This is a genomic window from Streptomyces sp. NPDC088387 (assembly GCF_044753385.1).
Taxonomy (GTDB): domain Bacteria; phylum Actinomycetota; class Actinomycetes; order Streptomycetales; family Streptomycetaceae; genus Streptomyces.
On record NZ_JBIVNC010000018.1, the window covers coordinates 1 to 91,492 of the forward strand.

General features: G+C 73.1%; 80 protein-coding genes. 48 read left to right on the plus strand and 32 right to left on the minus strand.

Annotated elements, in window-relative coordinates:
* Window positions 1-422: 422 nt before the first annotated feature.
* From ACIQAC_RS34945 to ACIQAC_RS34965, 5 genes are all read right to left on the minus strand, one after another.
* Window positions 423-848, minus strand: a complete 426-nt coding sequence (locus tag ACIQAC_RS34945; protein WP_402198421.1) for a hypothetical protein — start codon at window positions 846-848, stop codon at window positions 423-425.
* 783 nt (window positions 849-1,631) lie between these two features.
* Window positions 1,632-2,366, minus strand: coding sequence for an NADPH-dependent F420 reductase (locus tag ACIQAC_RS34950; protein WP_402198752.1), 735 nt, complete (start codon window positions 2,364-2,366; stop codon window positions 1,632-1,634).
* Between the two features lie 301 nt (window positions 2,367-2,667).
* Window positions 2,668-2,931 (minus strand): hypothetical protein, encoded by a 264-nt coding sequence (locus ACIQAC_RS34955; protein ID WP_402198423.1) that lies wholly within the window; start codon window positions 2,929-2,931, stop codon window positions 2,668-2,670.
* Between the two features lie 7 nt (window positions 2,932-2,938).
* Entirely contained in the window at window positions 2,939-3,166 is a 228-nt protein-coding gene (locus ACIQAC_RS34960; RefSeq protein WP_402198425.1) for a hypothetical protein, read from the minus strand.
* A gap of 393 nt (window positions 3,167-3,559) precedes the next feature.
* The gene (locus tag ACIQAC_RS34965; RefSeq protein ID WP_402198427.1) at window positions 3,560-4,129 is read right to left on the minus strand and encodes a hypothetical protein; all 570 of its coding nucleotides are present in this window, start codon (window positions 4,127-4,129) and stop codon (window positions 3,560-3,562) included.
* A gap of 246 nt (window positions 4,130-4,375) precedes the next feature.
* Between ACIQAC_RS34965 and ACIQAC_RS34970 the strand changes: the two genes are divergently transcribed.
* Window positions 4,376-4,846, plus strand: coding sequence for a hemerythrin domain-containing protein (locus ACIQAC_RS34970; RefSeq protein WP_402198429.1), 471 nt, complete (start codon window positions 4,376-4,378; stop codon window positions 4,844-4,846).
* 182 nt (window positions 4,847-5,028) lie between these two features.
* Here the strand turns inward: ACIQAC_RS34970 and ACIQAC_RS34975 are convergent, their stop codons facing one another.
* Both ACIQAC_RS34975 and ACIQAC_RS34980 read right to left on the minus strand, forming a co-directional pair.
* The gene (locus tag ACIQAC_RS34975) at window positions 5,029-5,478 is read right to left on the minus strand and encodes a peptidoglycan-binding protein (protein WP_402198431.1); all 450 of its coding nucleotides are present in this window, start codon (window positions 5,476-5,478) and stop codon (window positions 5,029-5,031) included.
* Between the two features lie 166 nt (window positions 5,479-5,644).
* Window positions 5,645-6,061, minus strand: coding sequence for a peptidoglycan-binding protein (locus tag ACIQAC_RS34980; protein WP_402198432.1), 417 nt, complete (start codon window positions 6,059-6,061; stop codon window positions 5,645-5,647).
* 478 nt (window positions 6,062-6,539) lie between these two features.
* On the opposite strand from ACIQAC_RS34980, the gene ACIQAC_RS34985 reads away from it, so the two are divergent.
* The 3 genes from ACIQAC_RS34985 (at window position 6,540) to ACIQAC_RS34995 (ending at window position 8,186) form a co-directional block, all read left to right on the plus strand.
* On the plus strand, window positions 6,540-7,004 hold the full coding sequence (locus ACIQAC_RS34985) for a peptidoglycan-binding protein (protein WP_402198435.1): 465 nt from the start codon (window positions 6,540-6,542) through the stop codon (window positions 7,002-7,004).
* A 311-nt stretch (window positions 7,005-7,315) separates the two neighbouring features.
* Window positions 7,316-7,699: a peptidoglycan-binding protein gene (locus ACIQAC_RS34990; protein ID WP_402198438.1), complete on the plus strand. Its 384-nt coding sequence runs from the start codon at window positions 7,316-7,318 to the stop codon at window positions 7,697-7,699.
* Window positions 7,700-7,802: 103 nt separating this feature from the next.
* Complete coding sequence (locus ACIQAC_RS34995) at window positions 7,803-8,186, plus strand: peptidoglycan-binding protein (RefSeq protein WP_402198440.1); 384 nt, start codon at window positions 7,803-7,805, stop codon at window positions 8,184-8,186.
* 4 nt (window positions 8,187-8,190) lie between these two features.
* Here the strand turns inward: ACIQAC_RS34995 and ACIQAC_RS35000 are convergent, their stop codons facing one another.
* The 3 genes from ACIQAC_RS35000 to ACIQAC_RS35010 all read right to left on the minus strand — a co-directional run bounded on the left by ACIQAC_RS35000 (window position 8,191) and on the right by ACIQAC_RS35010 (window position 11,323).
* A complete protein-coding gene (locus ACIQAC_RS35000) occupies window positions 8,191-9,246 on the minus strand; it encodes an ArsR/SmtB family transcription factor (protein ID WP_402198443.1) in 1,056 nt (351 codons plus the stop codon).
* A gap of 232 nt (window positions 9,247-9,478) precedes the next feature.
* Window positions 9,479-9,817, minus strand: coding sequence for a MerR family transcriptional regulator (locus tag ACIQAC_RS35005; RefSeq protein WP_402198444.1), 339 nt, complete (start codon window positions 9,815-9,817; stop codon window positions 9,479-9,481).
* 732 nt (window positions 9,818-10,549) lie between these two features.
* Entirely contained in the window at window positions 10,550-11,323 is a 774-nt protein-coding gene (locus ACIQAC_RS35010) for an SDR family oxidoreductase (protein ID WP_402198446.1), read from the minus strand.
* A gap of 89 nt (window positions 11,324-11,412) precedes the next feature.
* Between ACIQAC_RS35010 and ACIQAC_RS35015 the strand changes: the two genes are divergently transcribed.
* Window positions 11,413-12,030, plus strand: coding sequence for a TetR/AcrR family transcriptional regulator (locus ACIQAC_RS35015; protein WP_402198449.1), 618 nt, complete (start codon window positions 11,413-11,415; stop codon window positions 12,028-12,030).
* Window positions 12,031-12,179: 149 nt separating this feature from the next.
* Here the strand turns inward: ACIQAC_RS35015 and ACIQAC_RS35020 are convergent, their stop codons facing one another.
* Genes ACIQAC_RS35020 through ACIQAC_RS35030 form a run of 3 tightly spaced genes read right to left on the minus strand, consistent with a single transcriptional unit; the run spans window position 12,180 to window position 14,277 of the window.
* Window positions 12,180-12,569: an ACT domain-containing protein gene (locus tag ACIQAC_RS35020; RefSeq protein WP_402198452.1), complete on the minus strand. Its 390-nt coding sequence runs from the start codon at window positions 12,567-12,569 to the stop codon at window positions 12,180-12,182.
* Window positions 12,566-13,075 carry a GNAT family N-acetyltransferase gene (locus ACIQAC_RS35025; protein WP_402198454.1) on the minus strand — a complete coding sequence of 170 codons (510 nt, stop codon included), beginning with the start codon at window positions 13,073-13,075 and terminating at the stop codon, window positions 12,566-12,568. The genes ACIQAC_RS35020 and ACIQAC_RS35025 overlap by 4 nt, the downstream gene beginning before the upstream one ends.
* Window positions 13,072-14,277, minus strand: a complete 1,206-nt coding sequence (locus ACIQAC_RS35030; RefSeq protein WP_402198457.1) for a glycosyltransferase — start codon at window positions 14,275-14,277, stop codon at window positions 13,072-13,074. The genes ACIQAC_RS35025 and ACIQAC_RS35030 overlap by 4 nt, the downstream gene beginning before the upstream one ends.
* A 405-nt stretch (window positions 14,278-14,682) precedes the next feature.
* On the opposite strand from ACIQAC_RS35030, the gene ACIQAC_RS35035 reads away from it, so the two are divergent.
* The 19 genes from ACIQAC_RS35035 to ACIQAC_RS35125 all read left to right on the plus strand — a co-directional run bounded on the left by ACIQAC_RS35035 (window position 14,683) and on the right by ACIQAC_RS35125 (window position 38,042).
* Window positions 14,683-15,636 (plus strand): glycosyltransferase, encoded by a 954-nt coding sequence (locus ACIQAC_RS35035; protein ID WP_402198459.1) that lies wholly within the window; start codon window positions 14,683-14,685, stop codon window positions 15,634-15,636.
* Entirely contained in the window at window positions 15,633-17,573 is a 1,941-nt protein-coding gene (locus ACIQAC_RS35040) for an ABC transporter ATP-binding protein (protein ID WP_402198462.1), read from the plus strand. Before ACIQAC_RS35035 ends, ACIQAC_RS35040 begins: the two co-directional genes overlap by 4 nt.
* On the plus strand, window positions 17,570-19,369 hold the full coding sequence (locus tag ACIQAC_RS35045; RefSeq protein ID WP_402198463.1) for an ABC transporter ATP-binding protein: 1,800 nt from the start codon (window positions 17,570-17,572) through the stop codon (window positions 19,367-19,369). The genes ACIQAC_RS35040 and ACIQAC_RS35045 overlap by 4 nt, the downstream gene beginning before the upstream one ends.
* Window positions 19,370-19,503: 134 nt before the next feature.
* Window positions 19,504-20,721, plus strand: a complete 1,218-nt coding sequence (locus ACIQAC_RS35050) for an IS701 family transposase (RefSeq protein WP_402198466.1) — start codon at window positions 19,504-19,506, stop codon at window positions 20,719-20,721.
* 313 nt (window positions 20,722-21,034) lie between these two features.
* Window positions 21,035-22,030 carry a diiron oxygenase gene (locus ACIQAC_RS35055; protein ID WP_402198468.1) on the plus strand — a complete coding sequence of 332 codons (996 nt, stop codon included), beginning with the start codon at window positions 21,035-21,037 and terminating at the stop codon, window positions 22,028-22,030.
* Entirely contained in the window at window positions 22,027-22,554 is a 528-nt protein-coding gene (gene dcd / locus ACIQAC_RS35060) for a dCTP deaminase (protein WP_402198470.1), read from the plus strand. The genes ACIQAC_RS35055 and dcd overlap by 4 nt, the downstream gene beginning before the upstream one ends.
* Entirely contained in the window at window positions 22,551-23,075 is a 525-nt protein-coding gene (locus tag ACIQAC_RS35065) for a dCTP deaminase domain-containing protein (protein WP_402198472.1), read from the plus strand. Before dcd ends, ACIQAC_RS35065 begins: the two co-directional genes overlap by 4 nt.
* On the plus strand, window positions 23,072-24,196 hold the full coding sequence (locus ACIQAC_RS35070; protein ID WP_402198474.1) for a glycosyltransferase family 4 protein: 1,125 nt from the start codon (window positions 23,072-23,074) through the stop codon (window positions 24,194-24,196). Before ACIQAC_RS35065 ends, ACIQAC_RS35070 begins: the two co-directional genes overlap by 4 nt.
* On the plus strand, window positions 24,181-26,124 hold the full coding sequence (locus ACIQAC_RS35075) for a glycosyltransferase (RefSeq protein ID WP_402198476.1): 1,944 nt from the start codon (window positions 24,181-24,183) through the stop codon (window positions 26,122-26,124). Before ACIQAC_RS35070 ends, ACIQAC_RS35075 begins: the two co-directional genes overlap by 16 nt.
* Window positions 26,121-27,326 (plus strand): UDP-galactopyranose mutase, encoded by a 1,206-nt coding sequence (gene glf / locus ACIQAC_RS35080; RefSeq protein WP_402198478.1) that lies wholly within the window; start codon window positions 26,121-26,123, stop codon window positions 27,324-27,326. The genes ACIQAC_RS35075 and glf overlap by 4 nt, the downstream gene beginning before the upstream one ends.
* A gap of 20 nt (window positions 27,327-27,346) precedes the next feature.
* On the plus strand, window positions 27,347-27,988 hold the full coding sequence (locus ACIQAC_RS35085) for an HAD family hydrolase (protein WP_402198481.1): 642 nt from the start codon (window positions 27,347-27,349) through the stop codon (window positions 27,986-27,988).
* Window positions 27,985-28,497, plus strand: coding sequence for an HIT family protein (locus tag ACIQAC_RS35090; protein ID WP_402198484.1), 513 nt, complete (start codon window positions 27,985-27,987; stop codon window positions 28,495-28,497). The genes ACIQAC_RS35085 and ACIQAC_RS35090 overlap by 4 nt, the downstream gene beginning before the upstream one ends.
* Window positions 28,494-29,531 (plus strand): HAD family hydrolase, encoded by a 1,038-nt coding sequence (locus ACIQAC_RS35095; RefSeq protein WP_402198486.1) that lies wholly within the window; start codon window positions 28,494-28,496, stop codon window positions 29,529-29,531. The genes ACIQAC_RS35090 and ACIQAC_RS35095 overlap by 4 nt, the downstream gene beginning before the upstream one ends.
* Window positions 29,528-30,970 (plus strand): glycoside hydrolase family 3 N-terminal domain-containing protein, encoded by a 1,443-nt coding sequence (locus tag ACIQAC_RS35100; protein WP_402198488.1) that lies wholly within the window; start codon window positions 29,528-29,530, stop codon window positions 30,968-30,970. Before ACIQAC_RS35095 ends, ACIQAC_RS35100 begins: the two co-directional genes overlap by 4 nt.
* Entirely contained in the window at window positions 30,967-32,109 is a 1,143-nt protein-coding gene (locus ACIQAC_RS35105) for a hypothetical protein (RefSeq protein WP_402198490.1), read from the plus strand. The genes ACIQAC_RS35100 and ACIQAC_RS35105 overlap by 4 nt, the downstream gene beginning before the upstream one ends.
* Before the next feature lie 227 nt (window positions 32,110-32,336).
* Window positions 32,337-32,882, plus strand: a complete 546-nt coding sequence (locus ACIQAC_RS35110; RefSeq protein WP_402198493.1) for an SRPBCC family protein — start codon at window positions 32,337-32,339, stop codon at window positions 32,880-32,882.
* A gap of 86 nt (window positions 32,883-32,968) precedes the next feature.
* Window positions 32,969-34,570, plus strand: a complete 1,602-nt coding sequence (locus ACIQAC_RS35115) for a class I adenylate-forming enzyme family protein (protein WP_402198495.1) — start codon at window positions 32,969-32,971, stop codon at window positions 34,568-34,570.
* A complete protein-coding gene (locus ACIQAC_RS35120) occupies window positions 34,567-36,570 on the plus strand; it encodes an FAD/NAD(P)-binding protein (RefSeq protein WP_402198497.1) in 2,004 nt (667 codons plus the stop codon). Before ACIQAC_RS35115 ends, ACIQAC_RS35120 begins: the two co-directional genes overlap by 4 nt.
* A gap of 71 nt (window positions 36,571-36,641) precedes the next feature.
* Window positions 36,642-38,042 (plus strand): adenylosuccinate lyase family protein, encoded by a 1,401-nt coding sequence (locus ACIQAC_RS35125; protein WP_402198755.1) that lies wholly within the window; start codon window positions 36,642-36,644, stop codon window positions 38,040-38,042.
* Here the strand turns inward: ACIQAC_RS35125 and ACIQAC_RS35130 are convergent.
* The 4 genes from ACIQAC_RS35130 to ACIQAC_RS35145 are packed head-to-tail and all read right to left on the minus strand — an operon-like array spanning window position 38,039 to window position 44,045.
* Window positions 38,039-39,382 (minus strand): MFS transporter, encoded by a 1,344-nt coding sequence (locus tag ACIQAC_RS35130; RefSeq protein ID WP_402198499.1) that lies wholly within the window; start codon window positions 39,380-39,382, stop codon window positions 38,039-38,041. The genes ACIQAC_RS35125 and ACIQAC_RS35130 overlap by 4 nt on opposite strands.
* Window positions 39,379-40,035 (minus strand): hypothetical protein, encoded by a 657-nt coding sequence (locus ACIQAC_RS35135; protein WP_402198501.1) that lies wholly within the window; start codon window positions 40,033-40,035, stop codon window positions 39,379-39,381. Before ACIQAC_RS35135 ends, ACIQAC_RS35130 begins: the two co-directional genes overlap by 4 nt.
* Window positions 40,028-41,191, minus strand: a complete 1,164-nt coding sequence (locus ACIQAC_RS35140; protein ID WP_402198504.1) for a hypothetical protein — start codon at window positions 41,189-41,191, stop codon at window positions 40,028-40,030. Before ACIQAC_RS35140 ends, ACIQAC_RS35135 begins: the two co-directional genes overlap by 8 nt.
* A gap of 55 nt (window positions 41,192-41,246) precedes the next feature.
* Entirely contained in the window at window positions 41,247-44,045 is a 2,799-nt protein-coding gene (locus ACIQAC_RS35145; protein ID WP_402198505.1) for an AAA family ATPase, read from the minus strand.
* A 332-nt stretch (window positions 44,046-44,377) separates the two neighbouring features.
* Between ACIQAC_RS35145 and ACIQAC_RS35150 the strand changes: the two genes are divergently transcribed.
* The gene (locus tag ACIQAC_RS35150) at window positions 44,378-44,965 is read left to right on the plus strand and encodes a TetR family transcriptional regulator (RefSeq protein ID WP_402198507.1); all 588 of its coding nucleotides are present in this window, start codon (window positions 44,378-44,380) and stop codon (window positions 44,963-44,965) included.
* An 802-nt stretch (window positions 44,966-45,767) separates the two neighbouring features.
* Here the strand turns inward: ACIQAC_RS35150 and ACIQAC_RS35155 are convergent.
* On the minus strand, window positions 45,768-46,103 hold the full coding sequence (locus tag ACIQAC_RS35155) for a LysR family transcriptional regulator (RefSeq protein WP_402198509.1): 336 nt from the start codon (window positions 46,101-46,103) through the stop codon (window positions 45,768-45,770).
* A 350-nt stretch (window positions 46,104-46,453) separates the two neighbouring features.
* Between ACIQAC_RS35155 and ACIQAC_RS35160 the strand changes: the two genes are divergently transcribed.
* The 7 genes from ACIQAC_RS35160 (at window position 46,454) to ACIQAC_RS35190 (ending at window position 54,132) form a co-directional block, all read left to right on the plus strand.
* Window positions 46,454-47,068, plus strand: coding sequence for a ScbR family autoregulator-binding transcription factor (locus ACIQAC_RS35160; protein WP_402198511.1), 615 nt, complete (start codon window positions 46,454-46,456; stop codon window positions 47,066-47,068).
* A 168-nt stretch (window positions 47,069-47,236) separates the two neighbouring features.
* A complete protein-coding gene (locus ACIQAC_RS35165) occupies window positions 47,237-48,007 on the plus strand; it encodes an HAD-IA family hydrolase (RefSeq protein WP_402198512.1) in 771 nt (256 codons plus the stop codon).
* Complete coding sequence (locus ACIQAC_RS35170; RefSeq protein WP_402198514.1) at window positions 48,004-49,206, plus strand: hypothetical protein; 1,203 nt, start codon at window positions 48,004-48,006, stop codon at window positions 49,204-49,206. Before ACIQAC_RS35165 ends, ACIQAC_RS35170 begins: the two co-directional genes overlap by 4 nt.
* Before the next feature lie 94 nt (window positions 49,207-49,300).
* Complete coding sequence (locus ACIQAC_RS35175; RefSeq protein ID WP_402198516.1) at window positions 49,301-50,332, plus strand: polysaccharide deacetylase family protein; 1,032 nt, start codon at window positions 49,301-49,303, stop codon at window positions 50,330-50,332.
* Between the two features lie 730 nt (window positions 50,333-51,062).
* Complete coding sequence (locus tag ACIQAC_RS35180) at window positions 51,063-52,181, plus strand: ScbA/BarX family gamma-butyrolactone biosynthesis protein (RefSeq protein WP_402198518.1); 1,119 nt, start codon at window positions 51,063-51,065, stop codon at window positions 52,179-52,181.
* 2 nt (window positions 52,182-52,183) lie between these two features.
* Window positions 52,184-53,356: an acyl-CoA dehydrogenase family protein gene (locus ACIQAC_RS35185; RefSeq protein ID WP_402198519.1), complete on the plus strand. Its 1,173-nt coding sequence runs from the start codon at window positions 52,184-52,186 to the stop codon at window positions 53,354-53,356.
* The gene (locus ACIQAC_RS35190) at window positions 53,353-54,132 is read left to right on the plus strand and encodes an HAD family hydrolase (protein WP_402198522.1); all 780 of its coding nucleotides are present in this window, start codon (window positions 53,353-53,355) and stop codon (window positions 54,130-54,132) included. The genes ACIQAC_RS35185 and ACIQAC_RS35190 overlap by 4 nt, the downstream gene beginning before the upstream one ends.
* Window positions 54,133-54,163: 31 nt before the next feature.
* Here ACIQAC_RS35190 and ACIQAC_RS35195 read toward each other — a convergent pair whose 3' ends face one another.
* The 4 genes from ACIQAC_RS35195 to ACIQAC_RS35210 are packed head-to-tail and all read right to left on the minus strand — an operon-like array spanning window position 54,164 to window position 58,714.
* Window positions 54,164-56,083: an anthranilate synthase family protein gene (locus tag ACIQAC_RS35195; RefSeq protein ID WP_402198524.1), complete on the minus strand. Its 1,920-nt coding sequence runs from the start codon at window positions 56,081-56,083 to the stop codon at window positions 54,164-54,166.
* Window positions 56,080-56,703 (minus strand): isochorismatase family protein, encoded by a 624-nt coding sequence (locus ACIQAC_RS35200; protein WP_402198527.1) that lies wholly within the window; start codon window positions 56,701-56,703, stop codon window positions 56,080-56,082. Before ACIQAC_RS35200 ends, ACIQAC_RS35195 begins: the two co-directional genes overlap by 4 nt.
* A gap of 38 nt (window positions 56,704-56,741) precedes the next feature.
* A complete protein-coding gene (locus ACIQAC_RS35205; RefSeq protein ID WP_402198529.1) occupies window positions 56,742-57,512 on the minus strand; it encodes a 2,3-dihydro-2,3-dihydroxybenzoate dehydrogenase in 771 nt (256 codons plus the stop codon).
* 32 nt (window positions 57,513-57,544) lie between these two features.
* A complete protein-coding gene (locus tag ACIQAC_RS35210; RefSeq protein ID WP_402198531.1) occupies window positions 57,545-58,714 on the minus strand; it encodes a 3-deoxy-7-phosphoheptulonate synthase in 1,170 nt (389 codons plus the stop codon).
* A 587-nt stretch (window positions 58,715-59,301) separates the two neighbouring features.
* Between ACIQAC_RS35210 and ACIQAC_RS35215 the strand changes: the two genes are divergently transcribed.
* Both ACIQAC_RS35215 and ACIQAC_RS35220 read left to right on the plus strand, forming a co-directional pair.
* On the plus strand, window positions 59,302-59,883 hold the full coding sequence (locus ACIQAC_RS35215) for an NADPH-dependent FMN reductase (protein ID WP_402198534.1): 582 nt from the start codon (window positions 59,302-59,304) through the stop codon (window positions 59,881-59,883).
* Between the two features lie 115 nt (window positions 59,884-59,998).
* Entirely contained in the window at window positions 59,999-60,688 is a 690-nt protein-coding gene (locus ACIQAC_RS35220; protein WP_402198537.1) for a TetR/AcrR family transcriptional regulator, read from the plus strand.
* Between the two features lie 64 nt (window positions 60,689-60,752).
* Here the strand turns inward: ACIQAC_RS35220 and pcaB are convergent, their stop codons facing one another.
* Together pcaB and ACIQAC_RS35230 are read right to left on the minus strand one after the other, a co-directional pair.
* A complete protein-coding gene (gene pcaB, locus ACIQAC_RS35225) occupies window positions 60,753-62,165 on the minus strand; it encodes a 3-carboxy-cis,cis-muconate cycloisomerase (protein ID WP_402198539.1) in 1,413 nt (470 codons plus the stop codon).
* Window positions 62,162-64,177, minus strand: a complete 2,016-nt coding sequence (locus tag ACIQAC_RS35230) for an FAD/NAD(P)-binding protein (protein WP_402198541.1) — start codon at window positions 64,175-64,177, stop codon at window positions 62,162-62,164. The genes pcaB and ACIQAC_RS35230 overlap by 4 nt, the downstream gene beginning before the upstream one ends.
* Before the next feature lie 265 nt (window positions 64,178-64,442).
* Between ACIQAC_RS35230 and ACIQAC_RS35235 the strand changes: the two genes are divergently transcribed.
* From ACIQAC_RS35235 to ACIQAC_RS35245, 3 genes are all read left to right on the plus strand, one after another.
* Window positions 64,443-64,757, plus strand: a complete 315-nt coding sequence (locus ACIQAC_RS35235) for a hypothetical protein (protein WP_402198542.1) — start codon at window positions 64,443-64,445, stop codon at window positions 64,755-64,757.
* Window positions 64,758-64,788: 31 nt separating this feature from the next.
* Complete coding sequence (locus tag ACIQAC_RS35240; protein WP_402198544.1) at window positions 64,789-64,959, plus strand: YncE family protein; 171 nt, start codon at window positions 64,789-64,791, stop codon at window positions 64,957-64,959.
* A 169-nt stretch (window positions 64,960-65,128) separates the two neighbouring features.
* On the plus strand, window positions 65,129-66,655 hold the full coding sequence (locus ACIQAC_RS35245; protein ID WP_402198545.1) for a hypothetical protein: 1,527 nt from the start codon (window positions 65,129-65,131) through the stop codon (window positions 66,653-66,655).
* 416 nt (window positions 66,656-67,071) lie between these two features.
* Here ACIQAC_RS35245 and ACIQAC_RS35250 read toward each other — a convergent pair whose 3' ends face one another.
* Window positions 67,072-67,335: a hypothetical protein gene (locus tag ACIQAC_RS35250; protein ID WP_402198547.1), complete on the minus strand. Its 264-nt coding sequence runs from the start codon at window positions 67,333-67,335 to the stop codon at window positions 67,072-67,074.
* 225 nt (window positions 67,336-67,560) lie between these two features.
* Between ACIQAC_RS35250 and ACIQAC_RS35255 the strand changes: the two genes are divergently transcribed.
* Together ACIQAC_RS35255 and ACIQAC_RS35260 are read left to right on the plus strand one after the other, a co-directional pair.
* Window positions 67,561-67,821, plus strand: a complete 261-nt coding sequence (locus ACIQAC_RS35255) for a CopG family transcriptional regulator (RefSeq protein ID WP_402198549.1) — start codon at window positions 67,561-67,563, stop codon at window positions 67,819-67,821.
* Window positions 67,818-68,261 carry a PIN domain-containing protein gene (locus ACIQAC_RS35260; protein WP_402198551.1) on the plus strand — a complete coding sequence of 148 codons (444 nt, stop codon included), beginning with the start codon at window positions 67,818-67,820 and terminating at the stop codon, window positions 68,259-68,261. Before ACIQAC_RS35255 ends, ACIQAC_RS35260 begins: the two co-directional genes overlap by 4 nt.
* 64 nt (window positions 68,262-68,325) lie before the next feature.
* On the opposite strand, the gene ACIQAC_RS35265 is transcribed toward ACIQAC_RS35260, so the two are convergent.
* The 6 genes from ACIQAC_RS35265 to ACIQAC_RS35290 all read right to left on the minus strand — a co-directional run bounded on the left by ACIQAC_RS35265 (window position 68,326) and on the right by ACIQAC_RS35290 (window position 77,932).
* Window positions 68,326-69,570 carry a ketosynthase chain-length factor gene (locus ACIQAC_RS35265; protein WP_402198552.1) on the minus strand — a complete coding sequence of 415 codons (1,245 nt, stop codon included), beginning with the start codon at window positions 69,568-69,570 and terminating at the stop codon, window positions 68,326-68,328.
* Window positions 69,567-70,835 carry a beta-ketoacyl-[acyl-carrier-protein] synthase family protein gene (locus ACIQAC_RS35270; RefSeq protein WP_402198554.1) on the minus strand — a complete coding sequence of 423 codons (1,269 nt, stop codon included), beginning with the start codon at window positions 70,833-70,835 and terminating at the stop codon, window positions 69,567-69,569. Before ACIQAC_RS35270 ends, ACIQAC_RS35265 begins: the two co-directional genes overlap by 4 nt.
* Before the next feature lie 10 nt (window positions 70,836-70,845).
* Entirely contained in the window at window positions 70,846-71,619 is a 774-nt protein-coding gene (locus ACIQAC_RS35275; RefSeq protein WP_402198556.1) for a thioesterase II family protein, read from the minus strand.
* Between the two features lie 88 nt (window positions 71,620-71,707).
* Window positions 71,708-73,234 (minus strand): lyase family protein, encoded by a 1,527-nt coding sequence (locus tag ACIQAC_RS35280; protein WP_402198559.1) that lies wholly within the window; start codon window positions 73,232-73,234, stop codon window positions 71,708-71,710.
* Window positions 73,235-73,626: 392 nt separating this feature from the next.
* Window positions 73,627-75,603 (minus strand): FAD/NAD(P)-binding protein, encoded by a 1,977-nt coding sequence (locus ACIQAC_RS35285; RefSeq protein ID WP_402198561.1) that lies wholly within the window; start codon window positions 75,601-75,603, stop codon window positions 73,627-73,629.
* Window positions 75,604-75,679: 76 nt separating this feature from the next.
* Window positions 75,680-77,932 (minus strand): condensation domain-containing protein, encoded by a 2,253-nt coding sequence (locus tag ACIQAC_RS35290; protein WP_402198564.1) that lies wholly within the window; start codon window positions 77,930-77,932, stop codon window positions 75,680-75,682.
* Window positions 77,933-78,480: 548 nt separating this feature from the next.
* On the opposite strand from ACIQAC_RS35290, the gene ACIQAC_RS35295 reads away from it, so the two are divergent.
* From ACIQAC_RS35295 to ACIQAC_RS35330, 8 genes are all read left to right on the plus strand, one after another.
* On the plus strand, window positions 78,481-79,341 hold the full coding sequence (locus ACIQAC_RS35295) for an alpha/beta fold hydrolase (protein ID WP_402198567.1): 861 nt from the start codon (window positions 78,481-78,483) through the stop codon (window positions 79,339-79,341).
* 76 nt (window positions 79,342-79,417) lie between these two features.
* Entirely contained in the window at window positions 79,418-80,020 is a 603-nt protein-coding gene (gene cysC / locus ACIQAC_RS35300; protein WP_402198568.1) for an adenylyl-sulfate kinase, read from the plus strand.
* Window positions 80,017-81,039, plus strand: a complete 1,023-nt coding sequence (cysD, locus tag ACIQAC_RS35305; RefSeq protein WP_402198570.1) for a sulfate adenylyltransferase subunit CysD — start codon at window positions 80,017-80,019, stop codon at window positions 81,037-81,039. The genes cysC and cysD overlap by 4 nt, the downstream gene beginning before the upstream one ends.
* A gap of 2 nt (window positions 81,040-81,041) precedes the next feature.
* The gene (locus tag ACIQAC_RS35310) at window positions 81,042-82,385 is read left to right on the plus strand and encodes a sulfate adenylyltransferase subunit 1 (protein WP_402198573.1); all 1,344 of its coding nucleotides are present in this window, start codon (window positions 81,042-81,044) and stop codon (window positions 82,383-82,385) included.
* On the plus strand, window positions 82,385-85,135 hold the full coding sequence (locus ACIQAC_RS35315) for an FAD/NAD(P)-binding protein (protein WP_402198575.1): 2,751 nt from the start codon (window positions 82,385-82,387) through the stop codon (window positions 85,133-85,135). The genes ACIQAC_RS35310 and ACIQAC_RS35315 overlap by 1 nt, the downstream gene beginning before the upstream one ends.
* Window positions 85,136-85,178: 43 nt before the next feature.
* Window positions 85,179-85,457 carry a hypothetical protein gene (locus tag ACIQAC_RS35320; protein WP_402198576.1) on the plus strand — a complete coding sequence of 93 codons (279 nt, stop codon included), beginning with the start codon at window positions 85,179-85,181 and terminating at the stop codon, window positions 85,455-85,457.
* A gap of 68 nt (window positions 85,458-85,525) precedes the next feature.
* Entirely contained in the window at window positions 85,526-87,328 is a 1,803-nt protein-coding gene (locus ACIQAC_RS35325; protein WP_402198578.1) for an ABC transporter ATP-binding protein, read from the plus strand.
* Window positions 87,329-87,427: 99 nt separating this feature from the next.
* On the plus strand, window positions 87,428-89,407 hold the full coding sequence (locus ACIQAC_RS35330) for a multicopper oxidase family protein (RefSeq protein WP_402198580.1): 1,980 nt from the start codon (window positions 87,428-87,430) through the stop codon (window positions 89,405-89,407).
* A gap of 105 nt (window positions 89,408-89,512) precedes the next feature.
* On the opposite strand, the gene ACIQAC_RS35335 is transcribed toward ACIQAC_RS35330, so the two are convergent.
* Window positions 89,513-89,776 (minus strand): hypothetical protein, encoded by a 264-nt coding sequence (locus ACIQAC_RS35335; protein WP_402198582.1) that lies wholly within the window; start codon window positions 89,774-89,776, stop codon window positions 89,513-89,515.
* A gap of 245 nt (window positions 89,777-90,021) precedes the next feature.
* Between ACIQAC_RS35335 and ACIQAC_RS35340 the strand changes: the two genes are divergently transcribed.
* Window positions 90,022-91,197, plus strand: a complete 1,176-nt coding sequence (locus ACIQAC_RS35340) for a glycosyltransferase (protein ID WP_402198584.1) — start codon at window positions 90,022-90,024, stop codon at window positions 91,195-91,197.
* Window positions 91,198-91,492: the final 295 nt, after the last annotated feature.

Consider the following 91,492-nt stretch of genomic DNA (forward strand, 5'->3'; position numbering starts at 1 on the left):
CGCGCGGTCTGCTCCGCAGACACGACGCGCCGTCGCTACGCGACGGCAACTCCCTTGCTCCGCAAGGGAGTTGATGGGTCGTCACTCCGTGACGACCAGCCGAATAGCTCCGCTACCCGGCCAAAAATTCGCTCCGCGAATTCCAAAACGCACCAAGAACGGGGATCCCCCTGGGCGAACTGGAGGTGTCCAGTAACGGAATTGACGTTACTTCAACTGCCTTGTATCTCCCCTGATTTCAGTCCGCCATTTCCTATAACTACCCATCTGAATTTTGGAATCGCGCGGCTGCCAGCTCTGTTCGGTGCGGTGGGTTTTTGGCAGATGGTGGAATTCTGGAGTATCCCCCGACATGCAGCCGTGTGTGAGGCTGGTCGGCGCAGGCGTCCGGCCAGCCCTGGTGAACGCGACGAACATGTGGGTCAGTGGCAGATGATCTCACTGTTGGAGTACACGCGGCCGTCGTCGTGCTGTACGAATCCGCTGATTTCGGCGCAGCGTCCCTCCATGCCACCGACGTAGATAGCCCCGGCATACCTGTCGTAAATCCCCACATCCCACCAGGTGGTCTTCCAATCTGTGCGCCGGATAGTGACCCCCATGCCGTGCTCTCCCTCTGCCACGTCGTAGGTCATCGCACAGAGTTGGCTGCTACTGCCGGCAATCCTCCAGACGTCGATGTAGGCATGACCGTCCCCCAGGTGGATGGCGTCGTATCGGCTGCCCTTGCAGTAGGAGAACGGACCCGCGTAGCCGGGGGGCGCATCGTTGGGGTCGGTCGCCGACGCCACACCCGCCCCGCCCGTTACGGTGGTTGCCGCCGCTACGACAACCGCAATCGCGGACATGAACCACGTTCTAGTACCGAATCTGATCATTGTGTCCCCCGGATCGACAGACCTTCAACTTTGCCAGTCTCACCGCACGTTCGTGAAAGCGGTAGGGGGCACAGTGGCCGATGCCCCCATCGATCAGCGCCCAATTTTCGCTGAGACAAAGCTCGACACCCGTGCAGCAGGGCACTCGAATGCAAGCACAAGGACCCGAGTGTCACCAAGGTCATGGCGGCCGACCACACGCACACCGCGCTCGCCCTGTGCACGACGGCCGAGGACGTGATCGGGCTGATGAACGAGCTCGTCCAGAAGGGGCTGTCGATCCCGGACCTGGTGATGAATCCCGTGCCGACGGCGTCTGCGCCCATGGCGGCCACACGCGGAGGTGGTCAGGTGGATCCGAGGCGTCGCCGGTGGGCGCGGAGCGGCTCCGCATCCGAAACCATTGCCGAAGAGGTGCGTGTGACCGACGGTCCGGGTTCCGCAGTCGTCCTGATCACCGGCGTGATGGCGTCGGGCAAGCCGCCGCAGCCTTCCATCGGCCTGAGGCAAGAGGCTGGCGAAGCCTTCCGCCTGGACGCCGTGCGGGGCGTGCTCAGGTGTCTGTTCGCCGCAGAACGGCCCGGGATCGATCACCGCGAGCAGACAGCAAGGACGGCCCCGAGCCTCCTGCCTGGCAGGAGTCAAACGTGGGCTCGTGCCGGGAACGCAAACGAGCCCGGATCGTGGAGATCCGGGCCGGACGGACCGCGCCTGCCTCTTGAGGTCGTCAACCCTGCGACGGTCTCCCGGTCGTCATCCGCGGAAGTCCGCCTTCCGCTCCGGGGATGCCTCGGACAGAGCCTTCGTGACGCCGTCGACGCCGTCGCGCAGTCCGTAGACCGGGGTACCGGGCTGCTGGCGCCAGGAGTCGTCGAGGCCGCCCGCGTCGACGGTGTCGAAGCCGAGCTCGTCGATCAGGGCCCGCACCTTCGCCTTCGCGACCTGATCGTCGCCCGCGACCGGGACCGCCAGCCGGGCGGGGTCACCGGCCGGCAGCGGGCGGTCGAGGATGTCCTGGGCGAAAGTACCGTTGAAGGCCTTGATCACCGGGTGGCCGATCTGGCCCGCGGTCCAGCCGCTCTCGGTCAGGCCTTCATCCTCGATGGCGCCGATGCGGCCGTCACGCTGCGGGTAGTAGTTGCCGGTGTCGATGACGGCGAAGCCGTCGGCCGCCCCTTCCAGCAGCCCGGACGGCAGGCCTGAGACCGCCTTCAGGGGGACGGTGACGACGACGACCTCCGCGCCGCGCGCCGCCTCCTGGGCGGTCACGGGCGTCGCGCCGGTCTCCTCGGCCAGCGCGGTGAGCGTCTGGGGACCGCGGGAGTTGGCGACCGAGACGTCGTGCCCGAGGGCGGTCAGCCGGCGGGTGAGGTTGCCGCCGATGTTGCCCGCACCGATGATGCCGATCTTCATAACAGACCCTTCCTGAATCAATGCACACGCATGTTCCTTGCGGCGCCAACCCCGCGAACTGCCGGGGTATTCCAGGCACTACGCCGATCGGGGCAGCGAGTTGTGCCGCGTGGGACTCGTCGGTCCTTCGCCAACGCAGGCGGCCGACTCACCGGCCCTGGACCCGCCCGCGGCCGCATGCGTTGACGCCGCCGCCGAGGTTGCTGTCGTTGTCCGCGGCAGCGGGGGTGGCACGGGCGAGGACGGCGGCGGCCAGCAGGCCGCCCGGCAGTGACCCGCGCGAAGGGTCGTTCCGGCCCCGTCGGAGAGCATCCGGCGTCCGGTCACCTCGCCTGTCTCTCCGACGACCCGGGAACAGGACCTGTACGTGGGACGGTCACAGGCCGGCGATGTCTCCGGCTCTTTTGGATACGGAGTCGATCGCGTCCGTCACCACGTTGCGCCGTCGGGCGCGTGCGGCCTGGTAGGCCGGTACCAGTCGTGCGGCGGTCTGTACGGCGTGGGCGTCCGGGTCGCCGAAGGCGGTGCGCGGATGTTCTGCGGTCTGCGCGCAGTGTGCCGTTACCTCCTTGACCGCCTGGAGCACGATCGCGCGGTCCACGCCCGGCTGCATGGCCAGCCGCACCTGAAAGCGCGCCATCCACCTTTCACGGTCCTTCTCCTCGGCCGCCCGCGCGCTCCGGTCCTTCTTCGAGCACATAGCGGCGTTGCTCGACCAGCAGCAGCACCTGCACGAGAAGATCCGGTGGTACGAGTCGCAGGTGGTCGGAGATCTGGACGCCGGGGCGGTGTCCGTGGAACCGGCGGCGGCCAAGGGGTCGTAGCTCACCGAGGTTGTGGGCGGGTCTCGGTGCTGTCGCCTCGCTCTCGCGCAACTGTCGACGCGACGGTGAGCAGCGGCCTCGTGCTGTCCCGCAGTACCTCTGCCGGGGTTTCTCATCCCCTTGACCTTTGGCGAGTAATTGCCATGAGGGTCAGCGAGAGGCCGCCCATAGTCGCAAGTATCCCGGCTCCCAGGAGCGCGTAATTATCGCTTCGAGTACCTAGGATGAGACATAACAGGCCGAACGCTGTTCCTATCGCTACGGAAAATGTCAGTTTCTTGGCCGGGCTCATCGAAATGACATGCTCCGTTTGCTTGTCTCCTGCTGACCGAGGAGACCTCAGCCCGCCGCATACAGGACCGCACCCGCAGCCTGACCAGCACACCAGTCGTATCCGTCAAAGCGGAGCAAGCTCATCCGGCGGGACCGAGAAGCCGTCTGTTCTCAGTCCTGTCGTGGGCTCAAGGCGGGGTCCTGCGCCGGGCGGTCGGTCAGCTGACGCTCGACTCGGTGGAAGCGGTCGATGTTGGTTCGGCGCATCCACCACATGCCGCCGACGAAGCCGAGACCGCCGACTGTCCAGGCAATGCCCGCCACGGTGCTGCCGTCCACGAGGAGGACTACGCCCAGCGCGACGAGGATCAACAACAGCGCCGGGAAGGCCAGCATCAGTTTGCTGTGCATCGTCTTCTGGCGGCGGTGCACCAACTGGAGCATGGCCTGCCGCAGCGCCGGGTCATCGGGGATGTCCCCCCGGCGGATCCGCCGCTCCAGGACGGGTACGTCGTCGGTCTCCAGGCCACTCGCGCGCGCGTCACCCCGCTGCCGGCGGCGGATCATCACGGTGAAAACGATCGCGTAGAACCCGGCGCCGGCGACGGCAGCCACCCAGTTGCCGAGATCCTGGAAGAGCAGCCGGACCCCGAGACCGATGGCCAGCGCCATCAAACCGACGACCCACCACTTGTCGACCCACCGTCTCCCCGACTTCAGGTCCGTCTGCCGACCAGCCATCCCGGCCCTCCCACCCCTGCGGAGCACGCCTTCCGCGCCCCAGGACCGCCGGATACCCCCTGTTCAGCAGATGACGCCCAGTCACTTCCTGGCTCCGCGCTGCGGCAGCGACCGGGGCGCCGACATGGTGCCCAACCGGCGCGGTACTGTGGGGCAGCGTCGCGTGCCGGTGGCAGACCGTGTCAGGCATGGAGGCGCCGGATCGAAGGAAGCCGACGATGAATTTGTCGCACCCTTCGTTCTCGCGTGACTGAGCGCGAGACGACCAGGCTCATCGCCTGGAGCCAAGAACTGCGCCGGGTACATGGCCGGCTGCGGGAAGCGTTGTCCGTGACCCGTGCCGCGCTCGCCGACGGTGCTCCGGGTGAGGCGGCCGCCCGTGAACTGCTGCTGTACTGCCATGGCTTCTGTGCGGCTCTCGACAGCCATCATCAGGGTGAGGACCGCACCCTGTTCCCGGCCATCGCAGCCGCGCATCCCGAGCTTCGGCCGGTACTGCGTGCGCTCGAGCAGGATCACTCGATGATCGCCCACCTGCTCGGCGGCCTCCAGGCCGCGGTCGAGCGGGCCGCGCCGCCCGAGGAACTCGACCACCACCTCGAAGGCATCGCCGCGATCATGGAGAACCACTTCCGTTACGAGGAGCGGCAGTTGCTCACCGTGCTCGAGACTCTTGAGCTTGCAGCCGTACCCGGTGAGGTGCTGGGTCCGCTGTGACCCGGGCCGGACAGCGAGTGGTGGTGACCACCGTCTTCAGGGTGATCACTTGCGTGGACAGGTCGCAAGATGCCGAGTGCCCACTTCCGCGCGACGATCGGCGGTGATGCGCCTGCTCACACGGCCGAGCACATGGCATCTCGGCCGGAGCGGACGACGCCCGTGTGAGCAGGACGGCTGGGTCAGCAGTAGCCCTTCGCCGTCTCGGAGAACCGGGCGAACGCGGCCTGGGTCCCCGGCCCGGCGACGCCGTCGATCAGTCCGGTGTAACCCCAGGCGCGCTTGAGAGCACGCTGCAATGCCATCACTGTCTGGGGACCGACGATCCCGTCGATCGCCCCGTTGTAGTCGGAGTAGTCCTGGGCGGCGAGATAGCGTTGCATGGCCTTCCAGCTGTTGGTGCCCAGTGCCCCGTCGATCAAGCCGTTGTATTCCCAGCCATAGGCGAGAAAGCACTGCACGTGCTTGGCCTGGGTGGCGGTCAGGCCAAGGTTGACCACGGCGGTCGCCGCCTGCGGAGCGGCGACGGGGGGTGTCGGGGCCGCGGTTGCGGCACCGGAGACGCTCACGGTGGTCAGGGCAGTAACGGCGATAGCGGTGGCGAGAGCCTTCGTCAGGAAGCTGTGACGCAAGAGAGTTCGTCCTTCCGGGTTGTCGGGTGATTGCGCAGCGGTCGCCGCAGTTCACGGGCCGCAGGGCTGGCGGGCCGATGCGTCAGGCGGTCGCCGACCCGGCGCCGACCACGACCGGCACGTGCCGCTGGGAGCCGAGTGGATCGGCTCCCAGCGGCAGGTGCCATCAGAAGAACATCTGGTAGTAGTAGCTGCCCGCGCGGGCAAAGGCCGCCTGCGTTCCCGCCCCCGCGATGCCGTCGAGCGGTCCGGTGTAGCCCCAGTCCTCCTTCAGCCACCTCTGCAGAGCGACGATGGTCTTCGGGCCCGGAACGCCGTCGAGGGCACCGTCGTAGCCGTGGAACCACTTGAGCATCTGCTGCATGGCCTTCCAGCTGTCGGGGCCGAGAGCCCCGTCATTGACCATGCTGCTGTCGAGGTCGTAGGCCATCAGCATCGCCTGCATGCCCTTGGCCTGGTTGGTGCTCAACCCCAGGTTGACCACGGCGGTGGTCCCGTACGTCCCGGCGCTCGTGGCGCTCGGCCCGGCGGCAAAGCCCGCGCCCGCGCCGGCAAGGCCGACGGCCGTGAGGCCGAGCGCCAAGGACGCTGTGATCAAGGATCTGGTGAATATTCCCGGCCGCACGAAATCTCCCCTTGTCGTGGCGATGGTGATCGCGGTGCACAGCCTTCCCGGCAAGTGGGGGAAGGCCCGTGATGCGAGTGCGTGACGCCCCTTGCTCCGGTCCCGCCCCTGGACCCTAGGGTCATCGTGGCCTTCGGGCTTTGTCCTGCGCGCGCGGAACTGTGTCAGTAGCGCACCACCTCAAGGCGGTACCGCATCGGGCGAGACTCTGGGCCTGTTGCGGCGGCGCCGAGTTGGAGCTGTGCACCACTGACACAGTTCCCTGCACAGGTGACAAAGCTCGAAGGCCACGATGGCCCTAAGGTCCATGGGCGAGGCCAGATAAACCCGTAAGACCTCGCGTGTAAGGGCGCGGAATTTGCCGCTCCTTGAATTTCATTTCCCCTGTCCCGCCCTGCCGGGCGAGGCAGTTGAGAGGAAAATAATGCGACCTGCCTTGACGAGGACATTCGTCAGCGCTGCCACCATCATCGGACTCGCCGCCGGAAGTTTGGCGGGCGCCACCATCAGCTCTGCGGCATCCGAGCCGACCGCCAGGCCTGTGGCGAGCACACAGGACGTTTCCGTTCTCGCGGTGAACAACCTCGGCCAGACCGTCAGCCGGGCGAAGAACTGGCAGTGCTTCCTGACCCAGTCCGGTTACGAACCCTGGGAGCACAACGGGCTGCTGGGCACCGACAGCTGGAAGGCCGCGCAGCGGCTGTTCAACGCGCGTGGCTACAACGGAGGCAGGACCTTGGTCGTCGACGGAATCGTCGGACCCTACACGATCAAGGCATTGCAGCGCTTCTTGAACCATTTTGGCTTCCGCCTTGACGTTGACGGAATCGTCGGACCGAAGACCACGGCTGCCTTCTCGGAATTCAACGACGTCCCAGTTCACGATTCCCGATGTGTGTGAGCCAAGTTGAGCCTGCGGCTGTACCCGGCGAGGTGCTGGGTCCGATATGGCTGCGGGCCGGGCAACGAGACGTGCTCTGCGGCGCGGTTTGCGCCGGCCTGCCGTTGAGTCAGCGGTTGCCGGGGCTTGTTCATTGACTGTCGGGTCAGCTTCCGATTGTGCAGCACAGGAACGTCTATAGCGTTCTGACCTGTGCTTTTAGGTCAGCGTTTAAGGACCTGGCTGGGCGCGTGCCGGTCGGGCCATGCTGTGCGGAAATCCAGGGTGGAGGGGCACACCGCTTCTCCGGAACCCGCTGATGAGGAGAGTCCATGAAGCGCATCCGTACTGCCGCCGTGTCGACCGCCTTAGCCGCGACCGTCATCGCCGGCAGCACCCTACTGGCGGCCGGCCCGGCCTCTGCCGCGCCGACCCGCGACGTGGCCGCCACCGGCGTTGTCGACGCGTCCGCCTGGTACTGCGGCTGGGACAACCGGGTGACGCCGCCCACCATCCGCTTCGGCAGCAGCGGCAACACGGTCCGTGAGGCCCAGTGCCTGCTCATTTCGCTCGGCTACTCCGTCGGTTCGTCCGGGGTCGACGGCCAGTTCGGTGCCAACACCCGCTCCGCCGTCTACGCCCTCCAGGGCGACTACGGGCTCGCGGTCGACGGCATTGTCGGCCCGAACACCTGGAACTGTCTGCGCAACTGCTGATCGCCGCGCGGTGAGCCGCCCCGGGCCTCCGGGGCGGCTTCATCCGTTGTGCACCCACTGAGGAAACCCCACTGAGGAAGACCCGCTGAGGAAGGAAGCGCTCATGTCATCCCTACGCTCGATTGCGGTGGCCGCGGCAGCCGTCGCCCTGACCGCCGCTCTCGGCACGCCGGCCGTCGCCCTGACCGCCGGCCCTCACCGCACCGACGTCGCCGCGCCCGCCGATGTCCAGCCGGCCGCCTGGTTCTGCGGCTACGACAACCGCGTGACACCGCCCACCATCAGCTACCCCAGCACCGGCAACACGGTCAAGGAACTGCAGTGCCTGCTGACCCGGTGCGGCTACTACGCGGGTCCCATCACCGGCATCTTCGACGCGGCGACAGCGGCCGCCCTGCGCCACTTCCAGAACGACCACGGCATCCCCTACGACGGGACCGTCGGCCCCCGGACCTGGAACGCGCTGCGCAACTGCGACGTGGCCTGAGGCGTCAGGGGCCGGCCGCTCTGAGCAGCGCCGAACCCAGCGGGGTCGGGGTGTGCACCACGGTGTTGCCCTGCCGTGTCGAGGTGGTCAGGCCCGCCGCCCGCAACGTCGTGGCGTGCAGGCTCGCCGTGGGCGCGGTGACTCCCGTGCGGCGGGCCAGTTCACCTGTGGTGCAGCTGTTCTTGATGACCGTGAGGCATGCGGCTCTCGTCGGTCCCAGCAGGTTCGCCAGCGCCTGGGCTCCGGGAGCGTGGTCGGGGCCGGTCCACCACTGCGGTCCCCGCTCGACCGGATACAGCAGCACCGGCGGCAGCCCGGGACGGACGACGGTCACGGGCCGGCGCCAGCAGAACGCGGCGGGCGCCAGCACCAGCCCCCGCCCGGACAGCGCGATGTCGCGCTCCGCCGGATGGGCCACCTCAAGCACCGGCGCGTGCCACAGCATTGCCGGCCGCATGGCGGCCAGCAGTCCTTCGCTCCCGTGGCTGAGGACGGTGCGGGCCCTCGCGGCGCGTTCCGCGTCGACAAGTGAGCGCACCCGGGGCCAGAAGGGAGCGATCGCCGCATGGTGGTAGGCGCGAAGTGCCGTGCCGAGCCGCGCCAGTGCTTGCGGCTCGCCCTCGGCCAGCGGCCGCAGCCACGACGGTGCGCCCGGCAGCGCCGACAGTTCCCTGCGCAGCTGGGCGCGCGGGGTGGCGAGCACCGTCTCGATCCCCGCCTCGGTGCCGGCCTCGGTGCCGGCCTCGGTGCCGGCGTCGGTGCCGTGCTCCGTGCGCTGGGGGGTCAGGAAGCCGGGGAGGTCGCCTGCCGGGGGCACCAGGTGGCGCAGCAGTCGTACATGGCGCTGTGGCATGCGGGAGAGCCGGCCGCGGGCCTGTGCCCGCCACGGGTCGAAGACGGCGCCGCCCCGGGTGCCGCGGAGCAGCCTGATGCTCAGCACGGTTTCCCACAGGGGGTCCGGGCTGCTCGCGAACCTGACCTGGAAGAGATCCTCAGTGGTGATGTGCACGCGCAGCATGGCATCCCCCGCACAGCCGTCCCCCGGCTTGCTGCGGCTCACTGTGCACCACTCCCGTCGCGGCCAGGAAGCTCTTTCACGCCACCCCGGCTACCGGCCACGGGAGGGGCGGGGCCGGGTGCCTGTTCCTGAAGCGGGCATGTGCCGCGGCCGATGCGACGGTCGCCGTTGGGGGTCCGCACCACACGAAGTTGCCCGGAACGCCTGCGTTCCGGGCAGCATGCGTGGGCGGCGGCCGTGAAGCTCGCGGGCGAGCCCTCGGGGCACGGCCGTTTCAGGCCGGGGCCGTCGGGTTCGCCGACTGTTCGGCGCGGCGGTACTCGTCGTTGATGCGCTGGGCTTCTTCGAGCTGGTCTTCGAGAACGATGATGCGGCAGGCGGCCTCGATGGGGGTGCCGCGGTCGACGAGTTCCCGCGCGCGGGCGGCGATGCGCAGCTGGTAGCGGGAGTAGCGGCGGTGGCCGCCTTCGGAACGGAGCGGGGTGATGAGGCGGGCTTCGCCGATGGCGCGGAGGAAGCCCTGGGTCGTGCCGAGCAGTTCGGCGGCCCGGCCCATCGTGTAGGCGGGGTAGTCCTCGTCGTCGATACGGCCGAACGAGTCGTCTGCTGTCATCTGCACCTCTCTGTGGAACGCGTCGAGGGGCCTTGGTGCCGTACGGCACCAAGGCCCCGAAGGAACTGCTACACCATCTGCCGGCCGTGGTACTGCGCCGGCGCTCTGTTTCCACAACCCCGACCTGGATGCTGTCGGGGGTGCTGGGATCGCGGTTGCTTGACCGGAGACCACCTCACTATCGATGTCCTGCGGTACCCGGGTTCAAGATGTCTGCCCGGGCGATCCTGATGGCGCGCGGCTCCTCCGTTCTTCCCTCTGGGATCAGCTGCCTACAAGCGGGGTCCTGCGTACTGCTGGGTCCTGCGGACTGCACTTACGGGTACTGCCACCGCGTCAGCCGCGGTCCTTGTTCGCGGCGGCCCCTGATCACTGCGGGCCACCCGGTCCGGTCGTCAGTCCCGTCGCCGTCCTGCAACGCTCTGGCTTCGCGACTCCACCACCGCACCGTCCTGCGCACTGCAACTGCGTGTACTGCCGGCCGGCAGTTCGTCTCTGCCAGGCCTCGTTGATCTCGGCTACGAGAGAAACCATAACCACGCCCCCACCCCAATGTCTACTGCGACAAACACAGATTTCCGCGCGTTCGACGGTGAGACAGTCGGCCTCGAACAGTGACGCTCGAACAGTGACGCTCGAACAGTGGCGCGGGAAGGCGCGAAGCCGTCACGGCCCCGGTCAACGGGCAGGCCCGGCGCGCCTGGCTGTGCTGCTGTCACCCGCATAGACGGCTCACAGTCCGGCGCCTCCCGTCGCGTCGATGACCCGGCCGGTCACCCAGCGCGCGTCGTCGGAGGCGAGGAAGGCCACGATGTCGGCGACATCCTGCGGCTGCCCGATCCGGCCGAGGGCGGCCAGCGATGCCGCGTGTGCCTGGGCCTGCGGATTGCCGCGCAGCCAGGCCGCGTTGAGGTCCGTGTCGATGATCCCGGGGGCCACCGAGTTGGCGGTGATGCCCCGGGGGCCCAGTTCCTTGGCGAGGTTGAGGGTGAAGGTGTCCAGTGCGCCTTTGGTGGCGCCGTAGGCGATGATCTCCGGCATGGCCAGGCGGGCGGCGCCGCTGGAGATGTTGATGATCCGGCCTCCGTCGCGCAGGCGCGGCAGTCCCTGCTGGACGATGAAGAACGGTGCGCGCACGTTCACGGCGAAGACCTCGTCGAAGCCGTCCTCGGTCAGCGAGGCCAGCGCCTCGCCGCTTCCGATGCCGGCGTTGTTGACGATGATGTCGAGTTTCCCGTCGGGCGTGTGGTCCTTGCCCACGGCGTCGAAGGCGGCCCACAGGCGCGCTGCGCCGCCGTGCCCTTCCAGCTGCGCGCGCAGCGCGAAGGCCCGTCCCCCGTTCTTCCGGATGTCTTCGACGGTCTCGCTCGCCGCTCTCTCGTCGCAGGCGTAGGCGACGGCTACGGCGGCGCCGTCGCGTGCGAGCCGTTGTGCGATGGCCCGGCCGATGCCCCGGCCGGCGCCGGTGACCAGGGCGATTTTGCCCTCAAGTGCTGCTGTGGTCATGACTGTTGCCCGCCCCCCATATTTGTTGAGTGATAACTCAAGAATGAACGTAGCACGAGTTCTTGAGCGCACGCTCTAAAATCGGGGGCATGAGTGGATCAGGCGTGAAACGGGGCCGGCCCCCGACGTTCGACCGCGCGACGGCCCTGGCAGCCGCCACCCGGCTGTTCTGGGAGCACGGCTACGAGGCCACCTCCGTCGGCGAGCTGACCCGGGCGATGGGCATCAGACCCGGCAGCCTCTACGCCGCCTTCGGGGACAAGAAGTCCCTGTTCAAAGAGGTGGTCCACACCTACGGACGCTCTCGCGTCGGTGCGTTCGTCGCCGGCGCCCTCACCGAGGAGCCCACGGCCTACGCCGCGTTCGGCCGCATCCTGCGCGAGGCGGCGGCCCTCTACCCCGACCCCTCCCACCCGCCCGGCTGTCTGACCATCAGCGCCGCCACCAACGTCACCGTCCAGGACGCCGAGGTCGCCACCTTCCTGCGCGACCTGCGCAACGCGAACCTGGCCGCCCTGGAAACACGCCTGAGCACCGCGCAGCAGCAGGGAGAACTCCCCGCCGCGGCCAGCCCCCGCGCCCTGGCCGCGTACTTCGCCGCAGTCATCCAGGGCATGTCCCAGCGCGCCCGGGACGGTGCAACGGCCCCCGAACTCACCGAAACCGCGGAACTGGCGCTGGCCGCCTGGCCCCGGGCGCAGGACTGAGCGCCTCGCGGCGGGGTGCGGAAAAGGACCGCGACGGCCAGCAGGGTCACGGCGCGCAGAGGCTCGTTCAGGCCTCCCCGGACCCATTGGTGACCCTCGCTCAAGGCTCCGGCGTTTCCCGGTAGCCGTCCGCCGTCGGGCGGGAGGTCTCAGAGGTCGACGAGGTGGCCCGCGGTGCGCAGCGCGCGTGCGGTGTCGGCGAGGCGGTCCTCGGGGACCAGGATCAGGTCGGCGTCGCGGGTGGAGGCGACGAAGACCGGCACCCCGGCTGCGGCAAGCGGGGTCAGCAAGGAGGCCAGCATGCCGACAACGTCCAGGCCGTGTGCGGTGTCGCCGCTGTAGAGGGCGGCCCAGTACTCGGTGCCGTCGGGGTCCGTGGGGGGCTTTGGCGTGGTGGTCTCGCGGACGACGGTCAGGCCTTCCGGGGCGCGGGTCAGGCAGAGCCAGGGGGTGGACAGGGCGCGGTGTTCGTCGGCGGTGTGCTCGATGACGTAGCGGCCGGGCAGCACACGAAGGTGCTGCGGGGCGGCGGTGGTCATCGGGGGGTGCCCTGCGTGAGGTCGAGGGTGAACGTCACCCGGGCGAGGCCGGGGCCGTCGTAGTGCGGCCTGACGGCTGAGGCCGTGAAGCCGAGCCGGGTGTGGAAGGCCTGCGACGCGGTGTTCTCGGGGCTGGTGACGCAGTGCACGCGGCGGCGCCCGTGCGAGCGGGCGAGCGTGCAGAACGCCCGGTACAGGGCCCGTGCGACACCCTGCCCGTGCAGTGCCGGGTCGACGCCGGCGAAGTGCACGTAGGCGGTCTCCGGGTCGGTCTGCGAGAGGAAACCCACCAGGAACGCGGCGACTTCACCGTCTTCGTGCTCGACCAGGAAGCTGGTGGTGGTGAAGTGCTGGAAGTACAGGCGGGGCAGCAGCAGCGCGCGTTCCCTCGCCCCCGCCTCTGCCTTGAGACCGCCCCACCACGTGTCCAGTACGGCGAGCACACGAAGGTGGTCGTCCTCGCGCAGGTGCCGGGCGCTCAGGCCGGCGGGCAGGTCGTTGATCACCTGTGCAGTGTGTCATCCCGCGTGCGGGGCGCGGCGCACGCGTCCGACCGGCTTCCTCCCACCAGTTGCGCCAGCCGCAGTGCCGCGGTGCGGGCGCCGTCCACCGCCTTGAGGCTGCGTGCGGCCCGGGCGGCCTGGAGGCGGCAGTCGTCGTCCGTCAGCAGCTTCTGGACGGCCGCTCGTATCTCTCCCGGGTCGGCGTCGACCCCCACCGTGATGCCGGCGCCGATCTCGTCGACGAACGCCGCCACGATCGACTGGTCGAGGGCCGCGACGCCCGGCTGGTCCGCGGCCTGGCCCACCAGCAGCAGCAGCGGCGCGCCGTGGCTGAGCGCGCGCATCGCGGTGCCGTGCCCGCCGTGGGTGACCACCGCGGCGGCGCGCCGCATCAGGGCGTCGTGCGAGGCGAAGCGTACGGCGTGCGCGTTGTTGGGGACCCGCAGCAGTGCCGGGTCCACGCCCGAGGTGGTGGTGACCACGTGGACGGGCAGGTCCGCCAGGGCGTCGAGGGTGCGCTGGAGTTTGGCCACCGAGCCCTGGCCCTCCTCGGTGCTGAAGCTGACCACGACCAGTGGTGCCGTGTCGTTTCCGGGCCAGGGAAGGTCGAGGTCCTGTACGCGGCTGTCGTCCTCGAGCACGGGGCCGCCGTGGGTGAGGTGCGGCCACGGGGCGCGCCGCGGCCGGTCGAATTCGGCGAGGGCGTTGGCGTGCAGCACGTCGCGCTCGCCCCAGAGTTCGTCGATGCCGGGCAGCGGCCCGTATCCGGAGCGTTCCCTGACGTCGCTCTGCATCCGCAGCAGGGCGCTCATCCCGTCGTAGGTGCGGTGCAGGAAGCTGTGCAGCATGGTCGCCGTGGGGACGCCGAACCGGGGTGCGACGGCGAGTGCGGCGCTGAAGTGCGCGTCGATGACGACCGCTTCGGGGTGTTCGGCGGCGGCGATCTCGAGGAGTTCCTCGGCGACGACGGGTGAGGTGAGGTAGGACAGGACGGCTCCTCGCGGATGCCAGCGGTAGGCCTCCTGGAGGTCCTGCGCCCGGGTCAGTTCCAGCGCGCGGAACCCGGCCCGGCGCACCCGGTCCAGGAGGGTGGCGCGTCCGGCGAAGACGACCTCGTGTCCGAGCCGGCCGAGCGCTCTGGCAATGCCGATGCTGGGCGGCACGTTTCCGCCGCCGTCGAAACACGCCCACAGGAACTTGCTCATCGTTTCCCTCACGTCGAAGGCGGCCGGTGTGCGGCGCGGGCCTTTCTCCTCGCGCGCCACGGTGGACTGTCCCGGCCGGCACCGGTGCCGCGCGAGCGCCGTGTCGCCACAACTGTCAGGTCAGGTCGCCGGCCGCGGACTTGACGGATCCGGTCCGCCGCGTGCGGCTCACGGTCCGGCCGCGTGCCAGTGTCGGCCGACGGTGGCCCGCCCGCCCCCCTTCGGCCGGGGGGGCGGGCCGCGGTGGGGCGGGGCGCCGCTCGTGCCGACCTGACAGTTCCCCGGCCGGCGGCCTCGTCAACGCGCGCCCGGCCGCGCCACGATCGCTGTGGCCGTACCCGCCCGGCGCGGGATCCGCGGCCGGGCCCCGACCGACCATCCGACGCCCGCCTCGAAGGGACCACCGTGCGCCGCCAACCCAAGTGCACTGTCATCATTCCCACCTACAACCGAGCCCGGCTTCTCGGCTACACGCTCCAGTCACTGGTCCTCCAGGCGCTGCACCCCGACCGGTTCGAGGTGATCGTCGTGGACGACGGGTCCTCGGACGAGACGGCCACCGTCGTCGAGGAGTTCCGTGACGTATTGCAGTTGCAGTACTTCTTCCAGCCCGACGAGGGCTTCCGGGCGGCGACGGCCCGCAACGTGGGCATCCATCACGCCCGCGCCGACGTGTGTGTGTTCGTCGACTCGGGGATGCTGCTGCACGCCGACTTCCTGAACCGGCATCTCGCCCAGCACACCGCCGGCCGGCCCGTCGCCGTGGTCGGCTACAACTACGGGCACCGCCAGGACGCCGCCGAGACGTGGGAGTTGCAGGACGAGCTCGACGTGCGGGATCCGACCGCCACCATCACCCGGCTCGCCCAGCAGCCGCAGTGGCAGGACATCCGTGAGCCGTTCTACGCCAAGTACGGCGACGAGTTCCATCATCTTCCCGCCCCCTGGGTGGTGTTCTGGGCGGGCAACATCTCCGTGCCCACCGAGCAGCTGCATGTGGTCGGCATGTTCGACGAGGGCTTTCGCAGCTGGGGCGGCGAGGACCTGGACCTGGGCTACCGCCTGCACCGCGAGGGTGTGCCCATCGTGCTGAGCCGGCAGGCGACCGCGGTGCATCTGCCGCACGACAAGAGCGGGGACGCCAACGAGCAGTCCGCGGGCGGCAACTACCGGTACATGGCGGCCAAGTACGCCACCCCCATCACCCGGCTGCTGCCGCTGTTCCCGGCCATCAACCCGTTCACCATGAACGACTGGATCACCGATCTGGCACTGCCCTCGTGCGAGGAGTACCTCGGCCGCGACGTCATCTCGGGCATCAAGGCCGCCATCGCGATGACGCAGGGCAGTTCGCGGTGACCCAGCGGATCTCCCTGCTCCGCGACCGGCTCACCGGCCGGCTCACCGACCGGCTGCTGGTACTGCGGCTGCTCCCGCTGGCGGGCCCGTGGGGCGCCGGCGGCCTGGCCCTGCTCCACCTGCTGCTGGGCGTGCTGCCGGTCTCCTTCGTCCTGGCCAACAGCAAGGTGCTGGGCGAGGTGCAGAGCGCGGCGGCGGACGGCAACAGCGGCGCCTGGTCCGGTGTGGCCGCCGCCTTCCTCGTGGCCGGCGCGGTGTTCGTCCTCCAGCAGCTGCTGGCCCCCCTGGCGGTGTGCATCGGCGATCACCTGGCGCGCAGGGTCGACGGCCAGGTCTTCCACGCTCTGATGCTCGCCGCCATGAGCAGCCCGGGTATCGCCCCTCTGGAGGACCAGCGGGTCCTGGGCAGCCTCAAGGTCGCCGCCGGCGAGCTGGAGTCCGGGGTGCAGAGCCCGGGCCAGGCCGCGTCCGGGCTGCTCGCGCTGATCGCCCGCTACACCCAGCTGGCGGGCTATGTGCTGCTGGTGGGCCTGCTCTTCTCCTGGCCCGGCGCGGTCCTGCTGTTCTCCGCCGTGCTGGTCTTCCGCCACGGGCAGAGCGGAGGCATGCGCCGCTACGCGCGCGAGCGCCGCGACCTGGAGGGTGCCGAACGGGAGACGGACTACCTGCGCCGGCTGGCGGTCCAGGACCGGGCGGGCAAGGAGATCCGGGTCTTCGGCCTGGTCGACTGGCTCTCCGCACGGCTGGAGAGAACCACCCGGGCCTTTCTGAGCACCATGTGGGCGGCCCGGCGGCGGGTGTACCTGATGCCCTTCGTCCGCTACACCGCGTACGGGCTGGCCGTGATGGCGGGCGTGCTCGCGCTGCTCGGCGCGCGCGCCGCCGACCAGCTGTCGCTGGCCGCGTTCGCCGTGGTCGTGCAGTGCGCGGTGGCGGCCGTGCGGCTCGGTGAGTACTACCCCGAGTCCGACCTCCAGCTGGCGACCGGGGTGGAGGCCTACCGGGCACTGGGCCGCTTCCGCGCCGACCTGGCGGTGGCCGCGCCCGCCGGCGAAACCCTGCCCGGCCGTGCGCACCGCGGGGCGGTGACCGTCCCCGAACCGCGCGGGACGATCCGCTTCGAGAACGTCACCTTCGCCTACCCCGGCCGGTCCCGGCCGGTCTTCGAGGACCTGGACCTGACCCTCACGATCGGCCGCTCCACCGCTCTGGTGGGGGTCAACGGGGCCGGCAAGACCACCCTCATCAAGCTGCTGACCCGTCTGTACGAGCCGACCCGCGGACGCATCACCCTGGACGGCACGGACATCCGCGCCTTCCCGGTGGACGCCTGGCGCGCCCGGCTGGGGGTCGTCTTCCAGGACTACCTGCGCCACGAGGCCACGGCCCGCGAGAACATCGCCTTCGGCGCCAACGAGCACGCCGGTGACGAGGACGGCATCCGTGCCGCCGTCACCGCCGTGGGCCTGGACACCATGCTGGCCGCTCTGCCCGGCGGCCTGGACACACCACTGGCACGGCACATGAGCGGGGGCACGGATCTCTCGGGCGGCCAGTGGCAGCGCCTCGCGCTGGCCCGGGTGCTGTTCGCGCTGCGGCACGGCGCCCGGGTGCTGGTCCTGGACGAGCCGACCGCGAGCCTGGACGTGCGGGCCGAGGCCGGCTTCTACCAGGAGTTCGCCCGGCTCACCGCGGGCGCGACCAGCCTGCTGATCTCCCACCGGTTCGCCACCGTGCGCCACACCGACCAGATCGTGGTGCTCGAACAGGGCAGGGTCCTCGAACAGGGCAGCCACGAGGTGCTGATGCGGCTCGGCGGCCGCTACGCCGAGTTGTTCACGCTTCAGGCCGAGAGCCTGATGGGCACCGCAGACACGACGGACACCACGGACACCACGGACACGGCGGACACGACCGTCGCGGAGGCAGCGCTATGAAGCAGGTCGTCCATGGTTCGTTGGGCATCCTGGCCGCCGTGTGGCGCATCGACCGGGTCCGCACGGCGGGCGCCCTGCTGCTGATGCTCGGCGGTGCGGGTGCCGCGCCGCTGCTGGCGTGGGCACTGAAGTGGATGACGGACGCCGTCACCGGCAACGACCCGTCGTCGGCCGCCGTGGCCGGCGCCGCCGTCGCCGCGCTCGCGCTCGTCGCCCTCACCTTCTCCCACTTCGCCCACCTCGCCTACTTCGAGCTGGCCGAACTGGCCGAGGTGGAGTTCGACCGCAGACTCGTCGCCCTGTCGAACGGCACCCGCGGCATCGAGCACCACGAGGACTCCGCGCAGGCCGACGTGCTGACGGTGCTCCAGCAGGAGGGCCGGCGCATCCGGGTGGGCGTGGAGTCACTGCTCAACCTTCTCGGTCTGGGCCTCGCGATCGTCCTGACGGCGGTCCTGCTGGCCTCGGTGGATCCGCTGCTGCTGCTGCTCCCCCTGGCCGCGCTGCCTCCGCTGCTGACCGGCCGGCTCGCCGAGGCCACACTGGACCGGGCCCGCACCGACGCCGCCGAGGACCAGCGCCTGGCCCTCAACCTGTTCCGCACCTGCACCTCCGCCACCTCCGGCGGTGAGCTGCGCACCTTCCGCCTGCGCGACACGATGCTGGCCCGCCACCAGCAGCGCTGGGGCTCGGCCAGCCGGATCCTGTGGCGTGCCCAGCTGCGGGGCACCGCGATCCGGGTGGCGGGCCAGCTCGTCTTCGCCTCCTGCTACGTCGGTGCCGTACTCCTGGTCGTACGCCAGGCCGCGCTGGGCCAGCGCGGCGTCAGCGACGTCATCCTGGTGATCGCTCTGGCGGGCCAGGTGAGCGTCCAGGTGAGCAGCGCCGTCGCACTGATGCAGAACCTCCAGCGCATGCTGGCCTCCTACCGCCACATGGACGCGCTCGACCGTGAACTCACCGAGCCGGCCGCCGACGGACCCGAGCCGCCGGCACGTCTGCGGTCCGGGATCACCTTCGAGGAGGTGACCTTCGCGTACCCGCACGGCGAGCAGCCGGTACTGGACCGGGTCGACCTCACCCTGCCGGCCGGCAGCACCGTCGCCGTCGTCGGCGAGAACGGGTCGGGCAAGACCACACTGGTCAAGCTGCTGTGCGGTTTCCACCGGCCCACCGCCGGCCGCATCCTGGTCGACGGGACGGACCTCGCGGCCATCCCGGCCGCACGCTGGCGTGCACGGCTGTCGGCCGCGTTCCAGGACTTCGTACGCTACGAGTTCACCGTCCAGGAGGCCGTCGGTGTCGGTGATCTCGGCCGGATGGCCGACGAGGCGGCCGTGGGCGAGGCCGTGGAACGGGCCGGAGCCGCCTCCGTGGTACGGCAACTGCCCCGCCGTCTGGCCTCGTTCCTCGGCCGGAGCTACACCGACGGCGCCGAACTGTCCGGCGGGCAGTGGCAGCGCCTGGCGCTGGCCCGTGGCCTGCTGCGCGAACAGCCGCTGCTGCTGATCCTGGACGAGCCCGCCTCGGCGCTGGACCCGGAGGCCGAACACGCCCTGTTCGGCCGCCAGCTGGAACAGGCACGCAAGGTGGCCGCGTCCTGCGGCGGCATCACCTTGTTCGTGTCGCACCGGTTCTCCACGGTCCGTTCCGCCGACCTGATCGTCGTCGTCAAGGACGGAGCCGTGCTCGAGACCGGCGGCCATGCCGAACTGGTGCGGGCCGGCGGCCTGTACCAGGAACTCTTCGAAATCCAGTCGCAGGCCTACCGCAAGGTCGAACCGGCCGGGAACTAGGGGTTGCCGAAAGCCAGGAAAGGGGGGTGCAGGGCGATGCGCCGCTCCGGGAGCCGGACCTAGATTCGTCCGATTATGAAGAATCTCCGCTGTTCCTCGATCCCGAGCGAAACCCCTCGAGGGGACGAGCGCTGATGAGTAATCCCGGAATCAATTCTTTCCCGCCCGCACAGGCTCTGGACGGAGTGCGTTTCTCGCGCGGCGCCGGCCCCGCTTTCGAGGAGTTCTGCGACCGCGTCCTGGCGTCGCTGCCGCGCAGCGACCAACGGCGTTACGGACGGCAGTACCTGGGCGGCCTGCTCCAGGTCGAAGGACGCAAGTCCAGCCGCAACCTGTCGACGCTGAACGGCCGCCACCCCGACGAACAGCGGCTGCACCACTTCGTCAACGCCTCCTCGTGGCAGTGGGAACCGGTACGCCGGGCGGCCGCCTCGTATCTGCTCACGGCCGCCCCGCCGGTCGCCTGGGTGATCGGCTCCCTGCACATACGCAAGTACGGGCGCCACGCGGCCGGGGTGGAGCGGCGCTACGTGCCCGGCCTGGGCCAGACCATCAACGCGCAGCTGGCGCTGGGGCTGTGGGCGTCGAGCGTGAACCTCCTGGTCCCCGTCGACTGGACGCTGGTGCTGTCGCGGCACTGGCTGGAGGACCCGGTACGGCGCGCGCGGGTGGCGATCCCGCCGCATCTGACCTGGAGCCCGCTGGTGGACAGCGTGGCGCACAGTGCGCTGCACCCGCTGCAAGCCTGGAACCTGCCCGCGCTGCCCGTCGTGGTGGACGCCCGGGAGCTGGACGTGGAGCTCCTGGCCGGGCACTTCCAACGCGCGGCGTTCCCGGTGCTGATGAGGATCGGCGAGCACCAGCGGCTCACGGTCACCGACCCGGCGCTGCGCGGTGTCTGTCCGCCGAATCTTCCCGTCCACCGGATCCTGCACGTCTTCCGGCACGGCCGGCGTCTCATCGGCTGGCCGCCGGGGGCCCGCCTCGCCGCGCCGCAGACCGGCCTGGAGGCGTCGGTGCGGGTGCGGCTGGGCTCCGGGGCGCCGCAGGGGTCGGCCGACGAGGGGGGCGAGTACCTGCTGGTCGCGGGCGGCAGACGGGGGCACGGGTGGCCGTCCGAACTGTGGCTGACGGATATGACCGCGATGCCGCCGAGCCTGATCCTGCGGATGGGCACGGCACTGCAACGGGTGTCCCAGGAGGCGGCGCTGACCGGCGACTACGTGGGGCTGCGTGACTTCTCCGGGCGTTCCTACGCGGGCTGGCACCGGCACATGACCCTGGTGTCCGCCGCCTTCGCCGCCGCCGCGCTCGGCCGCCCGTACTTCGCCCGCCAGGAACCGGCGGCGTAGGCGCGGGTGGGGGCGAGGGTGGGGGCGCTCCCCCGCGGGCGCCGGGCGCGGGCCGGCTCGGTGAGCGGTGTGCGCCCGCTCTCCCCGAACGGGCGGTCCAGGGGGTCCGCGCACCCCTTTCTGGGGATACGCCGGCCGCATGTCCGGGTCGGCCAATAGGGGTTGATGCCCCCTGACCCCTCACCCATAGTTCAGTCCAGGACGCAGGAAGCAAGGGGCGGAATTCCGGCGTTCTTTCCCTCCTCCGTGAACCCCGCACGCGCAAATTTTCCGGATGCGGAATTGCGCGCGGCCCGCATCCGAAAGAGGACCGATGACTTCGTTGACAGCCCCGGAAATGAACGGCTCTCCCGCCGGACCGGAGGAGTCCTCCATCGGCCCGACGACCCTGCGTCGTCTCGCCGCCGCCTGGCCGCGGCGCGCGACGATACGCACCGACATGGCGACCCTGCACGACCACGAACGCTACGACCCCGCGCTCCTGGACTACCCGCAGCATCTGCTGCCCTTCGCCGAACACCCCGACTTCCTGGCCGCCTCCGAGGACCAGCGCCGGCTGGTGAACACCCTGGGCTGGCTCGCCTACAACGAGCGGGTCATCGCGGCCGAGGAACACGTGGCCAACCCCACCTTCGCGATGCTCGCCCACGGCGACCTGCCCGGCGCCGAGTCCTTCGAGGCGAAGGAGGCCGTGCAGCAGGCCCACATCGACGAGACCTGGCACACGTACATGCACATGCTGGCCGTCCAGCGCACCCGCGAGGCGCGCGACATCCCCGGCGAACCCGCCTACGTACACCCCGTCACCAACCGCACGCTCTACCGGCTGTGCGACGAGAGCGGGGACCGCCAACAGCGCAACCTGCTCTTCCTGCTGTGGACCGCGGTCGGCGAGATCAGTGTGAACGCCTACCTGGACCTGCTGGCCCGGGACCGGACGATCCAGCCGCTGCACGCACACATCAACCACCTGCACGCACGCGACGAGGCCGCACACGGCCCCGTACTCCTGGAGCTGATGAAGGAGATCTTCCCCCGCCTCGACCAAAGCAGCCGCGACTTCGTGATCCGGATGCTGCCCGACGCGATCCTCGCCTTCGGCGCGGAGGACTACGAGTTGTGGCCGCAGGTGCTGCGCGCCTCGGGCATCGGCCGCGTGGACGACATCATCGGGGACACCCGCTCCCTGCCCGGCAGCGAACTGCTCGTCACCGACTTCTCCGGCGTCGCCAGGCTCTGCCGGGAACTCGGCATCGAGGACCGGGTGGAGTTCGACTTCACCACACTCACCGCCGGGCGGCAGGAATGATCCTCACCGGCCCCGAGATCACCGCCGGCGCCGGCGACGGACGCATCGCGATCTCCCCGTTCCGCCCCGAACAGGTCAACCCGAACAGCTACAACGTCACCCTCGGACCGAGCCTGCTGATCTACACCGGCCACGTCATCGACGCACACCGCCCCAACGCGACCCACACGCACCGCATCGAGGAGGACGGCTACGTCCTGCGCCCCGGCGAGCTCTACCTGGGCCACACCGTGGAGAGCGTCGGCTCCGACACCTACGTGCCCCTGCTCTTCGGGCGGTCCTCGGTCGGACGCCTCGGGCTCTTCGTGGAGATCACCGCCCCCATCGGGGACATCGGCTTCCACGGGCAGTGGACCCTCATGCTCTCCGCGGTCCGCCCGCTGCGGGTCTACGCCGGCATGAAGATCGGCCAGGTGATGTTCTTCGCCTCCTCCGGCGACATCACCCTGTACGCGGGCAAGTACCAGCAGGCCGCGGGGCCCCAGGAATCGCGGTACTGGCACGACGTGATGGTCGCCTCGTGATCCTCACCGGGGCCGCCATCAAGCAGGCCGTGCGCAGCAACGACATCGTCATCGAGCCGTTCGACCCGGACCGGGTCTCGCCCAACGCCTACGACTGGCGCCTGGGCGACCAGATCAAGGTCTGCCACGGCACGCTGGACGCGGCCGTCCCCGGCGACTTCGAGGAGTGCACCATCCCCGAAGACGGCCTGGTGCTGCTCCCCGACCGCCTGTACCTGGGCGTGACGTACGAACGCACGAGTTCCGAGCGCTACGCCCAGCTCATCAACGGCGACCACAGCACGGGCAGTCTGGGCATCTGGGTCCACATCTCGGCGCCGCTCGGGCACGTCGGCCACGCGATCCGCTGGACCCTGGAGATCCGGGTGGCCCGTCCGGTGCGGGTCTACCCCCGGATGACCTTCGGCAAGATCGTCTTTCTGACCACACTCGGCGCCCGCACCAGCTACCAGCTGGCGGGCCGCAAGTACCGGGACACGGCCGGGGTCGGGCTGTCCCGGCTGCACGAGGAGCTGCGTTGAGGATCCTGACCGGCATCGACCTGCCCTGGGGCAGCCCCGGCGGCAGCATGGAGCTGCTGCGGGACCTCTACCTGGACCCGGCCGGGCCGCTGTCGGCGGACGTCTTCGCGTTCCCGGGCCGGGACGTCCGCGCGCTCCCCCGCGCGGACGTCCGCGGCGACCACCCGCCCGGCGTGCCGGGCCCGACCGTCCTCACCGTGCCCGGCAAGGAACTGCACGGGCCGCCGTTCTGGGCGTACGTGGACCGGCTGGCCGCCACCCTGCGCGAGCGCTTCGCCCCGGACGCCTACGCGGCCCTGCATCTACAGCATCTGGCGTTCGGCGCCACCCCGGCCCTGATCCGGGCCTTTGCCCGGCTGCCCGCTCTGGCCCTGGTCCACGGCACGGATCTGCTCATCGCCCGCGACCGGGCGACCCAGGCCGAAGTCCTGCGTGAGGCCGTGCGCCACGCCCGCACGGTCGTCGTGCCGACCACGGCGATGGCCGACGTGCTGCGCACGCTGACCCCCGACATGCCGTGCCGGACCGTACATGTCCCCTGGGGCGTTCCCGACGAACTGCTCAAGGCGCCGCTGCCGTCGCGCACCCCCGGGAGCACGGACCGTCTGCGGCTTCTGTACGCCGGGCGGCTGGACCCGCAAAAGGGCCTGGGCCCGCTGCTGAGCGCGCTGGAGCACGTACCCGGTGCGGAGTTGAGTGTGGCGGGTCCGCCGAGCGACCTCGCCGCGCTGGGCCCGGCCCTGTCCGGGCGGCTCACCGCGCTGGGCTGGCTGCCCCGGGCCGAGCTGTGGCGCACGTTCGCCGCACACGACGCGCTGGTCATGCCCTCGACCCGGCTGGAGGCCTTCGGCCTGGTGGCCGTCGAAGCCCAGGCCTGCGGGCTGCCCGTGCTCTACCAGCCGGTGCCCGGCCTCTCCCAGGCGCTGGGCGACTCCGCCCTGCCCGTGGACCTGCACGACGCGAAGGAGCTGGGCGCGGCCCTGGCCGAACTGCGCGCCGACCCCACGATTCTGACGCAGTTGCGTGCCGCGGGACGCCGCAACGCCGCGCGCTATCCGCTGTCGCGCACCGCCCGTCTGCTGCACCAGCTCACCGAGGAGATCGCGTGCGTGGCCCTGTGAACTCCCCCGCCCTGCCCGGCTCCCCGGCGGATCCGGTCCCGCTCACCGTGCAGAGCTGGCCCTTCACCGGGCCCGACGACGGTGTGCCGCAGGATCTGTACGCGGCCGTCCTGACCGGTTCGGTGCGGCGCTCGCGCGGCGCCCTGCACCTGGAGGAGGCCACCCATGTCACCGGGGACACCTACTTCGGGCGTTTCCCGGCCAGTTACTGGCAGCGCTGGACCGACGTCCGCCAGGTGCACGTCCGGCTCGCCGCCGAGGGGGCGGGCCTGGTCCGCCTGCTCGCCGGCGACGTGGACGGCGAGGCCCGGACCGTGGACACGGTCCGGGTGGACGGCACCCAGGACGTGCAGCTCACCGCCGCGCTGGACCGGTTCGTGGACGGCGGGCACCTGTGGCTGGACGCCCGGACCGGGCCGGGCGGGAGGCTGTCGCTGCGCGATGCGCGCTGGGACGCCGCGACGGGCCGCCCGGCCCGGCGCACCACCGCGGTCATCTGCACCACCGACCGCGTCCAGGACTGCCTGCGCACCCTGACGGCCATCGGCGAGGACCCGCGCCCGCGCGCGTTGCTGGCCGGTGTGACGGTGGTCGACCACGGGCACGACCGCGTCGACGCGCACCCCGGCTTCCCCCGGGTGGCGGCCCTCCTCGGCGGCCGGCTGCGCCACCTCGCCCAGCCCAACCTGGGCGGCGCCGGCGGATTCACCCGCGGACTGTACGAGACCCGGCGGGCGGCGGAAGCGGGCGGCGACGTGCTGTTCATGGACGACGACGTGGTCCTCGAACCGGATCTGATCCTGCGGATGGTCCAGTTCACCCGCTGCACCCACGCCCCGCTGATACTCGGCGGACAGATGCTCAACCTGCTGCATCCCAGCCGGCTGCACGCCGGCGCCGAGCACACCGATCTCGACGGGATCCGCCCCGGCGTACCCGCCCCGCACAGCGCGCACGCCCAGGACCTGATCACCCCCGCCCGGGACACCGGGCGCCCCGCCCGCCAGGACCGGCGGGTCGAGGCCGGATACAACGGCTGGTGGGCCTGTCTCGTCCCGGCGGACGTCGTGGACGCCATCGGCTACCCCCTGCCGCTGTTCTTCCAGGGCGACGACGCCGAGTTCAGCTACCGCGCCAAGGGGCACGGCTTCCCCACCGTCACACTGCCGGGCGCCGGACTGTGGCACACGGACTTCCCCTGGAAGGACGACGACGAGATCAACCGGTACTTCATCGTCCGCAACTACACCATCATCTCGGCGCTGCACGGCTCGTTCGACCGCGGGCGGCTGACGCGCGTCCTGGCCACCGAACTCCTCCAGTCGCTCCTCGGCCACCAGTACGGGCGGGCCGCGACCGTCCTCAGGGCCGTCGACGACTTCCTCCGGGGGCCGGCCGTCCTCGACGACGGCGGCGCCTCGACGCTGGTGGCGCTGCGCCGGCTGCGCGCCGCCTTCCCCGAGACCGTCTGCCAGGACTTCACCGCGCTCGCCGCACAGGGCCGGCACGACCTCGCCATCACCGTCGCGGGCCGTCCGCCGCGCTGGTGGCCGGCCGCGGGACTCGTACGGCTCGGCGCGGCACTGCTCGGCCGCCACCGGCACCGGACCGGCAGCGTGCCGCACGACGAGGCGCACTGGTGGCACATCGCACGGTTTCGTACCGCGGCGGTCACCGACGCCTCGCAGCGCGGGGTGCGGCTGCGCTCCTGGGACCGCGGCAAGCTGGCCGGCCTCGCCCGGCGCTCCCTCACCACACTGCTGCGGCTGTGGCTGCGGGGGCCGCGTGTGCGCGCGCAGTTCCGGGCCGCGCTGCCCCGGCTGTCGGCCCGGGAGAACTGGGACCGTATCTACGCGCTCGCGCCGGGCCCGGCAGCGGCGGCGTCCCCCTCGGCCCCGGCCGAGGACCACACACCGGCGCCCGTATGAGCGGCGGCCGCGTCCCGGGCGAGGGAGCCGACCTGGTGGTCGTCGGCTCGGGCCTGTTCGGGCTGACCGTCGCCGAACGCGTCGCGAGCCGGCTCGGCCGCCGCGTCACGGTCCTGGAGCGGCGCGAGCACCTCGGGGGCAACGCGTTCTCGGAGACCGACGGGGCCACCGGCATCGAAGTGCACCGCTACGGCTCGCACCTCTTCCACACCTCCCAGGCCCGCGTGTGGGAGTACGTGCGGCGCTTCGGCGAGTTCACCGACTACCAGCACCAGGTGTGGACCCACCACCAGGGCCGGATCTACCCCATGCCGATCAACCTGGGCACGATCTGCTCCTACTTCGGCCGGCACCTGAGCCCCGCGCAGGCCGCCCGCATGGTGGCCGAACAGGCCGCCGAGGCGACGGATCCCGACCGCAGCCTGGAGGACAGGGCGATCTCCCTGATCGGCCGCCCGCTCTACGAGGCGTTCATCCGGGGCTACACGCTCAAGCAGTGGCAGACCGACCCCCGCCGGCTGCCCGCCGAGATCATCTCCCGGCTGCCCGTGCGTTTCACGTTCAACTCCCGCTACTTCAACGACCGTTACGAGGGGCTCCCCAAGGACGGCTACGCGGCCTGGCTCACCGCCATGGCCGACCACCCGCTGATCGACGTCCGGCTCGGCACCGACTTCTTCGAGGTCCGCGACCACCTCCCGCCGGACGTCCCCCTCGTCTACACCGGGCCGATCGACCGCTACTTCGACTACTCCTGCGGACGGCTCGGATGGCGCACGCTCGACTTCGAACGCGAAGTCGTGCCCGTCGGCGACTTCCAGGGCACCGCCGTCGTCAACTACGCCGACCAGGACGCCCCGTACACGCGGATCCACGAGTTCCGCCACCTCCATCCCGAGCGGCCCTACCCGGCGGACCGCTCCGTGATCCTGCGCGAGTACTCCCGTATGGCGGGCCGGGACGACGAGCCCTACTACCCCGTCGCGACCGGCGAGGACCGCGCGAAGCTCGCGCGCTACCGCGAACTGGCCCGGCGCGAGAAGGACGTGGTCTTCGGCGGCCGGCTGGGCACCTACCAGTACCTCGACATGCATATGGCCATCGCCTCGGCCCTGACGGCCTTCGACAACCGCATCGCCCCGCACCTGCTGCACGGGGCGCCCCTGTCCCGCGACTTCCCCGGCCCGACCGTCCCCGCCTGACGCCACGAGAGAGGCCTGCCATGTACCGAGCCGCGCTGTTCGACCTCGACGGCACGCTCATCGACACCGAGCCACGCAGCCGGGCCGCCTGGTCGCGGCTCCTCGCCCGTCACGGGGTCGGGGCCGGCGGCCCCTCGGTGGACGACTTCGCCGGCCGCCCGCCGCGCGAGGTCCTCCGCGAGCACCTGCACTGTTTCCCCGGGCACGGCGTCGAGGACCTCATCGGCGAGGTGCAGCGTTATGTCGCCGGGCCGGACATGCCCGCCGCACCGCCGGTGCCCGGTGCCCTCGCCTTCGTCCGCCGGCTGAGCAGCGCGGGCGTGCCCGTCGGGGTGGTGACGTCGGCGCCGCGCGAGTACGCCGTCGCCGAGCTGCGCGGGGCCGGCCTGCTCGGCCTCCTCGACACCCTCGTCACCTGCGACGACGTGCGCGCGGGCAAGCCCGACCCGGAGGGGTACCTCACCGGGTGCCGCACGCTGGGCGCCGCACCGCACGAGACGGTGGTCTTCGAGGACGCCCCCGCCGGTGTCACCGCGGCCAAGCGGGCCGGCGCGTACTGCATCGCCCTCACCACGAGCATGAGCGCGCGGTCCCTGGCGCACGCCGACCTCGTCATCGCGGACCTGACCGAGGCGACCTGGCCGCTGGCGGCCGCCGCATGACTGCCGCCGTCCACGACGACTGCCCGTTCTGCCAGATCGCCGCCGGCACCCTGCACGCCGAGGTGCTCCACCGGGACGAGGCGACGATCGCCTTCCTCGACCGCACCGCGGTGATGGAAGGGCACACCCTGGTCGTCCCGCGCGCGCACGCCGCCAACCTGTGGGAGATCGGCGAGGCGGACGCCGCCGCCGTGATGCGCACCGTCCACCGGACGGCGCGCCTCCTGCGGGACGTCCTGGCGCCGGACGGACTGACCCTGTTCCAGGCGAACGAGGAAGCCGGCTGGCAGGACGTCTTCCACCTGCACGTGCACCTGGTGCCCCGCCGTACCGGCGACCCGCTGCGGCGGCCCTGGTCCGCGCGGCCCGCCGACCCGGCCGAACTCGCCCGCACACGGCAGCTGCTGCTGGGCCGCCGCGCGCCGGCGACGGCCGCCCACGGCACCACCGCACCACCCGCCCCCGCCCCCGCCCCCGCCCGGGCAGCCGGGCGCACAGAGTCAGGATGAGGATGGGAACCCTGGAACGTCCCCGGCTCGTCGCCACGGACCTGGACGGAACGATCGTGCGCGAGGACGGCACGATCTCCGCGCGCACCGTCGCCGCCTTCACCCGCGTCGCCGACCGCGGCAGCCGCTTCGTCCTCGTCACCGGGCGGCCGCCGCGGCTGATGGGACCGGTCGCCGACGCCTTCGCGCACCACGGCGTCGCCATCTGCTCCAACGGCGCCCTGATCTACGACCTGCACCGCCGCACGGTCCGCAGCGAACACGCCATCGCGCCCGCGGTGGTGGCCGAGGTCGCGCGCCGGCTGCGCGCCGCGCTGCCCGGGCTGGGTCTCGCCGTGGAACACGCCCACCACCTGGTCGCCGACCCGTCCTACGAACCCGGCGACTGGGACCGCGGCGCGGAGATCGTCCGCGTACCGCCGCAGGAACTGCCGGCGGGCCCCGCGCCCAAGCTGATCGCCCGCCACCCCCTGCTGGGCGCCGACGAACTGCTGGCGAGGGCCGCGCCCCTCGTCGACGACCTCGTCACCGTCTACCACTCCAACGGGGAGCGGCTGATCGAGGCGGTCGCCCCCGGGGTGAGCAAGGCGTCTGCGCTGGAGCGCCTCGCCGCCGAGCTGGGTGTGTCGGCGGCGGACGCCATCGCGTTCGGGGACATGCCCAACGACCTGCCCATGCTGGCGTGGGCGGGCACCTCCTACGCGGTCGCCAACGCCCATCCCCGCGTCCTGGCCCAGGCGGATCACGTCATCGGCAGCAACGAGGAGGACGCGGTGGCCGGTGTCCTGGAGCGGTTGTTCGCCGGCGCTCCCGCCGGTTCTGCCTCCGCCGGAGCCGCTGCTGCTGCTTCCGCTTCCGTTCCGGCGGGGGCGGTTCCCGCCGGTTCCGGTCCCGCCGAAGCCGAAGCCGGAGCCGGAGCCGCTTCCGTTGCCGCTCCCGCTCCCGCTCCCGCTCCCGCAGGGGTCGTTCCCGCCGCACCGCCGCACGCGTCCGCCCGAGCCGACTCCCCCGAAGAAGCGCAGGTGTCCCCATGACCTCCCTCGACGACCTGATCCGTTCCTGCCTGCTCCCGGCCGTCTCCGGCAGCGGACTGACCCCGTGGCTGCGCCGGCAGCTGGAGACCGGCATGCCCGGCGTGCTGGTACTGCCCGGCGCCGTCCCCGCCGGCCGCACCGACGCCGCCGTGCTGGCCGGCACCGTGCACGGCCACGCCGAGGACCTCCTGGTCGCCGTCGACGAAGAGGGCGGGGACGTCACGCTCCTCGACCACGCCGAGGGCAGCGCCTACCCCGGCAGCCTGGCCCTGGGCGTCGCCGACGACCTGGAGCTCACCGCCCGGGTGGCCACCGCCATGGCCGAGGACCTGGCCGCCGCGGGCATCACCTACAACCTGGCCCCGTCCCTGGACGTCAACAGCGACCCGGACAACCCGATCATCGGCGTCCGGTCCTTCGGCAGCGATCCCGCCCTCGTCGCCGCGCACGGCAGCGCCTACATCCGGGCCATGCAGAACGGCGGCATCGCCGTCGCCGCCAAGCACTTCCCCGGCCACGGGGCCACCGTGAGCGACTCGCACCACAGCCTGCCGGTCGTGCCGATCGACGCCGACACCTTCCGCGCCCGCGAACTGGCCCCCTTCGCCGCGGCCGTCGCCGCCGGCGCCAAGAGCCTCATGGCCGGTCACGTCCTCTTCCCGGCCGTCGACCCCGACGCCCCGGCCTCGATGAGCCGCACGATCCTGCACCACCTCCTGCGCACGGAATGGCACTACGACGGTGTCGTCGTCGGCCCGGCGGTGGCCATGGCGTCGGCCCACGGCCCGGACGCCGTGGCGGACGCGGCGGTCCGGTCGCTGCGGGCCGGGGCGGACCTGCTGCTGCTCGGCGGGGCCGACCCGCAGCCCCTGTGCGACATCATCGTCGCGGCGGTCCACGAGGCCGTCCGCGGCGGCGTACTGGACGCCGACGACCTGGCGCGGGCGGCCGGGCGGGTCGCCGCGCTGCGCTCGTGGACCGGCGCCGCCCGCCGCTCCCGCGGCGTCGGCCAGGAAGCCGCGGCCCGCGCCGCCCGGTCCACCGGCGATGTCGTGCTGCCCGGCCCCGCCGTGGTGGTCGAGCTGCGTGAGGACGCACACAGCCAGGTCGGCGGCGCGCACTGGAGCATCGCCGAGCCGCTCGCGGCCCTCGGGCTGACGGCGGCCCGGATCACCGTCGGCCCGTCCGGCGACGGCCCCGAGGAGGTCCTGGCCACCACCGGCTCCACCCCGCTCGTCCTCGCCGTCCGCGACGCCTACCGGCACCCGTGGCAGCGGACCTGGCTGGACCGGGCGCTCGCCCTGCGTCCCGATGCCGTCCTGGTCGCCGTCGGCATGCCCGACGACGCCGCGCTCACCGACACCGCCAGCATCACCACCCACGGCGCGGGCCGGGTCAACACCCGTGCGGCCGCGGACCTGCTGGCCGGCCGCCCGTGAGCGACACCCCCCGGCCCCCGGACCACGAGGTCCGCCTGTCCGTCGTCGTCATGTCCCACCCGCGCCGGCTGGACACCGCGCGCCGTCTCGCCGCACGGCTGGGCCCGTCCACCCGCGTCGTCCTCGACCCCGAGCCGCTGGGACCGCCCAGCGCCCTGCGGACCGCGCTGCTCGCCTGGCGGCAGTGCCCCGACGCAACGACCCATCACGCCGTGCTCCAGGACGACGTCCTGCCCGTCGCCGACGCGCCGCACCGCATGCGGCAGGCCGCCGCCGAGCACCCGGACACGGTGCTCACCTTCTACGCGAACTCCATCAGCTGGAACGGCGCCGCCGCCCGGGCGGCCGTCCTGTCGGGACACACCTGGCTGCCGCCCGTGCGCGGCGAGTACTTCCCGACACTCGCCGTGGTGATGCCCTGCGCCCTCGCGCACGCCTTCGCCGACTACGCCGAACGGCACGAACAGAGCGACGACGACGAGGTGCTCGCCCAGTTCCTCGACAAGACCCGCGCCCCTGCGCTGCTGCGCGGCCCGTCCCTGGTCGAACACCTCGACCTGCCGAGCCTGTCCGGCTACGACGACGATCCGATCGGGCATCCGGACCAGTACCAGAGCGTGCGCCGCTCGGTCTGCTTCCCGCAGCAAAAGTCGCCGCCCCTCTCGCCGGCGCCGCTGAGGGAACTGGCCGCCTGGCCGCACTTCTCGCAGCGCCGCGCACTGCTGCGGCTGCCCTCCCGCCTGGGCCGCGACCGCTGGCAGACCCAGACCCGTACCGCCCAGCTGCGCCTGCTGGGCCTCCGGCCGGACGAGCACCACGCCCTGGCCGAAGCCGCCTACGAAGAGCTGGAGGCCCTCCCCGAACCCGGCCGCACCGCCCGGCGGTTCCTGCGCGAGACGGCCCTCGCGTCGATCGCCCTGGGCGCCGTCGCGTCCCGGGCGGCGCCGGACTCCGCCGGGCCGGTCCGCAACGCGCTCACCGATACCGCGGTCAGCAGCCTGCTCGACGCCGGCTTCGGCAAGAAGGCCGACGTCACCCGCTGGCAGGGCTCGTGGGAGGTCCTGATGGACCTGGCCTGGAAAGGCATCGCGCTGGGCCGCGCACGGGGCATCGAGGCCCCTCCCCGCCCCTGGACCTGACCGGTCGCAGCACCAACACCGGCCTCCCCTGCACGGCTTCGCCGTGCCTCCTCCGGGCATGCCCTGGACCGACCCCCGGGCCGGGGACGTCAACAGCCCCCGGCCCGGGGGCTGTTCGTGTCCGGGAGGGGCGGGTCCCGGGTGCGGGCCGGGGGTGTGAGGGGACTTGACGGATGCGTCAGGCGCGCTCTCGCCGCCGGTGTGCGGCCGGGGCGAGAGTTCCTGACATGACTCAGACGGTGATCAACTCAACGCCCCTGTTCGAACTGCGGGCCTCGATCCGGGTCGCCGCCGATCCGGCGACGGTCTACTCGGTCGTCAGCGACCTTCCCCGCAGCGGCGAGTGGAGCCCCGAGTGCCAGGGCGGCCGGTGGAGCGTCGGCGAGCCCGGCGCGGTGGGCTCCGTGTTCCGCGGCGAGAACCTGCGCGCCGAGTCCGTGGTCGGCTGGGCCCCGCTGGTGCGCGGCACCTGGTACACGGAGGCCAAGGTGGTCCGGGCCGAGCCCGGCGTCACCTTCCGGTGGATGATGCTCACCCACGCCGGCGAGGACCAGCAGAGCGTCTGGGGTTTCGACGTGGAGGCCGACGGCGCGAGCGGCAGTGTGCTCACCCACCACTTCCGCATGGGGAAGGCCACGGCCGGTATCCACAAGATCGTGGAGGACCTCGACGAGCCGGACCGGGTGCGGTTCGTCGACGAGTGGACCAGCAAGCTCGCCGCCGACCTGGACTCCACACTCGGCCGGATCAAGGACGTCGTGGAGAAGCAGTAGCCGCCCGCGGCCGCCGTGCCGGGCGCCCCGGGGCCGCCCCGCCCCGCGCAATTCGACGATCACCTTCGCATCGAAACGGAGCCAGCGTGTTTCTCCAGCGGATAGGCAACAGGGGCATACGCCTCGGGACGCTCTTCGACCGCGCCGCCAGGCGTCACCCCACCAACACCGTCACCCTCGACCACGACCTCGACATCGCGCCCGGGGCCGGCCGCCGGCTCACCCTGGTCCAGCTCGCCGACCTGGTCGACGACTTCGCCTCGCGGCTGTGGGCCGCCGGGGTGCGCCCCAAGGACCACGTCGTCGTGCACAAGAGCGACGGGTTCGACATCTCGCTGCTCGCGGTCGTCGCCGCACGGATCGGCGCCATTCCCGTGCTGCTCTCCCCCAAGCTGGACGGCGCCACCGTCACCGAACTGCTGCGCCGCGTCGGCTCCCCCTACCTCGTCACCGATCAGGCCAAGCTCGACGGCGAACTGCCCCACGAGGTCTTCGCCCTGTCCCGGTCCGTGCTGCTGACCTCCGGCACCCACCCCGAGGCCACCACCCTCGCCTCACTCGCCGGCGCCGAGCGCGTGCCCGCGGTGGCCATGCCCGCCACGCACCCCACGCTGGTCACGCACACCTCGGGCACCACGGGCATCCCCAAGCTCGCCGTGCACACCGGGCGCAGCTTCCAGGCCCGCTACCGGCCGCAGGCGACGGTGATCAAGGCGATCCTCGGCCGCCGCGAACCGGTGGCCATCCATGTGTCGTTCGTGCACTCGCGGATGTTCACGGCGATGCCCATCTCCCTCCTTCAGGGGCACCCCCTGATGATCCTCGGCGACGACGAACCGGAGTCGGTGGCCACGCTCTTCGGCCGCACGCCCCCCGGTTTCATCGAGGCCCACCCCAACACCTTCCTGCGCTGGGAGGTCCTGGCCGACGACCCGCGCCGGCCGCTGGCCGGGGTCAAGTACTTCAGCAGCACCTTCGACGCCATCCACCCGCGCACCGTGCACCGGCTGCTGCGGGCCTCGCACCGCCGCAAGCCGCGCTTCGCCCAGGCCTACGGGCAGAGCGAGGTCGGCCCGATCGCCGGCCGCACCTACGCCCCCAAGGACGGCGCCTCCTTCGACGGCCGCTGCGTGGGCGTCCCCTTCCCCGGCATGACCGGCGTGCGGGTCGTCAGCCGCAACGGCGAACCGGTCACCAAGACCAACCCGGGCTTCATCGAGGTGCGCAGCGACGGACGGATCGTCACCTACCTCGGCGAGCACGCCCGCTGGCAGAAGCAGGTCAACGACGGCTGGTGGCGCATGGGCGATCTCGGCTACCGCACCAGGCGGGGCTGCCTGCACCTCCTGGACCGGGAAGTGGACGAGATCCCGGGGGTGAGCAGCACGCTGGAGATCGAGGACCGGCTGTTCACCCGTCTCCCCGAACTCATCGAAGTGATCATCGTGCACGGCAGGGACGGCCGCCCGCAGCCGGTGATCTCCACCCGGGACGACAAGCCGCTGGACCGGGCCGCCTGGGACGCGGCCGTCGGCGACCTGGTCGAGATGGCGGCGCCCGTCCAGTGGCGCCTGAGCGACCTGCCGCAGACGGCGACCACGAAGATCAAGCGTCTCGAACTCGCCCGTCTCATCGAGTCCGGCGTCACCGGGATCTCCCCCGACACCGGCAAGGACGTCTCCGTATGACCGGCCGGCAGAGCACCCACCGGGCCAGGGAGGTCTGCGTGATCGGGGCCGGGCCGCGCGGACTGTCCGTGATCGAGCGGCTGTGCGCGAACGCCCGCGAGTCCGCGGCCGCCGGACGGCTCGTCATCCACGTGATCGATCCGGCCGCCCCCGGCGCGGGTGCCGTGTGGCGTACCGACCAGTCCCGCCATCTGCTCATGAACACCGTGGCCTCGCAGATCTCCGTGTTCACCGACGAGAGTGTGCGGATCACGGGGCCGATCGAGCGCGGTTGCAGCCTCTACGAGTGGGCTCAGGAGGTGGCGGTGCTCGGCGCCACCGGGACCGGCACGGGCCACGACGAGCAGACGCGTGCGGAGGCGCGTGCGCTCGGGCCCGACAGTTACCCCACCCGGGCGTTCTACGGCGCCTATCTGCGGGACTGCTTCCGGCGGATCGTGGACCGCGCCCCGGAGCACGTCACGGTCCGTGTGCACCGGGCGCGGGCGGTCGCGATGGCCGACACGCACGGCATTCCCGGCGGCCCGCAGGGGGTGCGGCTCGAGGACGGGGTCCGCCTCGACGAACTGGACGCCATCGTGCTGGCGCAGGGGCATGTCGGTGCCAGGCTCACCCCGCGCGAGGCGCGGGCGGCCAGCCTGGCGCGGATCCACCACCTGACCTACCTGCCGCCGGCCAACCCGGCCGACCTCGACCTGAGCACGATCGGGGCCGACGAGAACGTACTGCTGCGCGGGCTGGGCCTGAACTTCTTCGACCACATGACCCTGCTCAGCGCGGGGCGCGGCGGCGTCTACGAGCGGGTGGAGGGCCGGCTGCGCTACCGGCCGTCCGGGCGGGAGCCGCAGCTGTTCGCCTTCTCCCGGCGCGGAGTTCCCTACCACGCGCGCGGCGAGAACGAGAAGGGCGCCGCGGGCCGCTACTTCCCCCGGCTGCTGACGGCCGGTCACATCGCCGAACTGCGCCGGCGCCGGCGCAACGGTGAGGCCATCACCTTCAGCAGTGACCTGTGGCCGCTGATCGCGCGGGAGGTGGAGTCCGTCTACTACGCGACGCTGCTGTCCGCACTCGGCCGGGCGCCGGAGCGGCAACGGTTCACCGACCGCTACCTGGGCCTGCCCGCCGGCCGGGACGCCGGCCCGCTCCTGGACGAGTACGGCATCGACGAGGAGCGGCGCTTCAGCTGGGAGCGGCTGTCGCGGCCGTACGGGGACCGGGAGTTCGCCTCCCGCGAGGAGTTCACCGGGTGGCTGCTCGGGTATCTGGCGGCGGACGTGGCCGAGGCGCGCTGCGGGAACGTCAGCAGCCCGCTCAAGGCGGCCCTCGACGTGCTGCGGGACCTGCGCAACGAGGTGCGGCTCGCCGTCGACCACCAGGGCCTCGACGGGGACTCCTACCGTGACGAGCTGGAGGGCTGGTACACGCCGCTCAACGCGTTCTTGTCGATCGGCCCGCCGGCCTCGCGGATCGAGGAGATGGCGGCGCTGGTCGAGTGCGGTGTGCTGACCGTCCTGGGCCCTCACACGCAGGTGCTCGTCGATCCCGGCGGCAAGTCGTTCGTGGCCGCGTCCAGTGCGGTGCCCGGGCCCGCGGTGCACGCCCAGGTGCTCATCGAGGCGCGGCTTCCCGAGCCGGACATCCGGCGCACCCACGATCCGCTGCTCCAGCACCTGCTGGACACCGAGCAGGCGGCTCCCTATCTGATTCCGAGCCGCAACGGCGGCTGGTACCAGACGGGCGGGCTCGCCGTCACCGAGCGCCCCTACCAGCTCCTGGACGCCCGGGGCCGGGCGCATCCGCGCCGCTTCGCCTACGGCGTGCCCACGGAGTCCGTGCACTGGGTCACGGCCGCCGGGATCCGTCCCGGCGTCGACTCCGTCACGCTCGGGGACTCGGACTCGATCGCGCGCGCCGTGCTGGCGCTGGCGCCCGCCGCCCGGGTTCCCGCCGCGGTGCGGCCGGCGGCGAGCGACACCGAGCTGTCGGGGGTGCCGGTGTGATCGGCGACGTGACCGCGCAGGCGGGTGCGCAGGCGCCGCAGGGGCGTGCCGCCGACAGCGCTGCCGGGCGGCTGGACGATGTCGGGCTGCTCAGTCCCGTACGGGCGGGAACGGCCGTCGAGGAGATGACCGGGGACCGTGCGTGGCTCCAGGCCATGCTGGACGCGGAGTCGGCGCTGGCCCGCGCGCAGGCCCGGCTCGGGACGCTGCCGGCCACGGCGGCGCGGGTCATCACCGAGACGGCCCGGGCGGACCGCCTGGATCTGCGCGCCATCGCCCTGGCCGCGCGGGAGAACGCGAACCCGGTGGTCGCACTGGTGCAGGCGCTCACCCGTGAGGTGCGGGCCGTCGATCCGGCCGCGGCCGAGTACGTGCACCGCGGGTCGACCAGCCAGGACATCTTCGACACCGGTGCCATGCTGATCGCCCGCGCGGCTCTGCTGCGCACGCAGCAGGACCTGCGGCGCTGTCTCGCCGCTCTGGAGCGGCTGGCCCGCGGCCATCGCGACACGGTGACGGCCGGCCGCACCCTGGCCATGCACGCGGTTCCCACGACGTTCGGTCTGAAGGCGGCCGGCTGGCGCCAGTTGGTCGCCCAGGCGGTGGCCCGGGTCGACGCGCTGGCCGGCGGCGGCCTGCCGGTCTCCCTGGGCGGGGCGGCCGGCACCCTGGCCGGCTACCTCCAGTTCGCGGACCTGGACGGCGCCGGCGGCCAGGGCGGCCCGGGCGGCTACGCCGAACGCCTCACCCGGGCCTTCGCCGAGGAGACCGGGCTGAGTCCGGGAGAGCTGCCCTGGCACTCCTTGCGGACACCGCTGGCCGACATCGCCGCGACGACGGCGTTCGTCACGGGGGCGCTCGGCAAGATCGCCGTCGACGTGCTCGGGCTGGCCCGTACGGAGGTCGGTGAGGTCGCCGAGCCGGGCGGCAGCGGCCGCGGCGGCTCGTCGGCGATGCCGCACAAGCGCAACCCGGTCCTGGCGACGATGATCCGCGGCGCCGCGTTGCAGATGCCGTCGCTGGCAGCGGCCTTGCACCTGTGCCTGCTCAGCGAGGACGAGCGGTCGGCCGGTGCCTGGCACGCCGAGTGGCTGCCGCTGCGCGAATGCCTGCGGCTGACCGCGGGCGCCGCGCAGACGGCCGTGGAGCTCCTGGAGGGCCTTCAGGTCCGGCCGCACCGGATGCGCGACAACCTCCACCTGACCGGCGGTCAGGTGGTGTCGGAACGTATCGCGGCGGTGCTGGCCCCGCTGCTGGGGCGGGCGGCGGCCAAGCAGCTCCTGTCCGAGGCCGCGCTGTCCGCCGAGCGCACCGGTTGCCCGCTCGCCGAGGTCCTCGGCCGCCGCCCGGAGGTCGGTGCCGTCCTGACCCGCGAGGCGCTCGCGGACCTGTGCGAGCCCCGCCACTACACCGGCGCCGCGGGCGAGCTGGTCGACCGGGCGCTCGCGGCCGGGCCGCACGGTGCCGGCTAGCCGCCGGGCGCCCGGGCGGGCACCGGCCCGCCCGGACGGCCGCCAATCCCACCGGCCGGCTGCCGCCCGGCCTGCCGTGCGCCGCCGTCGGCAGCGCGCGGCGGGCCGGGGGCGGCCGCTGCCGGTCCGGTCGGCAGCGGTTCGCGCCAGACCTTCACCCTGCCGGCGGCGAGTACCACTCCCGGCAGCAGGAGCAGTCCCGCGACGACCAGCGCGGAGCCCAGGCCCATGAGTTCGGAGAGCCAGCCGATGAACGGCGGGCCGAGCAGCACGCCGAGGTGTCCGAGGGAGGCGACCTGGGCCACGTTGCGGGCGGTTGTCCTGGTGGCGCCGGACGGGTCGGCGCCCAGACGGCCGGCCGCGCTGGAAACCAGCGGGTCGAGAATCGACACGCCGGCGCCCACCACGGCGAAGCCGGCCACGGCGAGCCAGGTCCAGGGAGCCAGTACCGCGACGAGCATGCCGGCGACGGCGAGCCAGGCGAAGCCGCGCAGCAGCAGCGCCTCCCCGTAGCGGCCGGCCAGCCGGTCCCCGACGAGGCGGACGAGGACCAGTGCCGCGCTGAAGCCCACGTAGCCCAGCGACGCGATGCCCGGTGCCGCGTCCCTCTCGCTGTGCAGGAAGACGGCGCCCCAGTCCTGCACGCCGCCCTGCACGACCAGGCAGCACAGGCCCATGGCGCCGAGGACGACCACGTCCCGGCTCCAGCCGCCGCGCCGCCCGCGCCTCTCGTGGCCGGCGCCGGGCCCGGCGCCGGTGCTGTGGGCGGGCGGTTCCGCCAGCAGGTCGCCGGCGGTCGCCGCCGACAGCACCACGCAGACCACCGCGACGACGAGGTACTGGACGCCCACCCCGGCGCCCGCCCACGCGAAGGCCGCGCCGCCGCAGGCACCGGCCAGCGCACCGAGGCTCCATGCCGCGTGGTAGGCGTTCATCCGGGTGCGCCCGGACGAGGCCTCCACCCGGACGCCCTGGGTGTGCATCGCCACGTACAGCAGGGCTCCGATGACGCCGTAGCAGCACAGGGCCACCACCAGGGCGGTGACGCTCTGCGCGTAGCCGATCGCGGCCAGGGAGAGGGCCGTGCCGGGCAGGCACAGGCGCACCACGGTCCGGCTGCCGAGCCGGGCGAGGAGGGGGGTGGAGACCTGCATGAACAGCAGGCCGGCCACCACGGGGGCCGCGAGTACGGTGCCGAGGCCGCCGGTGCTGAGCCCCGCCGACTCCTTGACCGTGGCGATGCGCGAGAGCCAGCTGGCCAGGATGAGGCCGTCCAGGGCGAAGGTGAGGACGGTGGCCCGGTGCGCGGCGGCCACCGGCCCGTTCGCGGGCCGCTTCACAGAGCGACCGCCACGGCGTCGACCAGCACGGAGCGGTACAGGGTGTCCAGTTGCACGGCCAGCGGGCCGTCGATGTGCGGGGTGAGGAACCGGGACTGGGGCACGGTGCGCTGGTGCAGTCCGAGGGCGGCCGGATTGAGCCGGGTCGAGCAGGGCAGCACCATCGGCCGGCGGGGGCCTTCGATGCGCGGGGTGCGCTCGGCCGGGGCGCGCAGGCAGTAGTCGAGTACGGCCTCGCGCCGGTCGGCCTGTGCCAGGACGCTCTCCAGGTCGCCGTCGGTCACGGAGGCGGAGCCGCTGGCGGCGGCCCAGGCCACCGAGCGGGAGACGAACGGCACGGGCAGTCCGTCCTCGTGCAGCAGCACCGCGGGGGCGAGCAGGCTGCGCGGTGTCAGCAGTTCGCAGCCGTGCACGGTGAGGGTCGGCACGCCGAGCAGCGGGCTGGGGCGGCCGGACACGACCATGGCCACGCTCGCGGGTACGGCGCCCGGTGTGCCGCGCATGGTGGCCTCGTCGGCTCCGCAGGTGGGGCACGGCTCGACCGCGACCAGGGTCATCGACTCCGACGGTGCGGACAGCAGGAGGACCGCGGACTCGCGGCGGGCCATCGCGGTGACCGACGCGCGCAGCTTCCGCGACAGGGTCTCAGCCACAGGTCGCCTCCAGGGGCGTGCCGGGCAGGGCGGGTTCGGCGGCCGGTGTGTGCGGGCCGAAGCCGGCGTCGGTGCGGCCGCGGTCGAAGGCGTCCAGGCCCAGTTCCCGCAGCGTCTCGCGGTCCGCCGCGCTCAGGTGGGCCCGGTCCGCGGCGGACAGGCCCGAGGCGATCCAGGAGTCGAGTGCGGCCCGCAGGTGGGGGGCGGGCCGGCCGGTGCCCGGCCGGTGGCGGCGTACGTCGGCGCCCAGGAGGTAGCAGGCGGCCCAGAACTCCAGGGCCAGGTCGGCGCGGGGTTCGCGCCGGCCGGACAGCCGCCAGGTCTCGGCTATCCGCTCGCGGTCGGCGCCGATCAGGGTGCACCAGTCGTGCCAGGGCCAGCCGAAGGGGTGTTCCACCGGCTCGACGGCCAGCGGGCGCACGGGGCGGATCCGGCAGGCCGAGTCGGCCATCTCCACCGCGTAGTCGAGCGGTCCGGGACCTGCGGCGGCGTCGGGGGGGCAGGGGTGCGTCCAGTGGTCGTGCGCGAGTGCGGGGTCGGGGTGGAAGACGACCGCGTGGCGTATGCCGTGGCCGCCGTTGCCCGCGAGGCTGAGGTCTCCGCCGTGGTCGAGGAGGTTGGGCACGGTGGCGACCACGTCCAGGCCGTAGGCCCTGCGGAAGGGGGTGACCATCTCGTCGTCGTCGCGCAAGTGGTCGGGCAGTCCGGCCAGATGGGCGGCGAGGCCGGCCGCCGCCGCCACCGGCAGGGCGAGGCCGAGGGTGGGGGTGTACTCCAGCGTGGAGAGTTCGGCGAAGGGCCGGCCCCATGCGGCGGCCTGCCGCACCCGGTAGGAGTTCTGCGAGCTGTTCCAGTTGACGTAGAGGCTGACGCCCTGGTGGGGGCGGGCGGCGACGGCCCGCCGGAGCAGTTCCGCGAAGCCGGACACCGGGCGTACGTCGTCCTGGATCACGATGTGGTGCGTGGCTCCGGGGGCGATGGCCGCCCAGGCGCGTTTGGCCGTGCGCAGCGGGCTCGGCGGTCCGTCCGGGTCGGGGTCGGTCACCACACGCGGTGCGAGCCCGGCCAGCGCGTCGAGCAGGCGCGGGAGTCGGTCGGCGCGGGAGGGGTGGTGCATGACGACGGTGCTGAGGTGCAGGCCTGAGGATGCGGCCATGGGTCGTGTGCTCCTAACGCCGGGCTGACGGGGTGCGGGATCGACGGGTGGCACGTCACTGGTCACCGGGGGCGACGGGGGCGAGCGGGCGGCGGCCCGCCGGCTCGCCCGCGTCGGTGAGCCGGGCGGCGAGTTCGCCCCGGCCGGAGACCTTGAGCTTGCGGTAGACCCGGGTGAGGTGCTGCTCGACGGTGCTGACCGTGACGAAGAGGCGCTCGGCGATCTCCAGGTTCGTGTCGCCCATGGCCGCCAGTTCCGCGACCCTTCGTTCGGCGCGGCTGAGTGTCCCGGGGACGTCCTGGGGGACGGCCGGTTCCAGGACGTGCCTGAGCCGGTCGAGCAGGGGTGCCGCGTCGCAGGACTCGGCCACGGCCCGGCCCTGGCGGCCCACCGCGTGCGCGCGCCGGGACTCCCCCGTCGCGGCGTACACCTCGGTCAGGTCGGTGAGTGCCTGGGCCAGTTCGTGGTGGTGGTGGTGGCGGCGCAGCACGAAGGCGGACTGGCGCAGCAGTGCCGCGCGGGCCTGCGGCGGCTCGGTGGCGGCCAGCAGCCGCAGGGCGGTGCCGTGGGCGCGGGGGGAGACTTCCAGGCTGAAGCGGGCGAGTTGTTCCTCGACCAGGGCGCGGGCCCGGGTGCGCTCGCCCGCGCCGAGCAGGGCCTCGGCGAGTCCGTTGCGCCAGTCGGCGAGGCCGGGGGCGTCGAGGTTCCAGGACGTCGCCAGGCTCTGCACGGCCTGGTAGTCGGACAGGGCGCGGGCCAGGTCGCCCTGCTCGGCGTGCAGCCGGGCGCGGGCTTGCAGGTAGGTGAGGGAGTAGCGGCTTCCGGCGACCGCGGCGAGCGGTACGTCGAGCAGGGCGAGGGCCTCCTGGCGGCGGCCTCGGGCGGTGAGTGCGAGGATCAGCGCCCCGACCGGCTGCCCCAGCGCGATTCCCCACGACGCGGGGGCGAGGAGTTCCAGCGCGTGGCGCGCGTCGTGGGAGGCGGCGCGCAGGTCGCCCCGGCGGACGGCGATCTCGGCGCGCAGGGCCAGCAGCCGTGCCCTGAGGGCGGGTTCGGCGCCGGGCGGCACACGGTCGAGGAGTCCGTCCACGTGCTGCGCAGCGAGTCCGGTGCCTTCCGTGTACACGAGGGCCAGCAGGGCGGGCTCCGCGGCCTCGAAGGTGTCGCCGGGCGAGAGGGCTCCCTTCGGCGGCAGTCCGGCGAGCAGCCGGGCGGCCTCGGTGGCCGCGTCGACGGCGCAGTTCTGGCGCAGTACGTCGTGCAGGGCGCGTATCGCGTCGATGCGCCGGCCCTGCTGGATGGGGGTGAAGGCGGGTGCGCCCCACCCGTCGGGCGGCACGGCGAAGGTGTCGCGCAGCGCCGGGTAGGTGGTGTGCAGCCAGTGCTGGGTGAACTCCGCCTCCTCGGTGGCCCGGTGGTCGGCGCGCAGGACGGCCGGGTCGGTTCCGGCGAGGAAGACCCGGGCGCGTTCCGGGCGCCCGAGCCAGGCCAGTGTCCGGGCGAGGAGCAGCGCGTCCGAGCCGGCCAGTGCGGGGGCCGAGGAGAGTTCGGTGATGTGCTGGGCCGCAAGGGCGGGGTCGCCGGGCCAGCGCACCCGGATCAGGGCGCAGGTCAGCCGGTCCGTCTCGCCCGGGTCGGTGGCGATGTCCCGGGCGAGGGTGAGCAGTTCGGCCGCCCGCGTCCGCTCGCCGTCCGTGGCGTGGGCGGCGGCGGCGGACTCCAGCAGGGCGGCGGTCCAGGGCGGGCGGGGCGGGCCGGCCGCGGCGATGTGCGCGGCGAGGTCCTTGGCGGACCGTCCCGCGTTCTGCCCGATCCGTACCGCGCGCAGGAAGAGTTCGTTGCGTTCCCGGGGGTCGAGGTCCTCCAGGACGGCGGCGCGGGCCGCCGGGTGTACGAACCGGTCGTGGTGCCACAGTCCGCTGCGGTGCAGCAGTGCCAGGGCGTGCTGTCCCGATCCCGCGGCCAGTCCGGTGAGTTCCTCGACGTGCTGCGGGTCCCCGATGACGGCGAGGCCCTGTGCCGCGCGGCGCAGGGCGGGGCCGCCGCGGTGCAGCAGGGTCCGTGCGGCCCTGCGGTAGGCGATGGCCGGGGCCGGCCAGCCGGCCGCCGGGCCGGGCGTCGCGGTGGCGTCGTGCGCCCTGAGGTCGTCGACGAGTCCGGCCAGCAGCAGCGGGTTCCCGCCGGACGCGGCGAGGAGTTCGTCGACGGCCGGGGCGGGTGCCTCGCGGCCGGTGCCGCGTTCCAGGATGCTGCGTACGGCCGCCCGCCCCAGGGGGTTGAGCCGCAGGTCGTGGGTGTGCAGCTGGCCGAGCAGTCCGGTCCAGAACTCCGCGGCCTCGGTCTCGACGGTGTCGCGCCGGGTCAGGATCATCAGGAGCCGCACGCCCCGTGCCCGCCGTGCCACCTGGAGCAGTACGGCGGCGGAGGTCGCGTCGATGAACTGGGCGTCGTCGACGGCGATCACCAGTGGCTGGCGCCGGGCCGTCTCCAGCAGGAGTTCGGCGGCCTCGCGGCCCAGGCGGTGCGGGTCGTCCCCGTCGGCCGTCGGCGGCCTGCCGAGCGCCTGGGTCAGCTGGTCGCAGACCCTGAGCGCCGCGGGATGCGGGTCGGTGACGGCGCCGGCCGTCAGCACGCCCTGTCTCTCGGCCCGTTCGGTGAAGGAGTCCAGGAGGACCGACTTGCCGAGCCCGGGTGCCGAGGAGACGACGACGACCGAGCCCTCACCGCGGCGGGCCGCGTCCAGTTGGGAGGACAGGGCGTCGAGCAGGGCCAGGCTGCCGGTGCCGGTGCCGCGCCCGGCGGCGCCCGGTGCCGGCGCGACGCCGAGGGGCAGCTTTCGCGTGACCAGTGCCATGCCGTGCCTCCCCGTGGATCAAGCGTTCGGACACCCCCGGCAGCGATGGGGCTACCTCAGAAAATCATTCCTCCGTAAAGGTTTCAAATTTCATCGGAGATTCCGATCGGGTGTGCCTGATCCCGACCAGAGGTGCCGGCGGGGCGGTCGGGGCGTTCGGCCTGCGTGCGGCGGCGGGTCGCGCACCGTCGCACCGCCGTGCGCGACCCGTGCGCGGCAGGCATCAATACCGGCCGTTCCGCGCCGCCTTGCTCAGTCGGCTTGCACTTTCGGCCCCCAAGCAGAAAAGATTCCACCCCAAAGGATTTTTTCTGCGCGTGCAGGAGGGCCAAGTGAAGCAGGACCGGGCGCGTCGCACACATGCTCTCGTTCTCGACGCCGCCGCCATCGAGTTCGCCGCCCATGGCGCCGCCGGATGCTCGCTGGATCGCGTGGCCGCACGGATCGGCCTCACCAAGGGGGCCCTGTACGGCCACTTCGCGTCCAAGGCCGCCCTCAAGGCCGAGCTGCTGTCGCAGTTCGAGTCGGCCTGGCGCGAGCTGCTCGACCGCGCCGACGCCTCCGCCGAGTCCGCGCTCGACGCGATGGACACCCTTCTGACGGGCCTGACCCAGCGGCTGGGGCACGATCCCCGGTTCGGCTGCGGTATGCGGCTGATCACCGACGAGGCCCAGGTCGAAGGGCGGCTCCCCCCGCAGTACCCGGAGTTGCGCAACCTGATCACCCGGCTGGCCGCCCGGGCGCAGCAGCAGGGCGAGCTCGCGCCGGAACCCTCGGCGGAGACGGTCGGCGACTCGATGCTGGCCATCCTGGTGGGGGTGCGCCACACCACCGCGAGCAACCAGCCCGACCAACTGGTCACCAGGGTGGCGAAGCTGCGCGACATCCTGCTCAGCGACCGCTCGGCCGCCCCCGGCTGACAGCACACCCGCCCTCCCCCGCGGGGCGCGCACGGCCGGGGGCCGCCCGGAACTCTCCGGCGGCGACCGGCCGGTCCTCGCCGGCGGGGACCGGCCGGTCGCCGGCCGTGCACACGGGCCCGCACCCGGTGCGCCCCTGCACGCGGCGAGTTGCCCCCGGCGGGCGTCGCGGTGTGCGCGGCGGGCGCGGTCCACGTTGCCGTGCGCGGCGGGGCGCCTGGTCCACGATCCCGCACGCACGGCGGGCTGCCGGCCGACGTTCCGGTGTGCACGGCGAGTTGCCCGGCCGCGTCCCTTGCGCGCTCAGAGCGCTGCCAACGTTCCCGTGCGGCGAGCTACCGGCCGGCGTTCCCGCGCCCACGGCGAATGCCCGGCCGGCGTTCCCGCGTGCGCGGCAAGTGCCCGGCCTGCGTTCCCGTACGCACAGCGACTTTCCCCGGCCGGCGTTCCCTTGCGTGTGCCGGTGGCCGGCCCGCGTTCCCGTGTGCCCGGTGAGGGGTCGGCCGGTATCCGGGGTGTCGGGCCGTCGAAGCCCCTGCTTTCCGCACCCGGTTGGCGCCGCCCGGCGGCGCGGTGGCCGTCCGGGCCGACGGCCGCGGCCGGCCTCGGGCCCGGTCGCCGTGGCGCCGCCGGCCTCGGGTCCAGTCGCCGTGGCGGCGTCGGCCTCGGGCCCGGTCGCCGTGGCGGCGTCGGCCTCGGGTCCAGTCGTCGCGGCGGCGTCGACTTCGGGCACGGTCGCCGTGGCGCCACCAGCCTCGGGCACGGTCGTCGCGGTGTTGTGGTCCGAGGGGTGTCGGGGTGCTCAGACCCTGCGCAACGACCTCAGCTCGGCCTTCTGGTCGTGGCTCTTGGCGCGGCCCGCCCTGCCGCCGCCGCCCTGTAGTTCGCGGATCTCGCGCTGGGCGGTGTCGACGACCGCCAGGATGTCGTCGACGCGGGTCTGCAACAGCAGTCCCGCTTCGGTCAGTTCGACCCGGCAGCGGCCTCGCCGGCGGAAGAGTTCCACGCCCAGCGACCGTTCCAGCTGCTGTATCTGGGCCGTCATCGTGGACTGCGCGCAGTGCAGCTTCGCGGCGGCGCGGGTGAAGCTCAGCTCCGCGGCCACCACACGAAAGGCTTTCAGATGGTGGAACTGCATGGCCGGCCGCCTTCCGTCGTGATCGCGTGGGCCGCCGGAGCAGCACGGGGCGGGAAGGCCGCCGGCCCTTCAGAAGGCCTCGATCGGCGCCGCACGGTCCGGCTCGCCGAGAGCCGGGGTGCGACGGAGCAGGCAGTGGCTCTCGGCTCCCGCACCCGGTGCAGGAAGGGAAGCCGGGCTCGCGGATACCGGCCGTTCGAGATCACGGTTCCCCCAAACCGTCGCCCCCGGAAGGGGGAAATCGGGCTCCGTTCCGCACTGGACGGAGCCGCGCTCACAGGGAGAAAATAAACCTACGCAGAGGTATATTGCAATGGCTCATCGACTCGGACTCCAGGGAGAGCTCGCGCATGGCACCGTCCTCCGGCCGGCCCCTCAAACCACTCAAGCAGGAGCGGGCGCTGCGCACACGCAGCGTGATCCTCGACGCGGCGGCCGAGGTCTTCGCCAAGGAGGGGTTCGCCTCGGTCACGCTCCAGGACGTGGCGGAGCGCGCGGGCCTCACCAAGGGAGCGCTCTACTTCCACTTCTCGAACAAGGAGTCCCTGGCCACCGAGATCGTCAACATCTACCTGGCCCGCTGGCCTCCCCTGATCAAGTCGATAGAGGAGGCGGGCATGTCGCCCCTCGACACGCTGATCGAGATCCTGGACCGGGCGGAGGAGGCCTTCCGCGGCAATGTCATGATCCAGGCCGCGGCCCGGCTACAGATCGAGCGCTCGCTGATCCACGCCGACCTCCCGACGCCCTACACCAGTTGGGTCACCACGCTGTCGGAGGTGACCCAGCGCGCGAAGGACGCCGGCGAGCTCCGCGAGAACGTGGACCCGCAGGCCGCGGCGCGCTTCATCGTCTCCTCCTTCTTCGGCATGCAGCACGTCTCCGACGTACTGACGGGCCGCGCCGACCAGCGGGCACGCTACGAGGAGATGCGCGACCTGCTCCTGGAGGGCATCCGCGCCTGATCTGCGCGGCGCCCGGCCTTCCATCACATTTCCCGATCACACTTGAAAACCTTTCCGAAGGAATGATTCCCTGAAGGGGCAGCCTTCCTCTTCAGCGGCGTCGAGAGGTCCTGGGCCTGCATGTGCCGGCCCGTGTCGGCATCCGCTGACATCCGAAGGGACTTGCTCATGGTCACGTCCGCCTGGTCGGGGAGCGCAGTGCTCTTCGACCTCGACGGGACTCTCATCGAGTCGATGCCCACGATCGAACGGCACACCCGGCTGTGGGCGGCCCGGCACGGCCTGGACCCCGAGCACACGCTGGAGATCTGGCACGGACGCCGGGACAGCGACGTGATCGCCGAGCTGGTCGGTGCCGGACTCGTCGAGGCGGAGCTGGCCTGGATGCGGGACATCTCCTGCCGGGACGTCGCCGGGATCACCGCGCTTCCCGGCGCGGCCGGCCTCCTGGGCCTGCTGCCCCCGCGCTCCTGGGGCATCGTCACCTCCGGCGAGCGCGACGTCGCCCGCGCCAGACTCGCGGCGGCCGGTCTGCCGGTCCCGGACGTCCTGGTGAGCGCGGACGACGTGACGAAGGGCAAACCGGACCCGGAGGGCTATCTGCGCGGGGCGCGGCTGCTCGCGGTGGACCCCGCCGACTGCCTGGTCGTCGAGGACGCCGCCACCGGAATCGACGCCGCGCTGTCGGCCGGCATGTACGCCGTGCTGCTGGCCGGCGAGCCCGCCGACTCCCCCGCCGCCCTGCGGCTCAGCACCCTGCTGCACATGGAGGTCGAGCCCTCCTCCGCGCCCCTGGTGCGGCTGCGGTTCGAACCGGCCGGGTCCCTGCCCGCCGCGGGCCGGCTCCTCGAGACGGCGGGCCCCGCACGCCGCGGCGGCGGCGCGCCCGTGCCGCGGCAGGACCTGGAGGCCGTCGGTTCCGGGCGGGCCGCCTCGTGAGCGCGTACGGGCCCGCCTGGGGTTCCGGGCCGGCCGACGTCCTGCCGGCGCAGCCGCCGTTCACCCCTCCCCGCGCGGAGCGCCACCTGGCCGGCACTCCGAGCACGGCCCGCGTGGTGAACGACCGCGCGACGCTCACGACGCTGTTCACCAGGGCGCGCACCATCGCCGAGATCCGGGCCCTGACCGGCGTGTCGAAACCCACCGCCTACCAGTCCGTCGCGCGGCTGCACGCGCTGGCACTGGCCGAACCGGTCCCCGACTCCGCGCGGCCGGGGGCCCACTCCCCCGGTCCGCCGCCCCAGCAGTTCCGGATTCCGCCGGGGACCGCCCCCTTCGCGGCCGTGTCCCTGGCGGGCGGCCGCCTCCAGGTCCGGCTCGCGGACGCGGCGGGCCGGCTGCTCGGCGAGAGCGACGGTGCCACCGCGCCGGCCGCCTCCCCCGTCACCGCCGACGACGTGTGTGCCGCCCTGGCGGCGGCCTGCGCGAGCAGCGGGCTGCTCCCCGCGCAGCTCGACGTGGTCGTGGTGGCAGCCCCCCTGCACCTCGCCGAGGCCCTGGGCGCTTCCGCGCACGGCGCGCTCGCCGACCGGGCCGGCACCGACGTACAGGTCGTCATCGACGCCGACTCGGCCGCCACCGCCGCACACGACCTCGACCCCGCGGCCCGGACGGACACGTATCTGTTCGTGTGGGCCGACGCGGAGATCCTGCTCTCCGGCCGTCTCCAGGGGCGTCCCGTCAGCGGATGCTCCGGCAGCAGTCTGGCCCGCCGCACCGCGCGGTTCTTCGATGGGGTGGACACGGCCGCGCTGGACGAACTGCGCCGCACGGCGGCCTGCCCCGCCCGGAACGCCGGCTCCCTTCCCGGCGGGACTCCCGGGGCGCCGCCGCCGGGCGGCGCACGCACCCTCGCGGCGCAGCTCGCCCTCGCCCTGGCCGGCCCCGCGGCGTTGCTCGACCCGCGGACCGTCCTGCTGGCCGGGCCCCGCTTCGGGTCCCTCGCCCCGGTCCTGGCGCCGCTGGTCCAAGAGGAGTTGGAGCAGCTGATCCCCGCACCACCCACCGTCTGCGCAGCCGGCGTGCCGGGTGACGCGGTCATGGCCGGCGCGCTGCGCCAAGCCCTCACACACGTGCGCGGCCGCCTCGTCGGGAGCATCGACGAGGGTGCGGCGCAGCGCATGCCCCGGTACGCCTGAGTCCGCCGGGCAACCGCACAAACCCCCGCCACACCCGTACCTCCCCGTGTTCCACTCCGCCACTCGTCAACACCTCCAAAGGTTGGTAATCACCATGCTTTTCGCCGGAGTCTCCTGGTCGGCCGACGGATTCACGGTCGAGGTCATCGACGACGCGGGACAGCCCGCCGCCCCCTCCCGTCAGTACGACGCGGCCCACGTCGGCGACCTCATCGCCGACCTCATCGCCCTGAAGGGTTCTTCGCAGGGGCAGCTCAAGACCGTCGTGGACAGCACCAACGGGCTGATAGACGGCAGCCTTTCGGTCGCCGGCCTGGAGGTCTACCGCGCCGACCCGCACGTGCTGGGCCTGCGCCCGCCCTTCGGGTCGGTCGGCGCCGCGCAACTGGCCGAGCTGGGCCGCCGCCCGGTCAAGGCCGAGCTGCCCCGGCTCTCGGTCAAGGACGGCACCCTGCGCGGCCGTATCCCGGAGCTCGAGGACGGCTGGTACCTCATCCAGGAACGCATGGACGACATGGCGTCGGCCGGTACGCTGCTGCGCCACGGATCCCGGGACACCGACACCGTCGCGCTGAGCTTCGACGACGGACCGCACCCGCTCTACACCGGTCAGGTCCTCGACGTCCTCGCCCGCTACGACGTGCCCGCGACCTTCTTCTGCACCGGGCTCAGCGTCAACGCCCTGGGCACGGACATCGCGCGGATGGCGGAGGCCGGCCACTGCGTGGGCAACCACACCTGGTCGCACCCTTATCTGCCCGACCTCACACCCTCCGAGCTGCGCGAGCAGGTCGAGCGCACCTCCGACGCCATCACCCGCGTCACCGGCGAACGGCCGGACCTCATGCGCCCGCCCTACGGGTCGCTGACGCCCCGGGTCATGGACATGTGGACCGGCTTCGACGAGAAGATCGCGATGTGGGACGTCGAGGTGGACGACTGGGCGATGCCGGGCGCCGACATCATCGCCGAGCGGGCCCTGTCCCAGGCCCGGCCCGGCTCCGTCATCCTGATGCACGACGCCGGCGGTGACCGCTCCCAGACCGTCGAGGCCCTGCCGGCCATCATCGAGGGCCTCCTCGAGCGCGGCCTCAAGCCGGTCACCATCCCGGAGATCGCCGTCTGACGCGCCGCGGAAGCGCCTGCGCGGCACGGCGGAGCCCCCGGGGTCGGACCCCGGGGGCTCCGCCGTGCCGCGGGCCGCGGGCCGCGCACCGGCACCCGTCCGGGCCGGGTGGACCGTCCGGGCCGAGTGGACCTGTCCGCCTTCCCGACTCCCCCTCCAGATGTTCTTGAGGCGTCATCGGGCGACTCACGACGGAAACAAAAGCCGGGGCTTTCAAAGATCTTGCCGGACGTGGTCCGGCCACCATTCGACGCCCACCCGGCTTCCAGGCCGTGTTCGCCAAAGCGGATCAGTGGCCGTGTCAGTGCAACTGCCTCCACCGGGGCGGCCCGCGACAATTCCGTTCAGCGGTGAACCACCTTGCGGGCCGGGCATCCCCGATACGTCCGGACGACCCGTTCGACGTCTGTGAGCAGGGAGTTATCCGTTTATGGAGCGCCGGCCCCGGCAGACCCCGCGGTGTTCCGAAGACGTCTTGGCCCGCACACCAAAAGCGGAATGCCGGACGCCATTTCACCCGGCTCTGTTTTCCATCGCAAACTACCTTCAACGGGAACACAAGGGGGACTCGTCACCCCGGCCGGAACCCGCCGGCCCGCCGCCCGTCGCCGACCGGTCACAGCATTGCAATATACCTTCGGGTCAGTATATTTTCGGCGCGCAGACCGGGCCCCACGCTCGCACCCTCGCCGGTCGCGCTGCCTCTTACACCTTCCAGAAGGACGTCGTAATGCACGCACCGCACCATCACTCCACCCTGCCCGAATCCGAAGAGCCGGGCATCGCGGAGGACGCCGGCGCCGAGCCCCAGCTCTCCTTCGTCACCTGCGTCCCGCGCACCATGGTCCACAAGAGCGCGGTGTCGGAGGTGTTCATCACCGACGCCGCCCGCACGGGCGAGCACCGGTTCGCCGTGGCCGCCCAGTGGCCGCGCGACCACGTGTTCTTCCGGCCCGGTACGGACGGATCCGGTGACCCCCTGCTGTGGATCGAGACGGTCCGCCAGGCCGGTATCTACCTGTCCCACCGTTTCTACGGGATCCCGCACAGCCATCCCTTCGTCCTGAGCGACACCGCCTTCGAGGTCGACGAGCCGCGGCCGGTCCACTCCAGCGAAGTGCCCCTGGAGACCACCCTCGACATCACCTTCCAGGTGGGGTCCGCCGACCCCCGGCGCTTCGTCGCCGCCCTGGAAGCCGTGATCAGCGTCGGAGGCCGGCCGCGCGGCTCGGTCACCATGCACTGGCGCGCGCTGGATCCCGAGCGCTACGCCCGGATCCGCCGGCGGGCCGCCTCCGAGGCCGGCCACGTCACCGGCCCGCGGACGGCACGGGTCCCGATGCCGCCCGAGGTCGTCGGGCGCCGCTTCGAGCGTGACATGCTCCTGACCGAAGCGCCGGGCGGTGCCGACGGCTGGCAGCTGCGGCTCGACATGTCGCACCCCGTCCTGTTCGACCATGTCTCGGACCACATCCCGGGCATGGCGCTGATCGAGGCGTTCCGCCAGGCCGGCGCGCTGGTGGGCATGCGGCGGTCGCTGAGCGTGCTGCCGCCGCGCGCGTGGACCCTGCGCTCCGGCTCCCTGTCCTTCCGTACGTTCGGCGAACTGGACACCCCGACCGCCATCACCATGACCACCGAGCGCCAACTCGGCTTGAACGGCAACGAATCGATCCTGCGGGCCAGTGCGACGCAGGGCGGACGCACCCTCGCGGAGGCGACGTTATGCGGGCTGCACGTACCCGCCGCGCCGCCGGCCCGCACCGCGACCGGCACCATCCCCTTCACCCGCGCCCGGCACCGCGGCGACCGTTCGCCCGCCCTCGCGCAGTCCGGCGGTGGCGCATGACCATGACGGTGCCCCCGCCTTCGCCCTCCGCCCCGGGACCGGCCGCGCCCCTGCCCCGCCCGCTGGCCGAGACGGCCAAGGACGTCGCCCGTCTCGCCGCGGCCTCCCAGCAGGTGGTGGACGAAAGCCACCGCCTCACCCCCGAACTCGCCGGCGCCCTGCGCGGCGCCGGGTTCGCCCGCCACTTCGTGCCGCGGCGCTGGGGCGGCACCGCCGGCTCCTTCACGGCGGCACTGAGCGCCACCGCCGCCCTCGGCGAGACGTGCGCCTCGACCGCGTGGTGTGCGGCGCTGTACGCGGCCCACGGACGGCTGGCGGCCTACCTTCCCGAGGAGGGCCGGGCCGAGGTGTGGGCCTCGGGTCCCGACACCCTGATCGCCGCCTGCGTCAACCCGCCCTCGGGGACGGCGGTCCCGGTCGCCGGGGGGTGGCGGCTGAACGGCCAGTGGCGCTACGCCAGCGGCGTCGACCACGCCGACTGGGTGCTCCTGGCCAGTGGGACGGAGGACGGACACGACGGCGGCCGGCGGGTGTTCGCCGTGCCGCGCGCGGACTGCGCCGTCCGTGACACCTGGCGCAACCTCGGGCTGCGCGGCACCGGCAGCAACAGCCTCACCGTGTCCGACGTCTTCGTCCCGGCCCGCCGTGTCTTCGCCCCGGCGGACCTGGGACGGCCCGCGGGCGAGGCCCGCTGCCACCGCATCCCGTTCATGCTGGTGGCCCCCCTCCAGTTCGCCGCGCCCGCCCTCGGCGCGGCCCGCGGCGCCCTGCGCGAATGGACCGGGTGGACGGCGCGCACCCGGCGGCCGTCCGGTCAGTGGCTGCACGAACTGCCCTCCGCGCAGGAGGTGCTGGCCCGCACCAGCGGCGACATCCACCTGGCGGGGCTGCTCCTGGACGAGTGCGCCCGGCGCGCCGACAGGTCGGCGCCGTCCCCCCTCGCGGTGGCGGAGAACCTCCGCGACAGCGCCACCGCGTCCGCCCTGTGCCGTTCCGCGCTCGACCGGCTGCTCCACGCGTCGGGGTCGTCGGCCCAGGCCGACGGGCACCCCTTGCAGCGCCGCTGGCGCGATGTGACGGCCGCCGCGAGCCATACGACGCTCAGCTTCGACGCCGCCTCGGCCGTGTACGCCAGGGAAGTGTTCGCCGCCGCCGGCACCGAGGGCACCCGATGACCGCGACGGCCCCGCCGCCGGGCGCCGCCACGGCCGGTGCCGCCTTCTTCGACGTCGACGAGACCCTCCTCGGCTTCAAGTCGCCCGCCTCCTTCTGGGGGGCGTGGTCGGCCACCCCCGAGGGCCGGCGGCGCAACGGCGCCTTCGAGGACCTGCTGGCGCGGGCACGCGCCGGCGCCCCCCGGGCCCTGGTCAACCGGGAGTACTTCCGGCTGTTCGAAGGCGTTGCCGTGACCGCGTTCGAGCGGGTCGCCGCCGAGTGGTACACCGCCGTGCGTGCCGGTCCGCACACGGCGGTGCTGTCCGCCCACGCCGCCCTGCGCGGGCACCGGGCGGCCGGTGACCTCATCGTCCTGGTCTCCGGTTCGGTCGGCCCTCTGCTGGCCGGCCCCGCCCGCGACTTCGGCGCCGATCTGGTGCTCTGCGGCCGGCAGCTGGCCGAGCACGGCATCCTGACCGGCGAGGTCGCCGTGCCGATGATCGGCGCCGCGAAGGCGGCCGCGGTGCGCCGGGTCATCGCCGGGCGGAGGCTGGACGCGGCCCGCTGCCACGCCTACGGCGACCACGCGAGCGACCTGCCGATGCTCGAGTGCGTCGGACACCCCGTCGCGGTCGGCGAGGACCCCGAACTGGCCGCACGGGCCGGGGCGTTCGGCTGGCGCGTCCTGTCCCGCGCCACCGGGCCGCTGGAGACCCGGCCGGATCCCGTGACGGTCCCGCCGGGCGGCATCCCCCGGCGGCGGGCGGTGCGGGCCCCCGTGCGGGCGGGACGGTGAGTCCCCTCGCGCGAGCAGGCCCCCGGTCCTGTCACGAGCCCACGGTCTCCCGGCCGGCGAGGGGCCGGTCCAGGAGCAGGCCGTCGAGCAGCCGGCGCATGATGCGGATGCCGTCCTGGGTGAGCACGGACTCCGCGTGGAACTGCATCGACGCGAAGTGCGGGCCGCGCAGCGCGTGCACCTCCCCGGTGGCCGCGTCACGGCTGACCTCCACCGCGCCGATGCCTTCGCGGTCGACGACGTCGTGCGCGCTGTGGGCGGCGAAGGTGTTGTAGAACCCGACGTGCTCGACGGTGCCGAACAGGTCGATGCGCCGCTGGGTCCCCTGGTTGGGCACCTCCCGGCGCACCAGGTCCAGGCCGAGCCGGCGGCTCAGCACCTGGTGGCTGAGGCACACGGACACAAACGGCCGCTGTTCGTGCAGCAGGAGCCCCACGGCCGCGTCCAGGCTGAGGATCTTGGGGTGGCTCAGGTCCCTCGGGTCGCCCGGCCCGGGGCCCATGACGACGAGATCGTACGGATCGAAGGAGTACGGCTCGTCGAAGCGGCGCACGGTGACGTCGAGTTCCATGGAACGCAGCTGGTGGCCGATCATGGACGTGAAGGTGTCCTCGGCGTCCACGACCAGGACCCGCCGCCCCGCGAAGCCCGGCTCGGGCCGTGCGCGCCCCCGGGGGGCCGTGAGCCAGAACCCGGCGAGGACGTCGTTGCGCCGGTCCAGGGCCGCGCGTACCTCCGGGTGGGCGGCGAACGAGGTCCGGGGGGCGGCTTCCAGGGCGGCGATCAGCGCCGCCGCCTTGGCGCGGGTCTCCGCCACCTCGGCCAGCGGGTCCGAGTGCCGTACGAGGGTGGCCCCCACGGCGATCCGCACGCGGCCCGCGCTGTCGATGTCGGCGGTGCGGATGAGGATCGAGGAGTCCAGGGTGTGCGCGCCGTGCCGGTCGCGGCCGATCAGCGCGACGACCCCGCTGTAGTAGCCGCGGCCCTCCGGTTCGTAGCGGGAGATCACCTTGGCCGCGCTCTCCAGCGGGGACCCGGTCACCGTGGGGGCGAACATCGTCTCGCGCAGGATGGTGCGCGGATCGAGGGTGGTGTGGCCCTCGATGAAGTACTCGGTGTGCGCGAGCCGGGCCATCTCCTTGAGGTACGGGCCCACGACGCGGCCTCCGTCGTCGCAGATCCGGGCCATCATCTTCAGCTCTTCGTCGACGACCATGTACAGCTCGTCGGCCTCCTTGCGGTCGCCGAGGAAGTCCATGACCTCGGCGAGCGAGGGGCCTTCGGCCGGGTACCGGTAGGTCCCGCTGATCGGGTTCATCACGGCGGTCGACTCGTGCACGCTGATGTGGCGTTCGGGGGTGGCGCCGACCAGGGTCCGCTCGCCGGTGTGCACGATGAAGGTCCAGTACGCGCCGGACTCGCGTTCCAGCAGCCGCCGGAAGAGGGTGAGGGCGCTGTGCGGGGCGAAGTCCGCGATCTCGGTGACGAAGGAGCGCTTGATGACGAAGTTGGCTCCCTTGCCCTCGCCGACCTCCTCGGCGATGACCCGGCGCACGGTCTGCGCGTAGGTGTCGTCGTCGATGTCGAAGGCGCCGCCGACGAGCCGGATCGCGCTGTCGGCGATGCGCCGGCGGGCCTCGCCCACGGACATCAGCTGGCGGGCCCCGACCTGCATGGCCAGCAGCGGGGTGTGGTCGTCGGCGCATCCGTAGCCGCGTTCGGTGATCTGCCGGTACGGGACCAGGACCAGGGTGTCCCGGGTGTGGTCGTCCGGGCCGTGTGCCGCCGGCAGGGGGATGTCCTCGAGCGTCGCCGGGCGGGTCACCTCGCCGGTGAGGATCTCCAGGACACCCCCGCCGGTCGCTTCCGGGCGGTGCAGGATGGCGAACGGCGGCGGTTCGGGGCCGGTGATGCCGGCCAGCAGGTCGTCGGGGGCTCGGAACACACTCATGCGAAGATCTCCTGTGCGGTGGTGACCATCGCGCAGCGGCGCGCGGCGTAGTCGAGTGCCAGCCGGTGGTCCTGTTCGCTGAAGTCGCCCAGCGCGTCGGCGACGAGGAACGTCTCGATGTCGTGGCTGAACGCGTCGACCGCCGTGGCCAGGACGCCCACGTGCGCGTACACACCGCACAGGATGAGCTGGTCGCGTCCGCCGGCGCGGAAGCGGTCGAGCAGGTCGTTGTTGAAGAAGGCGCTGTAGCGCCATTTCGTCAGGTGCCAGTCGCCGGCCCCGGGGGCCAGTTCGTCGATCACCCGGCGGTCCTCGGGGGCGGTGCGCATCCCCGGCCCCCAGAAGTCCTTGAGCAGTCCGCGCTGGGTGTCGGTCATCCCTCCGGGCTGTGCCGTGTAGGCGACGGGGACGCCCAGTGCGGAGCAGCGCCTGCGCAGCAGTGCCGTGTTGGCGACCAGTTCGGCGCGCAGCTTGGCGGGCAGGGGCTTGAGGAAGTAGCGCTGCATGTCGTGCAGGAGCAGCACGGCGCGCGCGGGATCAGGGGTCCAGCCGGCGGTGTTGACGGGCAGGGCGCCGGCTGTCGGCAGGGGGTAGGGGGCGATGGCGGGTATGCCGGCCACGGGCGGCCTTCTTTCGTCGCGGGGGGTGGGGGCGGGGGTCATACGCCGAGCGCGGCGCCGCCGTCGACCGTGAGGGTGTGCAGCGTGATGTGTGCGGCACGGTCGGACAGCAGGAAGACGACGGCCTCGGCGACGTCCGAGGGGTGGGCCAGCTTGCCCAGGGGGATGCCGACGCGGAAGGCGTCGGGGCGGCCCTCGATGGTGCCGCGCGGTCCCGAGTCGTCGTCCCACATCGCGGTGAGCATCGGGGTGTCGGTGGAGCCCGGTGCCACGACGTTGCACCGGATGCCGTACCGGGCGGTCTCCAGGCCGAGGCTCTTGGTGAACATCGCGGCGGCGGCCTTGGAGGCGGCGTAGGCGGCCATCTCGGTGCGCGGGGTGTCGGCCGCGTTGGAGGCGACGGTGACCACGACGCCCCGGCGGCGGGGCACCATGCGGTTGACGACGGCGCGCGACAGGTGGAACACCCCGCTGGAGTTGACCGCGAAGGTGGTGTTCCAGTCCTCGTCGGACAGGCTTCTGGCCTCGCCCAGCCGCAGCACGCCGGCGGCGTTGACCAGGAAGTCCAGTGGGCCGATCGTCTCCTCGATCTCGGCGACCGCGGACTCGACGGCGCTGCTGCGGGTGACGTCGGTGACGAACCCGCGCACCGGCAGCCCTTCGGCGACGAGCGTGCCCACCGTCCGCGCGAGCCGTTCCGCGTCCCGGTCCACCGCGGCCACCGTGGTGCCCAGCCGGCCCAGCGCCCGCACGATCGCCTCGCCGATTCCGCCCGCGGCACCGGTGACCAGGGCCGTTTTCTGTTCCATCGCTGTTCTCCTTGAGGGTGGGATCCAACGGGTCAGCAGTGCCAGGCCGAGACGACCGAGATGGCCTGGCCCGGGTTGAGGCGCGGGTCGCAGTGGCTGGTGTAGGTGCCGCCGGTGCGCGCCAGGTCGCGTTCGTTGCGTACGCATTCGGCGACCGGGTGCGGTGTGGCCTCCAGGTGGAGTCCGCCCGCGGTGCCTCCGCCCTCGCCCACCGCGTGGCAGAAGGCGGCGACCTCGCGTTCGAGGGTGTCGACGAAGCGGGTCTTGTGGCCGTGGTGGGTGGTGACGGTGTTGCCGTGCATGGGATCCGTCAGCCAGATGACGGGGTGTCCCATGGCGGCCACCGCCTTCACCAGCGGGGGCAGCCGGCGCGCCACCGCGTCCGCGCCCATCCGCGCGATCAGCGTGAGCCGGCCCGGTACCCGGTCGGGGTCGAGCCGTTCGCACAGCGCGAGCAGATCGTCGGGCTGGATGCCCGGCCCCACCTTGCAGGCCACGGGATTGGCCACCTCGGCCAGCAGCGCGACGTGCGCGCCGTCGACCTGCCGGGTGCGTTCACCGATCCACGGCCAGTGCGTGGAGGTCAGCAGCAGGCTCCCGTCGTCCGACCGGCGCAGCATCGGCAGTTCGTAGTCCAGCAGCAGCGCCTCGTGGCTCGTCCACACGTGGGGCAGGCCGGTCGCGCGCCCGCCGTCGGTCCACCCCAGTCGGCACATGACGTCCCGGGCGGCCATGTAGCCGGTGAGCAGCCGCAGCGGATCGGCGCGCCGGCTGTCGGGGTCGGCCTCGGGGCCGTTGACCATGTGCCCGCGGTAGACGGGCAGTTCGACGCCGTCGACCACCTCGGTGGGCTTGGAGCGGGGTTTGGCGAACTGCCCGGCGATACGTCCCACCCGCACCACCGGGCGCCGGGTGACCAGACCCAGCACGCCCGCGAGGAGATCCAGCAGCGCGGCCTTGGACGCCACACGTTCGGCGGTGCAGTCGTCGGGGTCCTCCGCGCAGTCCCCGGCCTGGATCACATGGCCGGCGCCAGCCGCCACGCCGGCGAGCCGGTCGTGCAGGGCCCGCACGTCGGCCGCCCGGACCAGCGGCGGGCGCGCGGCCAGGTCCGCCCTGACCCGCTCCAGTTGGCCGGGATCGCCCCATGCGGGCTGCTGAAGGGCTGGTTTGCATCGGATGTCGAGCAGGGCGTTGTCCACGAAAACCTCCGAATGGGCGTGGTGAGCGCCGAAGTCGGTGCGCAGCGGCGCGCCGGGACGGTGCCGGCTCGCGGTGTGCGGAAGTGCGGTGTCGGGCCGTGGCCGGCCGCGGCGGCTACGCGGTCGCCGGCCCGGCGGCGGCCCCGGACGTCCGGGGGTCCCCGGCGCACGGCGGCGGGCCGGCGTGGTCCGCACGCGGCGGTGGCCGCGAACCGCCTTCGGGGACCGGCCCGTTGGCGGCGGCGGACCGTGCCGGGTGGCCCGGCGGCGGGTGACGGGTGACGGCAACCTCGGTCATGACCTGCTCCTCCCAGGCCGGCGGATGAGGACTGCCTGATCGTGAGCGGTGGAGGCGAGACCGGCCAAGGGGGTGCCATCGCGATCCGTCAAGTGCCGCCCCGGGGCGGCCCGGTGGCCGTGTCACCCGATCCGACCTGCCCAAACGCGCCGGGAAGCGGTCGGCCGTATCCGCCCCACCAGGGCAAACTAAACGGTGCAGTTGACACAACAACACCACTCAGTTTACTTTTTGGGCTGCCGCACCCCGCCGGCAGCACCACCTCCCCGTCACCCCAGGAGGGGCCGCCATGCGCAACGACCTCAACGTCCTCGCCGTCTCCGGAAGTCTGCGCGGCGACTCGCACAACACCGCGCTGCTGCGGGCGGCGCAGAAGCACGCCCCGGGCGACGTACGTGTGGAGATCTTCGACGGCCTGCGCGACATCCCGCCCTACGACCAGGACATCGACTCCCCGGAGCAGTGGCCGGCCCCGGTCGCCGATCTGCGGCACCGCATCACCCGGGCCGACGCACTCCTCATCGCCACGCCGGAGTTCAACTACTCGATCCCCGGCGTGCTCAAGAACGCCCTCGACTGGGCCTCCACCGACTGGACCGGCACCGCGGGCCTTCCCCTGCACCGCAAGCCCGTGGCGATCATGGGTGCCGCGCCGACGAACTTCGGTTCCGTGCGCGCCCAGCTGGCGCTGCGCCAGGTCTTCGTGTGGACCGACTCGGACATCGTGGTGAAGCCCGAGGTGATCGTCTTCCGCGCCCACGAACGATTCGACGAGGCCGGCAACCTCACCGACGAGACCACCATCGCCCTGCTGCGCAACCTGCTGACCGCTCTCGCCGACAAGGCACGCAGGACCGAACAGGCCGCCTGACCCCGGCGCCCGCCCGCCGGGCCGGCGCCGTCCCGCTCACGGCGCCGCTCCGGGCCGGCGGCACACCGCAGTACGGACCACGGGGGCACACCGGACCGAAACCGAGGACGCGAACATGAGCACCGAGACCCTTGCCGACGAGAGGGACGAGTTCGGCATCCCGATCGTGCCCGCCGTCGCCAACATGTCCCAGCGCAAGCGGGAGTCCATCGTCGCGGCCGCCACGGACGAGTTCCTCACCCAGGGATACGCGGCCGCCTCGGTGGACACCATCGCCGCCCACGCCAGAGTCTCCAAGCCGACGATCTACAAGCACTTCGGCAACAAGGAGCGGCTCTTCCTGGCGGTCGTCGCCGGCTGCCTGCCCAGGACGTACGCGGACCTCCGCCCCCTCAACTCGCACATCGCCGAGGCCCCCGACCTGCGCGCCGCCCTCATCGACCTCGGCAGCGAATGGGCCCGGATCCTGCTCAGCGACGACATCATGCGGCTGCGCCGCCTGTGCATCGGCGAGGTCGGCCGCTTCCCGCAGCTCGGCGAACTCTGGTACCGGGTCAGCTACGACATGAACAACGGCCCGCTCATCGAAGCCTTCGCCGAACTGCACCGGCGCGGCGACCTGAACGTCCCCGAACCCGCGCTCGCCGTACAGCAGTTGGTCGCCGTCAGTATCGGAGTCCCCCAGCTGGTGAAGACCTTCCGGCCCGACGCCGAGTTCGACGCCGACGAGCTGACCCGGCTCATCACGTCCGGCGTCGACACCTTCCTCGCCCGGTACGCCCCGGGACCGTCCACCGCGCCCTGAGGCCCTCGCTCCGGACAACGCCCCCGCAGCCCCTCCCCGCCGGCGGACCGCCGGCCCGGCATGCTCAGGTCGCCTCCCTCGTGGCCCGCTTCTCCAGGGCGCGGTCGGTCAGGTGCGGCGCGCCCCCGGTGTAGCGGGCCGGGTCGCACAGTGCGGTCAGTTCGGTGGCGGTGAGGTGCCCGGTCAGGGCCGGGGCGGCGGCGAGGACGTCGGACAGGGGGCGGCCGGTGTGCCGTGCCTCCTGCGAGGCCTCGGTGAGCAGTTGCTTGGCGGCCGCCCTGCCGAGGCGGGGGGTCAGGACGGCGGCGATGCGTTCGGAGACCACCTGGCCGCCGGTGATGCCGAGGTTGGCGCGCATGCGCGCCTCGTCGACGCGCAGGCCCCTGGTGAGGTCCACCGCGGTGTGGGCCGCTCCCCCGGTCAGGCGCAGGCATTCGCGCAGCAGCAGCCACTCGGCGTGCCACACCCCGCCCGAGCGTTCGTCCTCGGTCACCAGGCACTGGGTCAACGCGGCCGACAGGGCGGGGACTTGGAGGGCGGCCGTGCGGATCATGGTGGCGAGGACCGGGTTCTGCTTGTGCGGCATCGCCGAGGAGGCGCCGGTGCCCGCGGCGGCCGGTTCGCTCACCTCGGCGGTCTCGGTGCGGGTCAGGAACTGCACGTCGACGGCGATCTTCCCCAGGGCGCCGGCGGTGAGGGCGAGGGCCGCGGCGAGGTCGGCCTGCGGGGTGCGCAGGGCGTGCCACGGCAGTACGGGGCGGGCCAGGCCCGTTTCGGCGGCGAAGGCGTCGACGAGGCGGTCCAGGTAGGCGGCGCCCGGTGTGTCCCGGGTGTCGAGGGCCGCGTACTGAAGGTAGCCGGCCAGGGTTCCGGCGGCGCCGCCCAGGGACACCGGCAGGCCCCCGTCGAGGACGCGTCCGAGGCGGTCCTGGGCGTCGCGCACCAGTTCCCGCCAGCCCGCCGCCTTGAGGCCGAAGGTGGTGGGCACGGCGTGCAGGGCCAGGGTGCGTCCGGCCATGGGGGTGTCCCGGTGGCGCTCGGCCAGGGTGCCCAGCGCGTCGGTCACTTCGGTGAGGTCGGCCCGGACGATCCGCAGGGCGCGCGCGGCGACCAGCATCATCGCGGTGTCCAGGACGTCCTGGCTGGTGGAGCCGCGGTGGACGTACTCGGCCGCCGCCGCATCGTGTGCGGCGACCCGGCGGGTCAGGGCCTGCACCAGGCCCACCACCGGGTTGGCGGTCTCCCGTGCGGCGAGGGCGAGTCGGCGGGTGTCGAAGGCCTCGGCCCGCGCCAGCTCGGTGATCAGGGCGGCGGCGGACGGGGGGACGGTGCCCAGGTGTGCCTGGGCGCGGGCCAGGGCCGCCTCGGCGTCCAGCATGGCCTGCAACCACGCCTCGTCGGACACGGCGGCCTCGACGGGGGTGCCGGCCCGTACGGGGGCCAGCAGGCCGGTGTCGTGTCCCGCGGGGGCGCTCATACGATCACGCCCGGCAGGTCCGCGTCGTCCCACACCGTGGGCCGTACGCCGGCCGGTACGTGGGCCACCGGGGGCAGTTGGAGGGCGGCGCGGGCGATGGCGTCGGAGTCGGCGAGGGTGACCGAGTCCACGCCGGGGCGGATGCCGGCGGCGGTGACCCAGTGCACCGACTCGGTGGGCACGCCGTAGGCGAAGCGCCGCGGGTGGGCCTGGCCGCGGCCGTCGACGAGCCGGTAGGGGCGCTCGGTGACGGCGAGGCCGCCCGTCTCGTAGGCGGCGGTGTGGCCGCTGCGGATGCGGTAGGGGGTGGCCTGGTCGGTGTTGAGGAGGTGCTGGAGCAGCGGGTCGGCGGTGCGCCGCAGGTCCGGCTCGGGCAGCCGGGCCTCGATCAGGACGGTGGCGGGCACCGGTTCGCCCGGCACCGTCTGCGACTGGGCGACGAACTGCGGGGTGGTGGGGTCGATCCGCACCTGGGTGCCCGGGCCGGTCAGGGTGAGGACGCCGGCCTCGACGAGGGCGATCATCTCCTCGATACGGGAGGCGGGCGGTCCGATCGACAGGAACGCGTTGAGCGGGGTGTACCAGCCCTCCAGGTCGTCGCGGTGCGAGTCGCCGTCGAGTCCGCCGTGGTCGACGGCGAGGCGGACCTCGTTGCGCAGGTCCCGCAGGACGTCCAGGGCCGCCTTGAGGGGGCCGCTGACGTTGCCCTCCCGGGCCGCGCGGACGTCGTCGGCGAGGTGGCCGAGCAGCCACTGCCGGAACGCGGCACGGTCGGTGAACTCGCGCTGCCCGTAGGGGCGGGTGAGGCGTTCCCAGTCCCAGCGGACGGCGGTCTCGATGCCGTACTCGTCGAGCAGGTGCGAGGCGTCGGTGTCCGGCGGGAGGGCCAGGAAGCGCTGGGCGAAACGGTCGGCGACGGTGCTGTCGGCGGTAGCGCCGGCTGGGGTGCCGACGGAGGTGTCGCGCGAGCGCAGCAGGGTCTCGTAGTACACGCACTCGACCTCGCGGGCGATCAGCGGCCACAGGTCGGCGCTGAAGGACACCCAGCTGCCCTGCTCACCGTGGCGGCGCAGGTCCGCGATGAACTGCGGGGTGAGCAGCCGGGGGAAGTAACGGCCGTGCGGGCCCTTCTCGTTCTCGCCGCGCGCGTGGTACGGGATGCCGCGCCGCGAGAACGCGTACAGCCGGGGCTCCTTACCCGAGGGGCGGTAGGCCAGCCGCTCCCCCTCGCGGACGAAGGTGCCGCCGCGGCCGGCGGTGAACAGGGCCATGTAGTCGAAGAAGTTGAGGCCCAGACCGCGCAGCAGCACGTTCTGGCCCGGCCGGATCCCGCGCAGGTCCACGTCGGCGGGGTTGGCCGGGGTGAGGTAGGTCAGGTGGTGGATCCGGGCCAGGGACGCCGTGCGCGCCTCGCGGGTGGTGAGCCTGGCGGGAAGGTGGCCCAGCGCGAGGACCACACCGTCGAGTTCGTTGAGGCGGGTGCCGTTGTCCAGCCGTACGCCCTGCGGGCCGCCGGGCACACCGTGCACGTCGGACATCGCCACCGCCCGCGAGCGGTGCACCCGCACGGTGACATGGGCGGGGGCGCGTTCGATCAGACGCCGGAAGCAGTCGTGCAGGTACTCGCCGTACAGCGCGCGGGTGGGGTAGGTGTTGGGGCCCAGCCGGCGGGCCTCGTCCAGGGTCAGCGGGTTGTGGTCGCCGGCGTCGGCGAGCAGCGCGAGCGACTGCGCCCACTGGTGGAGGCTGGGGCCGGGTTCGACGGGGCCGTCGATGGTCGAGCTGTCGTCGGTGAACACGGTGATCTGCGAGGCGACCGTGTTCATCAGCAGCTGGCGGGACTGGTCGGAGCGCCATACGGCGCCGGCTCCCGGGGCGTGCGGGTCGACGACGTGCACGGTGAGCGCCTTGTGGCGTGGCTCGTGGCGTTCGTTGGCCAGCAGCCGTTCCAGGACGGAGAGTCCGCGCGGGCCGGCACCCACCACGCACAGTTCGACATGACCAGCACTCATGTGGAATCTCCGTTTCTGCGTCCGGGCGCATACGTCCTGGTGGGACTCGGGGCTGAGCGTGCGGGGCCGGGCCGTGCCTGGTCAACGGACCGTCCGCACCTCCGTCAAGTCGCGGCGCGGGCGAGGCGGGGGCGGGGGCGTGGTGCCGGATGCGCGGAGGGGGCGCGGCCGTACGCTGCCCGGGCCGGACGGCGGCGGGCCTGATGCGCGCGGCGGACAACGCTGTCCTACATTGAAGTTGAAGGTCACTGCCGCTGGAGGTCTTGTGCCGACCGTTGAACTCACCCGCTTCCGTGTCGAACCCGCGCGGGTCGCCGAACTGCTGGGCAGCAGGCCCGCGATGCTCGCCGACTTCCGTGCCGATCGCGCCGGTTTCATCGACGCCCGCCTGGTCCGGCTGGCGGACGACGAGTGGCTGGACATCGTGACCTGGCGCAGCCCCGAGGACTTCGCGGCCTCACGGGACAAGGGCGCCAACCTGCCGGGCATCGCCGCCTTCTTCGCGGCGATCGCCTCGCTGGTCAGCTCGGAGGAGGGGTCCGACACGGACACCGGGACCGGGCCGGAGGCCGGCGAGTGACGACCGGCGAGTGACGAGGGGCGCTGAGACCGTGGCGACCATCGAGGTCGGCCGCCAACCCGTCGACAGCGCGCTGGATCCCTCCGGCAACCGGCTCCACGTCGCGAACCGGCAGTCGCAGAGCATCACGGTCGTCGACACGGCGGCGCTCCGGGCGACGGGGACCATCCGGCTGTCTCCTGCGCCGGCCATGCTCTGGTGACCGTGCACGACGAGTGGTGAGAACGCGGAACTGAAAGGGGCTGCGGAAGCAGGGGCGGGCCGCCTCGGCGCCGCGGCAGTCGGGCGCGGGCACGCGAGCGAGTGCTGAGATCCGACGACCGGTGAAATCCGTCGACCGTCCAGTGGTGTTCCGGTCAGGATGTCGTTCCGTGAACGATGTGCTGTGCGGCCTCGCCGCCAATGAGGCCCTGCCCTTCGAGCTGGTCGAGCGGCTGGTCGCCGTCGCGGACGCGGACATCGCCCACAGCCTCGCCGGCCGCGCGGACCTCCGCCGCGAGCACGCCCTGCGCCTGGCCGCGCGGGTCGGGGAGAGCGCCGTACCACTGGCCTACGAGGGGCTGCTGACCGCTGCCGACATCGACCCCCTCGCGCAGCCGTCGGCGGCGCTCGCCCTGCTCGAGGAGGGCCGGGGCGCCCCGGGCTGGGCGCGGCTGTTCGCCGGGGATCCCGATGTCACCCGCCGGGAGAAGCTGGCCGCCTGTCCCGGACTCCCGGCCGGTGTACGGGAGATGCTCGCCGCCGACCCGGACGTACGGGTCGTCGCGGAACTGGCGTGGTGGACCACGGCGGACCTGGCGGCCCGCCTCGCGCACCACCCGCATGCCGAGGTCCGCCGTGCGGTGGCCGGGAATGAGGCGACGCCGCCGCGGGTCCTGGCCATGCTGATCACCGGCGAGGGACTGGCGCCGGCACAGCGGTGCCTGGTCTGCGACAGCAAGGAAACGCCCTACGTACACGATCCGCACTGTCCTGAGCCCGGCTGCGGGCTGCGGTCCGGCGCCCGGTGTGCGGGCTCGCACGAATCCACCCTCCACGAGTTGGCGGAGCAGGCGCTGCACAACCCCGCCACACCGGTCGGGGTGCTCCTCCGGTTCGCCGATCACCCTTCGGCGCTGCTGCGTTGCCTGCTCGCCGCCCGGCGCGACCTGCCGCCGCGGACCGCGGCCCGGCTCGCCGACGACCCTGTTCCCGGTGTACGCGCCGAACTCGCGCAGAACCCCGCGATCGACGACGTCCTGGTCCGTGTGCTGGCGGCCGACCGTGGCTACGACGTGCAGCGCAGGCTGGCGCACCATCCCCGTGTGCCGCTCGACGTACTCTCCGGCCTGGTCGCGGCCACCAAGGTCGGCTCGGTTCTGCTGCCGCGGATCGCCTCCGCTTCCCCCACCGAGGTCGAGGACCTGGCCCGGTCGTCGGATCCGGTGCTGCGGATGCTCCTGGCCGAACGGCGCGATCTGCCGGCCGGGATCCGCGATCTGCTGGCCGACGACCCCGACGCCAAGGTCGTCAAGTCCGTCGCGGGGCACCCGGGTCTGTCCGGGGTTCAGCTGCGGTCGATGGTCGAACGCCATGGAACGCAGGTCGCCGCCAAGGTGGCCGCCAACCCGCAGACCCCGCCCGGACTGCTGGAGGATCTGGCCGCACGCATACCGCCGGTGGGGAAAGCACTGCGTGAGGTGGCCCGGCACCGCAACGCGACTGCCCCGGCGCTGCTGGCCTGTCTGACGGACGTCCGGGCCCGGCGGGCGGCTGCCGGGCATCCGGCCCTGCCGCCGGAGGTCGTCGTCGGGCTTCTCGCCGACGACGACTGGCAGGTGGCGCAGGCCGCCGCCGCGAACCCCGCTCTGCCGCCGGCCGTGATGGCGGAGCTGATACCCGAGCCCCACACGACGTAGATCCGGTGCGGCACGCCATCACGTCGGCGTGCAGGATCACGCTCACGGAGCGGCCGGACGGACAACCGCAGGCCTGACGTGCGGATGGAGGGCGGCTCGGTTCTCGGACCGGCGGAAGCGGAAGGGGTCCCTGGCGCCGCGCAGGTGGCGGGGCGCCTTGGCGGGCGGGCCTTCCGGCAACCCCGGCGCGGTGACGCCGGGGTCAGAAAGGTGTCCAGAGTTCAGGTCGGCGACGGCACAAAGTGCTCTAACCCCTGAGCTACACCGGCATGGAAGCCGGTGACAGGACTCGAACCTGCGGCCACTCGATTAACAGTCGAAGTACCCGTTGCCTTCGCACCTGGACATCCCTCACCGTAGCCGCCGTCCCGGGTGCGGGCACGCGAATTGAGTCCCGTCGGCGGACGGGGCGGGGGTCAGCCGGTTGTCAGGGAGCGGACCGCGGCGGTGGTGTGGTCGATGACGTTGCCGTTGGAGCAGTTGTTGACATGGTTGCCCACCCAGTCGCCCAGGACGGGTACCACGGCGACTTCCTGGAGGCAGACCGCGGCCGCGGTGAAGTTCCAGTTGTTCGCGGCGTTGACGCCGCTGCCGAAGTTGCTGTCGTTGTCGGCCACGGCGGGGGTGGTGGGGGCGAGGACGGCGGTGGCCAGCAGGGCGCCTGTGATGATCTTTCGCATATCGGGACCAACGCCTGCGGGCGTGTTCGGTCACGCCCCTGAGGGGTGCCAGCAGGTGCTGGGTACGGCCGCCGAGTCGAAGCCGCCGCGGGCCAGGGCCGGTCCGGTGACTTCTGAATGCCGATGGTGAGTGGGGCCGCGACGCAGTCCGGGTGTCGTGGCTCCGGGATGCTCGACGCCCGGACATGACGTACACCCACTTAGTACATGACCCATCATTGGTACATGTCCATGAAACGCACGAACGTCTATGCCGATCCCGAGGACCTGGCGATCATCAAGGAGGCTGCCAAGCGGCGGGGCATAAGCGAAGCCGAGATCATCCGCCAGGGGATTCATCTCGCGGCGATGGCGAACCGGGTCTGGGACGAGCCGCTGTTCTCGCGGACCTTTGAAGGCCCGGGTCGTACGCCGTCGAAGAGCGAGGTCCGTGACGCGGTCGCCGACGCGGTCCGCCGCGAGGCGGACTCCGGATCCACCGCGTGATCATCGTCATCGCGGACACATCCGGCCTCCTGGCCGCCCTCGACTCCACGCACCCGGAGCACGGAACGGCCAATGAAACGATCATGTCTGCCGGACTCTTGATCATGTCCCCGCTCTTGCTGGCGGAACTCGATCATGTGGCCACGCGTGAGCTCGGGCGAGCGGCGGCCGTCAGCGCGGTCGACGACCTCCGCCGCTGGATGAGCCGGGGCCGGGTCGTCCTGCCGGAGATCACCGAGGACCACCTGAGTGCGGCCCAGTCCGTGCGTGTCCGCTACCGCGCCCTGAATCTGGACCTTGCGGACGCGGTGAACGTGGCGCTGGCAGCGGACTACGACACCGACGCGATCCTCACCGTCGACCGGCGCGACTTCCGTGCCGTACGGCCCCTGGGCCGGCACAAGGCATTCCGGGTCCTGCCCGATGATCTGCCGCTGTGACGAGAGCTTCCGGCGACAGGGCCTCCCGGTGTTCCCGGGAGGCCCTGTCGCGGGGTCGGTCCTGTCAGCAGGCGCTCACTACGGCTGCCGAGTTGAAGCCGCCGCGGCCGCGGGCCAGGACCAGGGCGTGGCGGACGCGGGTGTCGCGGGGGGTGGTGACCAGGTCGACGGGGCAGTCCTCGGCGGGGGTCGTGGTGCCGGTCGTCGGGGGGATGATCTGGTCGCGCAGGGTGAGCAGGGCGGCGGCCAGGTCCAGGGAGGCGCCGCCGGCCAGGAGGCGGCCGGTCATGGTCTTCGGGGCGGTGACCGGGACACCGCGCGGCCCGAACAGGGCCGCCAGCGCCTCGGCCTCGGTGCGGTCCGCGGTGCGGGTGCCGGCGGCGTCGGCGAAGACGACGTCGATCTGGTCCGGGCGCAGCCGGGCGTCGGCGAGCGCGAGGCGGGCCGCGTCGGCCAGACGGGGAGCACCGGGGCCGTCGAAGGTGGCGGCGTAGCCGGCGAACTCGCCGTAGACGCGGGCGTCGCGGTTGCGGGCGGTGGCGTTCTCCAGGATGAACAGGGCGCCGCCCTCGCCGACGACATGGCCGCTCGCGTCGGCGGCGAAGGGGAGGTAGGCGCGGGCCGGGTCGGCCACCGGGCTCAGCTCGTCGGCGGCCAGGTGGGCGGCCCATCCCCACGGACACAGCGCGGAGTCGACGCCGCCGGTGACCATCAGCGCCGCGCCCTTGCGGATCTGGCGCCGCGCGTGGGCGACGGCGTCGAGGCCGCCGGCCTGTTCGGTGACGACGACGCCGCTGGAGCCGCGCAGGGCGTGCCGGATGGAGATCTGGCCGGTGTTGACGGCGTAGAACCAGGCGAAGGACTGGTACGCGCTGACGTGGGCGCCGCCCTTGGACCACAGGGCCTGGAGTTCGCGCTGGCCGAACTCGAAGCCGCCGGCGGAGGAGGCGGTGACGACGCCGGCGCCGTAGTCGGGCAGGTCGGCGGGGTCGGTGCCGCAGTCGTCGAGGGCTTCCTTGGCCGCGGTCAGGGAGAGCCGGGTGACACGGTCGGTCTGGGTGAGGAGCCGGTGGGGCAGGTGGTCCTCGTCGACGAAGCCGGCGATCTCGCCGGCGATCCGCACCGGGTAGCGGGAGGCGTCGAAGCGGGTGATGGGGCCGATGCCGCTCTCGCCGCGCAGGGTCGCCGCCCACCAGGCCTCGGTGCCCAGCCCGTTGGGGGCGGTGACGCCGATGCCGGTGACGACGGTCGCGGCGGATGCGGGACGGTCCGGCCGGGCGGCGGGACGGGCCAGGGTGGCGGTGGTCATACCGTCGTCTCCTTCAGTCGCGGCCGGGTCAGGACCATGGCGCTCTGGAAGCCGCCGAAGCCGCTGCCGACGCTGAGCACGGTGTCGGTGCGCTGCTCGCGTGCGGTCAGCGGGGTGTAGTCGAGGTCGCAGGCGGGGTCCGCGTCGTGCAGGTTCGCCGTGGGCGGCACGGTGTGGTGCTCGATGGCCAGGGCGCTGGCGGCGATCTCCAGGGAGCCGATCGCGCCGAGCGAGTGGCCGATCATGGACTTGATGGAGCTGACCGGCACCCGGTAGGCGTGCTCGCCCAGGCTGCGCTTGAACGCGGCGGTCTCGTGGCGGTCGTTCTGCTTGGTGCCGGAGCCGTGGGCGTTGATGTAGTCGACGGCGGTGGCGTCCAGGCGGGCCTCGTCCAGCGCCGCGCGGATCGCCTCGGCCATCTCCGCGCCGTCGGACTTGAGGCCGGTCATGTGGTAGGCGTTGCTGCGGCCGGCGAACCCGGCGATCTCGGCGTAGATGTGGGCGCCGCGGCGCCGGGCGTGGCCGAGTTCCTCCAGGACCAGCACGGCCGCTCCCTCGCCCAGGACGAAGCCGTTGCGGGAGCGGTCGAAGGGGCGTGAGGCGGTGGCCGGTTCGTCGTTGCGGTTGCTGGTGGCCTTGATGGCGTCGAAGCAGGCGACGGTGATCGGCGAGATGGGTGCCTCGGTGGCGCCGGTGACCATGACGTCGGTGCTGCCCTCGCGGATCAGGTCGACGGCGTGGCCGATGGAGTCCAGGCCGGAGGTGCAGCCGGTGGAGACCAGGGAGACCGGGCCGTGGGCGCCGACGGCGGCGGCGACCTCGGCCGCCATCGAGCTGGGCACGAAGTAGTCGAAGAGATGCGCCACCGCGCGGGTGTGGTCGACCTCCCAGGTGCTGCCGTTCTCACTGACCACCCCGTACTCGTTGTCCAGGCCGGTCGTGCAGCCCACGGCGCTGCCGAGGGTGACGCCGGTGCGGACGGGGTCGAGTGTGCCGGTCAGTCCGCTGTCCTCGACGGCCTCGCGGGCGCTGACGAGGGCGAACTGGGCGGCGCGGTCGAGGCGGGCGGCCTCGGCGGGCGTGAATCCGTGTGCGGCGGGGTCGAAGTCCGCTTCGGCGGCGATGCGCGAGCGGAACGAGGACGCGTCGAACAGGGTGATGCCGCGTGTGGCGGTGCGGCCCGCGGTCAGCGTGTCCCAGAAGGCCCGGGTACCGACGCCGCCGGGGGCCACGACCCCGATGCCGGTGATGACGACCCGCCTCATCGGTTGTCCCTCACTGTTGTCCTCCAGGTATGAGCCCAGGTGTGAACTGCATGCGTCGTGCCACCCGGCAGGCGCGCCCGATGAGCCGGGGTGCGTGCGGGCCGCGGACGAAGAAGTGGTCGCCGGGGACGGTGCGGCGCACCAGCCGGCCGGTGGTCCAGCGGGACCAGCCGTCCAGGGCGGCGGCGGGGACGACCGGATCGTCCTGTCCGCCGACGGCCAGGACGGGCACGGTGAGCGGGGCGGCGCTCGCCTCGTCGGCGAGGGCCGCCTCGCGCAGGGCGGCGGCGAGCGCGAGGTCGTCGCGCAGGACCGGCAGGACGGTGCGGTGCCACAGGCTGCCGGGGGCGGCCAGGACGCCTTCGGGGGCGGCGCCGAGGTCGGCGACGAACCGCAGAACGTGGTCGTCGGCACCCGTGCCGGTGGTGGTGCGCAGGGTCAGGGTGTGGGGGGCGGGGCTCGCGCCGACGGCGAGGAAGGCGGGGGCGGGCAGGGCGCGGGCGGCCAGCGCGCGGGCGAGGGTGTGGGCGACGATGCCGCCCAGGCTGTGCCCGTACAGGGCGTAGGGGCGGTGGTCGGCGACCTCGTCGGCGAGCGGGGCCAGCAGTGCGTCCAGGAGCGCGGCGCGTGTGGTGGGGCGTGGTGTGCGGCTGCTGCGTCCGGGCAGGGCGACCGGCACGATACGTACGCCGCGGCCGGTGCGGGTGCGCCACGGGGTGTAGGCGGACACGCCGGCACCCGCGTGGGCGAAGCAGTACAGCGTGATCGGACGGTCGTCGCGCACGGGTGTCGTACCTCCTCCGCCGCCGCATGGGGGTGAGCCGTTATGGCTGTCTTTGAGCCTCGCCGACGTGCCTGGAGGGCGGCTCGAATCAGCCACGTGTGGACGGTCCCGGCCGGGTGAGGGGGCCCGGTTCGGGTGCGGTGAGGGGGCCCGGTTCGGGTGCGGTGAGGGAGGCGGTGGTCAGGGCGGCGGCTGCGCCGGTGTAGGTGACGGGGTCCAGGAGGCGGTCCAGTTCCCCGGGGGTGTGACAGGCCGTCACTTCGGGCAGGGCGGCCAGGACCCGGGCCAGCGGGACGCGCTTGCGGCCGGCTTCCTCCGAGGCGTGGGCGAGCAGTTCCTTCGCGCGGGTACGGCCCAGGTGCGGGGTGAGCAGGGCGGCGAGGCGTTCACTGGCGACCTGGCTGCCGGTCAGACCGAGGTTGTGCAGCATGCGCCCGGGGTCGGGGGTCAGTCCCCCGGCGAGTTCGGCGGCGGTGTGGGCGGCGCCGCCGGCCAGCCGCAGCGCCTCGCGCAGCGGCAGCCACTCCGCGTGCCACACCCCGGCCGAGCGTTCGTCCTCGGCGATCAGACACTGCGTCAGCCCCGCCGTCAGCAGCGGCACCTGGAGGGCGGCGCTGCGGATCAGCGTGGACAGCACGGGGTTGCGTTTGTGGGGCATCGCCGAGGACGAACCGCGTCCCGCTACGGCGGGTTCGGCGACCTCGGCGATCTCGGTACGGGCCAGGACCTGGACGTCGGCGGCGAGTTTGCCCAGCGCGCCGGTGGTCAGCGCGAGGGCCGCCGCGGTGTCGGCGACCGGGGTGCGCAGCGCGTGCCAGGGCAGGACCGGGCGGGCCAGCCCGGTCTCGGCGGCGAAGGCGTCGACGAGCCGCTGCGCGTAGGACCCCGACGGTGCCGGGGGCTCGGCGCGGGCGGTTTCCGGGACCGTGGCCGTGGCCGTGGCCGTGGCCGTGGCCGTGGCCGGAGTGGCGAACTCCAGGTATCCGGCGAGGGTTCCGGCCGCTCCGCCCAGGGACAGCGGCAGCGCGGTACGGGCGGCCTCGACACGGGCGGCGGCGTCCAGGACGAGCCGGCGCCAGCCCGCGGCCTTCAGCCCGAAGGTGGTGGGCACGGCGTGCAGGGCGAGGGTACGGCCCGGCATCACCGTCTCGCGGTGCCCGTCGGCCAGGACGGCGAGCGCGGCGGCGGTGCGGTGCAGGTCCGTCCCGATCAGCTCCAGGGCGCGCCGGCACATCAGCATGGTGGCGGTGTCGAGGATGTCCTGGCTGGTGGAGCCGCGGTGGACGTACTCGGCGGCCTGCGGGTCGCGGGCGGCCACCAGGTCGGTCAGGGCGCGGACCAGCGCCACGACCGGGTTGGCGCTCTCGCGGGCCTGTACGGCCAGGGCGCGCAGGTCGAAGTGTTCGGCGCGGGCGGCGTCGGTGATGGCGCGGGCGGCGGCCGGCGGCACGGTGCCCAGACGGGCCTGGGCGCGGGCGAGGGCCGCCTCGGCGTCCAGCATCGCCTGGAGCCAGGCGCTCTCGCAGACGGCCGCCTCCACCGGGGTGCCGGCCCGCACCGGGGAGAACAGCCCGGCGTCCAGGCCACCGTCGAACGGGGTGGCGGGGTCTGGCACTTCGGGCAGGGCGGCGCGCTCTGCCGTATCTGCCGCATCTGCCGCATCCGACGGACCGGCGCGGTCTGCCACGGCGGACGGGCCGGAGTGGGCTGTCACGCCGGACGGGCCGGAGTGAGCTGCCTCGGCGGACAGGCCGGTGCGGTCTGCCTCGGCGGACGGGCCGGAGGGAGCCGTCACGGCCGACGGACCGGAGGTGACTGTCACGCCGGACGGACCGGAGGGAACTGTCACGGCCGACGGACCGGAGGGAGCCGCCACGACCGACGGACCGGAGGGAGCCGCCACGGCCGGCGGGGCGGAGGGGGCTGTCACGGCCGGCGGGGCGGAGGGGGCTGTCACGGTCGGCGGGGCGGGGTGGGGTGCCGTCTCGGATCGGGTGGTGGGGGCGGTCACGGTGTCAGCTCCAGCAGGTTGCCGGGGCGGGCGGGGGCGGGGGCTTGCGGGTGGACGGGGGTCAGGTGGAGCAGGGCGCGGGCGATGGCGTCGGAGTCGCCGAGGATGACGGAGTTGACGCCGGGCCGGATGCCGGCCGCGGTGACCCAGTGCACGGACTCGGTGGGCACCCCGTAGGCGAACCGGCGGGGGTGGACGCGGCCCCGCGCGTCGATCGTGCGGTAGGGGCGGGGGGTGACGGCGAGGCCGCCGGTCTCGTGGCCGGCGCCGGTGGTGGTGGTGATGCGGTAGGGCGTGGCCTGGCCGGTGGTGAGCAGGTCGCGCAGCAGCAGGTCGGCGCTCGCGCGCAGGTCGGGTTCGGGCAGCCGCGCCTCGATCAGGGCCGTGGCGCGTACGGGTTGGCCGTCCACGGCGGGCGAGTAGGCCGTGAACGCGGGGTGTTCGCCGCGGGTGTCGAGGGTGAAGCGGGCGGCGGGGCCCAGGAGCCGGACGACGCCGGCGTTGATCAGGGCGTGCAGTTCCTCGATGCGGGAGGCGGGCGGGCCGATGGACAGATAGGCGTTGAGCGGGGTGTACCAGCCGGTGAGTTCGTCGCGGTGGGAGACGCCGTCCAGGCCGCCGTGGTCGACGGCGAGGCGTATCTCGTTGCGCAGGTCGCGCAGGACGTCCAGGGCGGCCTTGAGGGGGCCGTCGACGTTGCCGGCGCGGGCCTCGCGCACGTCGTGGGCCAGATGCGCGCACAGCCAGTCGTGGAAGGCGGCCCGGCTGGTGAAGTGGCGGCCCGCGGTGGGGTGCTGGACCCGCTCCCAGTCCCATCTGAGGGCCGGGGGAATGTAGTGGGCGTCCAGGAGGCGGGCGCGGACCGGCGCGCCGGGGGCGGCCAGGTAGGCGGCGACGAACCCGGCGCACTCGTGGGGGCGGCCCGACGCGCGCAGCAGGGTCTCGTAGTAGACGCTCTCGACCTCCAGCCGGATCAGCGGCCACAGGTCGCTGCCGAAGCCCACCGGGTGGCCGGCCTGCCGGCGGCGGCGCAGGGCGTCGAGGACGGCCGGGGTGAGCAGGCGCGGCTCGTGGCGGCCGTGGGCGCCCTTGGCGTTGTCGCCGCGGGCGTGGTGGGGAACTCCGCGCCGCGAGCCGGCGACGATGCGCGGTTCGCGGCCCGAGGGCCGGTAGACGAGCGTGCCGGCGCGGCGGGTGAAGGTGCCGCCGCGGCCGGCGGTGAGCAGGGCGATGTGGTCGAAGAAGTTCAGCCCGAGCCCGCGCATCAGCACCGGCTGCCCGGCCGGCAGGTCCGCCAGGTCGAGGTCGGCGGGGTTGGCGGGGGTGAGGTAGGTCAGGCCGTGCCGGGCGGCGGCCCGCAGCCAGCGCGCCTGCTGCCCGCCGGGCCGTTGCGGCAGGTGGCCCTGGGCCAGGACGACGGCGTCCAGGGCGCGCAGCCGCGTCCCGTCGGCGAGGGTCACCACCTGGGAGCCGCCGGGAGCACCGCCGGTGTCGCGCAGGGCGACGGCGCGGGTGCGGTGTTCCACGATGCGGCAGCCGTGCGGGGCGTGTTCCCGGATGCGGCGGTAGGCGTCCCGGAGGTAGCTGCCGTACAGGGCGCGGGTGGGGTAGTCGTCGGGGCCCAGGGCGGCGGCCTCGGCGCGGGTGGCGGCGTCGAAACGGGCCGGCGGTGCGGCGGGGACGACGGTGCGCGCCCACTCGTACAGGCTGGGGCCCGGCTCCACGGGGCCGTCCATCTCGACGGTGTCGTCGGTGAACACGGTCACCTGGCAGGCGACGGTGTTCATCAGCAGCAGCCGTGACTGGTCGGTGCGCCAGACCTGTCCGGCGCCGGGCGGGCAGGGGTCCACGACGTGGACGGTGAGCGCCGGGGCGGCGGGGGCGGCGCGCTGGTTGGCGCACAGGCGTTCCAGGACGGACAGGCCGCGCGGTCCCGCTCCCACGACACAGACCTGGAGGTGTTCCCGGCTCACCGGGCCTCCCCCGCCACCGGGGTGGTGGGGCGCGGCGCGGCGCTGGTGGCGGGTCTCGGGGGCCGGCGCGGGGTGCTCATGAGCGGGTGTCTCCTCGGGTGGGTTCGCCGGCCCGGTCCGGTCCGGGGGTGGGCGCGATGTGTACCGGTGGCTCGCCGGCGAGCAGGGCCAGCGCGTCGGCGACCGTCGCCGGGGCCCTGAGGTCCGGCAGTTCGCGCAGCAGGCGGGCGCACTGGCCCACCAGCCGGGCGGCGTCCGGGTCGGCGAGGCGGGCACGGTCGTGGACCGCGACCAGGACGAGGCCCTCGCCGGCCGCGGGGCGGGCGAGCAGGGTGACCGGGAACGCGTTCTGTACGCCGCTGCTGCGGGCGGGTCCGATGCCGATGCCCTCGGCGGCCAGTGCCGTGCGCTGGTCGTCGAAACCGCGGGGGAAGCCGTGGTGGCTGTCGAGGACGATGAGGCTGTCGACGAGTCCGTCGCCGGGGCGGCGCCCGCTCCACCGGTGGATCTCGCCGAGCGAGGCCCATTCGTATCCGGCCATGTCCAGGGCCCGGTCGCGCAGTTCGGCCAGCAGGGCGTCCAGGGGCGCGGCCGGGTCGACGTGCAGGGTCATGGGCTGGGAGTTGGCCAGCAGGCCGGGCAGCCGTTCGACGGCGTCCAGGGCGATACCGCGCCCGGAGACGGTGACGCCGAACCCGACCGGGGCGGGGGCGCGGGCCGCGCCCGCGCGGTAGAGGAGCAGCGCCCATACGGCTTGCAGGGCGCTGGACTCGGTGGCCGTGCAGGACGCCGCCCACGCGCGCAGCCGTTCCAGCTGGGCGGCGTCCAGGCGGGCCTCGGCGCGCCCGGCGCCGGACAGGCCGGTGGCCGGGCCGGGGCTGCCGGGCCGGATCAGGGCGGCGGGGCCGGGGGCGGCCGTGGACCAGAAGTCGCGGGCGGGCGCGGTGTCCTGGCCGGCGAGCCAGCGCGCGTAGTCCCGGATGTCGGGGCGCCGCTCGCCGCCGGGCAGCGGGCCGCCGGACAGGTAGGCGCGGTAGAACTCCTGGAGCAGGACCCACACGCTCCAGGCGTCCAGCAGGACCTGGTGGTAGGTGAGCAGGATCCGGGCGCGGGGGGCGCTGCCGGGCTCGTCGGCGACGGTCACCCGCAGCAGGCCCGGGGAGCGCAGGTCGAAGCCGCGGCGGCGGTCGTGGCGCAGCAGGTCCTGGAAGTCGACGCCCTGGGAGGCCGGGTGGCGGGCGATGTCGGCCCTGACGTGTTCGTGGAGTACGAGGCGGGGTTCGCGGCCCTGGCCGCCGCCGTCGTCGCAGAAGTCCCCGTCGAAGGCGGCGTCGAAGGCGGCGTCGGGGTCCGTGTCGAAGGCTGCGTCAGGGTCCGCGTCGGTGCCGTAGGCCGTGTCGGCGTCTTCGTGGGTGTCCTCGTGGAAGTCCCCGTCGAAGGCGGCGCGCAGTACCGTCTCGCGGTCGAACACGGACTGCCAGGCCGTGGTGAAGCGGTCGAGGTCCAGCGGGCCCCGCCACCGCCAGAACAGCTGCTCGACATAGCGGCCGGTGCCGGGGTGGGCGAACGCGTCGCGGAGCAGGTCGCGCTGGTGGGGGGTGAGGGCGAGGGTGGGCGGCCGGTTGCGGGCGAAGTCCTCGGCGGTCACTGCCGGGTGGGCGGGGGCGGAGCCGGCAGGGGGCGCCGGAGGATGCGTGCCGTCCATGTGCGCGCGGGGGGCGTCTTCGGCGCCCGGGGTGCCGGCCCCGGAGGCGTTCTCCGCTCCCCCGACGCCGTACGGCGTGTCCTCGGCGTCCGCCCCGATACCGTCCGCCTCGACGGCGTCCGCCCCGATACCGTCCGCCTCGACGGCGTCCGTTCCGATGCCGTCCGTCCCGACGGCGTCCGCCTCGACGCCATCCATTCCGGCACCGTCCACTCCGGAGCCATCCGCTCCGGCGCCGTCCGCTCCGGCGCCGTCCACTCCGGCGCCGTCCACTCCGGCGCCATCCGCCCCGGCGCCGTCCACTCCGGCGCCGTCCACTCCGGAGCCGTCCGGCAGGAGGCCGTCCGGTCGGCCGGTCAGGGTCGCCAGGGCGCGGTGGTCCGGGGCGCCGTCCGGGAGGCGGGGAATGTGCGGCACGCGGTGGATGAGGGCCGGCATCAGGTGGGGCGGAAGGCGTGGTTCCAGTGCGGCGCGCAGTTGGGCGGGCGGGGTGCGGGTCACCACGTGGGCGACGATCCGCAGGGCTCCGCGGGCCTGGCGGGCCGTGTGCACGGCGGCGTCGCCCACGCCCGGCAGGGACAGCAGGGCGGCACGCACTTCACCGAGTTCGACCCGGTTGCTCATGTCCGTCTCCCGGTGATCGGCGGCAGGGCGGGGCGGGCCCGGTCCGCTGTCGCCGTCGGCGCTGCCGTCGGGCTGACACGCCGCTGACGGGCCGGACCTGACCTGACCTGGTTGTCCTCCCTGCGATGACAGGCCCCACGGGTGGAGCGCCGCTGTGGTGGCGCTGGTGGGCGGCTGGTGCGGGCGGCCCGGGAAGGGCGCGGCGGCGGTTCAGCAGGGGCCGGCGGCAGGGCGGGCCGGCGGGTGCGACGGTGCCTGCGGGCGGGTGCGGGCCGGGCGGCAACAGCCGCCGGGGCCAGGCCTGTTGGGCCGCATCGGCCCCGTACGCCCGCCTCCGGGCGCCCCCCGGCCCGCCCGGAGGCGGGCGGGGTGAAGGGACCGGGACCGGGTGGGCGGGGCCGGGTCCGGGGCGGGGGCGGCACCGGTGGTTGCCGTGCGAAGTCCAGGCACCCTGCGACCGGTTCTCGACCAGTGGTCCAGCGAAGCCCCGGAGGCTTGCCGCACTGCGGGGAGGTGAGAGCACCTCCGTTCGGCGTGAGGAGTGCGTGATGCGCAAGGTCGTTTCCCGGGACGGCACAACGATCGCCTACGAGAAGGCGGGTGAGGGTCCGCCGATCGTGCTGCTCAACGGCTCGTTCCGGGACCACACCATCTTCGACGCGCTGGTGCCCGAACTGACGGCGCACTGCACGGTGTACGTCTACGACCGCCGGGGCCGCGGCGAGAGCGGCGACTCCCCCGTGTACGCCGTCGCGCGTGAGATCGAGGACCTGGAGGCGGTGATCGGGGCGGCCGGCGGTTCGGCCGCGGTGTTCGCGGGCTCCTCCGGCGCGAACCTCGCCGTCGAGGCGGTCCTGGCGGGCGCCCCGGTCAGCAGGCTCGCCCTGCACGAGCCGTTCTACCGGGTCGGCGCGTTCCCGAAGCCTCCGTGGAACGTCGCCAAGACGCTGCGGGTCCTCATGGAGGAGAACCGGCGCGAGGAGGCGGTGGAGTACTACCTGGGCAGTTTCCTCGGCCTCACCCCGGACACCGTCGCCCAGTGGCGCCAGGGCCCCATCTGGCGGATCAACACCGCCAACGCCCACACCCTCGCCTACGACCTGGCGATCTGCGGCGACTGCACCGTGCCCGCCGACCGGCTCGCCGGCTGCGCCACGCCGACGCTGGTCCTCAACAGCGACCACACCAGCGAGTGGCTGCGCGCGGCGGCCCGGGCGACCGCGGACGCCTTCTTGCACGGCCGCTCACTGGAACTGCCCGGGTCCTGGCACCGGATCGACATGGACGTCCTGGGCCGCGCCCTCACCGAGTTCACCACCACCGAGGACCCCGCCCGCAACCCCGCCCCGGATCCCGCGCAGAGCACGGCCCAGGGCCCGGCCCAGGTCCTCGCCCGCAACGCCGCCTGACCCCGCCCGACCCCGCCGACACCCCGCCCGGCACCCCGTCTGCCTCCCGTCACTCCACGATCAGGAGAGCGCCCACATGACCACAGCTGCCGCCCTGGCCCCCGGGACGACCGCCGCCATCCCGCAGCCGTCCGGTGCCCGGCACCGGCTCGGCGCCACCGTGTGGCTGACCGGGCTGCCCAGCGCCGGCAAGAGCACCCTCGCCCGCGCGCTGGCCGGGCGGCTGCGCGCCCAGGGCCGCGCGGTGGAGGTCCTCGACGGTGACGAGATCCGCGCGGCGCTCTCCCCCGAACTGGGCTTCGGCCGCGAGGACCGGCACACCCAGGTGACCCGGATCGGTTTCCTCGCGCAGAAGCTCGCCGCCCACGGGGTGATCGTGCTGGCCCCGGTCATCGCCCCCTACGCCGTCTCGCGGGCGGCGGTGCGCGCCCGGCACACGGCCGCCGGCACCCGCTACGCGGAGATCCATGTCGCCACGCCCCTCGAACTGTGTTCCGCGCGGGACGTCAAGGGCCTGTACGCGCGCCACGCCGCCGGTGAACTGCGCGGCCTGACCGGCGTGGACGACCCGTACGAGGTGCCGCACGACCCGGAGCTGCGTATCGCGACGCAGGGCCGGACGGTGGCCGACACCGCGGCCGCCCTGCACGCCTTCCTGACCGAGAGGGGCCTGGTATGACACCCGCTGACCACCGTCCGACCCAGGTGCTGGATACCGCACCCGACACCACACCCGGCACCGCCCCGGCCAGCACACCGCACAACACACCCAGGAGCACGCCGAGGAGTACGCCGGAGCGGGCGTTCGCGCTGTCGCACCTGGACGCCCTGGAGGCGGAGTCGGTGCATGTGCTGCGGGAGGTGGCCGGGGAGTTCGAGCGGCCCGTCGTCCTGTTCTCGGGCGGCAAGGACTCCCTGGTGATGGTGCATCTGGCGCTGAAGGCGTTCCATCCGGCGCCGGTGCCGTTCGCGCTGCTGCACGTGGACACCGGGCACAACTTCCCCGAGGTGCTGGCCCACCGCGACCTGGTGGCCGAGCGGCACGGGCTGCGGCTGCACGTGGCGTCCGTGCCCGAGTTCATCGGCGCGGGCCGGCTGCGCGAGCGCCCCGACGGGCTGCGCAACCCGCTCCAGACGGTGCCGCTGCTGGACGCGATCGGCGCGCACCGCTTCGACGCGGTGTTCGGCGGCGGCCGGCGCGACGAGGACAAGGCCCGCGCGAAGGAGCGGGTGTTCTCGCTGCGCGACGAGTTCGGCGCGTGGGACCCGCGCCGCCAGCGCCCCGAGCTGTGGAACCTGTACAACGGCCGGCACGCGCCGGGCGAGCACGTGCGGGTCTTCCCGCTGTCGAACTGGACCGAGCTGGACGTGTGGCAGTACATCGCGCGCGAGGACATCGCTCTTCCGCCGATCTACTACGCGCACCGGCGTGAGGTGTTCGCCCGGGACGGGATGTGGCTGACGGCCGGGTCGTGGGGCGGCCCGCGGGCCGGCGAGCGGGTGGAGAAGCGGCTGGTCCGCTACCGCACGGTGGGTGACATGTCGTGCACGGGGGCGGTGGACTCCGACGCCGTGAGCAACGCGGACATCGTCGCCGAGGTCGCCGCCTCCCGGCTCACCGAGCGCGGGGCGACCCGGGCCGACGACCGGCTGTCCGAGGCCGCGATGGAAGACCGCAAGCGTGAGGGGTACTTCTAGCCATGACGACTGTTCCCGAAGTGTCCGAGGTGTCCGAGTTCTCCGGGGCGGGCGGGGCCGCTCCTGCCGCGCTGCTGCGGTTCGCGACGGCCGGGTCCGTCGACGACGGCAAGTCCACGCTGGTGGGCCGGCTGCTGCACGATTCCAAGTCGGTGCTGGCCGACCAGTGGGAGGCCGTGGAGCGGGCCTCCGCGAGCCGGGGCCAGGAGGGCCCGGACCTGGCACTGCTGACCGACGGGCTGCGCGCGGAGCGCGAGCAGGGCATCACCATCGACGTCGCGCACCGCTACTTCGCCACTCCCCGGCGGCGGTTCGTCCTCGCCGACACCCCCGGGCACGTGCAGTACACGCGGAACATGGTCACCGGCGCGTCCACGGCCGAGCTCACGGTGATCCTCGTCGACGCCCGGCACGGGGTGGTCGAGCAGACCCGCCGGCACACCGCCGTCGCGGCCCTGCTGCGGGTGCCGCACCTGGTGCTGGCGGTGAACAAGATGGACCTCGTCGGCTACGAGGAGTCCGTGTTCGCGGCGATCGCCGCGGAGTTCACCGCGTATGCGGCGTCGCTGGGCTGCGCGGAGGTGACGGTGGTGCCGCTGTCGGCGCTGGCCGGCGACAACGTGGTCGAGGCGTCCGCGCACATGGACTGGTACGGCGGGCCGACCCTGCTGGAGCATCTGGAGAGCGTCGCCGTCGGCGGCGACCCGGACCGTGAGCCGGCCCGTTTCCCGGTGCAGTACGTGATCCGCCCGCAGAGCGCCCGGTACCGCGACTACCGCGGCTACGCGGGCCAGTTGGCGTCCGGGGTGCTGCGGGTCGGGGACCCGGTGGCGGTGCTGCCCTCCGGGCAGTCCTCGACGGTGGCCGGCATCGACGTGCTGGGCGTGGAGCGGGACCTCGCACGGGCCGGGCAGTCGGTGACGGTACGCCTCGCCGACGACCTCGACATCGCCCGCGGCGACATGATCACGGCCCGTGACGCGCGGCCGGTGTCCACGCGGGACGTGCGGGCGCACGTGTGCCATCTCCACGAGCGGGAGCTGGCGGCGGGTGACCAGGTGCTGCTCAAGCACACCACCCGCACCGTGCGGGCGCGGGTCGCGGAGATCTCGTACCGGATCGACATCAACTCCCTTGAGCGGTGCCCGGGTGAGGGGGTGCTGCGGGTCAACGACATCGGGCGGGTGGTGCTGCGCACGGCCGAGCCGCTGGCCCTGGACGACTACGCCGGCAACCGGCGTACGGGCTCGTTCCTGCTGATCGACCCGGCCGACGGGATGACGCTGGCGGCCGGGATGGCGGGCGAGGCGCTGACCGCGGTGCGTGCGGGCGGGGGGCGGGGGTGATGCGGCGGGTCGCGGTGGTCGGGGCCGGTGCGGCCGGGTCGCTGACCGCCGTCCAGCTGCTGCGCCAGGGCGACCGGCTCGGCATCCGGGTCCAGGTGTGGCTGATCGACCCCTCGCCGCGGACCGGGCCGGGCGTCGCCTACGGCACCACCGATCCGCGGCATCTGCTGAACGTGCCGGCGGGCCGGATGAGTGCCTTCCCCGACGAGCCCGCGCACTTCCTCGACTGGCTCCGCACACGGCAACCCACGGTCGGGCCCGGCGACTTCGTGCCGCGCGCCGTCTACGGGCGCTATCTCGGCGAGGTCGTCGCCCGGGCCGCGGGCACCGGCCCGGGCGCGCGGATCCACCGGGTGCACGACCGGGTCACCGCCGCCCGCCCGCGCAGTACGGGGTGGGTGCTGGAACTGGCCGACGGCGGCGCGGTGGAGGCGGACGCGGCGGTGCTGGCGCTGGGCAGCCCGGCGCCCGCACTGGACTGGGCGGGGCCCGAACTCGCCGGATCCGGGCGGCTGGTGGCCGACCCGTGGGCGCCGGGCGCGCTGGACACAGTCGGCGGCGAGGGCGACGTCCTGCTGGTGGGGACGGGGCTGACCATGGTCGACGCGGCGATCGCGCTGGGCCGGCCGGGCCGTGTGGTGCACGCGCTGTCCCGCAGCGGGCTGATCCCCGCCGCGCATCTGCCGCAGCCGGCCCAGCCGGTCGCGGCGCCCGACCTGGACGCCGGGTGCGGGCTGGACGCGCTGCGCCGCCAGGTGCGCCGCCATCTCGCCGCGAGCCGCCGCGAGTGCGGCGACTGGCGGCCCGGCATGGACGGGCTGCGCCCGGTCACGGCCCGCTGGTGGGGGCAGCTGCCGGTCGCGGACCGGGCCCGTTTCCTGGCCGAGGACCTGCGCCTGTGGGAGGTGCACCGGCACCGGATCGCGCCCGCCACCGCGGCGGCCTTCCACGCCCTGCGCGAGGCGGGCCTGCTGCGCACCGGGACCGGGCAGGTGACCCGGGCGGCACCGGACGGGGACGCGGTACTGGTCGACGTGGACGGCGGGCGCACCCTGCGGGTCGCGGCGGTCGTCAACTGCACCGGCACACCGGCGGATCTGCGCCGCAGCACCGACCCTCTCGTACGGCGGCTCCTCGACGAGGGGTACGCGCGGTGCGGGCCGGCCGGGCTGGGACTGGACACCGACGACGACGGACGCCTCCAGCCCGCCGCCGGCGGGGCGGGCGGGCTGTGGACGATCGGGGCGGCCCGGCGCGGGAACCTGCTGGAGACCACCGCCCTGCCCGAGATCCGCGCCCAGGCCGCCGCCGTCGCCACCGCCCTGCTCACCACCCCCGTCCGCCGCGGCGGACGGCCGGTGGACCGCTACGGGCTGGCGCTGAGCACCACGCGCGAGGCGGCCCGGCTGTACGACGGGGCGCTGGAGCGGATCCTGGCGGGCCGCACCTGCGCGCAGGAGCTGCTGGAGCAGGCCGTGCGGGCCGATCCGGGGTTCGCCCTCGGCCATGCGGCGCTCGCGCTGCTCGCCGGCGACATGGGGGATCACGACCGGGCCGGGGCGGCGCTGGCCGCCGCCCGCCGGGCCGCTCCCCGCTCGGACGCGCGTGAACGCGGCTGGGTGGGCGTGGTGCACACCCGGCTGACCGGCTCCGAAGCGGCGGGCCGGACGGGCCTGCTGGAGCATGTCGGTGCCCATCCCCGTGACGCGCTCGCGGTCGGCGTCGCGGTCCCCACGGTGTCGTTCAACGGGATCACCGGCACCGACGAGTCCTGCGCGCTCGTCGAACGGCTCGCGCCCTTCTACGGCGACGACTGGTGGTATCTGGGCCAGCTCGCCTTCGTACGCCAGGAGCAGGGGCGCTGGCAGGAGGCCGAGGAGCTGGCCGTGCGGGCGCTGCACGGGTATCCGGCGGCCGGGCACGCCGTGCACGCGCGCGCCCACGTCCTGTACGAGACGGGCGAGCACCGGGCGGGCCTGGCCTGGCTGGAGCGGTGGCTGGACGAGCACGGCGACACCAGCGGGCAGCGCGCCCATCTGTCCTGGCACGCCGCCCTGCACGAGCTGACCCTCGACGACCTGCCCGCGCTTCTGGCCCGCTACCACCGTGAACTGACCGCGTCGCGGGTGAGCGGGGGCCGGCTGCTGGTGGACTCGGTGTCGCTGCTGTGGCGGGCCCGGATGACGGGCAGCTGGAGCGGTGAACTGCCGGTGGCCGAACTGCTGGCGGCCGCCCCCGACGAGTGGCTGCACACCCCGCCCACGCCGTTCGCGGCGCTGCACGGTGCGCTGGCGCACGCCGCGGCCGGTGACGTGGCGGCGCTGGCCCGGCTGCACCGGTGGGCGGTGGCCGGCGGGCAGGAGCTGCTGGTGGGGGTGATCGCCCCGCTGTGCGAGGCGCTGACGGCCGTACTGGAGCAGCGCTGGCAGCAGGCCGCCGTGCGGCTGGAGCCGCTGCGGGCCGTGGTCGGGCGGGTGGGGGCGAGCCGGGCGCAGCAGGAGGTCGTGGAGGAGACCCTGCTGTACGCGCTGGTCGCGGGCGGTGCCCGGGAGCGGGCCGGGCGGCTGCTGGCGGCGCGTCTGGAGCGCCGGGCCTCGCCGCTGGACCGGCGGCGCCTGGCGGCGCTGGACGGGGCGCGCCGGGCGGGCCGGCGGCCGGTGGCGGTGTTGAGTGCGGCCGGTGCGCCGCTCCAGCGGGACTCGACGGATTACCAGCTGCCTCTTGAGATGAGTCGCTCAAGGTGGCGGTGAACTCCCCTTATGTGTGGGCTGGGTTGCGGAAACGGAGAGGGACATGCGCAAACGCGAGGGCGGCCCGCTGCGGGCGCTCGGCAGGAGTGTGGGCGAGGGCCTGATGTGGATGGGCTTCGCCTGGTACGGGACGCAGAGCCCGCACCCGTGGACGGAGTGGGCGGGCTGTGCGCTGCCGCCCACCGGGCAGCCGCCGTGCCTGCCGCCCGTGCCGCACGAGGTGCTGGCCGAACTGGACGCCCTCCAGGCACTGCACGAGCTGGAGGAGCGGCAGGAGCTGGAGGAGCCGGGCCGTTGGACGGTGCCGGCCGAGCAGGTGTGACACCCCGCCCGCAGCCGCCGCGCCGGGCCCCTTCGAACGGACCTGACCCAAGGAATAAGGAGACCCAGGTGACCACCACCGGGCCGGGCACGGCTCACCACCCCGTGCACAAGCGCCGCATCCTCAAGCTGTTCGGCCCCTACCGCCGCAGTCTGCTCTTCGTGGCGTTCCTCGTGGTGGGGTCGTCGCTGGTCTCCCTCGTCAACCCGTTCCTGATCCGCGAGATCATCGACACGGCGCTGCCGCAGGGCCGCACCGGGCTGCTGTCGCTGCTGGCGCTGGGCATGGTGGTGGTCGCGGTCGTCAACAGCTCCTTCAACGTGTGGCAGACGTATCTGTCGGCGAAGGTCGGCCAGCTCGTCATGCACGACCTGCGCACCTCGGTGTACGCGCATCTCCAGCGGATGTCGCTGGCGTTCTTCACCCGCACCCGCACCGGTGAGGTGCAGTCGCGGATCGCCAACGACATCGGCGGTATGCAGGTGACCGTGACGACGACGGCGACCGCGCTGGTCTCCGACGTGACGACGGTCCTGACGACGGTGACCGCGATGGCGCTGCTGGACTGGCGCCTGACCCTCGCCTCGCTGGTGGTCCTGCCGGGCTTCGTGTGGGTGAGCCGGCATGTCGGTGACGAGCTGCGGGTGCTGACCCGGGCGCGGCAGCGGCAGTTCGCCGATCTGTCGTCCAACGTGCAGGAGTCGCTGTCGGTCAGCGGCATCATGCTCGGCCACACCATGGGCCGCTCCCGTTCGCTCAGTGACGCGTTCGCGACGCAGTCGCGCAAGCTGACCGACATCGAGGTGCGGGCCAGCACGGCGGGCCTGTGGTACCAGTCGACGATCTGGATCGTGATGGCCGCGATGCCCGCGGTGATCTACTGGGTGGCGGGGCTGACCACGACCGGCGGGCACATGTCGATCTCGATCGGTGAGCTGGTGGCGTTCGCGACGCTCCAGCAGATCCTGTTCCGGCCCGCGCAGCGGCTGCTGACGATCGGTCTGGACATCCAGAGTTCGCTGGAGCTGTTCGGGCGGATCTTCGAGTATCTGGACATGCCCGTCGACGTCGCCGAGCCACAGCACCCGGCGGTGGTGCCGGCCCGGCTCGGCGGCGAGGTGCGCCTGCGCGGGGTGGGGTTCTCCTACGCGGGCGCCGAGCGGGCGACGCTGGAGGGCATCGACGTACGGGTGCCGGCCGGGCGCAGTCTCGCGGTGGTCGGCGGGACCGGCTCGGGCAAGACGACCCTGAGCTATCTGATCCCGCGGCTGTACGACGCCACCGCGGGCTCGGTGACCATCGACGGTGTGGATGTGCGGGAGCTGTCCTTCGACACGCTCACCGCGACGGTCGGTGTCGTCTCGCAGGAGACCTACCTCTTCCACGCGACGGTCGCCGACAACCTGCGCTTCGCCAAGCCCGGCGCCAGCGACGAGGAGCTCGTCGCGGCCGCCCGCGTCGCCCACATCCACGACTACCTGATGTCGCTGCCCGACGGCTACGACACGGTCGTCGGTGAGCGCGGATACCGTTTCTCCGGCGGGGAGAAGCAGCGTCTGGCCATCGCCCGCGCCATCCTGCGCGATCCGCCGGTGCTGGTCCTGGACGAGGCCACCAGCGCCCTGGACACCCAGACCGAACGCTCCGTGCAGAAGGCCGTCGACGCCGCCAGCGAGGGCCGTACCACCATCACGGTGGCGCACCGGCTGTCGACGATCCGCGGCGCCGACGAGATCATCGTGCTGGACCGCGGCCGGATCGCCGAACGCGGCACCCACGACGAACTCCTCGCCCTCGACGGCCACTACGCCGCGCTGCTGCGCCGCGACACGCAGAGCGAGTCGGAGGAGGCCGAACTGGCCGCCGCCTGACCGGCCCCCGCCCCCGAGGGGGCGGGTCTGGAGCGGTCCTTGAGCCTGTGGAGCGGTCTTCGAGCGGTTGTGCAGGGGGTGTTGCCTAGCATCCGGCGCATGGAGACTGCTTCTGGCGACATACCCGACTCGCCCCGAATCCACCGCCGTGCGCTGCTGCGGGGCGGTGCCGTCGCCTCGCTGGGCGCGCTGGTGTCCGCGTCGGCCGTCTTCGCGGCGTCCGACACGGCGTCCGGCGCGTCCGCGCCGGGCGGTCCCGAACCGTCCGCGCCGGCGCTGCGGCTGGAGAAGTTCACCGACGCGCTGCGCCGCCCGCCCCTGCTGCGCCCCGAGCGCAGGGGCGGGTACGACGAGCTGACCGTGCGGATGCGCACCGCGAACGTCACCGTGCACTCGCAGCTGCCGCCGGTGCGGATGTGGACGTACGAGGGCGCCTTCCCGGGGCCGACGATCGAGGCGGTGCGCGGCCGGCCGCTGCGGGTGGCGTGGGAGAACCGGCTCAGCGGCACCCTGCCGGTGCGGGCGGTCGACTTCGGGCAGGCCGGCGGGCCCTCGCCCGACCCGCTGTCCAACTACCCCGGCACCCAGGGCTGCCGCGAGGTGGCGGGCGTGGCCGGCCTTCAGCCGTGGGCGGCGGTGCATCTGCACGGCATGCTCACCGGCGGCGGCAACGACGGCTGGATGGAGAACCTCCTGGCCCCCGGTGACGTGCAGCTGTCGGCGTACCCGAACGAGCAGCCCGCCACCACGCTCTGGTACCACGACCACACCCACCATGTGAGCCGGTTCAGTGTGTACGCGGGTCTGGCGGGCGCGTTCGTCCTGCGCGATCCGGACGAGCGGGACCTCGATCTGCCGTCCGGGGCGCGGGAGATGCCGCTGGTCCTGGCCGACCGCAACTTCGCCCTGGACGCCTCCGGTGCGCTCACCGGCTCCCTCGTGCACAAGGTGGAGATGGTCGGCACCAGGCTGATGCGGGTGCACGCCGCGCCCTACACCCTGGTCAACGGGGTGATCTGGCCGTATCTGAAGGTCGATCCGGGCTGGTACCGGTTCCGGGTCGTCAACGCCGCCAACTCCCGTCTGTACCGGCTGATGCTGCTGGCGGACGGCGTGCCCGTGCCGGGCGCGCTGAAGGTGATCGGCACCGATCACGGGCTGCTGGACGCGCCGGTGCCGGTCGAGGGCGCGCTGAACCTGTCCGCGGGTGAACGCGCCGACGTGATGGTCGACTTCGGGGCGTTCGCCGGGCGGACCCTGAAGCTGGTCAACACCGCGGACGGGGTGACTCCCGGCGCCTCCAGCGTCCGCGACGACCTGCTGGAGCCCGACGTCATGCAGTTCCGCGTCACCGACCGGGCCCGCTCCGCCCGGCACGCACCGCCCCGCACCCTGTCCCCCGGCTTCAGGCGGCTGACCCCGGCGGACCTGCCGGCCGGCGCGCCGGTGCGGTGGGTGGTGCTGGTCGGGCCGGGCACCGCGGACGTGCCCGAACTGTGGGAGATGGAGGAGCTCACCGGCGACGAGACGGCCGGCCTCACCTTCCCGGCGGCCGGGATCGTCCAGGTCGCGGACGCCGACGGCGCCCTGACCACCCTGCGCCGCACCGCCATGGACTACGACGACGGCCGCACCCTGACCGCGGCCCAGCACCGCACGGAGGTGTGGAAGTACCTCAACCTCGCCGCCTCCCCGCACCCCATGCACATCCACCTCGCGCACTTCCAGGTGCTCTCCCGCGACCACGTCGACATCACCGGCTTCGACCGGGTCGTACGCGGCACCGCGCGGCCCGTCACGTTCCGCTCCGCGGGCGTCCTGGAGGCGCACGAGCGGGGTGGGAAGGACACGGTCCGGGTCGGCACGGCCGGGCGGATCACCCCGGGCCCGAACGGCACCCCGGGTGAACTCGTCACCGCCGTCGTGCACTTCCCCGTCGTCGGGCGCGGTGTGCACCACTGCCACATGCTGGAGCACGAGCAGCACATGGTGCGGCCCCTGGTCGTCGCGCCGGCCGGCCACGCGCAGACCGGCGGGCACGGCACGAGCGGGCAGGAGCACGCCGGTTCGCATCACTGAGCGCACGGCACGTGCCCGCGGCCGGGTCGGTCGCGGGCACGTGGGGAGCCGTCGGAAGAGGGGGCGGCCCAAGCCGTTGTGCGGCCTCGAAAAACGCCCAGAAGCTCAGGCGGCCCTGCGGACGATCTCCACGGCCCCCGCGTCCAGCAGGGTCTTCACGGCGGCCTCGCCGCCCTCGACGTCCAGGTCCATGTCGTGCAGGCGGCCGATGACGTTGCGGACGACCTTTTCCGGCTGCGTCTTTTCGGTGCCCTCCCAGACCAGCTCGGGGAAAACGGTCAGAAACACCTTGTCGTTTCCCTGCGTGTAGATGTTCACTTCCATCACGTCACGCAGAGCCATCCGGGCGTTGTAGATCAGGTTGTTCATGCAAGCCACCGACTTTCGGTATCCGTTATTCGCAGGCTTCCTGGCCACACGTACGGACCTCATGATGGTCAGCGGGCAAGAAGTGCGCAACGCAGCCCGCGATATACCCCGTTCAACTGCGCGAAATCCGCGATTGAACACCCTTGCCAATTGATGGTGTTTGACAGAGAAAGCCCGCGCTGCGGACCATCGATGCAGTTCGCAAATGCTTTAGGCCGCGTCCCACGAAAAGCATCCGGAGTGCCATGAAAATCCTGTTCATCACCACGGGCAGCCAGGCCACCTACTATGCCTCTGCCCCCCTGGCGACGGCCGCGCGAAATGCAGGCCACCAGGTCGTACTGGCCGCCCACGAGCCGTGGGTGGAGACCGCGGAGGCCATCGGCCTTCCCACGTTCTGCTACACGGTCGACCCGATCCGGCACTTCATGCGGATCAGCAACCCGGGCAAGGGCCTGCGCTTCCCCCGTGAACTCGGCGACGAGGAGATGTTCGGGCAGGGCCGCGGCTTCGCGCAGATGGGCCTGGCCGGGGTGGAGTCCCTGCTGGAGCTGGCGAAGGACTGGACCCCGGACCTGGTCGTGGGCAGCTCGCAGAGCTACGCGGCGATGCTGCTCGCCGCCCACCTGAAGATCCCCTACGTGCGTCACGTCGAGTACCTGGGCATCCCGCTCACCGGTATCGACCCCGGCGCCGAGGCCGAACTGCGCCCGGAGCTGGAGAAGCTGGGCGTGGACGGGCTGCTCAAGCCCGACCTGCTCATCGACTCCACCCCGCCCTCGCTGCGCCCGCAGGGCGACCCGGACGCGCAGGCGATGCGCTGGATCCCCTCCAACCCGCAGCGCCGGCTGGAGAAGTGGATGTACACCCGCCCCGAGGGCAAGCGGCGTGTGGTCATCACCTCCGGGTTCCGCAGCCTGATGTTCCGCGACCCGGGCTGGTCCATGCCGCTGCTGGTGAGCGAGCTGGGCAAGCTCAACGCCGAGGTCCTCATCGCCGCCTCCCCCGGCGCCGCCGAGCGCTTCGGCGACCAGCTGGGCGACGCCCGCGTGGGCTGGATCCCGATCGACACCACCGCCGCCACCTGTGACCTCGCGGTCCACCACGGCGGGGCGACCACCGCCACCACGCTCATGGCCAACGGGGTGCCGCAGCTGGTCATCCCGGAGAACCCGCCGGAGTTCCCGCCGAACTACCACCGGGAGGCCATCGCCAAGGCCCTCACCGACTTCGGCGCCGGCAAGACGCTGTGGCCCAAGGCGCAGGAGCCCGACAAGGAGCCGGGCGAGGTGATCGCCGCCGCGTGCAAGGAGCTGCTGGACAACCCCAGCTACACCGAGCGCACCCAGTTCATCGCCAAGGAGATCTCCACGCTGCCCACGCCGGCCGAGATCGTGCCCAAGCTGGAGGCGCTGGCCTGACCGGCCGGCACACCCGAAGCGGGACGCGGGCCGCCCCGGGGCCGCGGAGAGCGTCACCCTCTCCGCCGGCCCCGGGGCGGCCCGCTTCCTGCCCCGCGCAGGCGCAGACAGCAGGCACGGACGGCAGGCACGGACGGCAGGTGCAGACAACAGACAGACAGACAGGCAGACGGGCGGGGGCCCGCCGGGGGGGGGGGGGGGCCGGGGCCCCCCCGGGCGGGGGGGGGGGGGGGGGGGGGGGGGGGCGGGCCGCGGGGGGGGGGGGGGGCGGCGCCCCCCCGGCCGGGGGGGGGCG

Bases quoted from the DNA above. Each gene is read 5' to 3' on its own strand.
- ACIQAC_RS34955 (WP_402198423.1), bottom strand. From the start codon at position 2,931: ATGGCGCGCTTTCAGGTGCGGCTGGCCATGCAGCCGGGCGTGGACCGC.
- ACIQAC_RS35090 (WP_402198484.1), top strand. From the start codon at position 27,985: ATGACTGCCGCCGTCCACGACGACTGCCCGTTCTGCCAGATCGCCGCC.
- ACIQAC_RS35195 (WP_402198524.1), bottom strand. From the start codon at position 56,083: ATGAGTGTGTTCCGAGCCCCCGACGACCTGCTGGCCGGCATCACCGGC.
- ACIQAC_RS35180 (WP_402198518.1), top strand. From the start codon at position 51,063: ATGCACGCACCGCACCATCACTCCACCCTGCCCGAATCCGAAGAGCCG.
- ACIQAC_RS35005 (WP_402198444.1), bottom strand. From the start codon at position 9,817: ATGACAGCAGACGACTCGTTCGGCCGTATCGACGACGAGGACTACCCC.
- ACIQAC_RS35100 (WP_402198488.1), top strand. From the start codon at position 29,528: ATGACCTCCCTCGACGACCTGATCCGTTCCTGCCTGCTCCCGGCCGTC.
- ACIQAC_RS35155 (WP_402198509.1), bottom strand. From the start codon at position 46,103: ATGCAGTTCCACCATCTGAAAGCCTTTCGTGTGGTGGCCGCGGAGCTG.
- ACIQAC_RS35255 (WP_402198549.1), top strand. From the start codon at position 67,561: ATGTCCATGAAACGCACGAACGTCTATGCCGATCCCGAGGACCTGGCG.
- ACIQAC_RS35315 (WP_402198575.1), top strand. From the start codon at position 82,385: ATGCGGCGGGTCGCGGTGGTCGGGGCCGGTGCGGCCGGGTCGCTGACC.
- ACIQAC_RS35265 (WP_402198552.1), bottom strand. From the start codon at position 69,570: ATGACCACCGCCACCCTGGCCCGTCCCGCCGCCCGGCCGGACCGTCCC.
- ACIQAC_RS35270 (WP_402198554.1), bottom strand. From the start codon at position 70,835: ATGAGGCGGGTCGTCATCACCGGCATCGGGGTCGTGGCCCCCGGCGGC.
- cysD (WP_402198570.1), top strand. From the start codon at position 80,017: ATGACACCCGCTGACCACCGTCCGACCCAGGTGCTGGATACCGCACCC.
- ACIQAC_RS35110 (WP_402198493.1), top strand. From the start codon at position 32,337: ATGACTCAGACGGTGATCAACTCAACGCCCCTGTTCGAACTGCGGGCC.
- ACIQAC_RS34995 (WP_402198440.1), top strand. From the start codon at position 7,803: ATGTCATCCCTACGCTCGATTGCGGTGGCCGCGGCAGCCGTCGCCCTG.
- cysC (WP_402198568.1), top strand. From the start codon at position 79,418: ATGACCACAGCTGCCGCCCTGGCCCCCGGGACGACCGCCGCCATCCCG.
- ACIQAC_RS35330 (WP_402198580.1), top strand. From the start codon at position 87,428: ATGGAGACTGCTTCTGGCGACATACCCGACTCGCCCCGAATCCACCGC.
- ACIQAC_RS35010 (WP_402198446.1), bottom strand. From the start codon at position 11,323: ATGACCACAGCAGCACTTGAGGGCAAAATCGCCCTGGTCACCGGCGCC.
- ACIQAC_RS35185 (WP_402198519.1), top strand. From the start codon at position 52,184: ATGACGGTGCCCCCGCCTTCGCCCTCCGCCCCGGGACCGGCCGCGCCC.
- ACIQAC_RS35320 (WP_402198576.1), top strand. From the start codon at position 85,179: ATGCGCAAACGCGAGGGCGGCCCGCTGCGGGCGCTCGGCAGGAGTGTG.
- ACIQAC_RS35165 (WP_402198512.1), top strand. From the start codon at position 47,237: ATGGTCACGTCCGCCTGGTCGGGGAGCGCAGTGCTCTTCGACCTCGAC.
- ACIQAC_RS35230 (WP_402198541.1), bottom strand. From the start codon at position 64,177: ATGAGTGCTGGTCATGTCGAACTGTGCGTGGTGGGTGCCGGCCCGCGC.
- ACIQAC_RS35295 (WP_402198567.1), top strand. From the start codon at position 78,481: ATGCGCAAGGTCGTTTCCCGGGACGGCACAACGATCGCCTACGAGAAG.
- ACIQAC_RS35015 (WP_402198449.1), top strand. From the start codon at position 11,413: ATGAGTGGATCAGGCGTGAAACGGGGCCGGCCCCCGACGTTCGACCGC.
- glf (WP_402198478.1), top strand. From the start codon at position 26,121: ATGAGCGGCGGCCGCGTCCCGGGCGAGGGAGCCGACCTGGTGGTCGTC.
- ACIQAC_RS35145 (WP_402198505.1), bottom strand. From the start codon at position 44,045: ATGGCACTGGTCACGCGAAAGCTGCCCCTCGGCGTCGCGCCGGCACCG.
- ACIQAC_RS35140 (WP_402198504.1), bottom strand. From the start codon at position 41,191: ATGGCCGCATCCTCAGGCCTGCACCTCAGCACCGTCGTCATGCACCAC.
- ACIQAC_RS35120 (WP_402198497.1), top strand. From the start codon at position 34,567: ATGACCGGCCGGCAGAGCACCCACCGGGCCAGGGAGGTCTGCGTGATC.
- ACIQAC_RS35335 (WP_402198582.1), bottom strand. From the start codon at position 89,776: ATGAACAACCTGATCTACAACGCCCGGATGGCTCTGCGTGACGTGATG.
- ACIQAC_RS34965 (WP_402198427.1), bottom strand. From the start codon at position 4,129: ATGGCTGGTCGGCAGACGGACCTGAAGTCGGGGAGACGGTGGGTCGAC.
- ACIQAC_RS35055 (WP_402198468.1), top strand. From the start codon at position 21,035: ATGACTTCGTTGACAGCCCCGGAAATGAACGGCTCTCCCGCCGGACCG.
- ACIQAC_RS35045 (WP_402198463.1), top strand. From the start codon at position 17,570: ATGAAGCAGGTCGTCCATGGTTCGTTGGGCATCCTGGCCGCCGTGTGG.
- ACIQAC_RS35310 (WP_402198573.1), top strand. From the start codon at position 81,042: ATGACGACTGTTCCCGAAGTGTCCGAGGTGTCCGAGTTCTCCGGGGCG.
- ACIQAC_RS35095 (WP_402198486.1), top strand. From the start codon at position 28,494: ATGAGGATGGGAACCCTGGAACGTCCCCGGCTCGTCGCCACGGACCTG.
- ACIQAC_RS35250 (WP_402198547.1), bottom strand. From the start codon at position 67,335: ATGCGAAAGATCATCACAGGCGCCCTGCTGGCCACCGCCGTCCTCGCC.
- ACIQAC_RS35290 (WP_402198564.1), bottom strand. From the start codon at position 77,932: ATGAGCAACCGGGTCGAACTCGGTGAAGTGCGTGCCGCCCTGCTGTCC.
- ACIQAC_RS34990 (WP_402198438.1), top strand. From the start codon at position 7,316: ATGAAGCGCATCCGTACTGCCGCCGTGTCGACCGCCTTAGCCGCGACC.
- ACIQAC_RS34945 (WP_402198421.1), bottom strand. From the start codon at position 848: ATGTCCGCGATTGCGGTTGTCGTAGCGGCGGCAACCACCGTAACGGGC.
- ACIQAC_RS35085 (WP_402198481.1), top strand. From the start codon at position 27,347: ATGTACCGAGCCGCGCTGTTCGACCTCGACGGCACGCTCATCGACACC.
- ACIQAC_RS35050 (WP_402198466.1), top strand. From the start codon at position 19,504: ATGAGTAATCCCGGAATCAATTCTTTCCCGCCCGCACAGGCTCTGGAC.
- ACIQAC_RS35220 (WP_402198537.1), top strand. From the start codon at position 59,999: ATGAGCACCGAGACCCTTGCCGACGAGAGGGACGAGTTCGGCATCCCG.
- ACIQAC_RS35030 (WP_402198457.1), bottom strand. From the start codon at position 14,277: ATGAGCAAGTTCCTGTGGGCGTGTTTCGACGGCGGCGGAAACGTGCCG.
- ACIQAC_RS35190 (WP_402198522.1), top strand. From the start codon at position 53,353: ATGACCGCGACGGCCCCGCCGCCGGGCGCCGCCACGGCCGGTGCCGCC.
- ACIQAC_RS35205 (WP_402198529.1), bottom strand. From the start codon at position 57,512: ATGGAACAGAAAACGGCCCTGGTCACCGGTGCCGCGGGCGGAATCGGC.
- ACIQAC_RS35160 (WP_402198511.1), top strand. From the start codon at position 46,454: ATGGCACCGTCCTCCGGCCGGCCCCTCAAACCACTCAAGCAGGAGCGG.
- ACIQAC_RS35340 (WP_402198584.1), top strand. From the start codon at position 90,022: ATGAAAATCCTGTTCATCACCACGGGCAGCCAGGCCACCTACTATGCC.
- dcd (WP_402198470.1), top strand. From the start codon at position 22,027: ATGATCCTCACCGGCCCCGAGATCACCGCCGGCGCCGGCGACGGACGC.
- ACIQAC_RS35175 (WP_402198516.1), top strand. From the start codon at position 49,301: ATGCTTTTCGCCGGAGTCTCCTGGTCGGCCGACGGATTCACGGTCGAG.
- ACIQAC_RS35020 (WP_402198452.1), bottom strand. From the start codon at position 12,569: ATGACCACCGCCGCCCCGCAGCACCTTCGTGTGCTGCCCGGCCGCTAC.
- pcaB (WP_402198539.1), bottom strand. From the start codon at position 62,165: ATGAGCGCCCCCGCGGGACACGACACCGGCCTGCTGGCCCCCGTACGG.
- ACIQAC_RS35215 (WP_402198534.1), top strand. From the start codon at position 59,302: ATGCGCAACGACCTCAACGTCCTCGCCGTCTCCGGAAGTCTGCGCGGC.